The organism is Parasaccharibacter sp. TMW 2.1888, from assembly GCF_023167265.1.
Lineage (GTDB): Bacteria > Pseudomonadota > Alphaproteobacteria > Acetobacterales > Acetobacteraceae > Bombella > Bombella apis.
In genome coordinates this window covers 527,410-638,792 of record NZ_CP030979.1, presented here as the reverse complement: position 1 = coordinate 638,792, position 111,383 = coordinate 527,410, and the positions used below count along the sequence as shown (strand labels likewise).

109 protein-coding genes and 3 tRNA genes (2 of these 112 only partly in view) are annotated in these 111,383 nt (G+C 60.0%); 69 read left to right on the top strand and 43 right to left on the bottom strand.

Features of this window, described 5'->3' with window-relative positions; all coding sequences use genetic code 11:
- The 5 genes from DTQ13_RS02985 to DTQ13_RS02965 all read right to left on the bottom strand — a co-directional run.
- A protein-coding gene (locus tag DTQ13_RS02985) for a tetratricopeptide repeat protein (protein WP_043558452.1) crosses the window boundary here: on the bottom strand, positions 1-751 show its 5' portion. It extends 5 nt beyond the left edge of the window; 751 of the gene's 756 nt are visible here — the first part of the coding sequence; it begins with the start codon at positions 749-751; its stop codon lies beyond the left edge, outside the window.
- Between the two features lie 124 nt (positions 752-875).
- Positions 876-962 (bottom strand) — tRNA-Leu (locus DTQ13_RS02980).
- A gap of 16 nt (positions 963-978) precedes the next feature.
- Positions 979-1,650, bottom strand: a complete 672-nt coding sequence (locus DTQ13_RS02975) for a M48 family metallopeptidase (RefSeq protein ID WP_166651578.1) — start codon at positions 1,648-1,650, stop codon at positions 979-981.
- 7 nt (positions 1,651-1,657) lie between these two features.
- Positions 1,658-2,152: a YcgN family cysteine cluster protein gene (locus DTQ13_RS02970; protein WP_043558037.1), complete on the bottom strand. Its 495-nt coding sequence runs from the start codon at positions 2,150-2,152 to the stop codon at positions 1,658-1,660.
- A complete protein-coding gene (locus tag DTQ13_RS02965) occupies positions 2,149-3,267 on the bottom strand; it encodes an extracellular solute-binding protein (protein ID WP_248461058.1) in 1,119 nt (372 codons plus the stop codon). The genes DTQ13_RS02970 and DTQ13_RS02965 overlap by 4 nt, the downstream gene beginning before the upstream one ends.
- A 354-nt stretch (positions 3,268-3,621) precedes the next feature.
- Here DTQ13_RS02965 and DTQ13_RS02960 point away from each other — a divergent pair, with 354 nt between their 5' ends.
- From DTQ13_RS02960 to DTQ13_RS02945, 4 genes are all read left to right on the top strand, one after another.
- Positions 3,622-4,065, top strand: coding sequence for a hypothetical protein (locus DTQ13_RS02960; protein WP_154981131.1), 444 nt, complete (start codon positions 3,622-3,624; stop codon positions 4,063-4,065).
- 348 nt (positions 4,066-4,413) lie between these two features.
- Entirely contained in the window at positions 4,414-4,608 is a 195-nt protein-coding gene (locus tag DTQ13_RS02955; protein WP_043558458.1) for a DUF1656 domain-containing protein, read from the top strand.
- Positions 4,609-4,622: 14 nt separating this feature from the next.
- Positions 4,623-5,534 carry an HlyD family secretion protein gene (locus DTQ13_RS02950; protein WP_248461057.1) on the top strand — a complete coding sequence of 304 codons (912 nt, stop codon included), beginning with the start codon at positions 4,623-4,625 and terminating at the stop codon, positions 5,532-5,534.
- A 1-nt stretch (position 5,535) separates the two neighbouring features.
- Positions 5,536-7,044, top strand: a complete 1,509-nt coding sequence (locus DTQ13_RS02945; RefSeq protein ID WP_248461055.1) for an efflux transporter outer membrane subunit — start codon at positions 5,536-5,538, stop codon at positions 7,042-7,044.
- Here the strand turns inward: DTQ13_RS02945 and DTQ13_RS02940 are convergent.
- Positions 7,041-8,003, bottom strand: coding sequence for a glycosyl transferase (locus DTQ13_RS02940; protein WP_248461054.1), 963 nt, complete (start codon positions 8,001-8,003; stop codon positions 7,041-7,043). The two genes, DTQ13_RS02945 and DTQ13_RS02940, sit on opposite strands and share 4 nt — an antisense overlap.
- A gap of 119 nt (positions 8,004-8,122) precedes the next feature.
- Between DTQ13_RS02940 and DTQ13_RS02935 the strand changes: the two genes are divergently transcribed.
- The 6 genes from DTQ13_RS02935 to DTQ13_RS02910 all read left to right on the top strand — a co-directional run bounded on the left by DTQ13_RS02935 (position 8,123) and on the right by DTQ13_RS02910 (position 14,437).
- Positions 8,123-8,281, top strand: coding sequence for a hypothetical protein (locus tag DTQ13_RS02935; RefSeq protein WP_166651579.1), 159 nt, complete (start codon positions 8,123-8,125; stop codon positions 8,279-8,281).
- Positions 8,281-9,210 carry a DnaJ C-terminal domain-containing protein gene (locus tag DTQ13_RS02930; RefSeq protein ID WP_043558046.1) on the top strand — a complete coding sequence of 310 codons (930 nt, stop codon included), beginning with the start codon at positions 8,281-8,283 and terminating at the stop codon, positions 9,208-9,210. The genes DTQ13_RS02935 and DTQ13_RS02930 overlap by 1 nt, the downstream gene beginning before the upstream one ends.
- Positions 9,211-9,363: 153 nt before the next feature.
- The gene (locus tag DTQ13_RS02925; protein ID WP_156878828.1) at positions 9,364-9,510 is read left to right on the top strand and encodes a hypothetical protein; all 147 of its coding nucleotides are present in this window, start codon (positions 9,364-9,366) and stop codon (positions 9,508-9,510) included.
- A 58-nt stretch (positions 9,511-9,568) separates the two neighbouring features.
- Positions 9,569-11,134 (top strand): peptide MFS transporter, encoded by a 1,566-nt coding sequence (locus DTQ13_RS02920; RefSeq protein WP_248461053.1) that lies wholly within the window; start codon positions 9,569-9,571, stop codon positions 11,132-11,134.
- Positions 11,135-11,386: 252 nt separating this feature from the next.
- Positions 11,387-12,919: a carbohydrate porin gene (locus DTQ13_RS02915; protein ID WP_156878827.1), complete on the top strand. Its 1,533-nt coding sequence runs from the start codon at positions 11,387-11,389 to the stop codon at positions 12,917-12,919.
- 168 nt (positions 12,920-13,087) lie between these two features.
- Complete coding sequence (locus tag DTQ13_RS02910) at positions 13,088-14,437, top strand: outer membrane beta-barrel protein (RefSeq protein ID WP_086431320.1); 1,350 nt, start codon at positions 13,088-13,090, stop codon at positions 14,435-14,437.
- A gap of 9 nt (positions 14,438-14,446) precedes the next feature.
- Here DTQ13_RS02910 and queF read toward each other — a convergent pair whose 3' ends face one another.
- The gene (gene queF / locus DTQ13_RS02905) at positions 14,447-14,935 is read right to left on the bottom strand and encodes a preQ(1) synthase (RefSeq protein ID WP_043558053.1); all 489 of its coding nucleotides are present in this window, start codon (positions 14,933-14,935) and stop codon (positions 14,447-14,449) included.
- A 153-nt stretch (positions 14,936-15,088) separates the two neighbouring features.
- On the opposite strand from queF, the gene typA reads away from it, so the two are divergent.
- Together typA and DTQ13_RS02895 are read left to right on the top strand one after the other, a co-directional pair.
- Complete coding sequence (gene typA, locus DTQ13_RS02900) at positions 15,089-16,909, top strand: translational GTPase TypA (RefSeq protein ID WP_043558056.1); 1,821 nt, start codon at positions 15,089-15,091, stop codon at positions 16,907-16,909.
- 135 nt (positions 16,910-17,044) lie between these two features.
- Complete coding sequence (locus tag DTQ13_RS02895) at positions 17,045-17,338, top strand: putative quinol monooxygenase (RefSeq protein ID WP_043558466.1); 294 nt, start codon at positions 17,045-17,047, stop codon at positions 17,336-17,338.
- Positions 17,339-17,425: 87 nt separating this feature from the next.
- On the opposite strand, the gene DTQ13_RS02890 is transcribed toward DTQ13_RS02895, so the two are convergent.
- Positions 17,426-18,454, bottom strand: a complete 1,029-nt coding sequence (locus DTQ13_RS02890) for an NAD(P)/FAD-dependent oxidoreductase (RefSeq protein ID WP_043558469.1) — start codon at positions 18,452-18,454, stop codon at positions 17,426-17,428.
- A gap of 190 nt (positions 18,455-18,644) precedes the next feature.
- On the opposite strand from DTQ13_RS02890, the gene tsaE reads away from it, so the two are divergent.
- The 6 genes from tsaE to DTQ13_RS02860 all read left to right on the top strand — a co-directional run bounded on the left by tsaE (position 18,645) and on the right by DTQ13_RS02860 (position 28,620).
- On the top strand, positions 18,645-19,115 hold the full coding sequence (tsaE, locus tag DTQ13_RS02885; RefSeq protein ID WP_086442170.1) for a tRNA (adenosine(37)-N6)-threonylcarbamoyltransferase complex ATPase subunit type 1 TsaE: 471 nt from the start codon (positions 18,645-18,647) through the stop codon (positions 19,113-19,115).
- Complete coding sequence (gene addB, locus DTQ13_RS02880) at positions 19,115-22,192, top strand: double-strand break repair protein AddB (RefSeq protein ID WP_248461051.1); 3,078 nt, start codon at positions 19,115-19,117, stop codon at positions 22,190-22,192. The genes tsaE and addB overlap by 1 nt, the downstream gene beginning before the upstream one ends.
- Positions 22,189-25,902 (top strand): double-strand break repair helicase AddA, encoded by a 3,714-nt coding sequence (addA, locus tag DTQ13_RS02875; RefSeq protein ID WP_248461050.1) that lies wholly within the window; start codon positions 22,189-22,191, stop codon positions 25,900-25,902. The genes addB and addA overlap by 4 nt, the downstream gene beginning before the upstream one ends.
- 243 nt (positions 25,903-26,145) lie before the next feature.
- Complete coding sequence (trxA, locus tag DTQ13_RS02870; protein WP_043558061.1) at positions 26,146-26,475, top strand: thioredoxin TrxA; 330 nt, start codon at positions 26,146-26,148, stop codon at positions 26,473-26,475.
- Positions 26,476-26,596: 121 nt separating this feature from the next.
- Complete coding sequence (gene rnd, locus DTQ13_RS02865; RefSeq protein ID WP_248461049.1) at positions 26,597-27,787, top strand: ribonuclease D; 1,191 nt, start codon at positions 26,597-26,599, stop codon at positions 27,785-27,787.
- Between the two features lie 152 nt (positions 27,788-27,939).
- The gene (locus DTQ13_RS02860; RefSeq protein WP_408902121.1) at positions 27,940-28,620 is read left to right on the top strand and encodes a GcrA family cell cycle regulator; all 681 of its coding nucleotides are present in this window, start codon (positions 27,940-27,942) and stop codon (positions 28,618-28,620) included.
- 94 nt (positions 28,621-28,714) lie between these two features.
- Here DTQ13_RS02860 and DTQ13_RS02855 read toward each other — a convergent pair whose 3' ends face one another.
- On the bottom strand, positions 28,715-29,215 hold the full coding sequence (locus DTQ13_RS02855) for a polymer-forming cytoskeletal protein (RefSeq protein ID WP_232317282.1): 501 nt from the start codon (positions 29,213-29,215) through the stop codon (positions 28,715-28,717).
- A 251-nt stretch (positions 29,216-29,466) separates the two neighbouring features.
- On the opposite strand from DTQ13_RS02855, the gene DTQ13_RS02850 reads away from it, so the two are divergent.
- Entirely contained in the window at positions 29,467-30,453 is a 987-nt protein-coding gene (locus tag DTQ13_RS02850; RefSeq protein ID WP_086442165.1) for an adenosine kinase, read from the top strand.
- Between the two features lie 81 nt (positions 30,454-30,534).
- On the opposite strand, the gene hpnK is transcribed toward DTQ13_RS02850, so the two are convergent.
- The 4 genes from hpnK to DTQ13_RS02830 all read right to left on the bottom strand — a co-directional run bounded on the left by hpnK (position 30,535) and on the right by DTQ13_RS02830 (position 35,042).
- Complete coding sequence (gene hpnK, locus DTQ13_RS02845; protein ID WP_043558072.1) at positions 30,535-31,371, bottom strand: hopanoid biosynthesis-associated protein HpnK; 837 nt, start codon at positions 31,369-31,371, stop codon at positions 30,535-30,537.
- Positions 31,372-31,529: 158 nt separating this feature from the next.
- Positions 31,530-32,954, bottom strand: coding sequence for a hopanoid biosynthesis associated radical SAM protein HpnJ (hpnJ, locus tag DTQ13_RS02840; protein WP_043558074.1), 1,425 nt, complete (start codon positions 32,952-32,954; stop codon positions 31,530-31,532).
- Positions 32,955-33,037: 83 nt separating this feature from the next.
- Positions 33,038-34,213 (bottom strand): bacteriohopanetetrol glucosamine biosynthesis glycosyltransferase HpnI, encoded by a 1,176-nt coding sequence (hpnI, locus tag DTQ13_RS02835; protein WP_103765264.1) that lies wholly within the window; start codon positions 34,211-34,213, stop codon positions 33,038-33,040.
- 172 nt (positions 34,214-34,385) lie between these two features.
- Positions 34,386-35,042: an ABC transporter substrate-binding protein gene (locus DTQ13_RS02830; protein ID WP_166651580.1), complete on the bottom strand. Its 657-nt coding sequence runs from the start codon at positions 35,040-35,042 to the stop codon at positions 34,386-34,388.
- A 357-nt stretch (positions 35,043-35,399) separates the two neighbouring features.
- On the opposite strand from DTQ13_RS02830, the gene hpnH reads away from it, so the two are divergent.
- The 6 genes from hpnH (at position 35,400) to DTQ13_RS02800 (ending at position 40,405) form a co-directional block, all read left to right on the top strand.
- The gene (hpnH, locus tag DTQ13_RS02825; RefSeq protein ID WP_043558082.1) at positions 35,400-36,599 is read left to right on the top strand and encodes an adenosyl-hopene transferase HpnH; all 1,200 of its coding nucleotides are present in this window, start codon (positions 35,400-35,402) and stop codon (positions 36,597-36,599) included.
- 74 nt (positions 36,600-36,673) lie between these two features.
- Complete coding sequence (locus DTQ13_RS02820) at positions 36,674-37,966, top strand: hemolysin family protein (protein ID WP_086442162.1); 1,293 nt, start codon at positions 36,674-36,676, stop codon at positions 37,964-37,966.
- Positions 37,967-38,251: 285 nt separating this feature from the next.
- Entirely contained in the window at positions 38,252-38,665 is a 414-nt protein-coding gene (dksA, locus tag DTQ13_RS02815) for an RNA polymerase-binding protein DksA (RefSeq protein ID WP_043558086.1), read from the top strand.
- 56 nt (positions 38,666-38,721) lie between these two features.
- Positions 38,722-38,796: transfer RNA gene (locus DTQ13_RS02810), tRNA-Thr, on the top strand.
- A gap of 93 nt (positions 38,797-38,889) precedes the next feature.
- Positions 38,890-39,252, top strand: coding sequence for an arsenate reductase (locus DTQ13_RS02805; protein WP_043558089.1), 363 nt, complete (start codon positions 38,890-38,892; stop codon positions 39,250-39,252).
- A 172-nt stretch (positions 39,253-39,424) separates the two neighbouring features.
- Complete coding sequence (locus DTQ13_RS02800; RefSeq protein WP_248461048.1) at positions 39,425-40,405, top strand: hypothetical protein; 981 nt, start codon at positions 39,425-39,427, stop codon at positions 40,403-40,405.
- 21 nt (positions 40,406-40,426) lie between these two features.
- On the opposite strand, the gene DTQ13_RS02795 is transcribed toward DTQ13_RS02800, so the two are convergent.
- Positions 40,427-41,977, bottom strand: a complete 1,551-nt coding sequence (locus DTQ13_RS02795) for a glycosyltransferase family 2 protein (RefSeq protein ID WP_086431311.1) — start codon at positions 41,975-41,977, stop codon at positions 40,427-40,429.
- Complete coding sequence (locus tag DTQ13_RS02790; protein WP_081562809.1) at positions 41,967-42,440, bottom strand: hypothetical protein; 474 nt, start codon at positions 42,438-42,440, stop codon at positions 41,967-41,969. Before DTQ13_RS02790 ends, DTQ13_RS02795 begins: the two co-directional genes overlap by 11 nt.
- A 143-nt stretch (positions 42,441-42,583) precedes the next feature.
- On the opposite strand from DTQ13_RS02790, the gene gap reads away from it, so the two are divergent.
- Together gap and DTQ13_RS02780 are read left to right on the top strand one after the other, a co-directional pair.
- Complete coding sequence (gene gap / locus DTQ13_RS02785; RefSeq protein ID WP_043558101.1) at positions 42,584-43,606, top strand: type I glyceraldehyde-3-phosphate dehydrogenase; 1,023 nt, start codon at positions 42,584-42,586, stop codon at positions 43,604-43,606.
- Between the two features lie 2 nt (positions 43,607-43,608).
- On the top strand, positions 43,609-44,802 hold the full coding sequence (locus tag DTQ13_RS02780) for a phosphoglycerate kinase (protein ID WP_043558103.1): 1,194 nt from the start codon (positions 43,609-43,611) through the stop codon (positions 44,800-44,802).
- A gap of 152 nt (positions 44,803-44,954) precedes the next feature.
- Here DTQ13_RS02780 and rpoH read toward each other — a convergent pair whose 3' ends face one another.
- On the bottom strand, positions 44,955-45,878 hold the full coding sequence (gene rpoH / locus DTQ13_RS02775; protein WP_043558106.1) for an RNA polymerase sigma factor RpoH: 924 nt from the start codon (positions 45,876-45,878) through the stop codon (positions 44,955-44,957).
- 227 nt (positions 45,879-46,105) lie between these two features.
- Entirely contained in the window at positions 46,106-47,107 is a 1,002-nt protein-coding gene (locus tag DTQ13_RS02770) for an RluA family pseudouridine synthase (protein WP_081562808.1), read from the bottom strand.
- Between DTQ13_RS02770 and DTQ13_RS02765 the strand changes: the two genes are divergently transcribed.
- Positions 47,106-47,498 (top strand): DUF6476 family protein, encoded by a 393-nt coding sequence (locus DTQ13_RS02765; RefSeq protein ID WP_248461047.1) that lies wholly within the window; start codon positions 47,106-47,108, stop codon positions 47,496-47,498. The genes DTQ13_RS02770 and DTQ13_RS02765 overlap by 2 nt on opposite strands.
- A gap of 23 nt (positions 47,499-47,521) precedes the next feature.
- On the opposite strand, the gene DTQ13_RS02760 is transcribed toward DTQ13_RS02765, so the two are convergent.
- The gene (locus DTQ13_RS02760; RefSeq protein WP_081562807.1) at positions 47,522-47,848 is read right to left on the bottom strand and encodes a helix-turn-helix transcriptional regulator; all 327 of its coding nucleotides are present in this window, start codon (positions 47,846-47,848) and stop codon (positions 47,522-47,524) included.
- 154 nt (positions 47,849-48,002) lie between these two features.
- Here DTQ13_RS02760 and DTQ13_RS02755 point away from each other — a divergent pair, with 154 nt between their 5' ends.
- The gene (locus DTQ13_RS02755) at positions 48,003-49,088 is read left to right on the top strand and encodes an alkene reductase (RefSeq protein ID WP_248461046.1); all 1,086 of its coding nucleotides are present in this window, start codon (positions 48,003-48,005) and stop codon (positions 49,086-49,088) included.
- 72 nt (positions 49,089-49,160) lie between these two features.
- Here DTQ13_RS02755 and rlmB read toward each other — a convergent pair whose 3' ends face one another.
- Entirely contained in the window at positions 49,161-49,964 is an 804-nt protein-coding gene (gene rlmB / locus DTQ13_RS02750; RefSeq protein WP_248461045.1) for a 23S rRNA (guanosine(2251)-2'-O)-methyltransferase RlmB, read from the bottom strand.
- A gap of 75 nt (positions 49,965-50,039) precedes the next feature.
- Between rlmB and DTQ13_RS02745 the strand changes: the two genes are divergently transcribed.
- Positions 50,040-50,125 (top strand) — tRNA-Tyr (locus tag DTQ13_RS02745).
- Positions 50,126-50,195: 70 nt separating this feature from the next.
- Here DTQ13_RS02745 and DTQ13_RS02740 read toward each other — a convergent pair.
- Positions 50,196-50,675, bottom strand: coding sequence for a hypothetical protein (locus DTQ13_RS02740; RefSeq protein WP_086442156.1), 480 nt, complete (start codon positions 50,673-50,675; stop codon positions 50,196-50,198).
- Positions 50,676-50,828: 153 nt separating this feature from the next.
- On the opposite strand from DTQ13_RS02740, the gene DTQ13_RS02735 reads away from it, so the two are divergent.
- Positions 50,829-53,366, top strand: a complete 2,538-nt coding sequence (locus DTQ13_RS02735; protein WP_248461044.1) for an excinuclease ABC subunit UvrA — start codon at positions 50,829-50,831, stop codon at positions 53,364-53,366.
- A gap of 13 nt (positions 53,367-53,379) precedes the next feature.
- On the opposite strand, the gene DTQ13_RS02730 is transcribed toward DTQ13_RS02735, so the two are convergent.
- The 3 genes from DTQ13_RS02730 to DTQ13_RS02720 all read right to left on the bottom strand — a co-directional run bounded on the left by DTQ13_RS02730 (position 53,380) and on the right by DTQ13_RS02720 (position 56,140).
- Complete coding sequence (locus tag DTQ13_RS02730) at positions 53,380-54,447, bottom strand: NAD(P)-dependent alcohol dehydrogenase (RefSeq protein ID WP_248461043.1); 1,068 nt, start codon at positions 54,445-54,447, stop codon at positions 53,380-53,382.
- Positions 54,448-54,549: 102 nt separating this feature from the next.
- A complete protein-coding gene (locus DTQ13_RS02725; RefSeq protein WP_248461042.1) occupies positions 54,550-55,506 on the bottom strand; it encodes an AraC family transcriptional regulator in 957 nt (318 codons plus the stop codon).
- Between the two features lie 46 nt (positions 55,507-55,552).
- A complete protein-coding gene (locus DTQ13_RS02720; RefSeq protein ID WP_043558122.1) occupies positions 55,553-56,140 on the bottom strand; it encodes an NAD(P)H-dependent oxidoreductase in 588 nt (195 codons plus the stop codon).
- A gap of 257 nt (positions 56,141-56,397) precedes the next feature.
- Between DTQ13_RS02720 and DTQ13_RS02715 the strand changes: the two genes are divergently transcribed.
- The 5 genes from DTQ13_RS02715 (at position 56,398) to DTQ13_RS02695 (ending at position 60,668) form a co-directional block, all read left to right on the top strand.
- Complete coding sequence (locus tag DTQ13_RS02715) at positions 56,398-57,249, top strand: response regulator transcription factor (RefSeq protein WP_166651581.1); 852 nt, start codon at positions 56,398-56,400, stop codon at positions 57,247-57,249.
- A 17-nt stretch (positions 57,250-57,266) separates the two neighbouring features.
- The gene (locus DTQ13_RS02710) at positions 57,267-57,791 is read left to right on the top strand and encodes a flagellar basal body-associated FliL family protein (protein WP_052348897.1); all 525 of its coding nucleotides are present in this window, start codon (positions 57,267-57,269) and stop codon (positions 57,789-57,791) included.
- A 16-nt stretch (positions 57,792-57,807) separates the two neighbouring features.
- Entirely contained in the window at positions 57,808-59,028 is a 1,221-nt protein-coding gene (gene fliM / locus DTQ13_RS02705) for a flagellar motor switch protein FliM (protein WP_248461041.1), read from the top strand.
- Positions 59,012-59,575, top strand: a complete 564-nt coding sequence (locus tag DTQ13_RS02700; RefSeq protein ID WP_043558125.1) for a hypothetical protein — start codon at positions 59,012-59,014, stop codon at positions 59,573-59,575. Before fliM ends, DTQ13_RS02700 begins: the two co-directional genes overlap by 17 nt.
- Positions 59,576-59,705: 130 nt before the next feature.
- Positions 59,706-60,668: a flagellin gene (locus tag DTQ13_RS02695; RefSeq protein ID WP_192848408.1), complete on the top strand. Its 963-nt coding sequence runs from the start codon at positions 59,706-59,708 to the stop codon at positions 60,666-60,668.
- An 86-nt stretch (positions 60,669-60,754) separates the two neighbouring features.
- Here the strand turns inward: DTQ13_RS02695 and DTQ13_RS02690 are convergent, their stop codons facing one another.
- From DTQ13_RS02690 to flgF, 8 genes are all read right to left on the bottom strand, one after another.
- A complete protein-coding gene (locus DTQ13_RS02690; RefSeq protein WP_081562798.1) occupies positions 60,755-61,708 on the bottom strand; it encodes a glycosyltransferase in 954 nt (317 codons plus the stop codon).
- A 51-nt stretch (positions 61,709-61,759) separates the two neighbouring features.
- A complete protein-coding gene (locus tag DTQ13_RS02685; RefSeq protein ID WP_043558131.1) occupies positions 61,760-62,638 on the bottom strand; it encodes a glycosyltransferase in 879 nt (292 codons plus the stop codon).
- Between the two features lie 210 nt (positions 62,639-62,848).
- Positions 62,849-63,280 (bottom strand): heme-binding protein, encoded by a 432-nt coding sequence (locus DTQ13_RS02680; protein ID WP_043558496.1) that lies wholly within the window; start codon positions 63,278-63,280, stop codon positions 62,849-62,851.
- A gap of 39 nt (positions 63,281-63,319) precedes the next feature.
- Positions 63,320-64,324 (bottom strand): alpha-ketoacid dehydrogenase subunit beta, encoded by a 1,005-nt coding sequence (locus DTQ13_RS02675; protein ID WP_043558134.1) that lies wholly within the window; start codon positions 64,322-64,324, stop codon positions 63,320-63,322.
- Between the two features lie 26 nt (positions 64,325-64,350).
- On the bottom strand, positions 64,351-65,325 hold the full coding sequence (locus DTQ13_RS02670; RefSeq protein WP_043558499.1) for a thiamine pyrophosphate-dependent dehydrogenase E1 component subunit alpha: 975 nt from the start codon (positions 65,323-65,325) through the stop codon (positions 64,351-64,353).
- 225 nt (positions 65,326-65,550) lie between these two features.
- Positions 65,551-66,636, bottom strand: a complete 1,086-nt coding sequence (locus tag DTQ13_RS02665) for a hypothetical protein (RefSeq protein ID WP_043558137.1) — start codon at positions 66,634-66,636, stop codon at positions 65,551-65,553.
- Positions 66,637-66,736: 100 nt separating this feature from the next.
- Complete coding sequence (gene flgK / locus DTQ13_RS02660; protein ID WP_248461040.1) at positions 66,737-68,284, bottom strand: flagellar hook-associated protein FlgK; 1,548 nt, start codon at positions 68,282-68,284, stop codon at positions 66,737-66,739.
- Positions 68,285-68,446: 162 nt separating this feature from the next.
- Positions 68,447-69,202 (bottom strand): flagellar basal-body rod protein FlgF, encoded by a 756-nt coding sequence (flgF, locus tag DTQ13_RS02655; RefSeq protein ID WP_043558141.1) that lies wholly within the window; start codon positions 69,200-69,202, stop codon positions 68,447-68,449.
- Positions 69,203-69,458: 256 nt separating this feature from the next.
- Between flgF and flgG the strand changes: the two genes are divergently transcribed.
- The 12 genes from flgG (at position 69,459) to fliP (ending at position 79,067) form a co-directional block, all read left to right on the top strand.
- A complete protein-coding gene (flgG, locus tag DTQ13_RS02650) occupies positions 69,459-70,247 on the top strand; it encodes a flagellar basal-body rod protein FlgG (protein WP_043558144.1) in 789 nt (262 codons plus the stop codon).
- A gap of 11 nt (positions 70,248-70,258) precedes the next feature.
- Entirely contained in the window at positions 70,259-71,326 is a 1,068-nt protein-coding gene (flgA, locus tag DTQ13_RS02645) for a flagellar basal body P-ring formation chaperone FlgA (RefSeq protein ID WP_052348899.1), read from the top strand.
- Between the two features lie 26 nt (positions 71,327-71,352).
- Positions 71,353-72,069: a flagellar basal body L-ring protein FlgH gene (gene flgH / locus DTQ13_RS02640; protein WP_227431522.1), complete on the top strand. Its 717-nt coding sequence runs from the start codon at positions 71,353-71,355 to the stop codon at positions 72,067-72,069.
- Between the two features lie 126 nt (positions 72,070-72,195).
- Complete coding sequence (locus DTQ13_RS02635) at positions 72,196-72,726, top strand: polymer-forming cytoskeletal protein (protein WP_043558150.1); 531 nt, start codon at positions 72,196-72,198, stop codon at positions 72,724-72,726.
- Positions 72,726-73,343, top strand: a complete 618-nt coding sequence (locus tag DTQ13_RS02630; protein WP_081562792.1) for a MotE family protein — start codon at positions 72,726-72,728, stop codon at positions 73,341-73,343. Before DTQ13_RS02635 ends, DTQ13_RS02630 begins: the two co-directional genes overlap by 1 nt.
- A 10-nt stretch (positions 73,344-73,353) precedes the next feature.
- The gene (locus DTQ13_RS02625) at positions 73,354-73,737 is read left to right on the top strand and encodes a hypothetical protein (RefSeq protein WP_227449686.1); all 384 of its coding nucleotides are present in this window, start codon (positions 73,354-73,356) and stop codon (positions 73,735-73,737) included.
- Between the two features lie 177 nt (positions 73,738-73,914).
- Complete coding sequence (gene fliF, locus DTQ13_RS02620) at positions 73,915-75,549, top strand: flagellar basal-body MS-ring/collar protein FliF (RefSeq protein WP_248461039.1); 1,635 nt, start codon at positions 73,915-73,917, stop codon at positions 75,547-75,549.
- Positions 75,550-75,561: 12 nt separating this feature from the next.
- A complete protein-coding gene (locus DTQ13_RS02615; protein WP_193599725.1) occupies positions 75,562-76,650 on the top strand; it encodes a flagellar motor switch protein FliG in 1,089 nt (362 codons plus the stop codon).
- Positions 76,651-76,655: 5 nt separating this feature from the next.
- On the top strand, positions 76,656-77,417 hold the full coding sequence (locus DTQ13_RS02610) for a hypothetical protein (RefSeq protein WP_248461038.1): 762 nt from the start codon (positions 76,656-76,658) through the stop codon (positions 77,415-77,417).
- 2 nt (positions 77,418-77,419) lie between these two features.
- Positions 77,420-77,806, top strand: a complete 387-nt coding sequence (fliN, locus tag DTQ13_RS02605) for a flagellar motor switch protein FliN (RefSeq protein WP_248461037.1) — start codon at positions 77,420-77,422, stop codon at positions 77,804-77,806.
- The gene (locus DTQ13_RS02600) at positions 77,803-78,201 is read left to right on the top strand and encodes a hypothetical protein (RefSeq protein ID WP_248461036.1); all 399 of its coding nucleotides are present in this window, start codon (positions 77,803-77,805) and stop codon (positions 78,199-78,201) included. Before fliN ends, DTQ13_RS02600 begins: the two co-directional genes overlap by 4 nt.
- Positions 78,202-78,284: 83 nt before the next feature.
- Positions 78,285-79,067 (top strand): flagellar type III secretion system pore protein FliP, encoded by a 783-nt coding sequence (gene fliP, locus DTQ13_RS02595; RefSeq protein ID WP_052348930.1) that lies wholly within the window; start codon positions 78,285-78,287, stop codon positions 79,065-79,067.
- 12 nt (positions 79,068-79,079) lie between these two features.
- Here the strand turns inward: fliP and DTQ13_RS02590 are convergent, their stop codons facing one another.
- A complete protein-coding gene (locus DTQ13_RS02590; RefSeq protein ID WP_043558159.1) occupies positions 79,080-79,892 on the bottom strand; it encodes a hypothetical protein in 813 nt (270 codons plus the stop codon).
- 44 nt (positions 79,893-79,936) lie between these two features.
- Entirely contained in the window at positions 79,937-82,138 is a 2,202-nt protein-coding gene (flhA, locus tag DTQ13_RS02585; protein WP_081847639.1) for a flagellar biosynthesis protein FlhA, read from the bottom strand.
- 205 nt (positions 82,139-82,343) lie between these two features.
- Here flhA and DTQ13_RS02580 point away from each other — a divergent pair, with 205 nt between their 5' ends.
- Both DTQ13_RS02580 and DTQ13_RS02575 read left to right on the top strand, forming a co-directional pair.
- On the top strand, positions 82,344-83,975 hold the full coding sequence (locus DTQ13_RS02580; RefSeq protein WP_248461035.1) for a tetratricopeptide repeat protein: 1,632 nt from the start codon (positions 82,344-82,346) through the stop codon (positions 83,973-83,975).
- A 3-nt stretch (positions 83,976-83,978) separates the two neighbouring features.
- Positions 83,979-84,896, top strand: coding sequence for a glycosyltransferase family 2 protein (locus tag DTQ13_RS02575; RefSeq protein WP_248461034.1), 918 nt, complete (start codon positions 83,979-83,981; stop codon positions 84,894-84,896).
- Between the two features lie 21 nt (positions 84,897-84,917).
- On the opposite strand, the gene DTQ13_RS02570 is transcribed toward DTQ13_RS02575, so the two are convergent.
- Positions 84,918-85,970 (bottom strand): transglycosylase SLT domain-containing protein, encoded by a 1,053-nt coding sequence (locus tag DTQ13_RS02570; protein WP_248461033.1) that lies wholly within the window; start codon positions 85,968-85,970, stop codon positions 84,918-84,920.
- A 186-nt stretch (positions 85,971-86,156) separates the two neighbouring features.
- Here DTQ13_RS02570 and DTQ13_RS02565 point away from each other — a divergent pair, with 186 nt between their 5' ends.
- Genes DTQ13_RS02565 through DTQ13_RS02555 form a run of 3 tightly spaced genes read left to right on the top strand, consistent with a single transcriptional unit; the run spans position 86,157 to position 88,179 of the window.
- Positions 86,157-87,260: a flagellar basal body P-ring protein FlgI gene (locus DTQ13_RS02565; protein WP_052348903.1), complete on the top strand. Its 1,104-nt coding sequence runs from the start codon at positions 86,157-86,159 to the stop codon at positions 87,258-87,260.
- A 56-nt stretch (positions 87,261-87,316) separates the two neighbouring features.
- A complete protein-coding gene (locus DTQ13_RS02560; RefSeq protein WP_081562786.1) occupies positions 87,317-87,703 on the top strand; it encodes a rod-binding protein in 387 nt (128 codons plus the stop codon).
- Positions 87,700-88,179, top strand: a complete 480-nt coding sequence (locus tag DTQ13_RS02555; protein ID WP_248461032.1) for a hypothetical protein — start codon at positions 87,700-87,702, stop codon at positions 88,177-88,179. The genes DTQ13_RS02560 and DTQ13_RS02555 overlap by 4 nt, the downstream gene beginning before the upstream one ends.
- A gap of 30 nt (positions 88,180-88,209) precedes the next feature.
- Here the strand turns inward: DTQ13_RS02555 and DTQ13_RS02550 are convergent, their stop codons facing one another.
- Together DTQ13_RS02550 and DTQ13_RS02545 are read right to left on the bottom strand one after the other, a co-directional pair.
- Complete coding sequence (locus DTQ13_RS02550; RefSeq protein WP_086431294.1) at positions 88,210-88,698, bottom strand: hypothetical protein; 489 nt, start codon at positions 88,696-88,698, stop codon at positions 88,210-88,212.
- 5 nt (positions 88,699-88,703) lie between these two features.
- The gene (locus tag DTQ13_RS02545; protein ID WP_043558168.1) at positions 88,704-89,429 is read right to left on the bottom strand and encodes a glycosyltransferase family 25 protein; all 726 of its coding nucleotides are present in this window, start codon (positions 89,427-89,429) and stop codon (positions 88,704-88,706) included.
- A gap of 217 nt (positions 89,430-89,646) precedes the next feature.
- Here DTQ13_RS02545 and DTQ13_RS02540 point away from each other — a divergent pair, with 217 nt between their 5' ends.
- From DTQ13_RS02540 to DTQ13_RS02500, 9 genes are all read left to right on the top strand, one after another.
- Positions 89,647-90,459, top strand: coding sequence for a DUF1217 domain-containing protein (locus tag DTQ13_RS02540; protein WP_227449684.1), 813 nt, complete (start codon positions 89,647-89,649; stop codon positions 90,457-90,459).
- Between the two features lie 101 nt (positions 90,460-90,560).
- Complete coding sequence (gene fliI, locus DTQ13_RS02535) at positions 90,561-91,946, top strand: flagellar protein export ATPase FliI (protein ID WP_052348932.1); 1,386 nt, start codon at positions 90,561-90,563, stop codon at positions 91,944-91,946.
- Between the two features lie 19 nt (positions 91,947-91,965).
- Positions 91,966-92,424 carry a hypothetical protein gene (locus DTQ13_RS02530; protein WP_043558171.1) on the top strand — a complete coding sequence of 153 codons (459 nt, stop codon included), beginning with the start codon at positions 91,966-91,968 and terminating at the stop codon, positions 92,422-92,424.
- Between the two features lie 180 nt (positions 92,425-92,604).
- Complete coding sequence (locus tag DTQ13_RS02525) at positions 92,605-93,387, top strand: hypothetical protein (RefSeq protein WP_227449683.1); 783 nt, start codon at positions 92,605-92,607, stop codon at positions 93,385-93,387.
- A 63-nt stretch (positions 93,388-93,450) separates the two neighbouring features.
- Positions 93,451-94,653 carry a flagellar motor protein MotB gene (locus DTQ13_RS02520; RefSeq protein WP_166651584.1) on the top strand — a complete coding sequence of 401 codons (1,203 nt, stop codon included), beginning with the start codon at positions 93,451-93,453 and terminating at the stop codon, positions 94,651-94,653.
- 60 nt (positions 94,654-94,713) lie between these two features.
- The gene (motA, locus tag DTQ13_RS02515; RefSeq protein ID WP_043558177.1) at positions 94,714-95,574 is read left to right on the top strand and encodes a flagellar motor stator protein MotA; all 861 of its coding nucleotides are present in this window, start codon (positions 94,714-94,716) and stop codon (positions 95,572-95,574) included.
- A 36-nt stretch (positions 95,575-95,610) separates the two neighbouring features.
- Positions 95,611-97,548: a hypothetical protein gene (locus DTQ13_RS02510; protein WP_248461031.1), complete on the top strand. Its 1,938-nt coding sequence runs from the start codon at positions 95,611-95,613 to the stop codon at positions 97,546-97,548.
- A 27-nt stretch (positions 97,549-97,575) separates the two neighbouring features.
- Positions 97,576-98,301, top strand: a complete 726-nt coding sequence (locus DTQ13_RS02505) for a flagellar hook assembly protein FlgD (protein ID WP_086431291.1) — start codon at positions 97,576-97,578, stop codon at positions 98,299-98,301.
- 102 nt (positions 98,302-98,403) lie between these two features.
- The gene (locus DTQ13_RS02500) at positions 98,404-98,757 is read left to right on the top strand and encodes a flagellar biosynthesis regulator FlaF (protein WP_052348933.1); all 354 of its coding nucleotides are present in this window, start codon (positions 98,404-98,406) and stop codon (positions 98,755-98,757) included.
- Positions 98,758-98,773: 16 nt separating this feature from the next.
- Here DTQ13_RS02500 and glf read toward each other — a convergent pair whose 3' ends face one another.
- Positions 98,774-99,928 carry a UDP-galactopyranose mutase gene (glf, locus tag DTQ13_RS02495; RefSeq protein WP_043558188.1) on the bottom strand — a complete coding sequence of 385 codons (1,155 nt, stop codon included), beginning with the start codon at positions 99,926-99,928 and terminating at the stop codon, positions 98,774-98,776.
- A gap of 12 nt (positions 99,929-99,940) precedes the next feature.
- Positions 99,941-100,363, bottom strand: a complete 423-nt coding sequence (locus DTQ13_RS02490; RefSeq protein WP_043558192.1) for a hypothetical protein — start codon at positions 100,361-100,363, stop codon at positions 99,941-99,943.
- A gap of 332 nt (positions 100,364-100,695) precedes the next feature.
- Between DTQ13_RS02490 and DTQ13_RS02485 the strand changes: the two genes are divergently transcribed.
- Both DTQ13_RS02485 and DTQ13_RS02480 read left to right on the top strand, forming a co-directional pair.
- Complete coding sequence (locus DTQ13_RS02485) at positions 100,696-100,956, top strand: hypothetical protein (RefSeq protein WP_143539915.1); 261 nt, start codon at positions 100,696-100,698, stop codon at positions 100,954-100,956.
- 335 nt (positions 100,957-101,291) lie between these two features.
- Entirely contained in the window at positions 101,292-102,002 is a 711-nt protein-coding gene (locus DTQ13_RS02480) for a MucR family transcriptional regulator (protein WP_103765243.1), read from the top strand.
- 82 nt (positions 102,003-102,084) lie between these two features.
- On the opposite strand, the gene DTQ13_RS02475 is transcribed toward DTQ13_RS02480, so the two are convergent.
- The 5 genes from DTQ13_RS02475 to fliE form a co-directional block, all read right to left on the bottom strand.
- Positions 102,085-103,842, bottom strand: coding sequence for a flagellar hook-basal body complex protein (locus tag DTQ13_RS02475; protein WP_043558197.1), 1,758 nt, complete (start codon positions 103,840-103,842; stop codon positions 102,085-102,087).
- A gap of 113 nt (positions 103,843-103,955) precedes the next feature.
- Entirely contained in the window at positions 103,956-105,062 is a 1,107-nt protein-coding gene (locus DTQ13_RS02470; protein WP_081562778.1) for a flagellar biosynthesis protein FlhB, read from the bottom strand.
- A gap of 6 nt (positions 105,063-105,068) precedes the next feature.
- Positions 105,069-105,914, bottom strand: a complete 846-nt coding sequence (locus tag DTQ13_RS02465) for a flagellar biosynthetic protein FliR (protein WP_248461030.1) — start codon at positions 105,912-105,914, stop codon at positions 105,069-105,071.
- On the bottom strand, positions 105,915-106,190 hold the full coding sequence (locus tag DTQ13_RS02460) for an EscS/YscS/HrcS family type III secretion system export apparatus protein (RefSeq protein ID WP_043558202.1): 276 nt from the start codon (positions 106,188-106,190) through the stop codon (positions 105,915-105,917).
- A gap of 29 nt (positions 106,191-106,219) precedes the next feature.
- A complete protein-coding gene (gene fliE / locus DTQ13_RS02455) occupies positions 106,220-106,576 on the bottom strand; it encodes a flagellar hook-basal body complex protein FliE (protein ID WP_043558205.1) in 357 nt (118 codons plus the stop codon).
- A gap of 214 nt (positions 106,577-106,790) precedes the next feature.
- On the opposite strand from fliE, the gene DTQ13_RS02450 reads away from it, so the two are divergent.
- From DTQ13_RS02450 to DTQ13_RS02430, 5 genes are all read left to right on the top strand, one after another.
- A complete protein-coding gene (locus DTQ13_RS02450) occupies positions 106,791-107,033 on the top strand; it encodes a hypothetical protein (RefSeq protein ID WP_081562777.1) in 243 nt (80 codons plus the stop codon).
- Positions 107,034-107,159: 126 nt separating this feature from the next.
- Positions 107,160-109,913: a hypothetical protein gene (locus DTQ13_RS02445; RefSeq protein WP_248461029.1), complete on the top strand. Its 2,754-nt coding sequence runs from the start codon at positions 107,160-107,162 to the stop codon at positions 109,911-109,913.
- Positions 109,914-109,938: 25 nt separating this feature from the next.
- Complete coding sequence (locus DTQ13_RS02440; RefSeq protein WP_043558209.1) at positions 109,939-110,334, top strand: flagellar basal body protein; 396 nt, start codon at positions 109,939-109,941, stop codon at positions 110,332-110,334.
- Positions 110,335-110,367: 33 nt separating this feature from the next.
- Complete coding sequence (gene flgC / locus DTQ13_RS02435; protein ID WP_043558212.1) at positions 110,368-110,778, top strand: flagellar basal body rod protein FlgC; 411 nt, start codon at positions 110,368-110,370, stop codon at positions 110,776-110,778.
- Positions 110,779-110,810: 32 nt separating this feature from the next.
- A protein-coding gene (locus tag DTQ13_RS02430) for a MotE family protein (protein WP_081562775.1) crosses the window boundary here: on the top strand, positions 110,811-111,383 show its 5' portion. The gene runs 225 nt beyond the window's last position; only the first 573 of its 798 coding nucleotides appear in the window; it begins with the start codon at positions 110,811-110,813; its stop codon lies beyond the right edge, outside the window.

Below are 111,383 nucleotides of genomic sequence, written 5' to 3'. Positions count from 1 at the left end.
CATCGCCCGGCAGGACTGTTTTCAGCCGCTGCCTGAGTGTTTCCATGAGGTCCGGGTCCTGTGGGGCTCCGGGCCTTTCCAGTTCCCGCTGCATGGCCTGAAGAATATCTGGCGTGGCGTCCTTTACGGCCATGCGCCAGTAGCGCAGAGCATCTTCCGGCTGCCCCATACCCATCAAGGCGGTAGCATAATTATGTTGCCCCCGGTAATCGCCTCCGTCAGCAGAGCGCTGATACCATTCCAGAGCGGCAAGGGGATTGGCGGGGGTCTCCCATCCCTCCTCAATGAAACGGGCCAGCAGGTTCATGGACTTCGCATGGCCTCGCAGAGCTGCCCGACGGAAGAGAAGGAAGGCGGTTCGCCGGTCTGCCTGCACTCCTAGGCCCCGCATGTGGCAGATGCCGAGATTGTAGATGCCCCACAGGTCATCCAGCTGCGCAGCCCGGCTGTAATGGCGGACAGCTTCTGTCAGATCCAGCGGGCACCCCCAGCCGAACTGTGAACAGCGGCCCAGCATGTTGTGGGCCGGGCCATAACTGGCAGAAGCCGCAATGGTGAACCACTCCCGTGCTTTGTCCACATCCCGGGGGACATACTCGCTGTCCAGCAGGGCTTTCCCCCAGAGAACCTGCTCCAGTACATGGCCGTTCCGTGCCTTCTGGTAGATTTCTGCAAGATTGTCCGGCAGGTCGGGCTCTTGCGGATGGGCGGAAGAACGGCTGAAAAAGCGACGGAATCGGGCGAACACCATGGCGTTCCTTACTTTGCTGGACGGGTGCCAGGCCTTGGGATCAAACTGATAATCTTTTGCAGGAAGATGAAGATAGAGCCGGGCTGCATGGAAAGGCAATGGTACCGCACAGAAAAGGCACCTCTGGTGCGCGCTGCGGGACTTGAACCCGCACGTTCTGACCGAACTCGAGATTTTAAGTCTCGTGCGTCTACCATTCCGCCAAGCGCGCAGAGGAAGCGGGCGTTTTATATCATGGCCAGCAGATGAGCACCATTCTGTGAAAGCCATTTTTCAGCTTTTTTGCGCCCCGGCTGTCCGCCCGGGGCGTATTGGTCCACAAGCGCCCAGAAGGCCGGCCCATGGTTGAAATGGCGCAGATGGGCGAGCTCATGCACCATCACGTAGGTGTAGATGTCCGGCGGAGCCATGATGAGCCGCCAGCTGAGCATGATGCGCCCTTGCCTTGTGCAGCTGCCCCAGCGGCTTTTGACATCCCGCAGGCTGAATTTTGCTGGTGAGGCCTCCATACGGAGGCTCTGTTGCCGGAAGAGGGGCGGGAACAGGCTTTCGGCACGGCGCTTCAGAAAGGAGAGCAGATGGCGGGCATGTTCTTCGGGAGGGTGGCCCACATGCAGCCCTTTGTCTGTCAGGCGTGTACGGCCATCCAGTATTATGGTGGGGAGGATGGGAATGGCCTGCCCCTCCAGCCATATCTGGCCCTGATCGACTGCCGGAGGAGGGAGGTCTGCCATGGCCTGTGCCAGCCATTGTGACTGGCTCTGGAGGAAGCGCAGCCCCTGTTGGCGGGTGGCTCCAGCAGGGAGGGTGATGACAATGGCCCGTCGGCGGAGGTCCAGACGGAGAATGATCCGCCGGGCCCGGGAGGACATACGCCAGAGAACGGGTGGAAGAAGCACGGGAGTGTCAGCTGTTACCATTCTGACGGAGCGCAACGCAGGGTGGGGCGCCCTCCGGCCAGGTACCGGGCCAGTCGGCGATGTGGTTTTCCAGCAGGCCGGCCCGGCGTTCGCTGATGCAGCGGCCACTGGCCGAGGCGCCGGCCTTCAGCACGGTGTCGTCCGTTCCACTGCGAAGGGGATGCCATTCCGGCAGGTCGAACCCGTCCCGCAGGAGGCGATAGGCGCAGCTCGGGGGCAGCCAGTCGATGTCGTCCAGCAGGGCCGGGGTCAGGGAGATGCAGTCCGGAATTTTTTTCTGGCGTCGCTCATAGTCGGTGCAGCGGCATGTCTGGGTATCAAGGAGACGGCAGGAAACGTCCGTCCAGATGATCTCATCGGTGTCTTCGTCCCGCAGCTTGTTCAGGCAACAGCGGCCACAGCCGTCACAGAGAGATTCCCATTGGCTGGCTGTCATGTCCTGAAGGGAAGTGGTCCGCCAGAAGGGAAGGTGATCTGTCATCGTGTGGTCTGTTCTGTCGTCAGGGGCCTGGAAAGAGGAGTGTGGGTGAGCCATGCGTTAAAGCGCTCACTCAGCAGCAGTTCATGTGTTGCCCAGAAACCGTCGCTGATTTCAAGTGATTCGGCAGGAATGGGGGAAGGAGGATAGGGCAGGTGTGGTGGGTTCTTCAGCAGGAGGGTGCGGATTTCGTTGGCCTGCTCAGTGGGCAGTGTCGCCGGAATTGCCCACATGGCGGGACTGTACAGAACGTTGCCCATCTCTGCCTGATAAGGTCGCACCAGTGTGTTTCTTGCCTTGGGAGAGAGAATGATGGCGCCGGGGGTGATTCCCATCAGCACGGCCTGTTTCTGGAGGATATGGTAGGCCTCGGAGGGAGAGCGCCACCAGATTATATAGGGCCGCAGCTGGTTGAGCTTGTGGAAGGCCCGGTCGATCCCTGCCGGGGTGGAGAGCTGGGCGTAGACCTGGTTGGGGGGGACGCCATCAGCCAGCAGGGCAATCTCCAGCGTCATGCGGGGGCCCCGGAAGAAGGCTCGCTGTCCGGGATAGCGGGCAACATCCCACAATGTTGGCCAATGTGGTGGGGTGGTGATGCGGGATGTATCCCAGAAGAGAACATTGCGGAAAAAACCGGCCGACCGACCACAACGGCCCAGGGCATGGAGGGGCTGCAACCAGGCTCGTGCACAGGCGATGGCCGATTCCGTGCTGTCCAGCATGATGGCCTGTACGGTCTGTGGATAGGCAAGGGCCTGCTGTTCTATTTCGTCCAGTCCACGTCCTTCACGGCTCAGGAAAGCAAGATTCATGGAGGTGGAATCACGCAGTATCGGGCCGATGAGATCATGCTCTGGAATGGCCCAGTAATAGGTCCTGTCCTGTGGGGCAGGGTCGGTCTGTGTGCTGGCCGCATCCGCCATGGCGGAGACAGGGGCTGCGCCAGCCATGGCTGTGAGGGCCAGACAGAGTGCAGGCAAACGCCCGATGGATGGATGAATTTTGTCCAGGAACTGCCTGACAGGACAAACCGCCCGCATGATGGAACGGAACAGACGGTGCCCCGTGTGGGGCAGTGAGGGGTGTTTCTGGCAGCTCCGGGGGCGGACTGTTTTCATGACGTAGCGGCACCGTACGGACTTGAGGTGGCGGTGGGATTCAATGGACAGGATAAATGCATGGAAGTGGTTGAGATGAAAGGATATTACATGATGATTCTTGAAACTTCGTTACAGAGGGGAGAAGAAAAAAGAATCAGAACATCTTTATGCCTTTTTTTCTTGATAAAATGAGGAAATATTTTCCATTCAACCTTTAATGAGGGATGGGTAGCGCCGCTTCATGGGGTGCTTTGGCTTTTTCCCGTGCAGTGCTATAGGTGAGGGAATGGTCGGCGGAGGGGTGTGTTCTGTCCTCCCTCTGGCAAGGGCCTTGGTGTTTTTCATGAATCTGGAAGGGGCAGCAGTCGTATCATGAATGGTCTACTGGAACTTGGTCAGGCAGTGCTCGCTGCCCAGGGAAAAATTTTCAGGGAATGTGCAAAACGGCACGGTATCCGGCTGTGCTTCCTTGTCGTGGCTCTCGTGTTTCTCGGCTTTGCAGCCATTACCCTGCACGGAGTGTTCTGGGCCTTTTTCAGGCAGATCTGCCATCTGGGTCTTCTGCTGTCTGCTACCTGTGTACTGGGGATAGACCTGCTGTTCTTCATCATTTTCCTGCTTCTGGCGGTGCGTGCCGGTCATTCCGGCCTGGCAGAGGCCCGCGCCCGCATGGAGCGGGACAGGAAGATGCATGAGCTGAAGCAGAGCTTTGCGTTGACGTCCCTGCTTGGTCTCGCCAGTGGTCCGGTGGGCCGTTATGCGGGTGGGCAGGCATGGCGTATGGCCAAAGGTGTCTTCACACGCCGGAAAAAGTGATTTTGTCGGTTCCATAGGCATATGAGACAAAAGAAGCGGCCTTCAGGGGCCGCTTCTGCTATGGGCTTTCTGTTTCCAGGTGGGTTCCGTCTGGTCAGACGCCTGTAATTGACGTTAAGAAGTGGTAAGAGCTGCTTCTGCCTCTGTGGTTGAAACGGGAAGATGGCCTGGCGGTGGTGCCGTGTCGTCCTCTGGATGGATACCCGGCATGGTACCTTCGGGAGGAAGCAGAGTCCGGCCCGTCTGGACGGACACCGGGCCTTTTGCAGGTGCGATAGGGAACAACGTGAGCAAAGCATCAGACATATCACCCGCACGGTCCCGTTCTTTCGGGGATTGCGGCGCATGATGCTTTCGGAAGTCAGCCTCTGCGGAGTGTTCGTTTCTCCAATAGCTGTTTATGCTGTCTGCGCAGTGCTGGTGACTCTGGCCCTGCGCTATGTGTTGTGGCGTCTCGGAGCATTGGGCTGGTTCTGGCATGTCGCCCTGTTCGAGATTGCCCTGTATGTCTGTGTTCTCTGTCTTCTGGTTATTTTCGTCTGAGGTGGAGCGGGGGTATGAACTGGTTTCGGCGTCTTGCACGTCCATTGCTGACACTGATCATCATCGCTCTGGCTATTGGTCTGGGGTATGTCGTGTGGGACCTTTATGTCCTCGATCCCTGGACACGTGATGGTCGTGTCCGTGTTTACGTCGTTACGGCCACGCCTGAAGTGTCGGGAACGGTCGTGTCTGTTCCGGTTGTGGACAACCAGTTCGTTCATAAGGGGGATCCGCTTTTCACGGTGGATCCACTGCGTTTCAGGCTCAGGATCGATGAGGCACGGGCCCGTCTGGCGGGTGTGACGGAAGATTACAAGCTGAGCGTCATGAATGCGAAGAGGCGGCGCGGGCTTGGTGGCGTCGTGTCCCGTGAGGAACAGGATGTGTTCGACTCCGAGATGGAAGTACGCCGGGCACGGCTGGAAGAAGCCCGGTCTGCCCTCGATACGGCCTTGCTCAATCTTCAGCGTTCCACGGTCTATTCTGCCGTGGATGGCTACGTGACCAATCTCAATCTGCGTGTCGGTGATTATGTGACGGCTGGACAGTCCCGCATGGCTGTGATCGATGCGAACAGCTATTGGGTCTATGGTTATTTTGAAGAAACCAAGATGCATGGTGTGCATGTTGGTGATGAGGCCCGTATCAAGCTCATGGGATATCGTCATGTCCTGCGGGGGCATGTCGTCAGTATTGGCCGAGGCATCAATGATGCAAACGGCATGTCGGACAGGCTCGGCCTGCCAGATGTGAATCCGATCTTCACATGGGTAAGGCTGGCTCAGCGTATTCCCGTGCGTATTGAAATTGATGAGATGCCGCCAGAGGTCATTCTGTCTGCAGGCATGACAGCCACCGTGGCGGTGGGGAAGGCAAAAGCCGGAGGCAGGGGGCTGTTGACGACATGGCTGCAGGATCACCTGTGAGATGAAGATGCGGTTTGTTCCCCTTGTTGTCAGCAGCTGTCTTTTCCTGACGTCCTGCATGGTCGGGCCGGAATACAGGCCGGACAGGATGAAAGTGCCGGGCCATTTTGCCAGTGAGCCCCACCCCGCCACCAAGGAGGAAATTGCCGAGACGGAAGCCAACCTCCGGGACTGGTGGGCGCAGTTTCACGATCCTGTTCTGGACAGACTGGTGGAGCAGACCATCAGAGGGAATTACGACCTTCAGGTGGCCACCCAGCATGTTCTGGCTGAGCAGTCTGTCCGGCGGCAGGCACAGGCCAACTGGTATCCCCAGCTGGATGCCAATGCGGGTGGGGGAGACAACCGCTACTCCATCAATGTTGACAACTGGCCCCTGCGCCCGGGCAACCCGAACAATCACCCCCATGCGTCTGTGCTGACCTATGGTGCCCGGGCAAGCTGGGAGATTGATGTTTTTGGCCATATCTCCCGGCAGGTGCAGGAGCGTAAGAGGCTGGTGGAAGTCAGCATCGAGGAGCGGCGGGGGCTGCTGCTCTCTCTGCTGAGCCAGCTGGTGACAGACTATGTTGAGCTGCGGACCATCCAGACCCGCATGAGCGTGACAGAGGATTCCATCCGCACGGCTCGGGACAGTACCCAGCTGGTGGAGAGGCTCTTCAATAATGGCGTCGGCAATACGCTGGCCATTGCCCAGTCCCGGACGGAAGAACATGCCGAGCTGGCTCGTCTGCCCCCCTTGCGGGCGCGGCAGGAGCAGCTCATCCATGCTATCAACGTGCTGATGGGTGAGATGCCCGGTAAGGAACAGTCTGATCTTGAAGAGCGGCGGCCCATCCCGACCCTGCCCCCGTTCCCGGCCATGCTGCCTTCCGCCGTGCTGACCAACCGGCCCGACATCCGTTCGGCCGAGCGGCGCTATGCGGCGAGCGTCTCCCGCATCGGAATCACGATTTCCAATCTGTATCCCAATTTCAGCATCCCGCTGACCTTCAATCCCAATGCCTCTGCCGCCTATCAGGCGTTCCAGATTGGAGGGATGAGCTGGAATGTCATGATGATGGCCTCCCTGCCCATCCTGCATGGGGGTAAATACAGCGCCCAGATCGCCCAGGCCAGAAGTGAGGCGGAGGCCAGTCGCCTGCAATATCGTCAGACCGTTCTGAATGCTTTTCGGGAAGTGGAAGACAGCCTCGATGACTGGCATCAGGACAGCGAGCTGGTGCGGGAAGAACGGGAGGCCGCCACGCAGGCCGGTCTGGCCCTGTCCCGTGCCCGCAAGCTCTATGCCGCCGGGCTGACGGGCTATCTGGACGTTCTCAACTCCCAGCAGACCTACCTGTCCCGTCGTGTGGCCGCCGTGTCGGCTACCGGAAAGCGCATGGATGATGCCATCTCGCTCTACATTGCCTTCGGTGCCGGCTGGCAGGGACGGGAGCTTTCCAGCACCACCCTGAAGGTGGAACAGCATGAGAGCAAGGACATGATCCTGCGGGCCTTCAGCCGTTAGGTCATATCTGGCTGGCGGGTGTCCCGGTAAGCCTGCATCGTGCCGAACCGCAGATTGAGGGCCTGTGTTCCTCCTGCCCGGTCGGGCACGTCCATCGTCACGGCCGGGTCCAGCCGCATGGCGTCATGTCCGGCGAGATGGACGATGCCAACAGGACGGTGCGGGAAGGTGACCTCGCAGAGCAGACCTGTCCGTGGATCAATCTGCCACGGTCCCAGATAATTGCATCCGGCAGGCATCAGGGCGGTGGCGTAGCCATCGTGATAGCTTGTCAGGGCCATGGCGAGCTGGCCGGAGCTGAATATCTTGCCGTGCCGCAGGGCTTCTTCCTGCCAGTGGCGGAGCCGGGGCCAGTGCGGAGCCGTGCGGGAGAGGGCGAAAACACCGGCATTGAGGGTGGGGCGCACGCCGATATGACGGCATATCGCCCGGGGCAGCCGGGCCAGACGGGAATTCTTGTACAGGATGGTGCGGAGCTGCACGAGGCCGAAGGGCAGCCAGCGCAGCCGGAACAGCGGCTTGTGCAGGAAGAGTTCCGGCGTGATGGCCAGAGCGTGCGGCGTCTGCTCGGCGGCCTGGAAGAGAAGCTCCACGGCCTGACAGTCCTGCACCCAGGCATCTGCATCGATCCATACCAGCGTGTCATGCTCCGGGAAGAGCTGGTCCAGCCACATCTTGGAGAGTTCGATGGCCAGATTGGGACGCCTGCGCATGGCCCATCGTGAGACATGAGGAAAGGCTCTCGGGGTACGGACAGTGATGCCATTCTGCTCCAGCCATGTGACCTGTTTCCGCTTCAGCCCGCCATCAATGCAGGCGACCGGCAGCCCGGCCAGCTCCGGGAAGCGGCGGATGGAAGCGACCAGCTCCTGAAGCAGGGGAAAATAACGGCTGTCGCTGCCTGTAATGATGAGGCGGCGGGAAAGGTTGGCAGGGGAGGGGCTGTCAGCATGCAGCATGAAGAACTGTCTTTCGGCAAGGTCTGGGAAAGTGTCGGGAAATGCACGGGCAAAAATTCATTCTCTATTGACCTTACCTTACAGGCACACCACTTCTTTGGGGAAGAAAGGTTTTTTCCATGACAGGCACACCAGTACAGTCAGCCGCCGATTTCCTGCGCCCCCGGGTGCAGACCCTCATCAGGGAGGCGGAAGCTGCTGGCTATTCCAGAAGCAGGGTTCTGGCCGTGCTGATCGACCTGCTGGATGATACGGATCTGGAGGATACAGGACAGTAATGGCGACTGACCCATATAAGGTTCTTGGCGTAAGCAGTACAGCGTCGGAGAAGGAAATCCGCAGCGCCTACCGTCGGCTGGTCAAACAGTATCACCCTGACCGCAACCCCGGTGATACCAAGGCGGAGGAGCGCTTCAAGGAGATTGGCAAGGCGTACGAGATTGTCGGTGACGAGGAGAAGCGTGCCCAGTTCGATCGTGGCGAGATCGATGCGGATGGCCAGATGAGGGGTCCCTTTGGCGGGGGTGGTTTTGGTGGCGGTGCCGGGGCCGGTGGCCCAGGTGGTGGCTTTGGCGGATTTGGCGGTTTCTCGGGCGGTGGTTTCAATCCAGAGGATCTGGGGGACATTTTCGGTGCCTTTGGTGGCGGGGGCGGTGGTTTCCGGTCTGCCCGTCCCCGGCGGGGCGAGGACCTGCATGGCGAGCTGCGTATCAGCATGGAGGAATGTGCTCTTGGTACCCGGCGTGATGTCAGCCTTGGTGGAGGGCGTGAGGTGTCCGTCACCATTCCTGCGGGCATCGAGGATGGCAAGACGCTTCGTCTGAGGGGGAAAGGTCAGCCGGGGCAGCCCGGCATGGATGGTCGGCCCGGCCCTGCCGGGGATGTGCTGCTGAAGATTCATGTGGCGGAAGACCCTTATTACAGGCGTGAGGGGCGGAATTTGCGTGTCACGCAGGATGTTGACCTCCATACGGCCATTCTGGGTGGCAAGGTGCATGTCCGTACCCCGGGTGGAACGGTGGCGCTGAAGGTCAAGCCACATTCTGACAGTGGCACGGTCCTGCGTTTGACTGGTCGTGGTATTGCGGCGGATAAACGGCATGAGGCGGGAAATCTGCTGGTGACCCTGCGTGTTGTGCTGGGGACCATTTCGCCGGAGCTGGAAGCCCTCGTGCGGCGTGAAGCCGAGGAGAAAACGGAGAGCTGAGGGCCAGTCCCTGCTGGAGTGTGGTGTGTGGCGGGGTGGTGAAAAAGGAAGGCAGGCCCTCTGTCCCGCTTTGGGATGTGAAGGGCCTGCCTCTGGTGTGTTGGTGATGGCCCTGCAAGGGGTTGGGAGTGGCGGGGAAAGGACGGGTTAGCCATGGTCTGGGGGATGTCTTTCTGGCTGCGTGTCAGACAGTCCAGCGTTCTGGGAGCATTGGTGGCCATCGTGTTTGTTGTGGCCCTGTGTGTGCTGGGCCTGGTGGGGATTGCCCATGTGGATGGGTTCCACCTCGCAGGGGGCTGATTTTTGCGCTAGTGAGGAGGGAGCCAGTGTCCTTCCCGTAACGGAGTAGCGTGCCCTCATGACCGATCAGCAACATTCTGCGGCGTCCTTTTTTGTCGCACGGCGGCAGGCTTTTGCTGTCGTCATGGCCATCGAGCTGTGGGAGCGTTTCGGTTATTACGGCATGCAGGCTGTCCTGACCGTTTTCATGGTCACCCAGCTGCACATGCGGGATCATGACGTTAACCTCATGCAGGGGGGACTGGGATTTTTCATCTACAGTCTTCCTGTTTTGGGGGGGCTTCTGGGGGATCAGTGCCTCGGGACAAGACCCACCATGCTGGTGGGGGCCTTCGGGCTGACAGCCGGATATGGTCTTCTGGCCATGTCTCTTGGCAGTCAGGCTGTTTTCCTTCCGGCCCTGACACTGATTGCCCTCTCCAACGGGTTGTTCAAACCCAATGCGGGGACGCTCGTTCGGCGCATTTACGCCGGGGATGGCACGGCACTGGATGCCGCTTTCACACTCTACTATATGGCCATCAATGTTGGGTCGACCGTCTCCATGCTGCTGATGCCGTGGCTCCAGCAGCGCTATGGGGCGGCTGTGGCCTTTCTGGCCTGTGCCGGGGGGCTGCTGGTCGGGCTTGGCTATTATGCAGTGCGGGCCGGGCGTATGCGGAGGTTTCTTGCCGCACGGGCGGTTGAGGCAGTCCGGCGGCATGGGCCATCCTCCATGCCTGTTCCTCTGGTGGAGCGTCTTTCCACTCCCGTGCTGAAAGGGGCGCTGGGCGCTGGAATCCTGCTGGCCCTGCTGGTGGTCTGGGGATTTTGCACATGGGTGCTGTACAGCCCGGCGCTGGTCCAGCTCTGCATCATTTTGGCAGGGGTGGGGCTTCTTCTGCTCTGGGTCTGGCTTTATGTGCGGGCGAAGGACGGTGAACGGCCCGGTCTGCTGCTGACCTACATCCTCTGTGCTCAGACAATGGCCTACCAGATCTTCTACCAGCAGATGCAGACCTCCCTGACACTGTTTGCCATGCGGGATGTCTCTGGCGTGTACCAGCTGGGGTCATGGCGGCTGTTCACCGTGTCGGCAGGCCAGTTCCAGGCGCTCAATCCGATCGCTGTCATGCTGTTCAGCCCGCTGCTGGCATGGCTGTACCGTCGTCATGCGGGTAAGGGGCAGGATGCTTCACCCGCCATCAAGATACTGCTCGGTTATGGCTTGGTCGCTCTGGCTTTTTGCATCTGGTGGTTGGCCGCTGGCCATAGCACGGGGCTTGTTTCGCCGTGGGTCATGGTGGCCGGGTATGGCACCATGTCCCTCGGGGAGCTGCTGACCATCGGTCTTGGGTTGGCCATTGTGGCCCGTTATGCCCCGGCCCGTGTCAGCGCAGTGCTGATGGGGGCCCTGTTCCTGCTCTGGGGGGTCGGCATGTATCTGGGGAGCCTGGTGGCTGATCTCGCCAGTGTTCCGGCCGATGGTGGGGGCAGCCTGGCGGGTTATGCTGCCCTGTTCCGGGAACTGTTTCTGGGGTGTGTGGGGCTGTGTGTTGTGCTGGCCCTGCTTCTGCCGCTGACCCGCCGCCTCGGGCAACAGCATCGTAGCTGGACGGTAAATAAACCGGCAACGGTCACATGAACTTGAAGAGGTGGATGACGACTGATCTGGTATAGACAGATTTCACCACTGGAAGTCAGCGATAAAATTTATATAAAGGGACGGTGTCATCCTTTGCCGCAGTGCCGCTTGTGGCCTGTCTGGCATTGTCGTGCTGAAGGCTGCCATGGCGCATCTGGCCTTCAGGTTCCTGTCCTGATCAACGGCTATGAAGGCTAATCTATGCGTGGAATGTGGCAAAAGGCTGGTACAGCAGCAGTAGGTGTCGCTTGGATGCTGGGAGGCCATGCCGTTTTTGCGCAGGATGCTGCCGGGCCGGCTGCCGTGAAGGAGAAAGCGGCAGCAGGTGGGGAGATCACGACGGCCCAGAGGGATGAGCTGTTGAAGGAGCGGAATTACGGTGCGCCTGCAAGGGATGAGCAGCGTGCTTTCGGGTCCGTGCCTCTCCCGATCCCGGGTGACGTCTTCTCCCGCGGGGCCAGTGAGCAGGCTTCACCAGAGAAGCAGAAGGGGCTTTTCCCCAACAGCTGGCACGATTTTGCCAATCAGGATGGGTTTTTTGGTGACCCCTGGGGCGCACGGAGCTGGCTGGCCGATCATGGCGTGACGATCGGCGGGCGTTACTTTCAGGACACCGCAGGCAATCCGTTCGGGGGGAAATCCCGTGCGGTCCGCTATGCGGATGAAGAGGCCCTGTCTCTGGATTTCAACCTGAAGAAGCTGCTGGGCGTTGCCTTCAATGCGGGCACACTGCACTTCCTGACACTGGCCCGTCAGGGGGCCGGGCTGGGAAACACGTTGCCGGCTGTTGACAGCCCGATGGAAATTTACGGGGCCGGTGAGACCATGCGCCTTGGCCGCCTCAGCTGGGAAATGCACTGGAACAAGTACGTACATACCGAGGTTGGTGAGATCAACACGGAGAATGACTTCGAGCAGTCTTCCACCTACTGGGGGGCCAACCTGTACTGCCAGTTCCAGAACAACGGCATCTGCGGGATGCCACAGTCCATTGCCATGAATTCGGGTTACGGCTTCTATCCGACGGCCCATCCCGGTGCGTGGATCAAGCTCTATCCGGCGGGGAATGACCATTATCTGGTGCAGTTCGGGGCTTACAGTGTGGACCCGACGATCACCGGCGTGCGGAATGGCTGGAAGATGAACCTGCACGGGGCGACAGGTACCTATCTGCCGTTCCAGCTGGGCTGGCATCGGGGCGGGACGGATGATTATAGCGGCCCGTTACAGACGAACGTGAAGATCGGCGGCTATTGGGACACGTCCGAGGTCAAGAACGTCTATGGCCAGATGGGAACATATTACATTCCGGCTTCTGCGGCGCAGGATGCGCCCGTCTCCAAGGTGAGGGGCCGGTTTGGTGGGTGGTTCCAGTTTGACCGCATGTTGCAGCGGGATGGAGCGGACCCGCACCGGGGAACGGCGTTTTTTGCCTCCTTCACATGGGGCGATCCCCGCACGGCCATTGCGCCCTATTTTGTGACGGCGGGTATTACCCGGAAGGGAACGTTCGCCAGCCGCCCCAATGATACAATCAGTTTTGGCATGAAGGCCCTCTGGGCCAATCCGAAGGTCACACACTGGATCGAACATCTCCAGCACACGGGCCGGGGTGCCGGGCTGTATGCTCCGCATTCGGAAGAAGCCATCGAACTCAATTATGGATACTGGCCCACACGCTGGCTGCTGCTGCGGCCCGGCTTGCAGTATCTCTGGAGTCCCGGTGCTCTGAAACGGTACAAGGATGCCATGCTGATTGATCTGGAATCAGCCATTTCTTTCTGAGGTCATCCCGCCTGCTGCAGGTCACAAAAGGTCGTCTTTGGGACGGCCTTTTTTCATTTTCGGCAGCGGAATATCACTTTTCATCCCATTCTGTCTGTTCTGGATATTGTCCCGCTTTTCAGAAGGTGGATATACTTACGATACCGGAACAATAGGTGGGGTGGCTCAATGCGGTATTGGCAGTATCTTCTGGTGGTCGGGGTGTGCGGTGGAGCTGTGTCATGGCTGGAAGGCGCACAGGCCGCTCCCAGCGAGCAGGGGGGGCCCGTTCAGGCCACGCTGGCCGGCACGTCCTCTTCTCCCGCTCCGGCAGCTCCATCACCCGCCCCGGTGGCGGCTCCCAGTGCTGTCCAGCCTGCCGCACCGGCCGGGAAGAGCTGGTTTTCCGACATTGATGTCGGTCTCCAGATTGAGGGCGGGGCCATGGCCAATACGGGCCATCCTGGAAATGGCATGAATTTCGGTCAGCTTCTCCAGTCCCACAGTGATACGGGGATGCTCAATCAGGTCGCCCTGACCATCACCAAACCCGTTGACCCGATTGGTGACGGTTACGGGCTGGGGGCGAACATCCAGATGCTTTATGGTTCTGATGCCAGAGCTTACGTCATCACGGGGATTTCAGACCGCTGGCTGGATCATCATCGCTACCAGCTTACCCCCATTCAGGCCAACATCGCCCTGCATATGCCGTGGCTGACGAAAGACGGGCTGGACATGCAGCTGGGCATCCTGTCCTCCCCCATGGGGGTGGAGGTGCTGAATCCGGCAGGGCGGGCCTTCTACACCATGTCCTATACGGCGCAGTATTCCAATCCGTTCGAGCATGTCGGCTTCTATGGGCAGTGGCACCTGAATTCGCATTACGCTGTTCTGTTCGGGATGGATGCCGGGAACCAGAAATCATTTGGCCGGGGCAACAACAATGGCGAACCGGCCGGTTATGTGGGCTTCAATGCCAGCCAGCTGGCAGGAGGTGCCCTGTCCCTGACCTATCTGCTGCGGGTCGGGCCGGAAGACCCCCGCCGTGCGCTGGGCAGCCACCGGGCGCATGAGGCGCAGCGTTTCTGGAACGACCTCAACGCCACATGGCAGATCAACCCCAAATGGAGCCTGACAGCCGAGGCCACGCAGGTTCATGATGAGGGGCTGGATGCCAATACATGGAGCGGCGTCATCTGGGGAGCTTATGCGGCAACATCCACCCTGACCTTCAATGCCCGGGCGGAAGTCTATCGGGACAGCACGGGCCAGTTTGTCGTGCAGTACCCGGAGGACACGGGCTATGGCCGGTCACTGCTCGGCCTGCCCGCCCGGACCTACAGCGCCCCGGCAACGACGTATGGCGACCTGTCCTTCAATGCCGTGTGGCGGCCGAATATCGGCCATCATGTCAAGCTGCTTCAGATCCGTCCGGAAATCCGGTTTGACCGTTCGTTGAACAACACCCGGCCTTTTGCGGATTTCCGGCATCAGAACCGTATTCTGATTGGCGGAGACGTGACGCTCGGTTTCTGAGGGGGAATTTCAGCCACGCCCCCGGTATCCGGGCACATCCTGTGCGGGAATCCAGACATCGTCCGGGGCGGGGCCTGTCTGCCAGAAGACGTCGATCGGCATCCCGCCACGAGGGTACCAGTAGGCCCCGATGCGCAGCCATTCCGGGTCCAGCAGTTCGACAAGGCGTGTGGCGATGGTTACCGAGCAGTCTTCATGGAAGGCTCCGTGATTGCGGAAACTGGTGAGGTAGAGCTTGAGGGACTTGCTCTCCACGATCCAGTCCCGTGGGATGTAGTCGATGACGATATGGGCAAAGTCCGGCTGTCCCGTCACCGGGCAAAGGGAGGTGAATTCCGGAGCGGTGAAACGGACAACATAACGCCGCCCTTTATGGGGAGCCGGGACACGCTCCAGCTCGGCGGTTTCAGGCGACTCCGGCTGTACGGTCTGTCGGCCAAGCTGGCTGAGGCTTTCCGTGCCGGGGGCGGTGGGGCCTTTGGGGGGATGGGTGGTCATGAAACGGCTCCTTTTCTGCTGGAATGAGAAAGATGAAGGCATGAAATACGATGCTGCATGGCTTGATACACGGTTCGGATTTGCAAAAAAATCAGTTTCGGTGCAGTAAGGGCACCATTCTGTCCCAATCTGTCACTTCCTGAAAGATCGTCCATGGACATCCGTAACATTGCCATTATTGCCCATGTCGATCATGGGAAAACAACACTCGTGGATCAGCTGCTCCAGCAGTCCGGCACCTTCCGTGAGAATCAGGCCGTCACCGAGCGTGCGATGGACAGCAATGATCTCGAGCGTGAGCGCGGGATCACCATCCTGGCCAAATGTACTTCCGTCGTGTGGAAGAACACCCGCATCAACATCATCGACACTCCGGGCCATGCCGACTTCGGTGGTGAGGTGGAGCGCATCCTGAGCATGGTCGATGGGGCTGTGATCCTGGTGGATGCCGCCGAAGGTGCCCTGCCGCAGACCAAGTTCGTGCTGGGCAAGGCCCTGGCCCGTGGTCTGCGCCCGATGGTTGTCGTCAACAAGGTGGACCGTGGCGACGCCCGCCCGGACGAGGTGCATGACGAGGTGTTCGACCTCTTCGCCGCCCTCGGTGCCAATGACGAGCAGCTGGACTTCCCGATGCTGTATGCGTCCGGCCGCCAGGGCTGGGCGGATACGGAGCTGGAAGGCCCCCGTGAGAACCTGCACCCGCTGTTCGACCTCGTCCTGAAGCACGTGCCCAGCCCGGGCCTGGACAAGGACAAGCCGTTCGCCATGGTCTCCACCATTCTGGAGAGCGACAACTTCCTTGGCCGTATCCTGACAGGCCGCATCGAGCAGGGCCGTGCGAAGGTGAACATGCCCATCCGTGCCCTGCGGGCTGATGGCAGCGTGGTCGAGACAGGCCGCATCACCAAGCTTCTGTCCTTCCGTGGTCTGGACCGTGTGCCCGTCGAGGAAGCCGAAGCGGGCGACATCGTGGCCATTGCCGGTCTCTCCGAGGCCACCATTCCCGACACGCTGGCCGAGCCGTCCATCGAGGAGCCGCTGCCCTCCACACCGATCGACCCGCCGACCCTTTCCATGACCTTCCGCATCAATGATGGTCCGCTGGGTGGCCGTGAGGGCAAGAAGGTGACGTCCCGCCAGATCCGTGACCGTCTCTTCAAGGAGACGGAAGGCAACGTGGCCATCAAGGTGACGGACAGCCCGGAAAGCGAGGCTTTCGAGGTTGCCGGCCGTGGTGAGCTTCAGCTGGGCGTGCTGATCGAGAACATGCGTCGTGAGGGGTTCGAGCTGACCATCGGCCGTCCCCGTGTGCTGTTCCGTGAGAATCCGGAAACGGGTGAGCAGGAAGAGCCGTTCGAGGAAGTCGTCATCGATGTGGACGAGCCTTATTCCGGCGTGGTCGTGGAGAAGATGTCCCTGCGCAAGGGCGTGATGCAGGACATGCGTCAGTCCGGCGGTGACAAGGTCCGCCTGACCTTCATGATCCCCTCCCGTGGTCTGATCGGCTATCACGGCGAGTTCCTGACCGATACCCGCGGGTCCGGTCTGATGAACCGTCTTTTCCACTCCTACCAGCCGCATGCTGGTGCGATTGAAGGCCGCCGCAACGGCTCCCTGATCTCTGCCGAGGATGGTGCGACGACTCCGTATGCGCTTTTCTCCCTTCAGGATCGTGGGACGCTCTTCGTGGATGCGGGTGAGAAGATCTACACCGGCATGATCCTCGGTGAGCATTCCCGTGAGAATGATCTGGAAGTGAACGCCGTGCGTGAGAAGAAGCTCACGAACATGCGTGCCTCCGGCAAGGATGATGCCGTTGTGCTGGTTCCGCCCCGCAAGATGAGCCTCGAGCAGGCCATTGCCTACATCGAGGATGACGAGCTGGTGGAGGTCACGCCGTCTGCCATCCGTCTGCGCAAGCGTTATCTGGACCCGCACGAGCGCAAGCGTGCCGCCCGTGGTGCGAAGGGCTGAGGCCCGGACTTCCGTTTTGGGTCATGAAAAAGGCCGGGGCGTCTGCTCCGGCCTTTTTCCATGTCAGGCTGTATCAGATGTCTGCCCCTCTGTGGCATGATGGCGGGGCTTCACAAGGGAAGAAGGGAAAATGTCATGACCAAGAGTCTCTATGCGACCATGAAAGCCCTGCCCGGCCACCGGGAGAAGGTGGCCAGCCTGCTGACGGCTCTGGCCGAGAACGTGCGGGCCGAGCCGGGTTGCGTGCGGTTCGTGGTGTACACGCTGGAAGATGAGCCGGACCTGTTCCATGTCGAGGAAAGCTACCGGGATGAGGCGGCCTTCAAGGCCCATATGGGGACCGAGCATGGCCGTGTGTTCAACAAGGCCATCGAAACCCTTGTTGAAGGTGGTGCCTCCAGGGTCGTGTTCCTGAAGGGCGTTGCCTGAACGGGGACCATCCGGCAGACGAAAAAAAGCAGGTGTCCCGTCATAGGGCACCTGCTTTTTCCATGGGCGGTGGGTGGGGGAGCCGTATCAGGGCGTGCCCGGCTGGCCCCGGCTTGTGGAATGTTCAAAGCGCAGGGCCTTGTCAGGATGGGCGACATGGTGGGCCGCATGGGCGGCCACGGCTCCCTCCGAGAAGCCCTGAAGGATCAGCTTCATCTTGCCGGGATACTGGGCCACGTCGCCAATGGCGAAGATGCCTTCCAGACTGGTCTGCATGGTGGCGGGATTCACGGGGATGGTGCTGCGCTGTGTCTCCAGCCCCCATGCGGCCACCGGGCCAAGGTCGGTTGAGAGACCGTAGAAAGGCAGCAGCACGTCCGCTTCCAGAGAGCGGACCGTGTCATCCATGGCGATGAGGTCCACATGGGTCAGCTGGCCGTTTTCGCCCTTCAGGCCGTGCAGCTGGTAGGGAACGGCTTTTTCGATGGCCCCGGCGGTGATCTTGGCCTCGATCTGCGCCAGTGTCTCCGGTGCCCCACGGAAGCGGTCCCGCCGGTGGACGAGATAGACCTTTTCGGCAATGTCGGAGAGGGAGAGGGCCCAGTCCAGCGCAGAATCTCCGCCCCCGGCCACAACGATGCGCTTGCCGGTGAAGTCGGCCCGTTTTTTCACATAATACTGCACGGCCCCGCTGCGCTCATAAGCGTCCAGCCCGTCCAGCGGAGGGCGGTTTGGCCCGAAGGCACCAGCACCGGCAGCGATGATGATGGCCTTGGCATGGATGGTATCGCCACGCTCATTCTTCAGGGTGAAGGCCCCCGGCCCACCTTCCAGATGGCTGACCCGGCTGCCGAGAAGGCGGGGCACGTTGAAGGGAGCGATCTGCTCTTCAAGGGCGGCAATCAGGTCACCTCCGGTGATGGAGGGATGGGCCGGAATGTCGTAGATCGGTTTTTCCGGGTACAGGGCCGCACATTGCCCGCCCACACTGTCCAGAACATCCGTCAGGATGCAGTCCAAGCGTAACATCCGGCATTCAAAGGCGGCAAAAAGTGCCGTGGGGCCTGCGCCAATGATGGCGACATCTGTCGTGTGGGAAGAAGCTGCATGTGTCATGCTGGTATTCATAAGCATTTTTTTGCCGCTCGAGTAGAGGTTTGTTGGGCCATGTTAGCCCGGAACAGGCTCCATTGGCTGGTTCTGCTGAGAGAAACGGCCGGGGGTTGTGGGGCTCCCTCTTGTGTCCGGGGGAGGCTTCAGCAATGCTGGCGCCTGTTACGGGTAGCGATACGGGGCGTTGTGTCTGATGGACGTGCATCTTTCTTCTCAGCAGCAGACAGTGCTTCTGGCACGGCATCTTGCGGACATGGTGCGACAGGGGGACTGTGTGGCCCTTCAGGGTGAGATGGGAGCCGGCAAAAGTACGTTTGCCCGGGCACTGATCCGCCATATGGCTGGTGATGAGGCTCTGGAGGTCCCCAGCCCGACCTTTGCGCTTGTCCAGCCTTACGAGACGAAAGCCGGAACGGTGTTCCATTATGACCTCTGGCGACTTTCCGGGCCGGATGAACTTTATGAACTCTCATGGGATGATGCCTGTGAAAGCATCATGCTGGTGGAGTGGCCCGATCGTGCTGAGGATATGCTGCCAGCCGGGGCCCTGCATCTGACATTTGCGCAGGGGACCGGCGAGGAGGCCCGCATCGTGACCCTGCATGGCTGGCCGGAGGAACGGTTGAAGGCCTTGTCCTCTTTTTCTGAAGGGAGGAGAGGCTGATGGGACAGGCACATCCGCTCAATATTGCAACCATTCCGGCATCCTGTCCGTTTCTGGATACGGTCGTGCAGAACTGGCTGGAGCGTGTGGGGGTGGAGGCTGGCCCGGACGGGCGCAGCGGTGGTGACAATGGCACGATTCTGGTGCCTGGCCGCCGTGTGGCCCGTGCCTTGATGGAAGCCTTCCTGCGGGTTCTGGATGGCCGTCCGGCCCTGCTGCCTGCCATCGTGGCTCTGGGAGATGTGGAGCAGCAGAGCCTGTTTCCCATGACGGTTGATGAGACTGTTCCGCCTTCTGTGGGGCCGGTTTTCCGGCTGGCCATTCTGGCCCGGCTGATTCTGGCGGCACCTTTTTTCACGACCGTATCAGGCCGGGACGGCGGTACGATCGACCGGGTCTGGCCGCTGGCGCAGGCTCTGGCAGAGCTGATGGATGATGCCGAGCGGAATGGTGTGGACTTATATGAAGCCCTGCCGAAAGCCGTGGCTGATGATTTTGCCGGACACTGGCAGAAGACGCTGGAGTTCCTTCGGATCGTCACGGAAGCATGGCCTGCCATTCTACGGGAGGAAGAGCGTAGCAACATCATGGCCCGTCAGGTCGCCCTGATTGAGGCGCAGGCCCGCCTCTGGGCGGATATGCCGCCGGATTATCCGCTCTGGGCCGTAGGCTTTGTGGATGGGTCTGCCGGGGTGGCCACGGCGCTGGAGGCTGTGGCGGCCCTGCCACGAGGCATGGTGGTCTTTCAGGGGCTGGATTGCGGCATGGAGGATGAGTGGTGGAACCAGCTTCCTCCCACCCATCCACAGGCCCTGTTTCGTGAATTCCTGTCCCGGGCCGGGATAAATCGGGCGGATATTGCCATATGGGGATATCCGCTGCGGCCGGAGCGGGAAAATCTTTTCCAGCATGTCATGTTGCCAGAGGCAGGCATTGCCTGCTGGGGGCAGCCGGTGGGTGATGTCCGTCCTTCTGGCATCAGTCTGCTGCCAGCAGCGGATTCGCAGCAGGAAGCGCAGGCCATTGCCCTGATCCTGCGGGACGTGGCCAGCCAGCCGGGGCGCTCCGGTGCTCTTGTGACGCCGGATCGTGGTTTGGCCGACCGTGTCCGGGCGGAGCTTCTGCGTTTTGGCATCCATGCGGATGATAGTGCAGGAGAGCCGCTGGTCCGTACCCCTGCGGCCGTATTCCTGCGGCTGATCGCCCAGGCCGTGACGGCCCGGTTCAGCCCGGTGGCATTGCTGTCCGTTCTCAAGCATCCGCTGGCAGCTCTGGGGGGGAGCCCCGGCCGTGCCCGGGCCAGTGCCCGCCTTCTGGAAAGGCGGCTGCTACGGGGGCCGGCTCCCCAGCCGGGGATGGATGGACTGCGCCATGCTCTTGAGGCTTTGCAGGAGGCGCAGCAGACGGATAATGGCTATCAGGCTGATGCACCAGACAGCCCGGAACGCCTCGCAATATTTCTGGACAGGATGGAAGAAGCGTTCAGGCCCCTGCTGGGGCTGGAGTCAACCGCCCGTGTGCCAGAGCTTCTGGCTGCTCTTCTGGAGACAGCCGAACAGCTCGCAGCGGTGGAGGGTGAGGGGTACGAGGCTGACCAGCCCCGCCCTGGGTCCCGCCTTTGGCTGGGGGAAGATGGCGGGGCCCTGTCCCGGCATTTCGTGGAGCTGATGAGCCATACGGGGGACTTGCCACCCCAGCCCCTGAGAGCACTGGAGGGGTTTCTGACGTCCAGCATGGCGGGCAAGACTTTGACAGGGCTGCGGGGCTACCAGGGGGGTGTGGAACTCGCCCATCCCCGAATCTCCATCTATGGCGTGCTGGAAGCCCGCCTGCTGGCTTTTGATACCGTCATTCTGGGAGGGCTGAATGAAGGCAGCTGGCCTCCCGCAGCGGAATCCGGCCCGTGGATGAGCCGCCCGATGCGCCAGCGTGTCGGCCTGCCGTCACCGGAGCGGCGGATTGGTGCACAGGCGCATGACTTTGTATCTGCTGCCCTGTCGTCGGAGCAGGTCATCCTGTCCAATGCCCAGCGGCGGGAAGGGTCACCCGCCGTCCCGGCCCGGTGGCTGATGCGCCTTTCAGCGTTTCTGGAAGGGAGGCAGATCACGCTTCCCGTTCACCCGGCATTGGCGTGGCAGACCATGCTGGACATGCCTGCCGGGGAGGCAAAGCCCGTAGCTCCCCCCAAGCCACGGCCTCCCCTGTCTCTGCGCCCCCGGCGGCTGAGCATTACCCAGCTGGATACGCTCAAGCTGGACCCCTACACCATCTATGCCCGTCATGTGCTGGGGCTGAAGGTTCTGGCCCCGCTGGAAGAAGGGGCGGAACACGCCGATTACGGGAAGATCGTCCATACGGCTCTGGAGCGCATGATCAGGGAGCATCCCGGTACATGGCCGGCCCATGCGGCACAGATTCTGCACCGTCATTTTGATGATGCCCTTGATGAGGCCCTGGTGAATCCGGCTCTTGCCAGCTGGTGGCGGCCTCGCCTGCATCGTATTGCCGACTGGGTACTGGCGCAGGAGCACTGGCGTCATGTGGGGCGGCTGAACTGTACGTCTCATACAGAGGTCTCTCTGGCATATACGCTACGGGGCCTGCCGGGTGGTGACTTCCATATTACAGGACGGGCCGACCGGATTGATCTGTGGAATACGCCGGGGCAGGAGGACACCACGGGGCGCATCCTTGATTACAAGACAGGAACACCCCCTGAAAGCAACGAGGTGATCGCAGGCTGGTCATCCCAGCTGGTGCTGGAGGCTGCCTTTCTGAAAGAGGGTGCTTTCGAAGGCCTGCCTGCCGTGGAAACGGACGCGTTGGCCTATTGGAAACTGAGCGGCGGAGAGGAACCCGGCAAGGAAGTGGTCATTCCCTCCGTGAAGGCAAAAGTGACGCTGGGTGATCTGGTTGGCCCGGCTCTTGAGCAGCTGCGGACTCTTCTGACGGATTATGACGATCCATCCCGGCCTTACCGGTCTCAGCCATGGGCAGGGAAAGAGCACCGTTACAGCGATTACACCCAGCTTGCCCGTGTGGCGGAATGGCGTCTGGCAGGAGACGATGAAGAATGATCCAGCTTGCATCACAGGGACAGGATAACCATCAGCGGGCCCTGAAAGAGGCCAATACGGCACAGAAAAAGGCCTCGAATCCCATGGCTTCCGTCTTTGTGTCGGCCTCGGCAGGGTCGGGGAAGACAAAGCTGCTGATTGACCGGCTGTTACGTCTCATGCTGCCACTGGAACAGATTGGTGAGGATGGGCAGCCTGTCCTTCTGGACGGGTCGGAGCCTTCCCGCATCCTGTGCCTGACTTATACGAAAGCCGCTGCCGCTGAGATGGCGCATCGTCTGCAAAGCCATCTCGGTCGCTGGGTGTCTCTTTCAGATGAAAGACTGGGAGAGGCACTGACTGCACTGGATGTGCCCAACACGGCTGCTACACGGGAGTGTGCCCGTGGGCTGTTCCTGAAAGTGCTGGATGCGCCGGGCGGTTTGCAGATTGAAACCATTCATGCCTTCTGCCAGTCCCTTCTGCGGCGCTTCCCACTGGAGGCAGAGCTGGACCCGCATTTCGTCCTGATGGAAGAGGCGGACGGACAGATGGCCCTTCGCCGTGCGCTGGAGGACAGTCTGGCGCAGAATCAGGACCCTGTGCAGGTTCTGGCAGGCCTGACCGGTTTTGACAGGCTGATGGGCCTGCTTGGGCAGTTCAATGCTCAGTCAGGTCTGCTTCAGCCCCTGTTGCGGCTTTGGGAGATGTGGCCGGAGCGGGTGCAAGAGGCCTATCAGGGGCTTCTTGATGTAGGGAGCGAGTTTTCAGAGGTTCTGAAGGTCGAAGCCTGCCAGCTGGAAGATGAAGCGGCATGGCGGGCGGACATTCAGGCAGCTTTGCCGCAGCTGGCGCCTTCCAAAAGGGAAAAGTTCGAAACGTTCCTGAGATGGCTGGAGTGTGACAATCCTGCCGAGCGGGATGATGCCTTCCTGCTGTCGCTCCTGTTCACGAAGGAAGGCGGGGTCATGGACATGAGCCGCCATCTGGGGGCCAAGGCCCGCAAGGCGGCCCCTGATTTGGTACAGCGTCTTCTGGATGAAGCCAGACGCCAGCAGGAGATGCAGGAGCGTATCCGTATCCAGCGGCTTCTGGAGATCAACACGGCTTTTCTGTCCCTTGCCCTGCCGGTCATGGGGCGTTTTGCCGATGAGAAAAGAAACCGTGGCACGGTCGATTATAATGATCTGATCGCCCGGACGAGGGCTGTCCTGCGGGAGCCGGGGGCAGCATGGGTGCTGTACAAGCTGGATGGCGGTATCGACCATCTTCTGCTGGATGAGGTGCAGGACAATTCCGGCCTGCAATGGGAAATTGCCGGGGCCCTGACGACAGATTTTTTCTCTGGTTCCGGCGTGCGGGAGGACATGCCCCGTCCCCGGACCATCTTTGCGGTGGGGGATTTCAAGCAGTCCATCTACAGTTTCCAGGGCGCAGAGCCGGAACAGTTCCACAAATGGCGGCAGGAATTCGCTCGCCGTGTGAAGAATGCCGGTCTTCTCTGGGAGGAACCTCAGCTCAATGTGTCGTTCCGGTCCCTCTCGCCGGTTCTGAAATTTGTTGATGCCGTTTTTGCGGGAGAGGCTGCACGGGACGGCCTGCGGGAGCCGGGGGAAGATGGCAGGCTCATCCACCGTTCGGCCCGGTCCGGCGGTGGGGGGCGTGTGGAGCTGTGGCCTCTGGTACCTGTGGATGGGACAGCCGGAGAAGTGCCTGATCCATGGCGTGCGCCGGAGAAGAACGAGGATCAGCGTAGCACCCAGCAGCGTCTGGCCGATGCGCTGGCCACGCATATACGGGCGCAGATCGGCCGTCCGCTCCAGTCGGATACGGCCCCGCTGAAGGCCGGAGAGGTGATGATTCTGGTGCCCAAGCGCTCCGCCTTCCTGCGGGCGCTGATTCGGGCCCTGAAGGCACGGGATGTGCCGGTGGCCAGCTTCATCAGCAGCGGGCTGGTGGAGCAGCCAGCCGTGCAGGACCTGATGACCCTCTGTGATGCGCTGCTTCTGCCGCAGGATGATCTCAGTCTGGCCAGCGTGCTGACATCCCCCCTTGGTGGGTTGAGTGATGAGTCTCTCATGGCCCTGGCCACGGCGGATGGGCAGCGGCGTGAGCTGGGGCGGGGCGGGATGCCGCTCTGGAGTCTTCTGGCCCGGCGGCATGAGGAGCGGCCGGAATGGCGGGCGGCATGGGAGCGGTTGCAGGCCCTCTACAAACGTGTGGATTATGATTCACCCTACGAGATTCTCATGCAGGCGCTGGGTGTGCAGGGGGGACGGACCCGCCTTCTGGCCCGTCTTGGTGCTGAAGCTGCCGAACCGGTGGATGAACTGTTGACGGTCGCCCTGACATATGAAACCCAGCATCCGCCATCCCTCCAGGGTTTCCTGCACTGGCTGCGTGCCAGTACGGTGGAGAGCAAGCGTGAGGTGGAGGCCGAGATTGATGCCGTGCGCATCATGACGGTCCATCGGTCCAAGGGGTTGCAGGCCCGTCTGGTCATTCTGCCTGATATGACAGGGACGGCTGGCCGGCCTGACCCTCTGCTCTGGACAGAGCTGGATGCCGATATGCCGGAGGGTGGCCTTGCGGATGATGCGTTACATGGGCCGCTCTGGATACCACAGGTCAAGATGGGGACGGAGCGGACATGGGAGCTTCTGGCACACCAGCAGGCCCGCCAGAAGGAGGAGAAGAACCGTCTGCTCTACGTGGCTCTGACACGTGCCAGTGATGCGTTGCTCATCTGTGGCTGGAAGCCAAAGAAGAACAGCAGTCAGAGCTGTTGGTATGATCATTGTCTGGCTGGCATGAACCGTCTGAAAGAGCAACTGGGAGAGGAGGCTGTCGGTTCGTCCGGGGATGGGCATGATGATCTGGAGAGTCTCTTCCGGATGGGATTGACGGTGAAGGATGAACCTTTCGCAGGAGACTGGGAGGGGGAAAGTCTTGTGCTGGAGATGCCCGTCATGGCTTCGGCAGTAGCGGGGATACGTCCCGATGCGGCGCCGGTCCGGCCTGCTCTGCCTGCCTGGATGGGACAGGCACCGGACTGGCAGGTGACCCCTGCCCCCCATGAGGATGCCCTGGCCCGTCCGCTGGCCCCAAGCCGACCGGAAGCGGCGGCCTATGGGCCATTGCCTGCGGCCCGGTCCCCTTTGGAGATCATGCGGGAGGGGCTGGTCATTCCACAGCCGGCCCGTCGCCGTCAGGATGCCATGGAGCGGGGGACGCTGGTCCACAGGCTGCTCCAGTTCCTGCCGGACCTGCCCGCATCAGAGCGGCGGCTGAAGGCCGAAGCATGGCTGCGGCATACCATGCCGGGGTTGGCGGAGGAGGACGTGACCAGTCTGGCAGGGCATGTGGTTTCTGTCGTGGAGATGGATGTTCTTGCGCCGCTTTTCGGGCCGGGGAGCCGGGCCGAGCAGGGTGTGTCCGGTACGCTGGGCCGCCCGGGGGACGGGTCGGGTCGGGTCGTGCTGGGGCAGGTGGACCGCTTCCGCTTTGATGGACAGACGGTCTGGCTCTGCGATTACAAGACGGGCCGCCCCCCATCCCGGCCGGAGCGTGTACCATCGGCCTATCTGGGGCAGATGGCCAGCTACCGGCGTGTCATGCAGGGGCTGTATCCCCATTGTCCCGTGCGGTGTTTCATTGTCTGGGTGGATGGGCCTGCCGTGACGGAGCTGCCGGAGTCTCTGCTGGCTGCACAGGAAAACCTCCCCCGATGACCGGGGCATGGCATGATGTCTGTTACCCTCTGTTTATCATAGAGAAAACATATTACGCTGCACGGCAATACCTGTTTCTCAAGTAGATGGTCCATCTGCGAAGGTAACAGGACCGGAGAAGTCATGATTTCATGAGGGCGTATGAGGCCCCGGTCATGGTGGGGTGTGCTGCTGGTCACTGCGTCTGATCTATGGCAGAGACACTACAGGTGAGATCGTGTTTGTGTGGGGAAGGATCATATCATGAGCGAGCATACAGTAGCTGTGACGGATCAGAGCTTTGAGGCGGATGTCCTGAAGGCTGAGGGATTTGTTCTGGTGGATTTCTGGGCAGAATGGTGCGGTCCCTGCCGTATGATTGCCCCGGCGCTGGATGAGATCGGCAGGGATTACAAGGGGCGTGTCACGGTGGCAAAGGTGGATATCGACTCCAACCCGGAGACCCCGACGACCTTTGGTGTGCGCAGCATTCCGACGATGATCCTCTTCAAGGCGGGCAAGCCGGTTGCCCAGCAGATGGGCGCCCTGCCGAAGAGCCAGCTCAAGGCATGGCTGGAGGCCCATATCGATTGATGCCGTTTTGCCATGGCGGATGGCATGAGGCCCGGATGGCAGGGGTTACCCTGCTGCCGGGCCGTTTTCATAAAGGGGGAGCGCATGAGGGAGATGGTCAGTTTCCGGCAGACGGTGTAGAATGGCCGCCATGTCAAAAAAGCCTGATTTTCCTGCCCCTGTCATGATCACTACCTCGGCTGGGGTAGCATTCCTCTGTGAGAAGCTGCGTCACGAACCGTTCGTGACGGTGGATACGGAGTTTGTACGGGAAAGAACCTACTGGCCCCGCCTGTGCCTTGTCCAGCTTGGTGGTTGTGAGGATGTTGCCCTGATTGATGCCTGTGTGCCGGGCATTGACCTGTCTCCCTTGGCGGCTCTTCTGGCAGAGCCTGCGTGCGTGAAGGTTTTTCATGCTGCCCGGCAGGACCTTGAGATTTTCCTCCATTTATTCGACCAGCTGCCCGTCAATGTGTTTGATACGCAGGTAGCAGCCATGGTGGCCGGGTTTGGTGAGCAGGTCGGGTATGACAATCTCGTGTCTGCCATGACAGGCCAGGGCATCGACAAGTCACACCGTTTCAGCGATTGGGCAGCCCGGCCTCTTTCAAAGGCGCAGATCGCCTACGCCAGTGCGGATGTGACCCATCTGCGGGTCATTTATGAAAAGCTGTTGGGCCAGCTGGAGGAACAGGGCCGCCTGCCCTGGGTGAAGGATGAGCTTGCGGCTTTGGGGGAAGTCAGCCTCTTCCGGCCGGATCCCAGAGGGCTCTGGATGAAGCTGAAACCCCGCACAGGCAACAGGAAGGTACTGGCTGTCCTGCGGGAGGTGGCTGCATGGCGGGAAGAAGCGGCCCAGCAGGCGGATATGCCCCGCCAGCGAATCATTCGTGATGAAAGCCTGCTGGAGATTGCCGTGGCCCGTCCGCATGATAGCGGGACGTTGGCACGGATCCGTGGTGTCACGGCTGATTTTGCCAGAAGTGATCTGGGGCGTGATCTGCTGGCTGCCGTACAGCGGGGGGAGCAGTGCCCGGAGAGCGAGCGGCCGGAACTGCCGCACAAACGCAAGGCGGAGCGGCCCCGTGCGCCTTCCGGTGTGCTGGCTCTGCTCAAGGTTCTTCTTACGGCCCGGAGTGAGGAAGGGCGCGTGGCAGCCCGGCTGATTGCCTCCTCGGATGAGCTGGAGCGTCTGGCGCAGGGGGAGACGGACCTGCCGGTTCTCAAAGGATGGCGGGCCGAACTGTTCGGGCATGAGGCGCAGGCCCTGCTCCGGGGGGAGAAGGTTCTGTTTGTCAGTAAAGGCCAGTTGCAGGTCGTGGACAGGGGATGAAGCCCTGTTGCCCGGAAACTGCGCTGGTGGATGAGCCACACGGCAGGTGAGGAGATGGGGCCGGTTTTGGGTTGGCCCGGTTTCTGCTAAGCATGGTGGGAGACCGCCATGGCTGTGTGCTGTGGGAACGAGTGGAGAAAACGTGGATGGCTATGGAATGGACAGATGAGCTGATCGCGCGGCTCAAGGAGCTTTGGGAGCAGGGTCTCTCAACGGCTGAGATTGGCCGTCAGCTTTCTATTACGAAGAATGCGGTCGTTGGCAAGGCTCATCGCCTTGGGTTGCCGCCTCGTCCGTCTCCCATCCGCAACAAGGCCGCAGCGGAGGGCTCTGCCAAACCGGCACGTACCCGGACCCGCAAGGCCGAGGCCACATCTGAGGCTGTGGAGAAGAAGGCCGCCTCCGCAGCGCCTGCCAAGCCTGTGGAGAAGAAAAAGGCTGCGGCTCCCAAGGTGGTGAAAGTGTCTCCTGCTGCTGCGGAGGAGCCGGCAAAACCAGCCAGTGTCAAGGCGGACAGACCGGCCGGGACCGAAAAGCCCGCCAAGGCATCAGCTCCGAAAGCAGCTGCAGCGGCTCCTGCTGAAAATCCCAAAGCAGCCGAGCCAGCGGCACGTCCGGCAGCGCCGGTCGCCCAGCGTAAGGTGGCTCCGCCGCGGCGTGTGCGTGATACGATCGATCGCACCTTGCGGCAGGGGCCGACATGCCAGTGGCCTCTCGGAGATCCCGGCACGCCAGATTTCCATTTCTGCGGTGCCACACCACTGCCCGGCAAGCCTTATTGTGCGGAACATGCCGCCATTGCTTATGTGAAGATTCGGGATCGTCGTCACTGAGAGCGTGACTGCGGCTTGCGGGCTGTCATGAAAAAGGCTGCCATCCCGTGCAGGAATGGCAGCCTTTTCCGTTTCCAGATGATGAGGGGGCAGGTCAGCCCTTGGGCTTGCCTGCTGGGGCCTCGGCCGTTTCATGGGGGTGGTTGTGGGGATGGTCTTTCGTGCCAGGCAGTGGTGCGGTGATCATGCCCAGCTTGCCGGTGATCTGCCCGCCTTCTTCCACCTGCAGGCGACGGCATTCCGCATCACCAAGCAGGCGTCCGCTGGCCCGAATGGTGAGCGTGTTGCGAACGGTCAGTTCGCCCTCCAGCGTACCGGAGACTTCTGCACTTCCTGCCTCGACCTTGCCACGGAAGCAGCCGTCTGGGGCGACGGCGAGCTCCTTGACGGTGAGGTGGTCTACCTCAAGCGTGCCTTCAATGATGAGGCGTTCGATGTTTTCGACAGTACCACGGATGGTGATGCCATTATGGACAACCAGCGTACGGGCATTATCGGTGTAGCCGCCTTTGTCCTGACCACTGAAGCGGCTGGAGGAAGCCCGTTGGCGGGGCGCAGAACCGGGCATGGGGGAGGGAGGCGTGGGAAGAGACATGATTTCCTTTGGTCGGGTGGTTGGAGTGGGCTGCATCACGGCAGAGCGGTTGAAACATGATACCGGAACACCGTTCCAGCAGGTGTACGACCCGGATAGAGCCAGAAGATGTTTCTGGCCAGGTGGCGGGACCAGTAAAGGGGGCTTTTTCATAACCTGTCAATGCCGGGTGGCAAAGAGGCATTGATATGCCCGCCACGGGCGTTATGGTATCAGGCTGATCGCCTGAAAACGAAAGAAAGTCGCCATTTATGTCTTCCACTGCTCCCAGATATGACCTTCTCTGCATTGGCAATGCCATTGTGGATGTGCTGGCCACCGTCAGCAGCGAGATGCTGGCCGAGTTTGGTGCCACTCCGGGCAGCATGACCCTGATTGATGCCCCCACGATGGCACGGATCGAACAGCGTATTCGTGTCGAGCAGGTGGCCGGTGGTGGCTCGGCTGCCAACAGTGCCGTTGTGGCTGCCCGTATGGGAACGAAAACGGCCTATCTGGGCAAGGTAGCTGCTGACAGGGCTGGTGAAGAGTTCACGGCTGACATGAAGGCGCAGGGCATTGCCTTTCCGTCTGTTCCGCTCGCCGGGGAAGAGGGAATCCCGACGGCCCGTTGCATTGTGCTGATTACGCCGGATGGTCAGCGTACCATGTTCACCTATCTGGGCGCCTGTGTGGAGTTCACCCCGCAGGATGTGATGGCCGATGTCGTGGCTGGCTCGGCCATCACCTATCTGGAGGGGTATCTGTTCGATCGTCCGCAGGCGCAGGAGGCGTTCTATCAGGCTGCCCGTCTGGCCCATGAGGCGGGGCGCAAAGTGGCCCTGACACTCTCAGATGCGTTCTGCATCCAGCGTCATCAGGCGGCGTTCCGTTCTTTTGTGTCGGAATCGGTTGATATCCTGTTTGCCAATGAAGGGGAAATCCTGGCCCTTTACGAGACGGAAGATTTTGATGAGGCCCTGAAGGCTCTCTCTGGGGATGTGGCGCTGGGTGTCGTGACACGGGGTGAGAAAGGGGCTGTCGTGCAGGCTGGTGCTACACGGCATGATGTTCCGACAAAGCCTGTGAAGGTTGTTGATACGACGGGGGCCGGGGATGCTTTCGCTGCTGGCTTTCTGGCTGGATATGGCCGGAAGCGGTCTCTGGTGGAGTGCGCCACGCTGGGGAATGAGGCCGCAGGCCATGTCATTGCCCGTCTTGGAGGCCGCCCTGATGAAGGCTTCGCCCTGAAAGCCTGAGGCTCATGCAGCCGGGATAGAGAAAGGGCCAGCCCTGCGGTTCGAGGGCTGGCCTTTTTTGCAGGTTGTGGATGGGGAGGGTCAGAGAGCACCCCATGTGGTGGTCTGTATGTTGTGGGCAGCGAGCAGCTCTCTTGTCGCAGGGCTCGTGAGTGTGGCGAGTTCCTGTTCGGGCTGATAGCCGGGCATGAGGCTTGCCATCTGGCTGTTCTGGCCTTTTGCCGGATGAAAATAGATTTCACTGATACCAGATGGCAGTTGTGGGATCAGTCTGTGGATGCGTTCTGGTGTCATATGGCCGGACCAGCGCAGGCCAAAGCAGGAATCATTGGTTTTCATGCCAGCGCGGCGAATCTGGTGGCGCAGGACACGGGTCCACTGCTCCAGGGCCTGGTCGCCAAGGCTGGGCGTTTCCCCCAGTGGGCCGGCAGGTTCCATGGGAGTGCGGATGGCTCGCAGTCCGTAGGTTCTGCCCGTCTGGATCATCATCTGCCCGATGGTTGGGTGCAGGTGCATGTGTTTGTGGGCATTGGCATGATCCAGTTGCAGGCCTGTACGGGCGAACTGCTCAAACTGGGCATGGATTTCCTTTTTCAGGGCAGCACGTGTGGTGGGCGAGAAAAAATACTGGAGGCCCAGCTGTAGCTGATTGCTGCCAAACCAGCCCTTCTGGTCCGTAATGATGGGGAGGTGCAGCAGGGAATCCCCTTCAATGACGACCAGATGAAGCCCCAACCGCAGGTTGGGCAGTCTTTTTGCCCGCCGCAGGGCATCCTCAAAGGCAGGGGCGGCCACCATGAGGCTGGCTGTGCTGAGGAGACCATTGCGGTGGGCTTCCTCGATTGCTTCATTGACTTCCACGCTCATGCCGAAATCATCAGCAGAGAAAATGACGCGGCGGGGGGAGGAAACTGTCATGGTCTGGCTCGTGGGAGGAAGGTGAGAGGGTGGCCCTGTGTGGCAGTGGGCCCGCATGATGCCTCAATCAGGCTCTTATGTGAATGTCAGGGCATGTCATGAAAAAGGCGGCCTCTGGTGAGGCCGCCTTTTCCCTGTTCAGTCGCTTCAGGCCAGTGTCAGGAGGAGTGACGCTGACGGAGGAACTGGAAGAATTCCACACCCTCACGCAGGCGGCGTTTGAGCATCTGTGGGTCCGTAATCATTTCCTTGACGATGGCGAAAATCTTGGAGGGGCGGAAGTAGAACTCCTTGTAGAAGGTTTCCACGCTCTTGAAGATTTCCGTATGGGAGAGATGCGGGTAATGTAGCGGGGCGATCTGCACGCCGTTCTCATCAATCAGCTCAGCTTCGTCTTCATTCAGCCAGCCATTTTCAGAGGCCTGCTTGTGCAGGAAGGTCCCCGGATAGGGAGCTGCCAGAGACACCTGCATGGTGTGCGGGTCAATCTCCTTGGCATATTCGATGGTCTCACGGATGGTTTCTTTTGTCTCACCCGGCAGGCCAACGATGAATGTTCCGTGAATCTTGATGCCCAGCTTGTGGCAGTTTTTCGTGAATTCACGGGCCGTTTCGATGCGCATGCCCTTCTTGATGTTGTGCAGGATCTGCTGGTTGCCGCTTTCATACCCGACAAGAAGCAGGCGCAGCCCATTGTCCCGCAGCACCTTCAGCGTGTCGTAAGGCACATTGGCCTTGGCATTGCAGGACCACGTCACGCCCAGCTTGCCAAGCTCCCGGGCGATGGCCTCGGCACGGGGCAGGTCATCGGTGAAGGTGTCATCATCAAAGAAGAATTCCTTCACCTGCGGGAAATATTTCATGGCAAGCCTGATCTCGGCTGCCACATGCTCCGGGCTGCGTGTGCGGTAGCGATGCCCGCCCACTGTCTGCGGCCAGAGGCAGAAGGTGCAGCGGGACTTGCACCCACGGCCCGTGTAAATGGAGATGTACGGGTGTTTCAGGTAACCGATGAAGTAATCTTCAATTCTCAGGTCACGCTTGTACACTTCCGTCACGAAAGGCAGGCTGTCCATGTCTTCAATCATGGCGCGGTCCTTGTTGGTGATGATCTCACCATTCTCGTTGCGCCATGTGATGCCATCCACCTCGGCAAGGGGCTTGCCTTCGGCAATTTCCTTGATGGTGAAGTCGAATTCATTGCGGGCCACGAAGTCGATCGGGCTGCCCTGTGCAAGGCTTTCGTCAGGCTGGACAGCCACCTTGGCTCCGACCATGCCGATCTTCAGCTTCGGGTTGGTTTCCTTCAGCATCTTGGCCACACGGACGTCAGACGGGAAGGACGGCGTGGAGGTGTGCATGATCACCAGATCACGATTCTTCACATCCTCAAGGATGGGGCCCATGCCCATCTTGGCCGGGGGAGCGTCGATCAGGCGTGAGCCAGGCACCATTGCTGCAGGCTGGGCCAGCCACGTGGGGTACCAGAAGGAGCGGATTTCCCGCTTTGCCTGGTAGCGTGAGCCAGCACCGCCATCAAAGCCATCAAAAGATGGGGGCTGCAGAAACAGTGTTCTCAACATGAACGGACACTCCTGATAATGTCGGGCCTGTCAACGCCGGTTTCGTTGACGGGAAAAGGGGCACACAAGGTTAATTGAGCTTGTTATAGGGACTTCGGAAGTTTTTTGCCACGGGAGATGTGCAGCGACTGTCCCCGCCAGGTCACCTGCGTGCCACGGGCGCTGCCAACCATGACAGCGGCCGACAGCCAGTCCCGGAAGATGAGATGGGGGAAAAGGCCGGGCATGGCGCAGTTTGTCAGCCGTCCGATGTGGCATGTCATGGCACTGCGGCAGAGCAGCCCCCCGCCCAGCAGTGCCCAGGAAAAAAACCGGGCTGGTGCAAAAAGGACACAGAGACTGCCCCAGAAGAGCGGCAGCTGGAGGGCGGAAAGACCATAACCGACAGGCTCCACACTGCGGACAGTCCGTCCCCAGCGCAGTTCATGCTGGAAGAGGGCCCCCAGGCCCGTTTCGGCAACGGTTGTCTGGCAGATGGTGGGTGCCAGGGCAATTCTGCCGCCATTGTGGCGGATGAGCTGCCCCAGCACGGCGTCATCAGCCACATGCTGGACAAGAGCTTCCAGTCCGCCGATGTCTTCCAGATGCTTGCGCCGCAGGGCCATGGTGGCCCCCAGGCAGTCCTGCCGCCCCATGAGGCGGGACATCATGACACCGGGAAGGAAGTTTGTATTTATGCCACATGCCCCCAGCTTGCGGACGAGCGTATTGCTGGCGGGCAGGCCTGCATAGAGGGTTGTGGCAAGCTGCACGCCGTCTTGCTGGAGTGCCCGTACGATGCTGGCCGTGTAGTCTGCGCTGACATGGATGTCGGAATCAGAAATGATCAGGACATCATGTTTACAGGCAGGAAACATGTTGATGAGATTGCCCACCTTGCGGTTGGGGCCGTGCTCTGTCTGGTCGATGACGACAGATATGTCCCGTTCGGGGTAGCGCTTCTGGAGGCGCCGGACGACGGCCAGTGCCGGGTCGTGTTCATCCTGAAGGCCGAAGACGATCTGATGGGGCGCCGGATAATCCTGCCTGAAGAAACTTTCCAGAGCCTCTTCCAGCAGCGGCTCGTCCCCGTGAAGGGGTTTCATGATGGTTACGGCTGGCAGGGTGCCATCATGGTGCAGGGGGCTCAATGTTTCATCGGGGATATGGGCTGTCCGGCGGAAACGGTGCAGCAGCCCGGTGCCGATGGCCCCCTGGAGATGCCCAGCCAGTGAAAAGATGCCGCTTACGGCAGAGGCGATCGCAAGCAGTGAGGGCATCAGCAGGAGTGTCCGCAGGAATGATGGAACTGGTGTGGAAGAGCTCCGCAGAGGGGTATCATGGTCGTCTGCCTGGCTGGCAGAACAGCTCTGCCAGCCATGTCATGACGTTTTTGATGGCCTGATACGTTGTCAGAGAGAGCTGGAAAGAAAAAAGCCATGCAATCCGGTTTTAGTCTTGTAGAAAATCATCCGCTTTCTTTGTCAGCGTACGAGCCAGGCCATTGGCGCCACTCTGGCTGAAAATGGTCTTGAAGTCGGAACGCTGGGCGGCAACCTGGCTGATATGGCCATCCAGCAGGATGTCCACGATGCGCCAGCCATTCGGGCCTTTGACCATCACATAGTCAATGGGTGTGGCTGATTCGGCGGAGTCATTCCTGTTGCCGATGGTCGTGTGGACGATGGTGCGTCCATCTTCTTCCGTAGTCTGGCTGACAGTGAAAACGGCATTCGTCCCAGGCTTGAACGTGGAGGCATAGCGGGCCACGGTGAACCGTTTGAAAGCATTGATGAGGGCACTGCGTTCATCAGCGGAGAGCTGGTCATAATGCAGGCCGACCGAACGCTTGAGGATGGCATCCATGTCGAAGGCCTGGTCAACCAGTGGGGCGATCATGGCGCTGCGCTTGCCGATGCCAGCCCCGGAATGTTCGGACTGCTCAAGTGCTTTGTAGAGGCCACTGATCGGGGCCTGTGGTGTGGCTGCCCCTGCCGGGGCGGCGGCGGGGGTGCGCCCGGCCGCATGGGCGGAGATAGGGGCGATGGCGGCGGGGACGCCTGCCAGCAAGGCCATCATGCTGATGGAAAACATAAGACAACGTTTCATGTGCATGTTCTTTCCTCCTATGTTCCTGTCCATGCAAGAGGCCATGAGACTCTTGGCACGGGGTCCCTGTAGGATGCCGCGTCACTGTGGTGAATCTGCTACAGTCGGGGCGGCAGTATAGCGCATTATCATTGAATGAACGAGTCTGTCGGCGTTATAGCGGGTGCATGTGGTGCCGGGAGCCTGTGACAACCAGGGGAGGGAGCTTCTCTTGTGCTTGCAATTCCCGGCTGCTTCTGCGAAGGAACCGGCAGGTTTCGTGGTGGGTCCCGGTCATGGAGGGATGTTCCATGGCTGGGCACGGGTGTCCTGATACCGTGATGCAGCCCCGATGGAGAGAATGATCAGAGGATTATAATGGCCGTACCATTGATGCAGGCTGTCCGAGTTGGACGGTACGTTCTCAAGCAGCACCTGACAGGACGCAAGCGCTATCCGCTGGTGCTGATGCTTGAGCCGCTGTTCCGCTGCAATCTGGCTTGCGCAGGTTGTGGCAAGATTGATTACCCCGCAAAGATCCTCAATCAGCGCATGAGCTATCAGGAGTGCATGGATGCTGATACCGAGGCGGGCGCCCCTGTGATCGCCGTGGCCGGTGGCGAGCCGCTGCTGCACAAGGAGATGCCGCAGATCATTGAAGGTCTGGTGGCCCGCAAGAAGTATGTCTATCTCTGCACCAACGCCCTTCTGCTGGAGAAGAAGATCGACGACTACAAGCCGTCTCCTTTCTTCTCATGGGATGTCCATCTGGACGGTGACCAGCAGATGCACGATTCGTCCGTCTGTCAGGAAGGCGTGTACGAGCGTGCGGTCAAGGCCATCAAGCTTGCCAAGTCCAAGGGCTTCCGTGTTTCCATCAACTGCACCCTTTTTGATGGTGTGAAGCCCGAGCGTGTGGCTGCCTTTTTTGATGAGGTCATGAAGCTGGGCGTGGATGGCGTGATGACGGCTCCGGGTTACGCCTATGAGCGTGCGCCGGATCAGGAACACTTCCTGAACCGCCAGAAGACCAAGACGCTGTTCCGTGACATCTTCCGCCTTGGCAAGGGCCACAAATGGCGGTTCACGCAGTCCCCGCTGTTCCTGAACTTCCTGGCCGGGAACGAGACCTATCACTGCACGCCGTGGGGCAAGCCGCTGCGTACCGTGTTTGGCTGGCAGCGCCCCTGCTACCTGCTGGGTGAAGGCTATGCCAAGACCTTCAAGGAGCTGATGGACGACACGGCCTGGGACCAGTACGGCACAGGTGCTTATGAAAAATGCGCCGACTGCATGGTCCATTCCGGGTACGAGTCCACGGCCGTGATGGACGCGGTCCGCCGCCCGCTGCACTTCATCAAGGTGGCTCTTCAGGGGCCGGAGACGGAAAAGCCGATGGCTCCGGAAATCTCTCTGGCCAACCAGCGTCCGGCCTCTTATGGCTACGATGATGAAGTGGCCCGCCAGCTTGAGCGTATCGAAGGCGAAGAAGCCAAAAGCGGCAAGAAGCCGGCTCGTGGGCCGCGTGTCCGCATCAATGGCCGTATGGAAGGCCCGGCGGCTCCGGCTGCCAAGTAAGGCACCCCTGTCTTCCTGCCCTGACTGTCCCGTCTGTCCTTGTGGCATGGGGCAGATCAGGGCAGGATGGCCTCATGATGATTCCTGTCCTGACAATTGTTCTTCTGATTTTCCTTAATGGCGTTTTCGCCACGGGGGAGCTTGCGCTTATTTCGGCCAAGCGGGCCCGGCTCTCCAATCTGGCACAGAAAAAGGTTGCCGGTGCGGAGCGGGCGTTGAAGCTGGCTGAAAACCCTCAGAATTTCCTGCCGACAGTGCAGATCGGCATGACCCTTGTCTCCATTCTGGAAGGTGCCTTCGGGGGCAGCCAGCTGGAGGAGGGAGTTCAGCATTTTTTTGAACATCTGGCCATTCCACAGCCTTTTGCGGGGGAGCTGGCCATCATCAGTGTCGTGGCGGCGATCACTTTTGCCATGCTCGTCTTTGGTGAGCTTGTGCCGAAGCAGATAGCCCTGCGGCGCCCGGAAACCATTGCCATCCATCTTTCATCCACCCTGGTGGTGCTGGCCTGGTGTACGAGGCCGGTCGTCTGGCTGCTGAGCAAAACGACGGACATGGTCCTGCGGCTGATCGGCCTTGGCTCCATGCCCCGTGTGACGGTGACGGAGGAAGAGCTGAAGGCTGTCCTCCAGGAGGGGATGCAGGCCGGAATACTGGAAACGGAGGAGCGGGCCATCATCGAGCGTCTGCTCCGTCTGGCGGATCGCCCCGTCCGGGCCATCATGACTCCTCGCAACGAGCTGTTCTGGGTCGATCGCAATGCTGATGAGGAAACACTGGCCAGGAAACTGCGCCAGTCATCTTACGGGCGCATTGTGGTCTGTGATGGTGATGTGGACCATCCTGTCGGCGTCATGCTGGCCAAGGATGTGATGGACAGGCTTCTGCTGGGTCTGCCCCTGTCCGTGGACGCTGTATTGCGGACCCCGCCTGCCATTCCGGACAGTCTGACCGCACAGGGGATGATCGAGCGCCTCAAGGGGATTTCCCTCGGGATCGTGTTTGTCTTTGATGAGTATGGCTCTTTCGAAGGGATTGTGACCCCCTCTGATGTGTTCGAGGCCATTATTGGTGATGAGGCGCTGGACGTGGCCGCACAGAAAAATCCTGAATCCGGTGGCAAGGAGGAATATATCCTTGATGGCACCATGCCGATTGATGATGTCTGTGTCCGTCTGGATATCGCCGTACCACCGGATGATGGCCGTTATCATACTCTGGGAGGGGCTCTCATGGCCCTGTTGCGTCGGGTGCCTGCCAAGGGGGACAAGGTGGTTTTCTCTGGCTGGCTTTTTGAGGTGCTGGAAATGGAGCGGCGGCGTGTTCTGCGGGTCCGGGCCAGCCGTTGGGCCTTGGCGAAGAACTGAAAAATCCCCCTTATATGCTGGGGAAAATCAGTTAATATGGATTAAATTACAAGTATAATTTCTGTAAATTCACAATGAATATCTCTTGTGAATTATATTTCATAAAATAGGGGAAGGAGGAATCTGCCAATATTCTGGGGATGACAGGGAGTATCCATTTAAAAAAAAGCGGTTCTCTGTCTTGGCGTTATCTGGTGGGGTCGATATAACCCGGGCATCCGACTTCTCTGCCCGTCTCGCTTTGGAGCGGTGAGGTGAGGGAAGCTCTGCGAGAGGGAGTTCTGCATGATCACGCTTTCACCTGACTATCGCCCTTCCGATGATGAAGAGTTCATGAATGAACGGCAGCTTGCCTATTTCCGGCAGAAGCTGCTGCATTGGCGGATGGACCTTCTCAAGGAGGCGGGGGAAACTCTGGCCAGCCTTTCCGAGGGTGGGATACGTGAGGCTGATCTGACAGACCGTGCCACCGTGGAGACGGACCGGGCTTTCGAGCTGCGGACCCGGGACCGTGCCCGCAAACTCATCATCAAGATCGACATGGCTCTGGCCCGGATTGAGGATGGTTCTTACGGTTACTGTGAGGAAACGGGTGAGCCGATAGGGCTCCAGCGTCTGGAGGCCCGTCCGATTGCCACCCTGTCGCTGGAGGCGCAGGAACGGCACGAGCGGCACGAAAAGATTTATCGGGACGACTGATTAGGGGTTGCATGGCGGGGGCGAACAGGTTAGTTAACCCGCCATGGGACAGCAGTGCTGCTGTAGCTCAGTGGTAGAGCACTCCCTTGGTAAGGGAGAGGTCGCGAGTTCAATCCTCGCCAGCAGCACCATTCTTCAGTTTTTGATGAAGCCTCTTATCTGTCTCCTGTTTTTTCCTGATAATATGATGTCTTCTGTTTCCTTGCTGGAGAGGCACGGTCATTATGGTTGATACGGTTGTCCTGTACGGGATCAAGACCTGTTCTACGGTGAAGAAGGCCATGAAGTGGCTCGAGGACCGGGGGATTCCCGTCCGCTATCATGATGTTCGCAAGGACGGGCTAACAGCTGCCCTGCTGGAAGGTTGGGTTGAAGCTGTAGGGTGGGAGAAGCTGCTCAATCGTTCCAGCCTGACATTTCGCCGTCTTGATGAGGCACAGAAGCAGGACCTGACACAAGCCCGTGCCGTGGCGCTGATGCTGGAGCATCCAACCCTGGTGCGTCGCCCCGTGCTTGAGAGCGGAAAGACCGTTACGGTGGGGTTCCGGCCCGAGCTTTATGAAGGGCTGTTCGCTCCGACAGCCTGACCATGGTTTTTCAGGCATGCAGGGAAGGCTCTTCGCCGTTCCGTTCATGAGATGATAGAGAAGGCTCCAGTTTCGGGGCCTTTATTTTTGAGAAGGAGGTGCAGTTATGGAGGTGTTTTCACGGCGGTCCTCTGTGGCTCCTTCGGTGAGGCCGGAAAAGGGTTTTCCTGTCATGGCGCCCGAGCAGGTACAGCTCCTGTTCCGACGCCGCCTTTCGGAGATATGCGCCCGTTTTGAAGACTGGCAGATGCCCGTTACTGTCAGAGGGGTGATTGGGGAGGTGCGGCCGGACCATTGGCGCCGTCGGGAAAGCACGCCCCTGCTGGATGAAAAGACGGGCACGGCCATTCTGCTGGACATCTCCCCTTCCCTGCTGGAGGGAGACGGGCTTCATGCGGGAGAACGTGTGCGTGTCTGCGGCCTGTTGAGGGCGCATCTGCATCAGGGACAGGTCATGTCCCGTTTTGAGGTTCTGGCCGTCGGGCGGGATGCAGAAGAGAAGGCCGACAGGCAGCGGGAAGAGCTGTTGCAGTTTCTGCGAGGGACGCCGCCCCAGCGGCGCAGCTTTCCAACCCGTGAAGGGGCGCGGATGCTGCTGCTGGGTATTGGTGTCGGGGTGGACCGGCTGAAGAGCATGGAGCAGGCCCTTGGTGGTTTCTGGACAGAACGGAACGTGACATTCCGTGCCGTGCAGGGTGATGGGGCAGCAGGCCAGTCTCTGCATGGGGTGGAAGAGGATATCGTTTTTCTGGTCATTGCCGGTGCACAGGCGGTGGAGACGGAGTCCGCCATGTTCATGAAGGCGCTGCTGCACTGTCCGGCCTATCGTGTTCTGGTCTATGACGCCGCAGCAGATGATGGGCTGCCTTCTGCCATTCTGCCGCATATGGTCGACTGTTTTTTCCGGACGACTGTGGAGGCGGCGACCTTCATAAGGCAGCAGAGCAGCGTGGTGCGGCAGCATCAGGATGAAGAGCGGGCACATCAGGAAGAGCTGGCAGCCTTGCGGGCCAGTCTTGCTGCCCTGGCAGAGCGTCCCGGGGAGACCAGTTCCCTATCACCACTTTTTCTGTTTCTGGCAGGGCTGTGTCTCGGCGGGGGGCTGGTTGCAGCCAGCCTGTGGGGCCTGCACCATCTTTTTCAGGGGGGCTGAGCCCCCCTTTCCTGTGGGGCCTCAGGGCAGGAATTCAGGCCGGGGCCGTAATGGAAGAAATTCCCCCAGCATGGGAGCCAGATTGTGCAAATGTTGGGCAGAATCCGGAGATAGCAGAAGCAGTGCCCGTGCCAGGTCATGTGGTGGAAGGCCGGGGTGCCCGGCAAGCCATGTGAGCAGCCCGTGCACGCTCAGGCCCTCCGGCTCATCAACGGGGGGTAGCGGTGTGAAGAGGCAGGCAGGCGCTGTGCTGGTCGGTATCAGCTCCAGCGGCATGTTGGCATGGCCTGTTTCGTGTGGCAGGTGGATGGCCTGCCTCTGTGTGTTGAAGGTGATGCGCAGGCTGGCCATGCCAAACGGGCAGGGTGCATCTCCAAGTGTGAAGGATGACCTGTCCTGCTCATGGAGAGTGAGAAGATGCGGAGTGCTTTTCAGCCAGAATCCGATGAGTGGTTCGTGGTGGTCCGACTGGTCCCCCGTCAGGAGTCTGCCCTCAGGGAAGCGGAGAAGGACGGTCTGTCCGGCTTCATAGCGGGCTGAAAATTGGTTGTTCAGCAGCAGGCCACTCTGGGTGGAGGGGCGTATCCGCTCGTACTGGAAGGTTCCGTGCTGCACAAGGTCCCGGATGCCCAGTGCTGTGGCATCTTCCTGATAATGCAGACGTGCTTCTTCAAGCTGCGGCTCCACGAGCTTCTGCAAACGGGAGAGCCCCGCCTTCAGTGCGCTTTCCCGCATCCGGTTGGAGAGCACGCGCATGGCCCGGAGGTCACGTTCCTGTGGAGGGGTGACCTGCTCGTTGCGGTTGTAGTGGGCCCGCATGGGTGGAGGCAGTTCGTCCTCACCATGGGCCAGTGCGCAGATGTAATGCTGGATGCAGCCACCGGCCCAGGGTTTTTCTGGAAGGGTTTCCCTGTCGGGCTGGTAGGGCTCTCCATCTGCCCGGATGATCTGCTCTGGCAGCAGGCCCAGCATATGCGCATCGGTCAGTCTGGCTGGGGTGGGCAGCTGGTCCAGCCGGGCCATGAGCCGGACGAACCGGTGATCGGCAAAAGAGGGCATGGCGTGCCAGAGATGGTTGGCCACCACATGCCCCGGAGGAGGCTGAACATGCCCGGCGCTGCCATAAATCCGCCAATGTATGGCCATGGCAGCGATTTCATCCGTGGATGGGGGGAACAGGCGTGCCAGTTCGCGGGTAGGAGACAGATATTCATCCGCATCCAGAATGATGATCCAGTCCTCTACGGGAATGGTGTCGCCCTCCGCTTCCTCCTGGACGTCCCGAGGCATGTTCTGGGTGATCTGCCGGAGGTGGGTGATGGCCTGCCGGGTCAGCTCAAGGCGCCGTCCTTCCGGGCTCAGCTCTTCCCGGAGCTCCACCGGGTGCCATGAGAGGGGCCAGTCCTGCTGGAGACTCTGGACAATCTGCCGCACATTATCAAAAGCGCCAGCATCAATGATGGCGATATGCTCAATCCCGAGGGCCAGGTGCCATGCCAGCCACCCCGGCAGGGTATGGTCTGCCTGCTTGAGAAGGACGGCACATGTGAGACGGGGGTGCCTATCGGACATAAATACGGACCATGTTGTTCTGGACGGTCGGGCTGGAGCCGACTTTCATCTCCAGCTGGATGGGGCGGGCACCGGCTGCCAGAACATGGCTGGCGACCGGGTTGACGAGCGTCTCTGTCAGCTGCTGGAGGGACTGCCTCTCGGCCTCAGGCGTCTGCTGCATGGGAGCCATGCCCTGGATGATGAACAGGATGTTGCTCTTGCGGCCCAGTGCAAGTTTGGTGGCTTTCTCCACCGCTGGCCCGTAATCCCGTTCTGGTGTGCCGCCAGCAATCTGGAGAAAGGCCGGTTTTTCCGGGGCGGGAGCAGGCAGGGCCGGGGTGGCCGTTCTGGGAGGCCTGCCAGCCTGCGCATCGAACGTGCGTTGATCGATGGGATTGCAGCCGCAGAGGGACGCCGTCAGCAGAAGCAGGGCAGTGGAGCGGAATCGCAGAAGAGAGCGGGGGACAGAGAGAGCCATCATAAAACAACAGGTTACAGGAAGCCGGGCATGACGCAAGAGGGAAGCAGGGCTGCTTCAAAAACTTCATTTTCCCTCTGTTGCTCTCTGGCAGTGGTGCTATGGATAAGGAGTCCTTTAGCTACCAATTACGGAGGAAGCGACCAATGGCCGTTAAAATTGCAATCAACGGGTTCGGACGTATCGGGCGTCTGGTTCTTCGTGGCATCATCGAAAGCGGGCGCACTGACGTCGAGCCGGTTCTGATCAACGATCTCGGCTCCGTGGAGGCCAACGCTCACCTTCTGAAGTACGATACCGTTCATGGTCGTCTGCCGGCTGAGGTCGAGGTCGTCAATGGTGATCTGCTCATCAAGACCCACCAGGGCCGCACCATCGGTCCGATCAAGGTGACAGCCCAGCGCAACCCGGAAGAGATTCCGCTCCAGGGTGTTGATGTGGCCATGGAATGCACAGGCCTCTTCACGGCCCGTGACAAGGCTTCTGCCCTGCTGAAGGCCGGTGCCAAGCATGTGCTGGTTTCTGCTCCGGGCAAGGATGCCGACGCCACGATCGTGTACGGCGTGAACAACGACGCCCTGAAGCCGGGCATGCAGATTGTCTCCAACGCTTCCTGCACGACGAACTGTCTCTCCCCGGTTGCTTCCGTGCTGGATGAAAAGTTCGGCATCGAGCGTGGTTACATGGTGACCGTCCACTCCTACACAGGTGACCAGCGCACCATCGACACGCTGCACAAGGATCCCCGTCGTGCCCGTGCCGCTGCGGTCAACATCATTCCGACATCCACGGGTGCTGCCCGTGCCGTTGGTCTGGTTCTGCCGCACCTCAAGGGCAAGCTGGACGGCACGGCCATCCGCGTGCCGACGCCGAACGTCTCCCTCGTCTCCCTGGACTTCGTGCCGAAGCGCAAGCCGTCCTCCGTCGAGGAAGTCAACGAGGCCATCCGTGAGGCTTCCGAAGGCCGCCTGAAGGGCATCCTCGGCTACAACACGGAGCCGCTGGTGAGCCACGACTTCAACCACGTTCCGTTCTCCTCCACCTTTGATGCCACGCAGACAGCGCTGGTTGATGGTGGTGAGCTGGTCCGTATCTGTGCCTGGTACGACAATGAGTGGGGCTTCTCCAACCGTATGTCCGACACGGCATCTCTGTTCGGGAAACTCTGATCATGGCTTTTCGCACGCTTGATAAGGCGGAGGTACGTGGCAAACGCGTACTTCTCCGCGCTGACCTGAATGTCCCCATGCATGAGGGTGCCATTACCGATACGACCCGTATCGAGCGTGTGCTGCCGACCATCCGTGAGCTGACTGAGAAGGGGGCCAAGGTCATCCTTCTCAGCCACTTCGACCGGCCCAAGGGCAAGGTCGTTCCCGAGATGTCGCTGGCACCGGTTGGCAAACGTCTGGGTGAGCTGCTTGGCCGCCCGGTCGCCTTCGCTGCGGACTGCGTGGGCCCCAAGGCCAAAGAGGCTGTGGATGCGCTGAAGGATGGCGGGGTTCTCCTGCTGGAGAATACACGTTTCCACGCTGAGGAAGAGAAGAACGATCCCGAATTCTCCAAGGCACTGGCTGCCAACGGGGACATCTATGTGGATGATGCTTTCTCTGCTGCCCATCGTGCTCATGCTTCCACAGAGGGCGTGGCCCATCTGCTGCCGGCCTATGCTGGTCGCCTGATGGAAGCTGAGCTGAAGGCTCTTTCCGCTGCGCTGGAAAGTCCGAAGCGCCCTGTCGGCGCCGTGATTGGCGGGTCCAAGATTTCCACGAAGCTGGACCTGATCGGCAACGTGCTGGACAAGGTGGATGTTCTGTTCATTGGTGGGGCCATGGCCAACACCTTCCTCGCTGCTGAAGGCGTGAAGGTTGGCAAGTCCCTCCAGGAATCCGACATGCATGAGACGGCTCGCAAGATTGCCGCCCGCGCCAAGGAAAAAGGCTGCAAGCTGGTCCTGCCGGTGGATGCCGTCGTGGCCCGTGAGTTCAAGGCAGGTGCAGCCTCCGAGGTTGTGCCGGTGGACAAGGTGCCGGAAGACACCATGATCCTTGATGCTGGCCCGAAGACAGCCGAGCTGATCTCCAAACATCTTGCTGACCTGAAGACTCTTGTCTGGAACGGTCCGCTGGGTGCTTTCGAGATCGAGCCTTTCGACAAGGCAACCGTGGAAGTGGCCCGTGCCGCTGCCAAGCTGACCGAAGAAGGCAAGCTGCTGACAGTGGCTGGCGGTGGTGACACCGTTTCTGCCCTGCGTCACGCTGGCGTGGCTGACCGTATGAGCTATGTCTCCACGGCTGGCGGTGCCTTCCTCGAATGGCTGGAGGGTAAGACCCTTCCGGGTGTTGAGGTGCTGCGCGCCAAGTAAGATCGGTTTCGCTGGTTTTACGGAAGAGGCGGTGTCCTTCGGGACGCCGCCTTTTTTGTGTCTACTGTTTCTTCCTGTTGCATGAAAAAACGCAGCCAGGGTATGGCCCCGCTGCGTTCTGTTCAGTGCAGTTCTGAAGGAGGAGGTGGGGATCAGGCTTTGACTTTTTCGGCCACCTCTTCTTCGGAGAAGCCCTGTTCCCTGCGGCGTTCCTTGACGGCGGAGGCCATGGCTTTCTGCAATTTTTCCATGGCACGGGCTTCAATCTGACGGATGCGCTCACGGGAGACACCGTAATGATGGGAGAGTTCTTCCAGCGTGGAGGGGTCTTCCTTCAGGCGGCGTTCTGTCAGAATGTGGCGCTCACGGTCATTGAGCGTCTGCATGGCTTCGGCAAGCAGAGCCTTGCGCCCGCTCATGTCCTCGCTTTCGGCCAGTGTATCTTCCTGATTCTCGTTCTGGTCCACAAGCCAGTCCTGCCATTCCTGCTCGCCATCTGCACGGAGCGGGGCGTTCAGGCTGTGGTCAGGTGCCGTAAGGCGGCGGTTCATGGAGATGACATCCTGCTCCGGCACGCCCAGTGTTTTGGCAATATGATCAATCTGCTCTGGCTGCAGGTCGCCTTCCTCATAAGCCTGCATCTGCCCTTTCAGGCGGCGGAGGTTGAAGAAGAGCTTCTTCTGGGCAGCGGTCGTGCCCATTTTCACCAGAGACCAACTGTGCAGGATGTACTCCTGAATGGCTGCCCTGATCCACCACATGGCATAGGTCGCCAGCCGGAAGCCTCGCTCCGGGTCAAAACGGCGGACAGCCTGCATCATGCCGATATTGCCCTCGCTGATCAGTTCGCTGACAGGCAGACCATAGCCCCGGTAACTCATGGCAATCTTGGCAACAAGGCGCAGGTGGGATGTTACCAGTTCATGAGCCGCCGTGCTGTCGTGTTTGTCACGCCAGCGGCGGGCAAGAGCGAGTTCCTGCTCGGAGGTGAGAAGGGGGAACCGCCGGATTTCCTGAAGATAACGGGACAGGTTGGTCTCCGGGCCGATGGCGGGAAGAGTTGAGGGAGACTTCATGCGACTTCGACTCCTTGCACCCGACTGGGGAAGAGGCGGGCAGATCATACCAGCCTATCCCTTACAGGAACGATGAGACCAGCGCCTGCATCTTAACGCCGGTCAGGCCGTATCTCCATCGCAAATAAGGCAATAGAGACATGTCCATTCTTTATAGGACTTTTTTCGTCCTATTATTCTTTAATTGATTCCTGCCGAGAGTCAAACTTAATAAAAAGTCAGGTGGTTCACCCTTCCGAGAGAGCTTCAATCAGGGTCTGGAGATCATCAGGGAGAGGGGCGGAAAAAAGCAGTTCTTCCTTTGTTCGTGGGTGGGTAAAACCCAGAGTGGCGGCATGAAGGGCCTGACGGGGGAAGTCGAGAGCCTGATGGCGCACGTTCACGGGCAGTTTGCGGGCCGCTGCCGGGACACGACGCAGATAGACCGGGTCGCCCAGCAGGGGGTGGCCATTATGGGACAGGTGGACACGGATCTGATGCGTCCGTCCCGTGGCCAGTCGGCACTCCACGAGCGATACCCCCGCATGAAAAGTTTCTTTCGTCGTGAAGCGTGTCAGGGCGTGTTTGCCGCCATTAGGGACGACGGCCATGCGCTTGCGGTCCCGCTTATCCCGTCCGATCGCCCCTTCAAACTCGCCTGAAGGCGGAAGGAGACCCCACGCCAGGGCGAGATAGGCCCGTTCCATCGTACGGGTCGCAAAGGCTTCGGACAGGGCTTCATGGGCGAGGGGGGTTTTTGCAACGACCATCACGCCGGATGTGTCCTTGTCCAGCCGATGGACGATGCCGGGGCGTTTTTCCCCGCCAATCCCTTCAAAGTCCGGCCCGCAATGGCCAAGAAGGGCATTGACGAGTGTGCCTGTTTCATTGCCGGGGGCGGGGTGGACGACCAGCCCGGCTGGTTTGTCCAGTACGATGAGGTCCCTGTCCTCAAAGAGGATGTCCAGCGGGATGCTTTCGGCCTGCGGGCGGGCCGGTTCTGGCGGGGGCAGGCGCAGCTCCAGCGTCATTCCCTCTCGCAGGGCGAAGGCGGGGTCTCGCCGGGGCGTGCCGTTGCAGGTAAGGTGGCCCGTCTCAATCAGGGCTTTGACACGGGAGCGGGAGAGGGTACCGATGGCGTCTGCCAGCATACGGTCGGCCCGCTGCCCTGTCTGCTCGGGCGTGATGGTGAATGAGAAGAGAGCGGGCGCATCCGCAGGGAGAGAATCGGAGATGAGTGAGTCGGACATGGCCCCCAATCTAGTCGAGCCGGGACAAAACAGCGAGTCGAACCCGCCACGCACGCCCAGGGCTCTGGTGGCGGCTGTCATCATCATGGGGGTGATGATCATTCTGGGGACGGTCCTGCTGGTGGGAATCATCATTCATCGGATGATGAACCACTCTTCGGCTTCACCCGCTCCGGCGGCTTCCGAGCTTTCACGGGCAGCGGCAGGGCCTGCCCTGCTGAAACTGCCCAGGCAGCCGGATGAGCAGGTCATGGCCGTCACGGCCCGCCCTGATGGCCTTCTGGCCGTCACGCTCAAGACAGGGCAGGGCGATGCCCGCATCCTGCTCTGGCAGCCGGAGCAGGCCCGCCTTGTGGCGGAATTGGACCTGACGGGGCCTGCCGCTCATTGATGGGGACGGCCCTCGTTGGAGGGTCAGTCTTTTTCTGGAAACTCTGTCGGACATTCCCGCAGGATGGAGGCCATCAGGCCGGGGAAGCGGTCCTCCAGCACGTCAAGACGAAGCGTGTTGCGGTGCTGGACCCCTTCCACACGGGTATGCAGGATGCCGGCCTCCCGCAGGACCTGAAAATGGTGCGACATGCTTGATTTTGGCCTGCCACGCAGAAGGGTCGTGCAGTTGGCTTCCTTCAGGCCGTGCAGGTGGCAGATGATGCCCAGACGGACAGGGTCCGCCACGGCCCGCAGAAGGGGCAGGAGGGTGATGTCTTCCGGGGCGGGGTGATGATACAGCGCAGCCATGAGATCGTGTATCGGGAGTCGGGGGGCTGTTTGTCAAGGTTTCATTGTTCTATGTTGATAGAACAAAAGGGAAGTGTTAGCGTTTGAGAAGAACGGGCGGTGACACCATGTGTCCCCGTCATCTGTCTGGTCATGTTTTTCAGGAGAAAACACCATGCCAACACTTTTCGATCCCATTTCCTTCGGAGCCATCAAGGCGGCCAACCGTGTCGTCATGGCACCGCTCACACGGGCAAGGGCAGGCAAGGATGCCGTCCCGACCCCCATCATGGCGGAATATTATGGCCAGCGGGCCAGTGCCGGTTTGATCATCTCCGAGGCGGTGGGCATTTCCCGTCAGGGGCTTGGCTGGGCCTATGCCACGGGCATCTGGAATGAGGAGCAGGTGAAGGGCTGGAAGACTGTCACCGATGCCGTGCATGAGAAGGGTGGCAGGATTGTCTGCCAGCTCTGGCACATGGGGCGGATGGCCCATTCCTCCACGACCGGGGAGCAGCCGGTGGCACCGTCTCCTTCCACGGCACCCGGACACATCCATACTTATGAGGGCAAGGCCCCTTATGAGGAAGCCCGTGCGCTGCGTCTGGACGAGATTCCGGGCATCATCGAGGATTACGCCAGGGCTGCCCGCAATGCGATGAAGGCCGGGTTCGATGGCGTGCAGATTCATTCTGCCAATGGCTATCTGCTGGACGAGTTCCTGAGGGATGGCACCAATCACCGGACGGACGCCTATGGCGGGTCTGTTGAGAACCGTCTGCGTCTGCTGCGTGAGGTGACGGAAGCCGTCATCAAGGAAGTTGGGGCCGAGCATGTCGGCGTTCGCCTCTCCCCGAACGGGGAAGTGCAGGGCACGATTGACAGCAACCCGGAGGCCGTCTTCATCCCGGCGGCAAAGATGCTGAATGATCTGGGCGTGGCCTGGCTGGAACTCCGTGAGGCCAACCCGTCCAGCACCTTCACGTTCGGCGGGGCCACGGAGCAGCCGAAACTGTCACCGGAAATCCGCAAGGTCTTTACCCGTCCACTGGTGCTGAATCAGGAATATACACGGGATGAGGCCCTGAAGGCCGTGGCGGATGGCAGGGCTGACGCCATCAGCTTTGGTCGTGCCTACATTGCCAACCCGGACCTCGTGCGCCGCCTGAAGGACGATCTGCCACTTCAGGATGATGACATGGCGACATGGTATGGCCCGATTGGAGCCAAGGGCTATACGGACTATCCGTTCGCCAAGTGATGGCCGATAGTATCGCTTGAGAGCGGGGTGGTGACCGGGTTATCCGGTCCCACCCCGTTTTTGTGTCTGGGATCAGTCCAGCGGGCGGGTCAGCTCGTACAGGGCAACGGCGGAGGCGTTGGAGACGTTCAGGCTCTCCATCGGGCCGGACATGTGGATGGAGGCGATCTCATCGCAGGTTTCCCGTGTCAGGCGGCGCAGACCGGCCCCTTCGGCCCCCAGAACCAGAGCCACACGACGGTCGCCGAGCTGGTTGCGGTCCAGCCTTGTGCCGCCTGCATCCAGCCCCACGACCCAGAACCCGGCTTTTTGAAGGCCCTGTAGGGCACGGGAAATGTTGGTCTCCCGGATGATGGGCACGACATCCAGCCCGCCGGAGGCCGCTTTGGCCATGGTGCCGGTTTCATCAGGTGTATGGCGGTCCTGCACCAGAAGGGCAGCGGCCCCGAAGGCGGCGGCCGAGCGCAGGATGGCCCCGATGTTGCGGGGGTCCGTGACCTGGTCCAGCACCAGAATGGGGCCGGGGCGGTCGATGACATCCACGATGGCGGGATTTTCCAGTGGTTCGACATTCAGGCAGACGCCCTGATGCACGGCGTCTTTCCCGCAGAGGGCATCCAGCTCTTCCCGGCTGACGATGCGGGGCTGATGGGCCGTCTCGGGCAGGGAGTCGGCGGCTTCCTTTGTCGCCAGAAGGTTGTAGATGACCCGTGCAGGGTTGAGCAGGGCGGCCTCCACGGCGTGCTGGCCGTAGATCCAGTAGCCCTTGCCCGTGGCGGGGGCACCGTGCCGGGTCGTGCTGCGGCGGGAGCGGTTGCGGGAGAGATTCTGCGCCTCGGGCAGGGCCACACGGCGGGAGGATGATTTTCTAGCCATAAGTCTTTGTATAATCTTTCTGGCTCGCATTGACATAGCAGTAAATGCATATTATCACACGCACATCCTGAGTTCGGAGGGGTGCCCGAGTGGCTAAAGGGGGCGGACTGTAAATCCGCTGGCGTACGCCTACGTTGGTTCGAATCCAACCCCCTCCACCACAGGTAATCAGAAAAAGCGCAGTGCCGCCCCAGAAACAGGGCGGCTTTTCTTTTTCGAGGCCCCAAAAAATTATTCCCTTCTGGGAGTTTGCAACTCTCGGTTTATTTGGTGCTCAGAGCTATGGATCGACCCCTTTCTGCCGGGGGCTTTGCGTGGTGTGCGGGGTTGTGCTGGGGTATCTTTTGTTACTTCATAGCGGCAGTCATCGTCCGCCAGAAAAAGATCATCCCGGTTCTGCCAGAGCCATTCATCGCAATAGAGTATGGTCCAGTCTGGGAGTTCACCTTTCAGGTCTTTGGCAATGGTTAGACCGGTAGCTGCAAAACCTTTCAGGTCAAAAGGGGTGCGGTCTTTTTTGGGCAGGTAATATTCAAAATCATCGGTAAGGCGTATCCATTTGTCTAGTCTGGTGCGGAGCTGGTCCGTTATGGGCAGGTCTTCCAGAAGAATGGGCTGGCCATTGCTTGTCCAGACAGCTTCTGTCAGATCTCCTCCAAGAACAAGGCATTTATCATCGGGTAATTCAGCTTTATCTGTTATCTGGTTCATGATCTGTTATGCTGCTGCCTGTTTCAAAAAGTCCGGTAGAGGGGTGTGTTGGCCCCAACTATTTTGCTGCGTATGGTCATGTTAGTATTTTTTTCATGATAGCGACCAGCTCCGATTGTTATGTCTGGAGCTGGTCAGAAGGAGCGCACGGCCATGGTGTCATCGGATAATCAGCCTTCTCACGACTGGAAATCAGCGGACATGATCCGTGTGGAAGGTGCACAGGAGCATAACCTGAAGGATGTCTCGCTGGAGGTTCCACGGGGCTGTCTGGTGGTGTTTACCGGTGTGTCCGGGTCGGGCAAGTCGTCCCTGGCGTTCGGGACGCTCTATGCCGAGGCGCAGCGGCGGTATCTGGAGACGGTCGCTCCCTATGCACGGCGGCTGTTCCATCAGCTGCCTCCACCGAAAATCCGCAGCATCGCAGGGCTGCCGCCTGTCATCGCCCTTCAGCAGCAGGCGGGCACGAGCAGCCGGTCATCCGTGGGCAGCGTGACGACCCTCTCCAATCTGCTGCGTATGCTCTATTCCCGGGCAGGGACGTATCCAGCCGGTGCGCCCATGCTGGAGAGTGACGATTTCTCCGCCAATACGCCGCAGGGGGCCTGTCCACGCTGTCAGGGTACGGGATGGCTCTATGACGTCGTGGAAGAAAAGATGGTGCCCGACCCGACGCTGACCCTGCGGGAAAAGGCCGTGGCCGCATGGCCCGGTGCGTGGCAGGGGCAGAACCTGCGGGACATCCTCATGATGCGTGGGGTCGATCTGGACACGCCGTGGCAGGACCTGCCCAGGGAAACACGGGACTGGATTCTGTACACGGATGAAACCCCGACAGAACCGATCTACCGGGGTCTGAACTATGCCGAGAGTCAGGCGGCCATGAAGCGGGGGGAGCCGGCGACCTATCAGGGCACCTTTGCCAGCGCACGCCGCCATGTGATGCAGAGTTTTCATGGTTCCAAGAGTGCGAAGATGCGTGCCCGTGCGGCGACCTTCATGCAGGCGACACGCTGCCCGGTCTGTCACGGTGCCCGTCTGAAGCCTGAAGCATTGGCCGTGACGTTTGCGGGGCAGGATATTGCGGCCCTGTTCCACCTGCCGCTGGAACGGCTTCATGCCGTGCTGAAAGACCAGCTGGCAGGAGAGCGGCGGGATGATGCGCAGGGGCGTGTGATTGAGGAAATCGGCACGGCCCTGCTCCGGCGGCTGGAGATACTGCTGGAGCTGGGGCTGGGCTATCTTCAGACGGACCGGACCGTGGACAGTCTTTCCCCCGGCGAATATCAGCGTCTGCGGCTGGGGACACAGGTCCATTCCGCCCTGTTCGGCGTGGCCTACGTGCTGGATGAACCCGCCGCCGGACTGCATCCGGCGGATATCGAGGCCCTGCTGAACGTGCTGGCCCGTTTGCCTCGGGCCGGAAACTCCCTGCTGGTCGTGGAGCATGATCCTGTCGTCATGCGGCGGGCGGACTGGCTGGTGGATATCGGCCCCGGTGCGGGCAGCCATGGCGGGCAGGTTCTTTACAGTGGCCCGCCGGATGGCCTGCGGCAGGTGGAGGCCTCCCGCACAAGGCCTTATCTCTTTGCCCCGCCGCCTCTGGAGCGTGGTCCCGGCCGACAGGTGGAGCGGTGGCTCCAGCTTGAGGGCATCACATGGCGGAACATGAAGGACCTGTCCCTGAAGCTGCCACTGGGTGTTCTGGTGAGCGTGACGGGTGTTTCCGGTTCTGGCAAGTCCAGTCTGGTCAGTCAGGCTCTGGTGAGCCTTCTGGGGCGTGCGCTGGGCCAGAAGGTCGAGGAAGCGGACGAACCGCAGGATGGTGACGACACCACGCCACTGGCGGACGAGGCCGTGGAGGCCCAGCCGGAAGGGCGTATCGTGGCAGGGCTGGAGCATGTCCGGCGTCTGGCCATCATCACGCAGAAGCCCATCGGGCGGACGTCACGCTCCAATCTGGCGACCTATACGGGCATTTTTGACCAGATACGCAGGCTCTTCGCCGTAACGGAAGCCGCCCGCAGGGCGAAGCTGGATGAAAGCTGCTTCAGCTTCAATGTGGCCAAGGGGCGGTGCCCGCATTGCGAGGGGTTGGGGACGGTCTCGGTCGGTCTGCTCTTCATGCCCGGTGTGGAGGCTCCCTGTCCGGTCTGTCACGGGGCACGCTACAGGGATGAGGTGCTGGCCATCACGCTGCGGGAGAAGAACATCGCCGACGTTCTGGCCATGACCGTGGAGGAGGCCTGTACCTTCTTTGCTGGAGAAGGGGCACTGGCCCGTGGGCTGGAAACGCTGGAGCAGTCCGGCCTTGGCTATCTCCGTCTTGGCCAGCCTGCACCGGAACTGTCCGGCGGTGAGGCGCAGCGGCTCAAGCTGGCAACGGAACTGCAGAAGCGGCGGCCCGCCCTCATGCTGTATGTTCTGGATGAACCCACGACCGGCCTGCATCCTTCTGATACGGACAGGCTGCTGGGCCAGCTCCAGACATTGGTGGAGCAGGGGCATAGCGTGGTTGTGACCGAACATAACATGCGTGTGGCGGCGGCGAGTGACTGGGTGATCGACATTGGCCCCGGCAGCGGGGAAAAGGGCGGCAGGATCATTGCCTCCGGCCCGCCGGAGGAGGTGGCCAGGAACCCTGAAAGCCGGACAGGGCCATATCTGCGGGAGGTGTTGGCCGGGGAGTGACGGGGCTGGTCGGTCAGTCGGTCTTCAGTGTGGTCATGTCGATCACGAAGCGGTAGTGCGTGTCGCCCTGTTCCAGCTGGCGGAAGGCCTCGTTGATGTCCTGCATGGCGATGGTCTTCGTGTCGGGCAGGATGTTTTTGCGGGCACAGAAGTCCAGAAGCTCCTGCGTTTCACGGATGCCCCCGGCGAGCGAGCTGGTGATGTTGCGGCGGCCATAGACCAGCGGCAGGGTTGAGAGTGCCGGTATGGGGCCGACCTGCCCGACAAGGGAGATCGTGCCGTCCACATCCAGCAGGGACAGGTAGGGGTTGATGTCATGCTCCACCGGTATGGTGTCGATGATGAGGTCAAAACGGCTGGCCGCTTCCTGCATGGCCTTTTCATCGCCAGAGGCGAGGAAGCTGTCTGCCCCCAGGGCGAGGGCTTCCTGTTTTTTCTTCCCGCTGCGTGAAAGGACGGTGACTTCCGCCCCGAGTGCGGAAGCCAGCTTCACGGCCATCTGGCCCAGCCCGCCAAGGCCGATGACGGCAACCCGTGATCCGGGCCCGGCATGCCATGTCCGCAGGGGGGACCATGTGGTGATGCCAGCACAGAGCAGCGGTGCCGCCCTGGAGGCATCCAGCCCTGCTGGCACTTTCAGGACGAATTCCTGCCGGGCGACGAGGTGCCTGGAATAGCCGCCCATGTTGGGAGTTCCGTCCACGGCATCAATGCCACCATAGACCCCATTCATGCCGATGGGATATTTCCTGCCCTCCCGGCAATACTGTTCCTCACCTTTGCGGCACTGGTCACATGTCATGCAGCTGTCCACCATGCAGCCGACGGCAACGATGTCCCCGGCCTTGTGGCGGGTCACCTCCGGGCCGACCTCCAGCACGCGGCCGATGATCTCGTGGCCGGGAATGGCCGGATAGGGCGTATGGCCCCAGTCATTGCGCACCCAGTGCAGGTCGGAGTGACAGACCCCGCAATAGAGGACCTCCATCACCACGTCATTGGGGCGGGGATTGCGGCGGTCAAAATGGAGGGGGGCGAGAGGGGCCTCGGCAGAGGTGCAGGCAAAGCCAATGGTGCGCATGGGATCATCCTTCCCTGAAGAGCGGCGATTGAACGGGCCAGCTGCGAGCCTATGGAACGTTAACCTTATGTTAAATCTTTCAGGAGGGATGGCAGGTCTGCTTCAGAACCACACATCTTCATGCTGGGCCGTATAGGCATCCACGCCCATGCGGCGGATGTGCTGGAGGTCGGCCTGGGGCGGGCGGCCGAAGGTTTTCCTGTACTCACGGCTGAACTGGGAGGGACTGTCATATCCTACCTGAAAGCCTGCGCTGGCAGCGCTCATCTCTTCATGCACCATGAGGCGGCGTGCTTCCTGCAGGCGCAGCTTCGTGCGGTACTGGACGGGCGTCATGCCTGTCAGCTCTCCGAAGCGTTTGTAGAAGCTGGACTGGCCCATCCCGGCGATCTTCACCAGCGTGCCGATCTCGAACCGTTCCTGAAAATGGTGGCGCAGATGGATGATGGCCTTGTTGATGCGGGAGAGGTCACTCTGGAGGTGGGCCGTTTCCTGAAGGACATGGCCTTGTTGGCCATGAAGAAAGAGATAGAGGAGCTCCTTCTTGTAGAGCTGCGCCAGAAATTTCTGGTCGCTATTCCGGGCGAGCAGCCCGACCAGGCGCAGCAGGGCATCCAGCAGGTCGTCGGTGATCCGGCTCATTCCCATGGCGGATATGGGGGAGCTGTTCTCCTTTCGGAGGGCCAGTTTCCGGGCCTGACGGCTGAGGGCGGACTGGCTCTCCCGGAGGAGCTGCTCCATCTCCGTGGAGGAGAAGCTGATGCACAGGGCCAGATAGGGTCTTTCCGCCGAGGCCCTGGTGATCTGGCCGGAAACGGGCAGGTCCAGTGTGGAGATCAGATACTCGCCTTCTCCATAGGGCAGGGGCTGGTCATGGAGGTGAAGGATTTTCTGCCCCTGCACGACGATGTAGATGCGGGGTTCGTAAACGACCAGAACGGGATCGGTCACGGTCCCGGTGCGATAGAGGGTCAGGAAGTCGAAAGCCGTATGGGTGACTTTTTCCGGGCAGTGGCGGCTGACAGCCGCCTGGAGGGCGGCGAGTCGGTCCTGTGGCATGGTGCAGTCTTTCTCTGTGCCGGTTGTTCCTGACCCGTGGAGCCGGTCAGGCCATGATGATGACCTGCTCGATATGCCGCCGGTAGGCAGCCTCCATGGCTGGGACATCCGGGTTCTTCATGACATCCGTTGCCAGAAAGGTGGGCAGGCGGTCCATGCCGAGAAAGGCATGGGCCCGATAGAACGGGAAAAGCACGGCATCAATGCCACCGCCGCCGAAGAACTGGTCCCTGTCTTCGAAGGCTTCAAGTGGGGCATTCCACGTGGTGGATACCATGAAGCGTTTGCCCTGTAGCAGGCCACCAGAGCCATAACGCTTTGAGGGATCGTGCCGGCTGCGGCCATCATTGCTGTAAAAAAGGCCATGTGCCTGTGTGAAAACCTCATCCATATATTTTTTCAGAGGCCACGGCGTGCCCATCCACCATCCCGGAAACTGGTAGATGACGATGTCCGCTTTCTGGATCGCCCGGATCTCGCTTTCGACATCATAGCCTTCATCAATGACGGTCTGGCTGACGGACAAACCGTGTTCCTGAAGGCAGGTTGCGGCAAGATTCTGGAGGGTCTGGTTCAGTTTTCCGGCAGAGTGGGCAAAAGGTTTCGCCCCGTTGATGAGGTGGATGTGGGTCATTGGGGGACTTTCATGAGGGTTGTGAAGATGTCCAGTTCATTAATCGGAACCGCTGGTGTCAAGGGGGGAAAATGGCCTTTAGTGCTTTGTAAAAGGCCATTGAATTGCCATAATCTCATGGGCTTTGTGGCAGCATTTTAACGAATTTAAAGGAATATTTTGATTGCATTTAAAAGATGGAAGGATATTTTAATGTCGCGTTAGCATTATGTCTTGATAATAAGGAGTACGAAACGATGAAGAAAAGGAAAACTTCCATGAGGTTGATCTGCGTTGGTGATAGTCCAAAGAATATGGACGGACGGCCTTGCTCCACTCTTTCTGAAGCGGTTTCTGAAGGAGGAATCTTTCTGCGCATTTCTGGCAGGGAAGGCGTGCTGAGTGCCCTGCGCAATGATCAGTCCGATGTGGCCGTCATCCAGCAGACCAACCCGGATCCGCTTCTGATCAGAACGATTCGCAACAACCGCTTCAGCCTGCCGATTCTGGTCATTGCCCGGAATCTGACAGCCCACAACGTGGCCGAGGCCCTTGCCGCTGGTGCTGATGACTGCGTGCCCATCACGGTAGGGCCGGTAGAACTGCTGGCCCGGCTGAAGGCGATTGTCCGGCGTGTCATGGATCATGGCGTGACCAGCCAGATCATCACGGTCGGCCGTCTGACGGTGAAGGAAGACACCCGTGAGGTGCTGGTGGATGATGACCTCCTGCCGCTGACACAGGGTGAATATGACATCATGTCCCTCATGGTGCGTCGTCGGGGTAGCCTGCTGAACAAGGCCGCCATCCTGTCCACCCTGTATGCCGGGCGGGAGAAGCCCATCAGCAAGACCATCGATGTCATGGTCTGCCGCATCCGTCAGAAGCTGCGGGCAAGAGGTATCCAGAAGCCCTTCATCACGAGCTGGGGCATGGGGTATCGGCTGAATGAGGAAGCCTTCCTGCCGCTGGGTGCCCGTGCCGAGGATGAGTGCAACCCTGTCCAGCAGGCCATCCGTGAGGCCAGCATGCCCGTATCGGCGGGTCTGGGTGTGACAGCCATGGCAGGCGAGGCGGAAAGCCGTCGCACTGTGGAGAAAGCCGCCAGACAGCCGGTTCATCAGGACTGATAACGGAGCGCAGCGTCATGAGTGATGAGACCAGTCCAGACGCCGGAGGTGATGGTGCAGCCGCTTCGGCTGATGGCAGGAAGGGCATGTCCAGGAAGAAAATGGCCATCATGGCTGCCGTGCCTCTGCTGCTGATAGGTGGGGGCGTGGGTGCCTGGCAGGCCCATCTTCCACCATTCGGCGGTGGCGGGAAGCCTGCCCCCAAGGTTGCCGCAGCGGAAGGCGGGGAGGCGGGCTCACATCGCCTCCTTCTGTCGGTTCCCTCTGCCACGGCCAATCTGGATAACGGGGCCGGGCGGACGGTCTATGTAAAGATGACAGCCAGTGTCGAGGTGGAGGGAGCTGAAACACTGGCAGCTCTTCAGGGGCGTATTCCCGAGGTGCAGGACATTTTCCAGACCTATCTGCACGAAAGCCGCCCGCAGGACCTGCATGGCAGTGGCTTCTATCGCCTGCGTGAGGCCCTGCTGAGGCGCCTGCGTGTGGCGTTTGCCCCGCTGAATGTCACGAACATTTACATTACGGAACTTCTAACCCAGTAAGGTGGATTTGGACCCAATGGCGGATGAAGAGGAGCAGGCACAGGCTGACCAGCCTGACCTGACAGAAGGGCAGGGAGCGGAACAGCCCGGCCCGGATACAGAAGACAATGCTGCACGGACTGAAGCCCCGGAAGAGGAAGGAACATCCTCCTCCGGGGTCGCTGCGCATGGGGGGGATGATGGCCATGCGCTGGACCAGTCTGCCATTGATGCCATGCTCGGCAATGCATTTTCCGGTTCTGCCATGCGGGAAGAGAGCGGGATGGAGCGCATCATCAAGGCCGGTTTTGTGGCCTATGAGCGTATGCCCATGCTGGAGAACGTGTTTGACCGGCTGGTGCGTTTCCTTTCTTCAACCCTGCGTGGTTTTACCAACGACAATGTCGACATCACCATGGAGAACATGCGGTCCCTGCGTTTTGGGGACTATATGGGAGAAGTGCCGTCTTCCTCCCTGTTTTCCGTCTTCCGGGCAGAGCAGTGGCGCAATTATGGTCTGGTTGTTGTGGATTCGTCGCTGTCCTATTCCATCGTGGACATTCTGATGGGCGGAGAGCGCGGTGGTGGACCCAAGATCATAGAGAATCGGCCCCACACTGCTCTGGAGAGAGCCCTCATAGAGAAGTTGATTGTCATTACGCTGGCGGATCTCTCCGAGGCTTTTGCGCCAGTGGGCAAGGTGGATCTCTCTTTCGAGCGGCTGGAGATCAGCTCCAGCCTGGCGGTGATTGCCCGGCCCTCCAATGCGGCCATTGCGGCCCGCTTCCATATTGATATGGGCGACAGGAGCGGGGACATGGATATCGTCATTCCCTATGCCACGCTGGAACCGGTAAGAGAGAAACTCTCTCAGCAGTTCATGGGGGACAATTTCGGCAATGACTCCATATGGGAGAATCATCTCATTTCCGAAATCATGGAAACGAGCGTGACCGTTTCCACCGTGTTTGAGACGGCGTCTTTCCCGCTTTCCCAGATTCTGGAGCTGAAGGAAGGTAGTGTCCTCCATCTGCCCAGCAAGGGCGAAGCGCCGCATCGTGTGCGGATGGAATGTGACGGAACGCCAATTTTTGAGGGCACGCTGGGGCGGCTGCATCGGATGCAGGCTGTTCGGATAGACCAGCGCCTCATCCCGCTGGAGGAAGATCTGACGCCGGAACTGCTGGCGTCTCTTGGTTCTGCTTCGGTGGATCAGCAGTCAGCAGAGCAGAGGGGACATCATGCTTCTGAAAAATAGCCAGCTCATCATCGAGATTCTTCTGATGGTCGTCCTGATAGCCGGGATTGTCAGCTCCCGTCTCATTGTCCGGCGGCTTGGGGTCATCCGGGATTCCTATACGGCACTGAATGAGATGGTGGCCACGCTTGATGCTTCGACAGAACAGATGAACCATATGTTCGAGCGGGTCCGGCATGAGGTCACCCAGGGGGACAGGCGCCTGTCTGTCCTGCTGGAGCGTGCCCGCAATGCTGAAGAGGACCTGATGGACCAGCAGAAGATGACGCAGGAGACTGCCGATTCGCTTTCTGGTGTTCTGGAGCGGTCGGAAAAGCAGGAAGCCGGGTTGAACCAGGCCGTGGAGTCGGCACAGGCCATGCTGCAACAGCTGGAAGAACAGCTGGAAATGCAGAAAAAGGCGCTGGAACAGAGCAGGGCCGCCGCCGGGCCTGCCCCGGCTGAAGGCGATTCTGCCCCGCATTTCTCCGATGAGATTGTCATGCCGGTTCCGGGCCGCCTGCGTAGCCCAAGGCCTTATATGAGGCAGAATGAGGCCGATGGTTAAGGCAGGCATTTTCCCATGCCTGTCATTTTGAAATGTCCTCTGTAAGAAACATGTAAGGGTTCTGTGTTTCTATCCATCTGTCAACGATGAGTTCGTTGGTTTCTATACAGATGTGCAAGGAGAGAAGACCATGAGTCTTTCCATCAATACCAACCAGTCTTCCATGGTTGCTCTGGAAACACTGAACACCACACAGGGCGATCTGGCCAAGACGGAAAATGCCGTCTCCACCGGCAAGAAGGTCGCCAATGCTTCCGACAATCCGGCTGCTTTTGGCATTTCCTCCCAGATCGGTGGTGACATTGCCGGCCAGAGCGCTGTCAATGATGGCCTGAGCTACGCTTCCCAGATTGTCAGCTCCACAAACTCTGCTGCCAACAGCATCATCAACATCCTTCAGAACGTCCAGAACGCTGTGACCACTGTCGGTAACAACCTGGGCAACTCTTCTTCCCTCGGCCAGCTCGACAAGGAGCTGACAGGTTACATGAAGAGCATTGACACCATCGCCCGTAACGCCACGACCAAGGGGATCAACCTGCTGGCCGGTGGTACGACAGGTGGTACAGCCGATGGTCTGGGCATCACGGCCAGCAGCCTGACCTTCGTTACGGGTCTCCAGGGTGATACACAGACACTGACCGGCTATGGCTCCCTCGTTTCCGCCACGACAGGTGCCAAGGGTGCGACCCTGACCGACGTTCTGGGCCTGACAACGAATGGTGTGGCCGGTTCTGACCCGACCTCCAACGTCTTCCTGAACGCCAGCGCCACGGGTGCTTCCCTGGCTGACAGCTCCAGCGATCCGAAGAAGGCTGTTGCCGACATGATCGGGCGTGTTCAGAAGGCCATCGTTGCCATGACGAACGTCACGTCTGATCTCGGTTCCAACCAGCAGACCATCGACTCCATGAGCTCCTATGGTCAGAAGTCTTCCGACTCCCTGACAGCTGCTTCCGGCGCTCTGACGGATGCTGACATGTCTGCCGAGTCTGCCAAGCTGACATCCCTGCAGACCAAGCAGTCCCTGGGCATCAAGTCCCTCTCCATCGCCAACGGTCAGTCCCAGAACATTCTGTCCCTGTTCCAGTAAGGGGAAGTATCCGGCCCTGTTGTTGGGCCGGAGCCTTCGGGCGACCATGTGCCAGACGCCACCGTATTTTTACGGTGGCGTTTTTTTTATGCCAGAAGGGCTTTCTCCTCGGGGTCCAGATGGCGTTCCGTCATCTCCCATGAGGCCCCGCACAGAAGGCGGGGTGCCACATGAGAAATATCCTTCATGACGGCAGCCAGAGCGTTTTTGTAATTCTGCACATGGTATCTGAATTCCGGGCAGTCTCCTTCCTTCAGGAAGAGGGCGTGCTCGGCCTTGGGTAGCCACGGCTTGGAGAGGAAAAGGAAATGCTGGACCTGGATGTCCAGTCTGCTCTCTTCGACATCTTTCCGTATCTCCGGCTGGAAGGGGACAACATCCTTGGCGATGTGCGTCATGGCGTAATTCCAGCGGACTGAAAAAAACTGCACGGAATCATGGAAAACGACATTGAGGATGCTTTCGGCATGGCCCTTCCACCTGCGGGAGATGAGCTGGAGGCAGCGTCTGCCATCCTCTGGTCTTATGGCTTTCATGTTGAAGAGCATGAGACCGGCATTGAAATACCGGCTTGTGTCCTTCAGGCCAGTCCTGAGTGTCTGATCATGCAGGGGGCGGGGTACGTTGGGAGGCAGGATGGTGTTGCGGAAGAAGCAGCGGACAGCCCCTATTTTCTTGTCTGCGGGCATGGCGTGGATGAGAGACAGCAGATCGCCCGTCACGATCATGTCGGCATCAAGGAAAAAGACAAAATCATGCCCTGCCATCAGTCCCGGTATGAGCAGTGCATGGTACATTTCTTCTTTTTTCAGGTTATGGCCTGCAAAATGCTCCTGCACGTTGATGAAGGTGATCCGTCCCCCCGAATCGTTCACCAGAGTGGTCATGATCCTGATGGCAGCTGGTGAGAGCTCCTTGTGGAAGATGACGAATTCTATGCGGTTCCTGTCGGATATCGAGTTGAGAACGGACCGTATCGTGGCGATGGCGGGGACGACATACGCCTGATTCAGCGACATGACGATGGGAATGGTCTGCATGATGTGGGACAACTTGCGTGCGTCAGGGGATGGGTCGGACAGTGGCAGGGATCATGTAATGTTCTGCAAGGCGGTCCATATGGGGTCGAAGAGGAGAGGTGGCATCCTGTCCTGTATCTGACGCATGAGGGAGGCTGCGATCTTTCTGTAATCCCGGGCGTGGATGTTGGTCTGCTCCAGGGCTGCTGTCATGTCATCAGGGTCGAGATGGCTGGCGAACTGGCCGAGGTTCATGTTGTTGCGGGCGGAGGTAATGGCTGTCCGTATGGAAGGGATGAAGGCCTCATCCGGCTGCTGGAAGAGCGGCATCTGGAGATTCCATGACTGCGGGAACAGGTGCAGTGCGTGGCGGAAGAGGTAGTTAAGGATGGTTTCGTCCCGTCCCGGCCATTCTTCGTCCAGCAGCTGGATGCAGGCCTGCCCCTCCTCCGGGGAGATGGCCTGCCGGTTGAAGAGAAGCAGGTTGCGGCTGAAATGGCGCTCTGACCTGACAGGCCCGGAGTCGGGCTGGTCCATGAGGGCATGATACATGCAGCGGACAGCCCCGATCTTTGCTCCGGTAGGGAAATCGGACAGAAGGGACAGAATGTCCCCCCGGATGAGTGAACCTGCCCCGATGCTGAGTACGAAATTTCGTGATGTGAAATATTGGGGAATGAGCAGGGGATAAAGACGGTGGGTGCAGATGGTGTCTTTGTAGGTGAAGCCGGAAAGGATGCCGGGCATGTTGATGAGGGAGAAAGCGACGCCATACGAGTTGAGCAGCCCTTTTACCAGCTGTTTCACATGGTCATCGAGTCCCGTATGGAAGAGGGCAAAAGACAGGCGGGACTTGTCCTGCGCATTGCTGATGGTGGACTGTATGGTGACCAGAGCAGGAATGAGGTTGTTTTCATCCAGGCCCGTCGCAACAGTGAGGTGGGCCTTCATGAAAGGGCCGTCCGATCCGCTGAAAGTGATTGTACGTCCATGAACATTCTGACTTTCTTAAAGAAAGTTTGTAAGTTATTTATTAACCAATATGCATGAGGGAGAAAAGAGGCCGTTGTGATGGTTTGGGCTGTCCTGGCCGTGCAACAGGCAGACAGGCCATCCCTCCGGTTGGAGAGATGGCCTGTCTGGCAGGGACGGAAGTGGTTTTCAGGCGACCTCGAATCCCAGACTGTTCAGGGCCTTTTCAGCCAGGTCCCGGTCCTGCTCGTAGGTACCGCCGGAGACGCCAATGCCGCCGATCAGCTGCCCCCCGGCAAAAATGGGGCATCCACCGCCTACGGCCACAAGGTGGGGTCTGCTGGCGAGGGGGGCCATGTGGGGGTTCTGCACGAGCTGGTTCCAGACATGGGTCGGCTGACCGAAGGAGCAGGCCGTCCATGCTTTGTCGATGGCGATCTCGACCGTCAGGAAGGCTGTTCCATCATGGCGGGCAAAGGCCTGGAGATGCCCGCCTGCATCCATGATGGCGACAGAAACGGGAATCTTCTGTGCAGCTCCTTCTTTGAGGACAGCCTGCACGAGGCTGTTGGCGGCCTCACAGGTGATGGTGGCCTGTGAGACATGGTGTCTGGTAGTCATTTCTGAGGACTCCTTGCTTTTGACTGTTCCCATGCCTGTTCATGCCATGATCCGGGTCACGGCGGCCATGATCTGCTCCGCACCGGGGATGTAGGCTTTCTCCAGCACGGGCGAGAAGGGCACGGGCGTGTGTGGGGCACTGACCATCTGCGGGGCGGCTTTCAGGCTGGTGAAGCACTGCCCGGTGACCTGCGCCACGATGTCGGTGGCCATGTTGCAGCGGGGATGGGCCTCATCAGCCGCTACAAGCCGACCTGTTTTCTGTACGGACTTCAGGACCGTGGCAATGTCCAGCGGGGAGAGAGTCCGCAGGTCGATGACATCGGCTTCGATTCCCGTTTCCGCCAGCCGGGTGGCGGCCTCCAGTGCCCGGGGGACCATGGGCCCGTAGGTGACGATGGAGACGTCATGTCCTTCCCTGGCGAGATGGGCCTGCCCGAAGGGAATGGCGTAAGGAGCCTCGGCAACGGGGCCGGTCGTCTCATAGAGATATTTCGGCTCGCAGAAGATCACGGGGCCCCGGTCCCGGATGGCCTCGATCATCAGCCCCTTGGCATCATGCGGCGTGCTGGGGCAGACGACCTTCAGGCCCGGAATGTGGGTGAACATGGCCGTCAGCATCTGGGAGTGCTGTGCTGCACCATTGATGCCTGCCCCGACCATCGTGCGGACGACAAGCGGGATTTCGGCCGTGCCGCCGAACATGTAGCGCATCTTGGCAGCCTGGTTCAGCAGCTGGTCGAAGCAGACGCCCATGAAGTCGATGAACGGGACTTCCGCCACGACGGGGAAGCCGGAGAGGGCGGCCCCGACGGCAGCCCCGACATAGGCCATCTCGGTGGGGGGCGCATCAATCACCCGGTCACCATAGCGGGTATAGAGCCCCCTGGTGACACCAAGCACGCCACCCCATGTATCCGTTTCTCCCCCAGCATCGACACCACCGGCGGTGTCCTGCCCGAAGATGAGCAGTTTCGGGTCTCTGGCCATTTCCTGATCCAGAGCTTCGTTGATGGCTGATTTCAGCGAGACATGTCTGGTCATGACAGATTTTCCTTCAGATGATGGGTTCAGTAGGAGACGTACACGCCGTCATGGAGTTCATTCAGGGCAGGGTGCGGGGCCTTGAGGGCTTCCTGAACGGAAGCATCGACCAGCTGCTCCACGTCCCGGTCCACTGCTTCCAGTTCTGCCGGGCTGAGGCCTGATGTCTGGGCGAAGCGGCGCAGGCAGTCCCGTTCCTCCCAGGCGTTCTTCACGTCTCCGGCAGGGCGGTAACGCTGGGTGTCTCCCTCAAAATGGCCGTAAAAACGGACGGTTCGGCATTCCAGAAGAACAGGTCCGCCTCCGGCCCGCATTCTGGCGATAAGCTCCCCGGCAGCACGGTAGACGGCGAAGAAATCCAGCCCGTCCACCGTGACGGCAGGCATGCCGAAGCCTCTGGCCCGGTCCTCATAGCTGCTGACGGAGGTTGTCCTGTGCTGTGGTGTGGACTGGGCATAACCGTTGTTCTCCACGACGAACATCAGGGGCAGCTTCCAGACGCTGGCCAGATTCATGCTCTCCAGCACGGCGCCTTCATTCACGCCGCCATCACCACCGAAGACGACGGCAACATGGCCCTTGCCCTCCAGCCTGTCGGCGAGGGCGGCACCACAGGCCAGCGGAGCTCCGGCCCCAAGGATGCCATTGGCCCCCAGCATGCCCTTGCTCAGGTCGGCAATGTGCATGGAGCCGCCCTTGCCCTTGCAGATGCCGCCCTGCCGCCCGTGAATTTCCTTCATCATGGCCATGACATCGACACCTTTGGCGATGCAGTGGCCGTGGCCACGATGGGTGCTGGCGATCTGGTCCTGATCGGTCAGATGGCTGCAAATGCCGACGGCCACCGATTCCTGTCCCGCATAGAGATGGGTGAAGCCCGGGACGATGCCAGCCTTGAAGTCCTCATGCAGACGGTTCTCGAACGTACGGATCGTCTTCATGCGCCGGTAGGCGGACAGAAGGATGTCATGGGATATGTCTGTTTTTCCAGTATGTTGCATGACTGTCTCCATAGTGACCTTGATGCGGTTCAACGCCTCGTCTGGTCTGGCGTTACAGTCTTTTTCTAGGGTTTCATCATGGCGCAGCGGTAGAAGGATCCTGCGCAAAGCTTGCCTTATTTTCCATAAATGGAGGGGCGTTCCGTACAGGCTGGGATAAAGAACGGGCCGCCTCCCGGTGGAAGACGGCCCGTTATCAGGCTGGTATCGTGCTGGAAGGTACGGTCAGAGATAGTCCGCCAGAGACATGTTCTTCATGTCGGCGATGAGCGAGAAGGAGGCCTTCAGCTGGAGGCTGAGGTCCGAGGAGCGTGTGGCCACCTCGGCCAGATTGACGTTCAGGCCGTTGGAGAGCTGTTCTTTCACCATCAGCTGAAGGCTGGAATAGATGCCCTGCTGGCGTGTCAGGGTGTTCTGCGTCACGCCGACGCTGGTGTTCATGTCGATGAGCTGGTTGGCTGTTGTTCCCAGTGAGGTATGCAGCTGGCGGACGAGATTGGTGAAGCCGGGTGTGGTCGTGTCCATTCCCTTCATGGACGTCATGATCATCATGTCCCGCATGAGGTCCCGGATGGGGGAGCCGGTGGACGTGCTGCTGGCCTGCCCGCCCTGTGTGGCGACCGGGCCGGTCTGGACGGTGGAGCCGTCCGGCCCGATGATGGCGGAAGCCTGAAGAGCCCCTGCCTGTTCGGCAGGTTGTGACAGAGCCTGAGAGAAGACGCTCATGCTGGCACTGTTGTCCGCACTGGCGGCGGTGGCCTGGCTGAAGACTGTCCCGCTGTTGCCGTCCTTCAGGCCGGAAACGATCTGGGAGATGGTATGGGCCAGCGTGCTGTCATTCAGTGTTGAGGGGGAGGTGACGGGCGCTGTGGATGTGTTCTGTCCAGCAAAGATGAAGCTGCTGCCATCGGATGTGTTGAGGATCGTTCCCAAGCTGCCCAGCCCTGTCCGGGCGCTGTCAGCTGCGGTTGTGGTGGATGCTTTTTCTCCGCCCTCAGAGGAGAGCATGCTCAGCAGTTGGGAGTTGAGGGACTGTGCCAGATCAGTGACCTGCTTGAGGGCTGTGGAGCTGAGAGAGAGGCGGTTCTGTACCGAAGACAGGTTGCTCTGATAGCCCGTCAGCTCGGCCAGTTTCGGGCTGAGGGACAGGATGGTCTGCCGGTCACTGCCCAACCCGGAAATGCTGGACGATGTCGTCCCCTGTGAGGTCTGCCACGCAATGTCTGTCTGCTCGGATTCAATCTGTCTGATGCCTGTGTTGAGGATCAGGTTTGCACCGGCGGCGCCATATTGGCTGACATTCATGCTCATGGGTGGCACTCCTGTGATGGTCTGTAGGGTGAGGGGGGCAGGTCAGGGTAGGGCCTGCCCGGTTTCATTGCCGGGCAGGCTGCCATGTGGGGGCAGTCCGTCAGTGGACGGCATCCAGCAGCGTGCTGAACATGGACTGCACCATGGAGACGACCTTGGCATTGGCTGCGTAAGAGTTTTTCAGGGACACGATGGCGGACATCTGGCTGTTAACATCCACACCAGAGACATCGGCAACCTTTGTCGTGAGGGATGTCTTGATGGATGTTGCCGTGGAGAGGTCACTGCTGTTCTGGCTGATCACCCCGGCCTGGCTGCTGGTGAGGGAGGTTGCCAGCTGTGTAAGCCCTTGCGTGCCGTCATAGCCCGTGGCCTGTGTGCCATCTGGCCCGAGAGAGGTGGAGGGTGCCGCCAGGGAGCCGGATGTGCTGGCGCTGGCGCTGCCCATGGCTTTGTTCAGCACGGCATTGGCGAGGGCGCTGGTCTGTCCACCATCGCTGTTGGCTGTCAGCAGGGACGGAGTCTGCTGATAGTCCGTGGAGACGGCAATCTTGGAGGAGAGCCCGACCAGCCCTGCTGGTGCTGTTTTGGTTGGATCGCTGGAGAGGGGCTGCGTCCCGCCATTGGTGAAGAGGGGCACTCCGGCCGCCTTGAAGCGGTTTATCAGCGTGTATGAGAAGGAATCGAGCTGCGCCTGCATCTGTGGATAGGTCTGGTCCCGCAGGGTCAGGTTGGCACCCAGCGTGCCAGCGGTCAGGTGGGAGGTGATGTCTTTTCCGGCCAACATGATACCGGCAACACCCTGATCGCTGCCATCGGTGGCGTGATACATGCTTGGTGTCAGTGTGGCAGGGGACTTCGTGGAGAGGGGCCATGTTGCCGTGGGCGCCTGGAACTGTCCGTTGGGCAATCCGGCCTGATCCGGGCGGGTTGGCAGGCGTGTGCCGTCCTGCGTGCTGACCAGCATGTCGCCATTCGGTTTTTCGGTAAAGGTAACACCCAGCTTGCTGGAAAGGCTCTGCATGGCTTCCAGGCGCTTGTTGGCGAGGTCTGCCGTGTCAGCGTGGGAGCTGCGTGCCAGCATGATCTGCTGTGAGATCTGGCCAATGGTTGTCAGGTCCGTATTGATGCCGGAGACCGTGCTGGTGATGGCATCCTGTGCGCCCTGGCGCTGGGCCTGATAGACCGAAGAGAGGGTATGGATGTTGCTGACAAGGGTCTGCGCAGCCGAGACCACGCCCTGCTGCGAAGCACTGTTCTGCGGTGTGTTGGAGAGGCTGATGAAGGCCGTACTGACATTCTGGAGGTTGTTGGTCAGCGTGCCGATGGTATTGGCTCCATCAGAGCCTGTCGTCGTTCCCTGTACGGCAGAGACGGCCGCAAGGGAGTTGCTGGTGGCCGTCAGGCCGGAGACACGGGCATTCTGCTGGTAGAGCGCATCCTGAAGAGGCTGGGAAATGTTCAGCTGGTTGGCCGCTGAAGTCGCACCGACTCCAGTGCCGGAGACGACCGTCGAGGATGTGTTGGCAGTCTCTGACACATAGCCCGGGGTGGATGCGTTCGTGACATTGTTGGAGGCTGTTGAGAGTTCGTTCTCAATCGTCTTGAGGCCGGACGTGGCGATATTGAGGGACAGGCCAAGATCCATGGTTTCAGTCTTTCTCCGGAATGAGGGACTGGCCGAGGCCAGACAGGTCTGGATGACGGTCCGGCGACCTCACCCTAAGGCCATCCTAAGGTCATGAGTTTACAGGAAGTTAAATGGAAAGCCTGTATTTGATGATTTGGCCTTGATCTGGATCAAAAACAGCTAGGCTGTGACTTCCGTCGCAATCTTGTCGATGGCGTTCAGACGGCGGGTGAATTCGGTCTGGAGCAGCTGGAAGTTGAGATCATATTCCCGCTGGGTTTTTATCATCGCCGTGGTTTCCTCCACGGGGTTCACATTGCTGGATTCCAGCATTCCCTGCCGGATTTCCTGGGCAGGAACGGCCCGGAGGTCATTCTCGTTGGCTGGCCTGAAAAGATGGTTCCCCTCAGCATGGAGTGTATTGGGGTTATCGACTGTCGAGAGGCCGAGGCGGGTGATGTCACCTTTTTCTGTCGAGATGATGCCATCAGAGCCGATGCCAAGGGGCAGCACCTGATCATCAGGGGTCAGGGTAATGGGCTGGCGCTGGTCGTCCAGCAGGGCATTGCCCAGGGAATCGACAAGAGTGCCATCTTCACTGCGGTGGAACTGGCCGTTGCGGGTCAGCCGGATTCCCTGCTGGCTGCGGACCATGAAATAGCCCGGCCCGTTTATGGCGAGGTCCAGCGGATTTCCCGTCTGGCGCAGCTCACCCTGTAGCGTGTCCAGATAGGTGGATCTGTCCTGGTTGTAGGAGAGCGTCTTCTCGCCATTGGCCAGCTGATCGCCCTTCTGGCGGGACAGATAGTCGGAGAAAAGAACCCGCTGTTCCTTGAAGCCATCCGTGCTGCTGTTGGCCAGATTGTTGGCCGTAACCTCAAGCCCCCGTGTCAGCGCATCAATGCGTGAAAGGGCGAGATAACCGGTCACATCCATGGGAGACTGTCCTCAAGGCTATATCATGGTAGGTTTTGTTACAATGTCATTTGTTAATGGTTATTGGAAGAGAATGTAGGGCTTGAACATTAACAAACGGCTCAATTCATATCATATTCTGATAATTAACCTTGATAATGTTTTTCGTGTCGGTTTATGGGAGGGCACAGTCAAAATGTTTCGGTGCCTGCCATCATCAGGGTGGCCTTGCGTTTCTGGGAGCGTGGGTTGTGGCAAGTCGTGAGGATGTTCATTTATGCTGAGATCATTGGATGTTGCATCAACGGGCATGCAGGCCCAGTCCACCAATGTGGAGACCATCTCCCACAACATCGCCAACATGACGACAACCGGGTACAAGCGCCGCCGGGCTGAATTCCAGGACCTCATCTATCAGGACCTGCGTCGTGTCGGGACGATGAGTTCCGACACGGGGTACCGTGTGCCTGCCGGGGCTCAGGTGGGGCTTGGTGTGCGTACGGCGGCCATTTACCGCATCAACGAGCAGGGAACCCTGTCCCAGACCGGCAATGCGCTGGACCTCGCCGTGGAAGGCCGCGGTTATTTTCGCATCCTGCTGCCCAACGGGGAATATGCCTATACCCGCGACGGGACATTCTCCCTCTCGCAGGATGGTACGATCGTGACGGCAGACGGGTATCCGCTGACACCGAACATCTCCATCCCGAACAATGCCGAAAACATTACCATCGATCAGACCGGGCAGGTGCAGTACACGCTCTCCGGTCAGCCCAACTCCCAGGTGGCCGGGCAGATCCAGCTGACGACCTTCCAGAACGAGAATGGTCTGGCAGCCATGGGGCAGAACCTGTTTACGGAGACCACGTCCTCGGGTGACCCGATCATCGGCAACCCGGAGACAACAGGTTTCGGGACCATCCGTCAGGGGTTTGTCGAGGAATCAGCCGTCAATGCGGTGACGGAAATCACGGATCTCATCACGGCGCAGCGTGCCTATGAGATGAACAGCAAAAGCATCACCGCCTCTGATGAGATGCTCCAGACCCTGACCAACCTGCGCTGAAGGCGGGCGGCATGGCACTTCTTGGCATTGGATACCGGGGTACCGGGCGTAGCTTCCTGCCAGCCTGCTTCTGGCTGGCGGTCGGGTTTGTGCTGGCTGGAGAGCCCGCTGCCAGTACGGCCATGGCGGCGACTCTGCGACCTTCCGGTGTGGTGCATGGTGCATCGGTCTATCTGTCCGATGTTTTTGATGGGCTGGATGCCGGACAGGACCGGCTGCTTGGCCCGGCTCCTGCGCCGGGCAAGACCATCACCATCGGGGGCAGTCAGCTCATTGCACTGGCGGACCAGTACGGTGTGGACTGGGATGACCAGTCATCATCCACCAGTCTGTCGCTGACCCGGGCCGGGCATGTGCTGGGCCGGGACGAATATGCCGCTCTTGTCCGCAAGGCCATTTCGCAGGATGGTGAGACGGGTAGTGTCGTGGTGGATGTCACCAGCTTTACTCCTCTCGTTGCCGGTGAGAATGAACAGGATCCGGCAACCCTCCTGAATCTGAACTGGGATCATAAGACCGGTCTTTTCTCGGCAACTGTACAGCCTGCTCATGCAGCAGGAGACGCCGGGGCGGACAGGTTCCCGCTGCGGGGCAGCATCCGTCCCGTGCAGCCGGTGATGGTGTATGACCATGCCCTGCCGTCCGGTCACATCATCCAGCCGGACGACATGCATATCGACCCCGCTTTTTCAGGTACGGTGCCACCGCTTGCCCGTTCTCTGCCAGAGCCGGAGCGGATGATCGGCATGGCACTTGTCCGCACTGTCGGGGCCGGACAGCCCGTGCAGGGTACGGACCTGCGGCGGGCCGTGCTCGTGCATCGGGGGGACCCTGTCCTGCTCAGCTACAACAGCACCGGCATCCGGCTGACAGCCACAGGCCGGGCGCTGGAGGATGGTGGAAGCGGGCAGTTCGTCCATGCCTTGAATCTGGGAAGCCGGATGGTCCTCATCGGCAAGGTCACGGCTTCGGGCGAGGTGCGGGTTGATGCCTCTTCCACAGCCATTCCGCCGGATTCGGAGGAAGTGAAACGTCTGGGGATCAACAGCCTGATGCTTGGTGACGGGAGCCATCCATGATCCATCTTCTTCACAGGAGTGTCTGCATGGCGGGGCTCGTTGTGGTCCTGACCGGGCTGGCAGGCTGCATGGGCGCTGGTACGCTCAGTGAGCTGGGACATCCACCCCGCATGACACGGACGGCCGACCCCACCCTGGCCCCGGATTACCGCCCCGTGACGATGCCAACCCCGCCCCTTCAGGCTCCGCCGACTGAAGTGGGCAGCCTCTGGCGGCCGGGTAGTCGGGCGTTCTTCAAGGACCAGCGGGCTGCGCAGGCGGGTGACCTTCTGACAGTGAAAATCCAGGTGGCAGATACGGCCAACGTGACCAATAACACGACAGCCTCCGGCAGTGGTGCCGAGGCTTTCGGGATTCCAAGTTTTTTCGGCTTCAAGGGCCGCTTCATCTCCCATCTGACCAGTGCTGATGCCCTTCAGACCAACAGTTCCAGCTCCAATAACGGGGCCGGGACCATCAGGCGTATCGATACGGTCACGCTGACGCTGGCAGGTGTCATCACGCAGGTTCTGCCCAATGGCAATTTTGTCGTCGTCGCACGGCAGGAGGTCAGGGTGAATGGCGAGCTGAGGCAGATCATGGTCAGTGGTGTTGTGCGGCCGCAGGATATTTCGGAAGACAACATCGTCACACATGACCGCATTGCGGAGGCCCGGATTTCCTATGGCGGACGGGGGCAGCTCTCGCAGTATCAGCAGCCCCGTTATGGGCAGAAAGTGCTGGACAGTGTTCTTCCATTCTGAGTTGTCATGGAAGCATGGTTTGAACATTGAATGTTTTCAGGTTATGAAGATTTTATCTTGAAAATAGCCTTGTGGTGCCTGTGCTACGATGGCCATTGTGGCGGTGTAAAAGTGAGGGGGTAGTGAATGTCTGATTCAAAACAGCCGGAAGGCTTCATTCCTGGCGGCCTGGTCATCGACCATCTCTGCGGTACGCTGGAGGGTGCGCTGACCATCGCCGGTGAGGTGGAAAATGTCGAGCTTCAGGCCGGGCATCTCTGTGTCACGGAGACAGGCGTGATGAAAGATGGTCAGGTGGAGGCGGACTCCATCGTCATTGATGGCAGCGTGTCCGGGGTGACCTTCACGACGCCACGGCTTTCTGCCGGTGCCGGGGCCCGTATTTCGGACTGTGTGATCGAGATGGGCAGCCCGACTGGCTGCGCCATTCACGAAGATGCTTGTTTTGAAGGGGATGTACGCATTTCCGTGTCCCGCAAGGGCGGGGCTGGGGGCTCTGCTTCCGGCAGTGGTTCCAGCAGAACGAACAGCACCAGTTCTGCCACGCCACAGGCCAATATCCCGGCTGGAGATGATGAGCCAGACCTGCATTGGCCGGCCCAGACGCCGGACATCAGCGAGGCTGATCAGGATGCCGACATTCCGCTGGGGGGCTGATGCTCAGGAGATGCTTCCATCAGCATGACGGCTGGTTCGCCGTCTTTCTGTCGCTTGCCCTGTTTTGCGGGGTGCAGGTTGGCTGTCCTGCGGCTGTGGCGGAGGACGTGGCCATGCCTGATGAGGGTATGGCCCAGCAGATGCAGGAGCAGCAGCGCATTCTGGGGTCTGCCCGCAAGGCGCTGGAAATGCGCTTCCATCTGCTGAACCAGTCCATGGCTGTACTGTCGGACCATGTGGACAATCACAAGCTTGTCCCGCAGGAGGCAGCAGCACGGCTGGTGGGCATTTATGAGGCCATGCGCCCCCGTGAGGCCGCAGCGGTTTTCAACGTGATGGACCCGCACGTGCTGATCGCCATCGCAGCTTCCATGAATATCCGCAAGCTCTCTGGCATCATGGCTCACATGTCGCCGGACCGGGTCAATCTGGTGTCGCAATATCTGGGGGGAGTGCGGCATTTCCATCATGCTGTTCTGTCCGTTCCCGTGGCACTGGGGGGCTCTGGTGTGGTTCTTCCGACCGGGCAGGATGATGTGCCGACTGATACTTCAGTGGAACATCTGCACTACGAGACCATGTCCCAGCACGGGCCCCTGTTGCCCTCGCGGCAGTAATGGGGCTGGCATGAAAGAGAAACGAATGATGAGGCGGTCTTTTCCCGTTCAGGTCCCGTGGCGGCACATGCTGGTTCTGTTGCCTGTTCTTGCGGGACTGTCAGCCTGTGCCCCGGATTATATTGCCAGCAAGCTGACAGGGCGGGACTGCCAGGCCGGTTATCTGGAGGAGGGGGAAGACTGGTGCAATCCACCGGAACGTGTTCTGCCTCCACAGCCTTACTGCACCCAGAGCTGGAATGGCGTGGATTGCTGGGCCCGTCCTGAGTTGACCCCGAACATGGCCCATGAAGTCTATGAAGGTCCCCGTGGCCTGACGACCCAGCAGAATGCCAACCGCCTCATGATGCCGGAAGCTAAAGTTCCTCCCTCCAGCCAGTATTATGCACCATGATGAAATTGTTATGAAATAGGGCCATTATTAACCTTGTTATTGGCTTTACACATGCTCTTCTCAAGGTTAATTGATGGCCGGTCGGTTGTCCTCTTCCGAGCAGGGCAGAGTATGGTGAATGACCGGAACCAGCATGTCTGACGTCCGGGGTGAAAGCAGCAGGTAGATACCCTTCATATGCAGTTTGATAAGCTCCGTTTGCCAAATATCATGGAAGGGCTGAAGAGTCTGGGCCGCATGCGGCTTGTGGCTCTCGGGGTTGTCGGCGTGCTGCTGCTGCTCTCTCTCGGCGTGATCGCCTTTCACAACCGGTCAGAACCCATGGCGCTGCTCTATGGGGACCTGGAGCTGAATGAAGCGGCGGAGATGGTGGATGATCTGGCCAAGGCTCACATCCCCACGACAACAGGGCCGGATGGTCGCAGCCTTTATGTTCCGGGGAATGATGTGGCCCAGGCCCGTCTTCTGCTGGCCAAGGCTGGTCTGCCCGGGGGAGGGGCCGTTGGCTATGAACTGTTCGACAAGAGCGGCACGCTGACCAGTACCCAGTTTGAACAGGGCATTGATGAGACCAGAGCGCTGGAAGGTGAGCTGGAGCGTTCCATCCGTCTGATCCATGGTGTGCGGAATGTGCGGGTCCACCTTGTCCTGCCACATAGGGACCTGTTTTCTACGGAGACGAATCCTTCGCAGGCCAGTGTCATTCTGGATGTTGGCCGCTCTGGTGCCGTGTCCGAGGATGCCATTGCGGCCATCCAGAATCTGGTATCAGCTGCCGTACCGGGGCTGCGCACGCATGGGATTTCCATTGTCGACACACGGGGCGATGTTCTGGCCCGTCCGGGGGACCCAGACAGTCTGGCAGGGCAGGAATCCTCGCTGGAGAAGCAGCGTCATTCCGAAGAGCAGCGCCTTGCCCAGGCGGTGGAAGATATCCTGACCCCCACGCTGGGCCTGGGTCATGTGCGGGCCCGTGCTGCCGTGACAATGAATACGGACATCATCCATGAAACGGATGAATCCTACGATCCCAACCAGCAGGTCCTGCGTTCCCAGAGCACAAGCACGGACAAGAGCGCCAACAGCGAGGCGAACCAGAACACCAGCGTTGGCAACAATCTGCCCAATGCCAATGCAGGGCAGAACAATCGTACTGGCTCCAGCGAAGAGCGGACGGACGAAACAAACAATTATGAGATCGGCAAACGGACCCGTGTCATCAACCAGACCCGGCCCCGTGTCTCTCGCATCAGTCTCGCTGTCATGGTCGATGGGACCGTCACGACAGACCAGGCTGGCAAACCTTCGTGGAAACCGCTGGATGAAGCTGAGGTCAAACGTCTGACCCAGCTCGTGCAGACGGCCATCGGGTATGACAAGACCCGCGGGGATGAGGTCAATGTGGTGTCCATGCCGTTCCGTGTGGATGGTGGGGCAGATATGCCTCATCAGGATACGCCTTTCTTCACCCGGGAGATGATCATTTATCTGGCGGAATGGATTGTTCCCATTCTTCTTCTTCTGGGGGCGGCGGCCATGCTGCTTGGGCCCATCCTGCGGCGTGCCCGCAAAGGGGCCGGGACAGAAGGGGCTGTTGCCGGGGCCGAAGCTGCAGCTGATGGCAGCTCTGCTGAAGGTGGTGAGGCAGGCCGGAGTGATCGCATCAGTGTGGATGGTGTGGAAGGGGAAATGCGCCGTGAGGCTCTGGCCCGTGTGACGCAGCGTGTTGAAGAAAATCCTGATGATGCCATCGCTGTCGTCCGCAACTGGCTGGCAGAACCGGAGCCCCCCAAGCAGACAGCAGAAGGCTGAGGAGACGCAATCATGGCAGAACAGGACATCTCCGCTGAGACAGCAGGCAATGAAGCGTCATCATCCGGCATGGTTCCGTCCGGCCTGACGGCCGGGATGAGTGGCAGCCGGAAGGCCGCCATCCTGATGCTCGCCATAGGGCAGGAACATTCCGCCCGCATTTTCCGGTCACTCCAGGAGGATGAGGTGCGTGACATTTCACGGGCAATGTCTTCCCTGGGGTTGGTCAAGGCTTCCGTGGTGGAGGCTGTCTGCAATGAATTTTCGCAGAAATTCGCCAGTGCAGAGGGTTTCGTCGGCAGTTACGAAACAACGGAAGATTATCTGAAGAAGGCCCTCCCTGCCGAAATGGTCGAGAAGATCATGGAGGATATCAGGGGCCCCTCCGGGCGCAGCGTCTGGGCAAAAATGGGCAACATGCCGGAGACCGCTCTGGCAAACTATCTGCGCAACGAGCAGCCACAGACAGTGGCCGTCATTCTCAGTTACATCTCACCGGCGCATGTCGCCCGTGTCCTGTCCCTCTTCCCGGAAGATTTTGCTACGGATGTCATCATGCGCATCCTGCATATGAGCCCGGTGAGCAAGGATGTGCTTGAGAGCCTGGAGACAACCCTGCGCAAGGAGTTCATCACCGCCTTTGGCCGCTCCACGAAGCGGGACAGCTATGCTTTCGTGGCGGAGGTCTACAACAATTTCGACCGCAAGACCGAAGCCATGCTGACAGAGCATCTTGGCCGCCGGAGCGAGGAAGACATGGAGAAGGTGAACAAGCTGAAATTCACCTTCGATGACATCAAGCGTCTGACACCGGATGACATGATGCGTGTCATGGCAGCCATCAATCGTGATGGTGAGGCCAAGAGCAGGCTGCCCCTGGCTCTCAAGGGCAGCAACGAGAGCATCCGGCAGCTCTTCTTCGGTTGTGTTTCCAAACGTGCGGCGGGTTTGCTGGAGGATGAAATCCGGGGGCTGGGTGCCGTGCGTCTGCGGGACGCCGAAGCAGCCCAGATGGAGCTGATCACGCTCATCAAGACCATGGCCAATGATGGCGAGATCGATATTTCACCTTCTTCTTCTGACGATGAGATCATTGAGTGACGCCAATGGGACAGGATGTGCAGCATAGGGCAGCGCAGGCGTCTTCCCGGTCTGGAAGTCAGGCCTTCAGTGAAAGCCTGGAAGATTTTGCCGCTCATGACCCGTCTCTGGCCGCTGGAGCGGAGCCGGTGGCTGACGAGGATGTGGCGGATGAAAGCCCCGCTCCAGAGCCAGTTGTCACGCTGCATCCTGATGAGCTGGAAAGACTGAAGCAGGAGGCCTGGCAGCAGGGCCATGAGCAGGGGGAAATGTCAGCCGGGCAGCAGCTTTCCAGCCAGATGGTCGCTTCTGTGAAGCAGGTGCTTGCTTTCATGGAGGAGGAGGAAAACCGGCGCCATGACATCGTGAGCCGGATGGCCGATCTCTTCGTGCAGGGTGTGTGCCAGACGGTGGAAGAGCTGGTGGCGGGCGATCTGTCCCGGACAACACTGGGGCGGGACCTGGCAGAGGATGCGGCGGCCTTGGTCCGGCACTGTAGTGGTCCGGTCAGTCTGACCTGCGCTGCGGCGGATGAGGCCTCTCTGCGCCACGCCCTGTCCGGGATGGCGGCCGTCTCCCTGCATGTGGAGGCGGCGCAGCAGGCCGGGCATCTCACGATTGCCGCAGACAGGACACGGATTGTTCTGGACCAGGGAAAATGGGCGGAAACGGTCCGCCAGCGGGTGGCCGATGCCATGGTGGCCCTGACCCGTCCACCGGCCCCGGAGGCTGATCCCGCTACCGACCAGCCCCAGGGTGAACAGACAGCACAGCATGAAGGAGAGTGACGATGGCAGAGGATATGAACACGCCGGAGACAGCACCAGAAACACAGCAGACCAGTACGCCGGAGGTCGATCTGGCCGATTTCTCCTCGGAGGTGCCGGGGGAGGGCGCCACCCAGCATGATGGTCGGCAGGACAGGGAACGGGAGCGGGAAGCGATTCTGGATGTCCCGGTCAAGATCACCGCTGTGGTGGGAGATGTGAAGATGCCCGTGCGGGACCTGGTCCGTCTTGGCCGTGGTGCCGTTGTGCCGCTGAACCGCAAGCTTGGGTCTTCCATCGATATTTACGCCAATGACAGGCTGATCGCCCGTGGCGAGATCACCATCATTGAGGATGACAACATTGCCGTGACGATGACGGAGATCATGTCCTCCTCTGCCAGTACATGATGGCACCTTCTGTGGGAGAGAGGCACGGCTCGGATGCCATGATGCAGGCTGTCACGGGCCTGCACATGAATCCGCTTCTGGCTCTTCTGCTGGTCGTGGGGCTGATCTTTGTCACGCCCTGGTGCCTGCGGCGGCTGAAACACCGGATGCCAGCCCTGTTGCGGGATGAGGGCCTGAAAGATCGTGCCCTGAAGGTGCAGGACGCCATACCGCTCGGTGGCAAGCGGACCCTTTTTTCTGTGGCTGTCAGGGATGCAGAGGGGCGGCAGGCAACAGCCATCATTCTGACAGGTGGGCCGTCCGACCTGTGCGTGGGCTGGCTGGGGGCCGGTGCTGCCTCCATGCTGGCGAAACAGTGCGGACAGGTGGCGGAAGAGAGGCAGGAAATGACATGAGGGCAGATCGTATCATGAAAGGCCGTTCGGGTACCGGAATGGTGGCAGACATGTCAGCCTGCTGGAAACGCCTGCGGCGCGCCATGGTTCTGGGAGCGGTGGGGCTGTGCTGTCTGGCTGCTGGCATAACGCTGCTGTGTGTACTTTCCCATCCGGCCACAGCCCAGTCCATCACGCTGGATATGGGCAAGGGGGGTGGAATTGGTGAGGCCGGAACAACAAGCCGTCTGATCCAGCTGACGGCCCTTGTGGCGTTTCTGTCCCTGGCACCAAGCCTGCTGGTGATGATGACGGCCTTCACCCGTATCATCATCACGCTCTCATTGTTGCGGAGCGCCATTGGGGCGCAGGGGACACCGCCCAACATGGTTCTGGTGGCCCTTGCGCTGATCCTGACCCTGTTTGTCATGCAGCCGACGCTGGAGCGCTCATGGCAGCAGGGTATTGAACCCCTGATGGACGGTCGGGTGGAGGAGATGGCAGGTCTCCAGGCGGCGGCTGAGCCGTTCCGTGATTTCATGGTCCATAATGCCCGTCCGAATGACGTGGCCATCTTTTACCATCTGGCAGGGCTGAAGCCCCAGCCTGCACCAGCCAATGGAGCAGCTGCTCCGGCTCCACCATGGCGGGTCATTGTTCCGGCCTTCATGGTCGGTGAGCTGAGCCGTGGGTTCGAGATGGGCTTCCTGCTCTACCTGCCGTTTCTGGTGATCGATCTTGTCACCTCCAGCGTCCTGATGAGCCTGGGGATGATGATGCTGCCACCCCCGACCATTTCCCTGCCTTTCAAGCTGATTTTCTTTGTACTGGTGGATGGGTTCCAGATGGTGTCGGGCGGGCTGGTCCGTAGCTTTGGCGGGGGGTAGCCCCGCCACCTTTCACCCCGGCAGGACCAGAAGCCTGCGGGCCAGAATGGTCGGTGTCAGCTGGGTGAAGCCTTCATTGATGCTGCCGGAATAGCTGCCATAGGTCAGTGGCAGGCCGCAGGCGGCGGCGGTGATGATGCTGCCGATCCGTCCGGACTGTTCCATGCGGCTGGCGATCATTGATTTTGCACCACATTGCAGGAAGGCGGCGGCAATATCCGTGCTTTCCTCCGGGTCCATCCCTGCGGGGATGACGAGAGACAGGCTGGCCTCCGTACGGGCCACGACATCCTTCATTTCGCTCATGGCCTTGGGGGAATAGACGCAGAGCCCCGGCAGATCTACCAGAATGATGCGGTTGTAGCTGTCGATGAAGCGGGGGTTGATGCCGCCATAGGCTTTCATCAGATCAATGTCGCAGCCTCGCAGGATGGAGGCCAGCTTGATGTAGCTGCCCGGCGTGCTGTCGCAGGCCAGGACGAGCGGCCGTCTGATCCTCCCGCCGGACTGCCGGGCCTGTCGGGCATAGCGGGCGGCCAGTTTGGCCAGTGTCAGGGACTTGCCAGAGCCAGAGGCCCCGCCCAGTGCCATGGGCACGCCCAGCCGTAGCGGGAAAGGGGAAAAGTTGATCACACGTTCCAGCCCTGCCGCCAGGCTGCTGCCTGCCATGGCATTGATCAGTTCCTGCGGGATGGAATGCCACGCCAGAATCTCCGGTATGCTCAGGGCATTGGCGGGCAGGGCGACATCTCCGCCAGCCATGCCGGAAGCACCTGTGGCGGTGTGATGCTGGGGAGATGTCTGGGTGGAGGAAAAGCTGGTCATGGGTCAGGTCCGGTGTTGGAGGGGTTTCAGTCTGTCGGGGCCAGTCAGTTCACTGTGGCGACGGTACGGATGCGGGTCCGGGGGTAGATTTCCGCCTGTGCCATGACGGCAACCGAAGGGCGGATTCGGTCCACGATCATACGCACGGAATCCCGTGTGGCGGAGGTCGTGACAATGACGGGCATTTCCCCCAGCGTGGCTGTCTGGTCGAAGGCACGGCGCAGGGCCGTGACGAAGCGGTCCAGCATGGCTGGGGGCATGGCCAGCGTGCGGTCATCCCCCTGTCCGACCGTGTTGTTGAGGATGTTGCTCTCCCAGTCTGCAGAGAGGGTGATCATGGAAATGCAGCCAGAGGGCCCGACATAGCTGTTGCATATCTGTCGGGCGAGGCGGATGCGGACATGGGCTGTCAGGGCCTTGATGCCCTTGGCGGCCAGGGCGTGGCCTTCCTGTATGCTTTCAAGAATGGTGGGCAGGTCACGGATGGAGATGCGCTCCTGCAACAGGGACTGGAGAACACGCTGGACCGTGCTGAGGGACACCTGTGAGGGGATGAGGTCGTTGACGAGCTTCTGCTCTTCCTGCGGCAGATCATCCAGCAGGGACTGCGTGGCGGCATAGGTCAGCAGATCGCCCAGATTCTGGCTGATGGATTCCGTCAGGTGGGTGATGATGACAGTGACCGGGTCCACCACTGTGTATCCCTGGTCTGTGGCCTGTTTCTTCAGGTCGGGATCAATCCATATGGCAGGCAGGTTGAAGGAGGGTTCGGTTGTCTTCTCACCCGGCAGGGGGGCCTGCCCATTCTTGTGGGACGGGCATATGGCCAGCAGGTGGTTGGGCCTGACCTCACCCGAGGCAATGTCGATTTCCTTGAGCTTGATGACGTAACGGTCCGTCGGCAGCTGGATGTTGTCCTGAATCCGCACGGATGGCGTAATGAAGCCCATGTCCGCTGCCATCTTGCGGCGCAGGGCCTTGATCTGTTTGGTGATCTGGGCATTGTCCCCGCTGGCCAGCGGGAGCAGGCCATAACCGATTTCCAGCCGCAGGAGGTCGATTTTCAGAAGGTCGGAAATGGGTTGCGTGGTGGGAGCGGCGGGCTGGGTGAGGGCTTCCTCACCTTCATCCTGCCGGGGAGTCCTGTAGCGGATCCACGCCCCGATCCCGGCCACGGCGGCAATCATGAGGAAGGGGAAAGCCGGCAGGCCGGGCATGACGGCAAACAGGGCTGACAGGGTGGCCGCAATGGCCAGCGGCTTGGCATTGCCCGCCAGCTGGCGGAAAAGTGTTACGTCCGCCGAGCCATCCGTACCGCCCTTCGTGACGACGATACCGGCGGCCAGCGAGACCAGCAGGGCGGGAATCTGGGAGACGAGACCATCACCGATGGTCAGGGTGGTGAAGGTCTGTGCCGCCTCACTGATGGGCATGCCATGGCGCAGCACGCCGATGGTCAGACCGCCCAGAATGTTGATGGCGGTGATGAGGATTCCGGCAATGGCATCATTGCGGACAAATTTGGCAGCACCATCCATGGCTCCGTAGAAGGAGCTTTCCTCTTCCAGTTCCTTGCGTTTGGAGCGGGCACCACGCTCATTGATGGCCCCTGAGGCGAGGTCGGCATCAATGGCCATCTGTTTGCCGGGCATGGCATCGAGGAAGAAGCGGGCCGAGACCTCCGCAATGCGGCCCGACCCCTTGGTGATGACCATGAAGTTCACCACCAGCAGGATGCAGAAGACGATCCCGCCGATCACCACATCATTGCCCATGAGAAAGCCGCCAAAGGAGGCGACAACATGCCCGGCTGCATAGGCACCTTCATTGCCATGGCTGAGGATGAGCCGTGTTGTCGCCACTTCCAGCGAGAGACGGAACATGGTCGTCAGCAGCAGCAATGTGGGGAAAGACGTGAAGTCCAGAGGCCGTTCCAGAAACAGCGCCACCATGAGGATCAGCACGGATGAGGTGATGGAGAGTGACAGCCCGACATCCAGGATCAGCGTGGGGAGCGGTACGATGAGGATGGAGATGAGCAGGATCACGCCCAGCGCCAGCAGGATGTCGGTGCCGGGCAGGCGGGCGGCAAGACGGGAGGCCGCTCCGTTGGGTGTGAAGAGGTCTGCCGGGTTCCGTATCAGCGTGCCCAGCCTTCCGCCCAGTCCGCCAGCTCCCCCTGCACCGGGAGCCGCCTTGGGGGCGGGAGAACCTGACCGTTGCGGGGAAGAAGAAGGAGCGGGCATTGTCATCCTGACTGATGATGTGCTGCCTTCCCCGGCTTGGGTGACGGGCAGGGAAGGTGGCAACAAGGTTTATTAAGGCCTGTTATCTATGGGTTTGCAATTTAGCCATTAAAGTCTTGCCCATCAAGGTTTATGGGGACATGTTATTTTGCCATGAACATGACCTGTCAGGTCATTGATGGTTCAAGGCATGAAGAAAGGCAGCATGATGGCAGGAGCAGAGCAGCATGGCAGGGTGGAAGATGGCAGTCATGAGGCTGGTCAGAGTGCACTGACCCCGCAGGAAGTGACAGCCTGCTGCCAGCAGCTTGTTGCCCGTGGTGAGGGAGACCAGGCTGTCAGTCTGGCCATACAGATTGCCCAGGGGACGCAGGATGTGGCGCTCATTCTTGCGGCGGGCCTTTTTCTTGTCCGTTTCACCCCCCGGCATGAGGTGGTGATTGCCGTCTTCCGCAAGGCTCTGCTTTTGATGCCGGAGGCGGAACCCGCCATGGCCTCCATGCGGGGCGAGGTGAAGATTTTTCTGGCAGGGGCGCTCATGGTGGCGGGCGAACGGGAAGAGGCCATGGCCCTCTTCATGGATGTTGCCCGGACTCTGCCAGAACATCGGGTGCTTGTCGGGGAGCATCTCTCAATGGCCCTGCTGGAGGCGGGGCTGGCGGATCAGGCTGAGCAGGTGCTGTTGGCCTGGCTTGCGGATGGACCGCCCTCCGTCTCGCTGTACAACAACATGGGTTGCGCTCTGGGACGGCTGAACCGCTCCCGGGATGCCCTGGCCTATTATCGCCGGGGAATGGAGCTGTCCTCCCGGCATGAGGCTGTTTCCTTCGGCTATGCCATCGCCCTGTTGAAAGCCGGTGAGTATGAGGAGGGCTTTGCCCGCTATGTAAGGCGTGTGCCCCGTATTCCGAGCCTGAACTGCTGGTTCTATCAGGACCTGCCCAGACTGACGAACGATGTTCCGCTGGAAGGGCGCCACCTTCTTTTCTATCAGGAGCAGGGGCTTGGCGATACGATCCAGTTCATCCGCTTCCTGCCGGAGATCGTCCGCCGGGCAGGGCGGGTCACGCTGGCCGTTCTGCCATCGTTGGCCCGGCTGCTGAGGGAAAGCTACCCCATGGTGCAGGTCTGCCTTATCACGGAGCTTCTGGACCATCCGGAGCGTATGGCAGAGTATGATTTTTCCTGCCCGATACCGGACCTTCCCTATCTCTGTCATCTCAGGCACGTGGCTGATATTCCGGCTTTCAGTCCCTATCTGGAAGTTCCGGTGCGGCGGCGGGAGCATTTTGCCCGACTTGTGGAGCAGGCCGTGGCACAGGGTGGCCGGGCAGGGGGGCACAGCCCCGCCGGGCGGCGCCTGCGTGTAGGGCTCGTCTGGGCAGGGGATTCTCGGTCCAGCGCACAGGATGTGGCTGCAGACAGGCGGCGTTCCAGCAGTTTTGCGGAGATGATGGAGGCCCTCGGGCCGGTGGAGGCTGATCTGTTCAGCCTTCAGTATGGCGACCGGCGGGGAGAGCTGGAGCCAGTGGAGGGGCAGGGAGCGGTCGTGCATGATCTGATGGGACACGTGAAGGACATGGCGGATACGGCTGCCCTGATGGAAAGTCTGGACCTTGTCATTTCCGTTGATACGGCCCCGCTGCATCTGGCGGGGGCACTGGGCCGGGAAGTCTGGCTGGTCAGTCGATGGGATGCCTGCTGGCGGTGGGGTGATGAAGGTGACCGCACCCCGTGGTACCCGACCATGCATATTTTCCGGGCGCAGGAGCTGTCTCTTGCCCCTGTTCTGAAGGACGTGGCCGTCTCCCTGAGACGGCGGATTGCGGAGGGCTGAGCCATGTCATCTTATAAGGTAGCCATCCTGCTGCGCACGAAAAACCGTCCCGTTTTTCTGCGTCGGGCTCTGGAAACACTGAGGGCGCAGAGCTTTCAGGACTTCCGTATCCATATCATCAATGACGGGGGAGACATGGCCGCCCTGCGGGCCTGCGTTGCAGAGTGTGGCCCATCATGGGGGGAGCGCCTTTCCTGCGTGGACCTGCCCCGGTCTGTCGGACGCAGCAAGGCACTGGCCCTTGCCTTGGCCGTGTCCGGCGAGCCTTATATTCTCATCCATGATGATGATGACACGCTGGAGCCTTCTTTCCTGGCCGAGACGGTCGCCTTTCTGGAGCGGGACGGGACGGGTTTCTATGCTGGTGTCACGACCAGCAATTATGACGTGTATGAACGTATCGAGGATGGACGGATCATCACGGACAGGAAGACGGACCAGTTTGGCCGCAAGAGTGGCTCGCTGGTGGATTACGGCCTGTATCTCTCCCACATGTATGTCATCATGCCGATCACCTTCCTGTTCCGCCGGGCGGCCCTGGCGGTGGCGGGTGGAGTGGAAACGCGGCTGGATTACGTCGAGGACCACGATCTCTTCCTGCGTGTCATGATGGCGGGTGAGGTCGGGATTCTGGAAGAGTGCCTTTGTTCATACCATCACCGTCTTGCGACTGGTGACGCCAATGATGCCAGCCAGCATGAGGTGACCCATGATTACGAGCTGGCCTACAAGAACGGCATCATCCGGAAGGCCATGCAGGGGGGAGACCGCCTGAGACAGATGCAGGCCGGTTTCATCCAGGGGAATCATCTGGGGCGTTCCCAGCTTGGGCAGCTGTCCCGGCAGGTGGCACAGCTTCAGGAGGGCTTTGCCAGCCTGTCACAGGTGATGGTGGAGCTGCTTGGTCATATCAGACGCTGAGGGCCACTTCTGTCGGAATGGTCAGTAGGCCGTGGCGTAAGGGACATTGCTGGCAGCGTGGACGGGCATGGCCCGGTAGGCGGCAAGACTCCGGCCATTCTGTGAGCTTTTCATTCGCTGGTGCGGTGGTGGGGGCATGGCAGGGCGGAAATAACCCCGGAAGGGACGGAAAGGACGATGCCCCTGTGAGGGAGCCTGTCCCGGTGTGGCCGCAGCAGCAGGCTGCGCCACAGGGGGCAGGGGGCGTGTTGTTTCCTGATGGCGGAGAGCGGCCAGAAAACTGGCGGGCCCTGTAGTGGCGTGGGTTATGCCGGTCCCTGATGGGGGGGCTGATGCCGGCCTGATGACGAAGGGCCGGTACGGCCTGGTCGTCTGCACCGGGTGGTTCTGACCAGCGCCAGAATGATCGCCAGTTATGACAGCCGCCACAGCGGGATGTGGCGATGTGGAAAGAGGGGGGTGTGGCAGAGGCGTGTCCAGCGGTGTGGCCCATTGCTGGAGAACCTGTTGCAGGTAGGTCGTGCCCAGGGTGCCTGTCTGTGAATGATAAGCAGCAGCGGCCCGTGGCCAGCTGCCGGTCTGGTCCTTCATTTTCTGGAGAAACAGGCCAGCATAGCGGGCATTGCTGTAGGGGTCGAAGGCTGTATCCAGAGAGGGGAAGGCTGTTGGATGGTGGAGGAGATTGACCTGAAGGCAGCCGACATCAATGGACTGTATGCCCTGCTGCTGGAAGGCTTTTACAGCCTCTACCGCTTCCTGGCGTGAGGCATAATAGTGACCTGTCCCGGCAACATTGATGCTCCATGGCCATGGGGTGAGGGTGCCATTGCCATCCGGGCGGCCTGTTTCCACCCGGCTGATGGCCGAAAGGAAACCATCCGGCAGTCGCAGGGCCCGTTCTACCTGCTCCGTGGCAGTGCGGCAGAGGCGGGACTGGGTGGGGTCCATGGGGGGGAGTGAAATCTGGGCCATGGCAGGCGGGGTCAGGAACATGCCCAGAAGAAGCCCCGGGACCCGCCAGAGGGCGAGGTGGAGCCAGCGCCCGGGTTTGTCATGCTGAAAGATGGAGGTCATGGGTCTCTCAAGGCTTTCTTTTGACGGACTTTCAGGGTAACCAAGGAATACCATTAAATAATTTTCCTTGTATAATCCATATATAAGGTTAAGTTGGGGCGTGGGAGACTATGCTTGATGTTTTTGAAGAGCTGTTGCGCCTGGCTGTCCCGAAGTCTGGATGGGATTCGGCCTGCCTGTCGCTGTATGATGCTGGCGATCTTCGGATGCGTGCTGTCTGGCATGTTTTCGGGTGGCTCAGCCCATGCCTCTGCGGTCCGTATCAAGGATATTGTGGATTATGAAGGAATCCGGGACAACCAGCTCGTCGGTTATGGGCTTGTTGTCGGTCTGAACGGCACCGGGGACCGGCTGACCAATACGCTTTTTACCCGTGAAACCCTGGTCGGCATGCTCAACCGTCTTGGTGTCAATATCCGGGACAAGGCCATCCAGCTGCAGACACACAACACGGCCGCTGTCATGGTGACAGCCAGTCTGCCGCCGTTCTCGCATGGTGGCAGCCGGATTGACGTAACGGTTTCTGCCGTGGGTGATGCCCAGAGCCTGACAGGCGGTACGCTGATCGTGACGCCTCTTCAGGCTGCAGATGGTGAGGTTTATGCCGTGGCGCAGGGGTCGCTGGTGACGAACGCCTTCACGGCCAGAGGGCCGGGGGCCGTCGCCACCCGTAATGTGCCAACCAGTGGGCACATCGCCAATGGTGCCGTGGTGGAGCGGGAAGTGCCCGTTCTGCTGGGGGCTGGTGGGGTGATCCATCTGTCTCTCAAGAATTCGAATTACACGACGGCGGTTCGCATTGCCGATGTCATCAACCGGCACATGGGCCGGGGGACAGCCCGGGTGGATGATCCCAGGACGGTGGCCGTCAACCTGGCCGGGCGCAACGTCTCCGAGGCCCTGTATGAGATCGGGGATCTGACCGTCACGCCGGACACGATGGCCAAGGTCATCGTGGATGAAGCCGCTGGGACCATCGTCATCGGGGATAATGTCCGTATCACCACGGTGGCCATTGCCCAGGGGAACCTGACCGTGCAGGTGACCAACAGCCCTGAAGTTGTCCAGCCCAACGCCTTTGGTGCAGGGCAGACTGCTGTCGTGCCCAGGACGCAGATCAATGCCACGACCGATCGTGAACACAGGATGGGCATTCTCTCTGATGGCCCCTCCCTGGCCAATCTTGTAACGGGCCTGAATGCCCTTGGGGTTGGCCCCAGAGACATGATCAGTATTCTCCAGGCCATCAAGGCGGACGGTGCCTTGCAGGCTGAGCTGGAAGTGCGCTGATCGCAGGGATGAATCCAGTCTGACTGTCTGTCTTTTACAGGAGAAAATACCGGTTCATGAGTATTTCGTCAGTCTCACATGCGGCGTCTGCGCATGTGGCGGCCCCGTCTGCCGGAAAGCAGGCAGACCGGAGCCATCCCATGTCTCCGCAGGATGAAAACAGGGTCCGTAAAACGGCCCGGGATTTTGAGGCCATGGCGCTGGGAGAAATGCTTCAGCCCATGTTCGATACGGTGGACAATTCCGCAGCGCCCTTTGGGGGAGGCAATGCCGAGAAGCAGTTCCGCTCCATGCAGGTGCTGGAACTGGGCAAGGAGGTTGCCCGTAGCGGGGGGATAGGGATTGCCCATCAGGTTTATGGCCGGATGAAGGCCATGCAGGAGCAGGCCGCCCAGGCCAGCAGCATACATCCCAGCAACAGGACAGGAGGATACAGACCGTGACATTGCAGAGGCTTGGCAAAGCCGCACGTCGGCTTGCCGGGCATTTTTCCAGACGGGACGAGGATGAACTGGACGGCTCTTTCCTGCCCCATCTGATGGGCAGTTTTGCCCGGGCCGCGGACATCATGGCGCAGGAAAACCGCTTTCTTCAGGATAATGACGTGTCAGCTGCTGCAGCACTTCTGCCTGAAAAGACAGCGACCATGGAAGAGCTGACAGCCCTTGTGGCCAGGGCACGGAAGCATGATGTACGGGTGGAGAATCTTTCTTCTGCCTTCCGGCAGGTGCAGAGGCGTTTTACTGAAATTGCTGCCCAGAATGGGGAGCTGTTGCAGCGGGCTCTTGTCACGCAGGAGGCCGTGATGAAGCTGCTCATTGAAAGTGCGGTGGAGGCCAACCGTCATGGCTATGGCCGGACGGGCGAGGTGGGATCTGATACGTCCTGCGGGTCACTTTCACTGAATGACCGGGCCTGAGCAACGGGCCAAAGGCCCGTTGCGTCTCTTTTACCAGTATCCGCCGATCATGTGGCGTGGCTGGTTGTTGTCCGGGTCTGCGGCTGGGCTCCAGACGGTCCAGTCCCATGAGGTTGTATCCCGGTAATTTTCAGCCGTCATGGCGGGCAGGGGCGGGTCCTGCGGTGGATGATGGGCGTGTTTGCGCTGCATGATGGCCTGCATGTGGGCCTGAAGGGTGCCATAGGCGGTTTCATCCCCCATATACACACAGCCACAGGCCAGTGGGTCAGCATAGAGGTAGATGCGCTGCCCGCTCGGGGCCATGCGGTAGGTCAGGCTACCGGGTGGCAGGCTGTTCATGAGGGCAAAACGGGCGGTCGTGTTGGCCGGGTGGGCGACAAATCCGGCATGGCTGAGCAGGCTGCCTTTCTCCAGATAGGGGGCGGCCGGTCGTACGCAGCCAGCCAGAGCCAGGCCGAGCAGGGCCGTGCAGGCATGTCTCGCCATGGCAGAGGGTGAGGGGATGGTCAGGGCCATGGTTGTCACTCCCGGTTCAGGCTTTTGGCTGTCTGATTGTCCGTCAGAACCAGGGGCGGCACACAGCAATAGGCCTTCATGTCGGCATAATGGCGGTTCATGAGATGGTCGACACTGGTGCTCATCAGGGTCCTGTTGCCCAGTGAAGGGTAATTGATGGGCAGTGTGGTCATGGGCAGGCAGCGTTTCATGAGGGAGACGGCCCCACGGGGAGACAGGGCGTAACCACAGATGCCAAAGGCCTGCTTCAGGCGGAAAGGAAGTGTCTCGACCGTCTGGTGCCGGAATTCCTCAATGCCGCAGCGAACATCATCCTGGTTGAAATAGGCGAAACAGTCTGTCTGCCCCGGCAGAACCTCATAATGGAGAGGGGCATCCGAATTCTGTCCCCACAGGATGATCTCCCAGTCTTCCGGCAGCTGCTGGATGATCTGCTGGCTCTTCTGTTCAAAATTCTGGCAGAGAAAAGCGTCATCTTCAAAGATGTTGGCAGGCTCTCCGCTCTGGGCGACTGTTCCCCACAGGGCAACATGGGTCAGCCCCGAGCCAATGGCTCCGGCCGTGAAGTGGCAGTCCTGTGCCAGAAGGCCGGCCTGTATGGCATCCTGTTTGTCCAGCGTTTTGCCATCAATGCCGGGCGCATGAGTGATGTCAGGGCCATGCCGGTTGACCCGCCGGAACCTCTCAAGCCGGTCTGGTGTTCGGGCGAGGCTGATGACGTAATGTTTCATGAATATCCTTCTTGTCATGACAGGCCTGTTTCATGTCGTGTTGCGAAGATATGGCATGTTTCCAGGTCATGCCATATCTGTTATGGTTAAAACATGATCATTTTATCCTTGCATTAATCATTCGTGTTTTAATGTGAGGCCAGATGCTGGCAGATGTCGTGCCAGCCTTATGGTTTTATGGAGGAGGCGGCTTATGGGGCTTGGTGGCATTTCACCCGTGGCACAGTTTCTTATGGCCCAGAAAAATGAGGTCCAGACAGCAGCTGACAGCGTGAAGGGCGACAATACGGCCAAACGCATGGTGTCGGACTTCCAGGACAAGGCACCATCCATCACCACGGCCAAGCAGCTCATGAGCAACTACTCTGCCAATCAGGTGGTGCTGAAGGCCTACAATCTCAGTTCCCTCAGCGGGCAGCAGGCTGTGGAAAAGGCCCTGCTGACGCAGGACCCCACCTCCTCCTCTTCTCTGGCCCAGACCTCCCGGAATGCCAGCTGGCTGGCCTTTGCTGATGCCTTCGCCAGCATGGGGGCGGGGCATGGCACGGCCAGTGCAACGCCTTTTACTTCAGACATGATGGCATCGACGGTGAGTGCCTACGAGCAGCGCCAGTACGAGACAAGCGATGCCCAGCAGAAGAATGGCGTGGGGGATGCGCTCTATTTCACCCGGAGGATGCAGTCCGGCAAGATCAAGACGGTGGATGACCTCATGGCGGACCCGACCCTGCTGCGTGTGGCAGAGGTTGTCAGCGGGTATGATCCGGACCAGTTCGGGGCTCTGGATTTCGACCAGCAGAAGCGCATCATCAGCAACAAGGTTGACATGAAGACCTTCTCGCAGCCGGAGAATGTCCAGCGCTATGCCGAACGGTACCTGACGCAGTTGCAGATTCACCCCAGCTATAACAGTGATGACAAGCCGGCCAGCATGATCGATCTTTTTGGTGGGGATGATGGTGGAGACGGCATCCTCGCCCTGTTTGGGGGTAGCGGTGATGGCGGGACTTCGTCCTCCGGTCTCTTCTGATGCCCGGAGCCCTCACCCTGCCGGATATTGAAACCCAGTGCCGGGCCGTGCGGGAACGCCATGTGATGCTCTCCGTCCAGCTTGCCCGGCAGAAGGATCTCATGGAGACCCTGACAGGGACCATCCGCCCCGCTGCGGAGGATGCCCCCATAGGGGAGCTGACCGGGCATGTGGTGGATGTCTCTGGCTTGTGCGTGACGGTGGATGGTCTGGCATCCTTTACGGCCGTAGGGGACCAGATACGCATCAGGACGCTGGATGGCCGGGACATTCTGGCGGAAATCATTGCCTTCCGCCATGGTCAGGCACTGGCGATGACCTACGAATCCATAGAAGGAATCGGGGCCGGCTGTCCGGTCTTTCATGAACTTCACGGCCAGGGGCGGCAGGGTCTGTCTGGCGGGCTGGCGGTCAATGAATCATGGATTGGCCGTGTTGTGGACCCGATGGGGCAGCCGCTGGACGGTAGAGGGCCTCTTCTGCCATCGGCAGCCCGGCAGCAGCGTCATGCCCGCCCGCCGGAAGCCGCCGGACGGGCCCGGCTGGGGGCAAGGATTGATCTGGGAATCAAGGCCCTGAACCTCTTCACGACCTGTCGGCAGGGGCAGCGCCTGGGGCTTTTTGCGGGCTCCGGTGTGGGCAAATCCACGCTCATGGGGATGCTGGCCCGGGAGACGGCCTGCGATGTCACGGTCATTTCTCTCGTGGGGGAACGGGGCCGGGAAGTCCGGGAATTCATGGAGGATGACCTGGGGCCGGAGGGGTTGGCCAAGTCCGTGCTTGTTGTCGCTACTTCGGACAGTTCCGCCCTCATGCGGCGGGAGGCTGCCTATAGCGCCATGGCCGTGGCGGAGCATTTCCGCAATCAGGGCAAGTCCGTCCTGCTGTTGATGGACAGTGTGACCCGCTTCTGTCAGGCCCTGCGGGAGATAGGTCTTTCAGCCGGAGAGGTGCCTGCTACCCGTGGTTATCCGCCCAGCGTGTTTGCAACTCTGCCTCGCCTGCTGGAGCGTGCTGGCCCCGGTGCATTGGATGAACAGGGCCAGGCAGGCCAGATGACGGCTTTCTTCTCCGTTCTCGTGGAAGGGGATGACCAGAACGAACCGGTGACGGACACGGTACGGGGGATTCTTGATGGTCATGTGGTGCTGGAACGCTCCATTGCTGAATCGGGCCGGTATCCGGCCATCAACGTTCTGCGGTCATTGTCCCGTTCCGTACCGGGTTGCAACAGCGAGAGTGAAAATGAGCTGACAGTCCGGGCACGGCGTCTTCTGTCCCAGTGGGATGAGGTGCGGGACCTTGTCCGGCTGGGCGCCTACAAGGCTGGGAATGATCCGGAAGCCGATCTGGCCGTACAGCTTGGCCCGCAGCTGGAAGAATTCCTCATCCAGAAAAAGACGGAGCGTGTCTCCCTTGAGGACTCTTTTGCCGGTCTGCGGGAGCTTCTCTCACAGGGTGAGCGTGTAGAAGCGCACCCCGCCTGACGTGTGAGGAGGGAACGTCATGAAACCGGCACGGCTCAAGGCCTTGACATCTCTGCTTACTCTCCAGAAGCGTAACACGACTTTGGCCCGTACAGAGCTGGCCCACTGTCTGGCCGAGGAAAAACGCCTTGAGAACAGCATAAGCGAGCTGAAGGCCCAGATGCAGGAGAACCGGATTCTTGTCAGTCAGGCCCGGGAGGAAGAAGCGCAGGACCTGACCCTGTGGAACGGATACCGGTATTGGCTGCCCATCGCACAGGAAGAGATGGACCGTCTGGAACAGGCGCTGGACAATGCTAGGGCGGTAAGTACTGCAGCCCGTGGCCGGGTGATGGACTGCGTGCGTGCTCAGGAGGCGACGGATGGCCTGCTGCGGCAGGACAGGCTGGAGCAGGCAGACAGGCTGCGACAGCAGGAACAGGTGGCTCTTGATGAACGGGCGCAGCATCAGAAGATGTTGGAAGAGCTGGAACTGTAAACAGAACATTTCCTTCCCATGACGAAAAGGCTTCCATCTGGTTCCATCAGGATTACATGGGCGTGGTTTTGGCAATCATTTAATATTATTCCTTATAAAAGCCTTGAGACTCAACAATTCGCTGCGGTATTGCCATGATTAAACTTATTTTTTCATGTCCTTTTCGCATGGGCATACTTCATGGAGGGAATCGCAACGATGCAGATGGGGACCACGCCTTCAGGCAAGATCATGCTGGCGACGCCCTGCTTTGGCGGGATGGTGACGACAGGCTACATGCTGTCCGTCATCGGTTATGCCTCCAGCGGTCAGAGCATCCCCATGACGGTCATGCATGTCGGTGATGATGCCCTCGTGACACGGGCACGTAATACACTGCTTTCCAATTTCTATTTCCGGTCAGACTGTTCGCACATCCTTTTTGTCGATGCTGACATCAGCTTCCCCGCCAATGCCCCGACACGTCTGTTTGAAACAGGGAAAGATGTGGTGGCCGGGATGTACCCACTGCGTGAGCGGTTCTGGGACGAAGAAACAAAACACAACATTCTTGCCGGGGAACGCCAGCAGACAGCCTCTTTGCGTTATGTGGGCGAGACGGCGGCCATGCATGAGACCTATGAACGTGGCCCGTTGTTGCAGACCGCCTATGCCGGGACGGGATTCATGATGATCAGCCGTCATGCGGTCAGCCGCATGATCAAGGCCTATCCCGAGCTGGAATACAGGCGCATTGATGCCCCCGAGGGTGAGGATGGCCGACGGTTTGCCCTGTTCGAGGGCAGCGTGGATACCGAGAGCGGTACCTATCTCAGTGAAGATTACACGTTCTGCAAACGCTGGCGGGAGATTGGTGGAGAGGTCTGGCTGGATACGTCCATTGAGTTGACCCACACCGGCACGGCGTCTTTCTCCGGCATGCCGTCCGTACGTGTGGGCATCGCCCATAACAGGGGCCGTTGATGATGGCCAGGACCGTTGGTGGCCTGCCGGTGATGGGTGGCCCGGGGGCGTGGTGGTGCTGCCATGGCTGACCGGAAGAATGCCCGACCCATCATCATCAAGCGGGAAGAGGTTGTGGAGGCAGGGCATCATGGCGGTGCTTGGAAGGTCGCTTATGCCGACTTCATGACAGCCATGATGGCATTCTTCCTGCTCATGTGGCTGCTGAACATCACCACGGATGAGCAGAAGCGTGGCATTGCCCTGTTCTTCAATCCGATGGCGGACAGGACGGGCAAGGCGACATCAGACCAGGCGCTGCTGGAAACCTCGCCCCTTTCGGCACCTTCCTCCCTGCGTACGGTGCACAATTCCGATCATGAGCCGCCGCCGAAGCCGGATTCCTCGGAGACTCATCCAGAGGATCAGGGCTCAAGAGGCGGCCGGGCAAGTGAGGGTATCCTGACCGCCAGTGGCGTCAGCATCCTTCCGCCCGGTATGGCGGACCGTCCGGATGAGGATGAAGCCAGTGTCGGCCGTCCCGAGATCATTCCTCTCGGAGGGCCGAAGAGTGGGGCGGCAGAGAATGTTGGCCAGGTTGGCCAGGGCAATGCCGCTGCTGATGGCAGTGCCGGGGGACCAGCCTCTGCTGCTCAGTCCACCGGGGCTTCTGCCGACCATGAGAGCAGCCATGAAGCTGGTACGGAAGGCATGGCGGCAGGTCTGCATCAGGCCGCCCAGGAGGATGCCCATCTCCGTCAGACCGTGGAAGGGCTGAAGGCCAGCCTGGCCCATCAGGCCGGACTGAATGAGCTGAAGGATAATCTCGGCTTCAGGATGGGGGCGGATGAAATCCGCATCGAGGTGCAGGATACGGCCCACAGGCCGATGTTCGACAATGGCGAGACCATGCCCAACAGGGAAGGCATGGCCCTGCTCGGGCAGATCGGTTCCTGGCTTGGCAGCCTGCCGGAAGATATCTCCATCATCGGGGAGACGGATGGTGTTCCGTACCATCTGCGGCAGGTCAATCCACATGGCCTGTCCAACTGGACACTCTCCGAGATGCGGGCCGACCGTGTGAGGGAGCTTCTGGTCCGGGCGGGTTATCCAGACCGGCGGATCAGGAGCGTGGAAGGGCGTGCGGACCGCAGTCTGGCCAACCCCGCCCACCCGGAGGCACCGGAGAACCGGCGGATTGTTCTGCTCATCCATCGTCTGCATCCGCTGCCGGCATCCTTTCAGGCCGGTACACAGCAGGCCCCGCCGCAGGGGGCAGCACGATGAACAGGCAGGAAGAGATGATGGATCATGATGTCAGAGCCGTTTTGAGAGGGGAACAATAGGATGCTGTATATCGGTGGGCTGATTTTTGCGTTGCTCTGCGTGTTTGGTTCCTTTGCGGCTTCGGGCGGGGCACTGGCTCCGCTTCTGGCATCCATGCCGTTTGAGCTGCTGACCATCCTGGGGGCTGCCGTGGGCGTGTTTGTCATGAGCAACAGCATGGCAGCGCTGAAGTCGGTTTTCGGCTACCTGATGCTGGTCGTGAAAGGCCCCCGGCACAGTCAGCAGAGCTACATGGACCTTCTGGCCCTCATGTACCGCCTGCTGCGGCAGGCCAACATGAAAGGCATCGCCTCTCTGGAAAACGATTTTGAAGAGCCGCAGGAAAGCAGCATTTTTGCCACGTCTCCACGCATCAAGCAGGATGAGAAGACCCGTGACATGATCTGCGACTACCTGCGGCTCATCAGCATGAATCTGGATGAAAGCCACCAGCTGGACGAGATCATGGGCAGGGAGCTGAAGAAGAACCTGCATGAGGATCTTCACGTTGCCGAATCACTTTCCGGCATTTCCGATGCCCTGCCTGCTCTTGGCATTGTGGCGGCCGTGCTGGGTGTGGTGAAGACCATGGCTGCCATCAGCAAGCCGCCTGCCGTGCTGGGGGAAATGATTGCCGGTGCCCTTGTGGGAACCTTTCTCGGGGTGCTGCTGGCCTATGGTGTGGTCGGGCCGCTGGCCTCGCGGATGCAGGCCATCGTGAAGATGGACAATCGTTATTATGAAACGATCCGCACCGTGCTGGTGGCGTACCTGCAGGGGCAGCCGCCGCAGGTGTGCATCGAGATTGGCCGCAAGGACATCCCGGAAGAATTCATGCCCGGCTTTGCAGAAGTCGACAGCATGTTGAGTGAGCTGACCTGACAGACATGATGCTGCCTGAATGAATGTGAGAACGCCATGGTAATGCCCCGTCCTTCACTCTCCAGCCTTCCCCTGCCTTCTGCTGGTGGCAGCCGGTCTTCGGCGGCCATGTCCGCTGGGAGGGGCGCCGTGCGCTCTTCATCGGGCGGGAAAGGCTTTGCCGGAGTTCTGGCAGGGCAGACACCGTCCGATCATGACGGGGCGGATGTGCCGCCTTCTGATCAGGACCAGCCCAAGGCGGCCGCCCCTCATACAGGCGGGACGGATGGGACAGATCGTGGAGACAGGTCGCAGGGCAGGTCATCTGCTCCGGCCGCCGGGGCTCACGATGATCAGACGGCTTCTTCTCCCGCCGACAGGGGGGACGGAGCGGACGGGTCGCAGAAGGCCGATACATCCGCAAAGGCAGCGCCTCATGCTGACCGGCAGATGACAGGGGATCAGTCGTCCCATGATGGGGTAGCGCCAGAGGGGCTGGCCACGCAGAGTCTGTCTCTGGTAGCGTTCATGGCGTCCCCTCAGGTGTCTATGGTCACGATGGAAGCGGGACAGCCCCAGTCTGGCCCGGCGGGTGGTGGGACGGCCACGGCCATGCCGTCTTCCAGCCTTGGGCAGATGACCGGCGGGCGGAGTGATGCCGGAGTGGCAGCGCTTGCGGGGCTGGGTACGGTTCCGGCTGGTGGTGAGGCTTCCATGGCGTCAGCTCATGCTACGGCCAGTGCCACAGCCATTTCCTCTTTCTCATCCATGGAGCATCTTTCCCTGGCTTCTGCTGCGGCGGGTACTGCTGGAAGTTCTGCCATGGTTTCGACATCGGATCTGATGCGCCTCGTCAGCAGGTCCGGTGATACGGCGTCTTCTCATGGGCAGGATACCGGGGTGCGTGATGACGTGTCGTCCCGTCATGCTGCCGCCGGACGGATGATGGATGCAGCCCTGCTGGCCCGGCAGTCCACACAGGTTCCCACAATGGTGAATGCCGCCACACAGGGCCCGAAAGACAGGGCACTGTCGGCTGTGCAGGCGATGAATTTCCAGTCCGGCATGGCGGGTGTCCTGTCCGGTCCGTCTTCCATGGCAGGAAACACGGTGACTGCCTCCCGGCAGGGGGATTTGCGCAGCGGGCCTGAGGGCCAGACAACAGACAGTCTGTTCAGCCTTATGGTGAAGGCTTCGTCTGGAGAATCGGAGGCGTTTTCTGCTGGTCATGGCGACCAGGGCGCTTCCGGTGAGGGGCAGGACATGCCCGGGCATGAGAGTGCCGGGGTGACGGGAGGCTCTGGTGGGGATGGCGGGCAGGAGGTGCAGGGCAGCCTGTCGTCCTTCGCTGGCCTTGTGACATCCTCCGAGGGGCACATCATCCAGCCGGAAACCCGTGGCGTGACAGCGGGCGTGACATCGCATGAAGCACGGCAGGCCGCTGCAGAAACAGGTCTTTCTGCCCTTCAGACAGGTGGTTCCGCAGCTGGTGTGCTGGCAGGGCGGGCGACTGCCGGGCAGGCTGGGACGCTGACCATGACCGTCATGACAGCGGATTCAACGCCGGTTCATGTGCAGCTGGACCGCTCCGCAGCAGGTCTGTCGGCCCTTTCCTTGCAGGGGCAGGATGATGGCACGACCGAGGCCCTTCAGAAAACACATCATGTTCTGGCCAGAGAGCTGGATGAGGCAGGCCTTCATGCCAGCCTGATGAAGATTGATGTCCTGCCTGCCGATGCCGGCCATATGGCCGGAGGCCAGGAGCAGAACATGCCGCAGCATCAGTGGCAGGGGGGGCATCAGTCTTCAGGGCAGCAGGCCGGTGCCTTTTTCTCTGGAGGGGAAGGCGGCAGCTCCCAGGAACAGCGCTCCCGCTCGGGAGATGATGTGCCTGCTCCAGCCCGGCAGGAACCGTCTCTTCAGGCAGAGGAGAGCGCCGTCACCCCCGCCACGGTCAGGCCCGCACGGATGGGCCATCTCAATATTTCAGTCTGACATGCATCATCTCGGAAGGAGAACCACATGGTGAATTCACTGTCTTCCAACAATCTTCTGGCCTTGCAGCAGGCGACAGACAGCGCCGCCCGCAGTGGGGCAGCGTCCCTCTCCGGCGCCGGGCAGAGCGGGTCATCCGCAGGGACCACGGAAGGTGCCTTTGCCTCGATGGCAAAGAATGAAAACAACTTCCTGACCCTTCTGACAGCCCAGCTGAAGCATCAGGACCCCAGCAGCCCGATGAATACGGAGAACATGGCAGCCCAGTTGGCGCAGTTCTCCAGTGTGGAGCAGCAGGTCCAGACAAACAGCAACCTCAACACCCTCATTTCTCTGAATGAGACAGCCCAGTTGACGCAGGACAAGGGGCTGGTCGGGCGGCAGGTCAGTGCTTCCGGGTCCACGCTGCCCCTGCAGTCCGGTTCGGCTGGTCTGTCCTTCCAGGCAGGAGCGGGCCAGATGGTTGGCATTTCCGTGGCCAACAGTGCCGGGCAGGTGGTCTATCACGACGTGGTGCGGGCGGATGGCGGCCAGACATCCTGGAACTGGGATGGCAAGGACGACAATGGCACGACCCTCAGTGATGGGGCCTATAGCGTGGCGGTGAAGAGTGTGGACAGCCGGGGCAATACGGCTGACGTGCCCTTTACCGTGCGTGGCACGGTCACGGGGATGAAGAAGACCAGCACGGGCATGAATGTCATGATGGGTGGGGCTGAGGTTCCGCTCTCCAGCGTGCAGGCCACAAGCTGAACCACGCCTGATGATGCATGAACAGGGCAGGCAGCCACGACGTATTGGCTGCCTGCCGGATGGAACGGGAGGTTGTGAGGGAGCATGTATCAGAACAACGCCATGAATGCTTATCGTATGGCGGCCAGTTCGTCTCTGTCGGACAGGGAAGCGGATGCGGAATGTTTCCGCAGGCTGATTGCCATGCTGGAAAGCGTGGCCCATGAGACGGATGTCATCACGCGGAATCAGGTCATCGCGAAGAATCAGCGTCTCTGGTCGCTCATCCAGCGTGCCAATGCGGTGGAAGCTGGCATGGTTGAGACGGAAGACAGGCTTCTTTTTGCCCGGATGGCCGATCAGGCCCAGAAGTATGGCATACGGGCCATGCTGGACCCCACGCTCAGCCTTGCTCCCCTCATAGAGACAGCCCGCAACGTGCTGGACGGGCTGGAAATGGCCATTCAGGAGGGCTGAAACACCTTCCCGCCCTTCAGAGCGGATTGGTGAAAAAGACTGGCAGTGGCCTGCCCTCGGCGAGATGGTCGTCCATGATCTGGCAGGCCGCAAGAGCCTCACCAATGGTGACATCCATGTCCAGATAACGGTAGGTCCCCAGCCGCCCGAGGAAAGAGACGTTTCGGGCAGTCATGGCCGTGCGGACATAGCGGTCCAGCATGGCTGTCTCGCCTGCCAGCCTTATGGGGTAATAGGGGGCATCTTCCGGCCCGGCCAGGCGGCTATATTCACGGAAGCAGACTGTCCTGCTGAAGCGTGCGGCCTCCCAGGGGGCGAAGTGCTTGTGCTCGCTGATGCGGGTATAGGGGATGGATTCGTCGCAGTAATTGATGACCGCCGTCCCCTGATAGTCACCTTTCGCATCGATTCGTTCAAAATTCAGCGTGCGATAGCCAAGACGGCCATGGCAGAAGCTGAAATAGCGGTCCAGCGGGCCAGTATAGAGTGTATGGTCCATGCTGTTGCAGGACTGGAATGTTTCGAAAGACGTGTTCAGCCGTACGGTGATGCGGGGATGGGTGAGAATCGTTTCGATCAGGGTGGTATAGCCTTCCACCGGAATGCCCTGATAGGGATGACTGAAATAGTTGTCATCGTAATTGAAGCGTACCGGCAGTCTCTTCAGGATGGCGGCGGGAAGGTTCGCCGGGGGCAGGCCCCACTGTTTGGTCGTGTAACCTTTGAAGAAGGCCTCATAGAGGGCAGGGCCGATCATGTGCAGGGCCTGCTCCTCGAAATTGCGGGGGGAAGCCATGTCCTGCACGGCCTGCTGCCGGATGAATTCCCGGGCTTCTGCGGGCTGCATGGTCTTGCCGAAAAACTGGTTGATGGTCAGCAGGGTGATGGGAAGGGTGTAAACCCGCCCCTGGCTGATGGCCTTGACCCGATTGATGTAGGGGGCAAACCGTCCGAAGCGCTGCACATACTGCCAGACCGTTTCCTGTGCGGTATGGAAGATATGGGGCCCATAATGGTGAAGCATGATGCCCGTCTGCGGGTCCCGGGCTGTATGGCAGTTGCCACCATTGTGTGGGCGTTCATCAATGACAGTGATGCGGTGGCCTCGCTCAGCCAGATGACGGGCCGTGACCGCCCCGCTGAATCCGGCACCGACGATACAGAAATGCATGGCAGGCTGGTCTCAGGGGCCAGTACAGTTCTGGTCTATGCAGCTCCGGCTTGGTGGGGCTGGCGGATAGGGCAGGCCGGGATAGGGGGCCTGGGTCTGGATGTAGGTGTTCCATGGCATGAAGCCGGGTTCGTCCCAGCCATTCTGGCGGGAGTAACGGGGTGTCTGGTACGTTCCCCAGAGCGGCGCTGCCCACGGTGCCGGTATGCCCTGCTGGCGGTACTGGTCCTGCTGCCATGTGCCGGAAAAGGATGGCGGCGGCGGTGGGGGCGGTGGCAGATGGGTGAATTCCCCGGTGGGCGGCGGTGGAGGAGGGGGCGGGCTGAGCAGGTATTCACTGCCGCCGTAGAATCCCTGGGCTCTGGCAGGCAGGATGCCCCCGCCGGCCAGGGCAAGAAGAATGATGGCAATGGATGGACAGTGCAAACGGGTCATCTCACGGTTCCTGCATCATGTGGCCACTTTGCTGGCAGCCAGTCTATGACCTTCTCATGTCATGATAGCTTAGAAAGTATTAAATGCTGGGAAATCATGGTGTTATTTTTGTTCTGGCCTTTTGTGATGGTTATGTGATGCTTACTGTGAGTGCTGTTTAATATATATTTAACGATAGTAATGTATATGGGCGCTCCGGTTATCTTTGCACGCAAAGACTTCTGGCTGGTTTTGCTGATTTCTGTGATATGATCGACCTATGTACCGTGTTCTTGGCAACGTGATATGAGGACAAGGTCTGCCATGACAAAACTTTGGAGAAGGATTACCTGATGCCTCGTATAGCTGGTTCTTCCTGTCCTGCGGAAACCGAGGGACGTATGAAGGATTTTCTTGCCGATATACGTGCGCTTGCTGAAGGGAGCATGGTGGATTCAGCTGACCGGCAGGGCAGAAGGCTGAGACGCTGCGGCCCTCCGGCCATGTGTGTTGCAGGGTATGAGCAGGACAGGGGCCTTTATGAGCGGGCTCTGGATGCTGGGCTGGGGCTGGCAGGCATGGTGGCCTTCAGTGTGGATGGCATGGGGGGATGACCTTGTATTTGCCTTTGTGAGTGGCATCATCCCTGTTTGGGGGTGAATGGTCATGGGAGGCTACTTTTTTCAATCTGTTACGGGGAGACCTGCCGGGGGATTGTTCCGGCAGGTCTTATTTTTTTAAAGGCCATTTTCGGAAAATGTTCATATGGCCATTTTTTTGGCTTTTTCCGGCAGTATGGTCATGACTGTCCGATTGATGGGCATTGTCTGTTTGAAATAGGATCGTATTGATCTTATTAATGTGATGGCCTTATGAAAGGTCTTGTAGGCAAGGCTGCAACAATCATTTAATGTGGCGTTAAGGAATAGGCCGGAGAAGGGAGTGGGATATGACATCACAACCAGCCAGTACGTTTATTGAAAAAGGGATTGGGCGCCTGCTGTCACGGTTTCAGCAGGAGTTTTCTCCTTCCCAGACATTAAGCGATATTGTTGGGCAGGCAGAGCGTCTGCGTGGGATGACAGAAACCTTGCTGGAACTGTCCCACCATTATCCGGACCGGGCGGGTGCCGTGCTGCATGTCCTTTCTGGCCTTGCAGATGTCGGTATCATCCATGACATGGCCAGTGCCGCAGATGAGATTGCCATCATTGCCCGCAAGATGGAGGCAGGGCTGGCGTCGGAGAAGCGGGAAGGCAGCCATTCTTTTGCCGGTTTTTCCGCTCTGGCTGCACAGCATGAAGGCCACGGTGTGAACGGGTTTGGCGGTCATTTCGTGCAGGGCATGTCCCCGGAAGTGAAAGAAAAGCCCGGCCAGTGGATCGCAAGCCGTGATGAACCTTACTGTGCCCCGGAAGAATCCATTTTCAGTGACGAGATCATCTGTCTGCATTGTGGTGGGGCCTTCAGCATGCTGAAGCGCCATATCGAGCGGCAGCATCGCCAGAGTCCGGATGGCTATCGTGTCTATTGGGGGCTGTCCCCGGATTATCCCATGGCCTGTGAGAGCTATTCGGCCATGAAGAAGCTGGAGGCCTCCAGGACCGGTCTTGGCCATTATGACCGCAAGAAGAAAGGCCGCTCCCGCATCAAGGCATGAGGATGCCACGCCAGGGCCATGCAGAAAGGGCGCAGGGGGATGACCCTTCTGCGCCCTTTTCCTGTGTGAAGTCTTGCAGATGTTACTGCTTCATGGCGATGGTCTGCTGGAGCAGATTGTCTGCCGTCGTGACGGTTTTTGTATTGGCACTGTAGGCTTCCTGCGCCACGATGAGGGCAGAAAGATCGCCTGTCAGGTTTGTTGTGGAGGATTCCACATACCCGACGGCGAGTGAGCCCGTTCCATTTTCGCCAACAAAACCGGTCTTGGGTGTGCCAGACCGTGCCGTGGCCAGATAGGCCTGACCATCGACGGCCTGAAGCCCGTTGACGTTGTTGAAATTCGTCAGAGCCACCTTGCCGATCAGCTGGCTGTAACCGTTGTCGAACTGCGCCATGACAGAACCATCGCTTTCAATCTCCGCACCCTTGTAGGTCCCGGAGGTGATGCTGTCGTTGCTCAGGGCACTGGTATCGGCTCCGGTGGAAGTGCCGGTTGTCAGAGAAGCGTTGGAAAGGTCCAGGCTGTAGCTGCTGCCATTGATGGTCAGATTTGCCGTGACCGGGCTGCCCTTGCTGACAGGCTGGCCATCAAAGCTCTGCATCGTGCCATCCTTGTTGAAGATGACGGAATGGGCTTTGTCCATCTGCACGGCAGAGGAGGCGGAGCCGTCATAGGGATTTACAGCCTGCACGGACCATGTGGGCGGGGAGGCGGCTGTCTGTGTCCATTTCACGGCAACAGGCGTGTTGGTGGCCGTGCCGTTCTTGTCCGTGCTGCTTACCGTCAGGGGGGAGCTCATGTAGCTCTGTCGGCTGTCGGTGGTGGTGCCGAGCGTGGTGGCCGGCATGGTGAGTTTCGTGCCGGAAAGGGTGAGGGGGTTGGCCTGGTTGGTTGCAGCCGAATTGTTGGATGTCACCATGGTCGTACCGCTGGTTCCGCCAATCGTGCCGAGAGAGAGCGTCATGGTCTGCTCTTCATTGTTGGCGTAATGGGCGGTGACGGGGATTTCCGCAGCGGATCCCGCCGTGGTGGAGCCAACGGCCTTGCCTGTCTGCATGTCGGTGATGGAGGCCAGGGAGCCGGAATGGTCGAAAGCGACCTGGTAGCTGTTCGGAGAGACGGTCCCGTTGCCATCAGCATCATAGGCAGAGACGGTCCAGATGAGCGGATTGGTGTCGCTCTCCTGCCACTGCACGGCGATCTTGTGTGGATTGGAGCTGGAGTCGTATGTCGTGGTGGGAGCGGTGGTATAGCTCTGCGGCGTGTAGTTTGTGGAATCGGCCGGCAGCTTCCCGACGGCCGCATTCAGTGTCATGGTTGTTGTGGCCGTGGGCTTGAAGCCGATGTTGCTGACATTGATGGGTGTGAGGGTATTGTTCAGCGTACCGGTGGAATCTGCCATGTAGCCATCAAGGTAATAGCCTGATGTGTTGACCAGATAGCCTTTCTTGTCCTGCTGGAAGTCGCCATTCCTCGTGTAGAATTTCTGTTCGGAGAAGTTGGTGACACCGGCATTGGCCGTCCCGGCGCCTGTCGGCTTGGAGGTGACGAACATCCCACTGCCGGAAATGTCCATGGCCAGACCATTGGTGCTGCTGGTGGCCGTGCCGGAATTGTCGACATGCTGGACAGTAATGGCCTGGACAGTGTTGGATTCCGCCTGCGAGGCGGAATTGCCGGTGATGTTGCCGGCCACGAAGTCGGCAAAGGATGTCGTGTCGGCCTTGTAGCCGACGGTCTGGCTGTTGGCGATGTTGTTGCTCAGGTTGGTAAAGGCGTCTGACTGGGCATTGATGCCGCTGACAGCCGTCGTAAGTGCATTGAACACACCGGACATGATTCTATCCTTGTCTGTGACCTGATGATTAAGGCTATTTGTAGGCAAACCCTAGAAAACGCTTTTTATAAAAGCAAATATAACCTGCTTATTTCATGAACAGGCTGTTAAAGTCAGGAAGGACCTGCTTCTGCAGGACGTGCTGCACGGGCACCAGGGGTTTTGAGCCGTACGACGTAGGCAATGATGGTGGCGACAGGTTTCCAGAATTCTTCGGGGATTTCACTGTCCAGCGGCAAGGCATGCAGGGCCCGTGCCAGTGGCGGGTTGGACATGACAGGAATCTTCGCCTCCCGGGCGATGTCACGGATGCGGAATGCCAGTTCGTCCGTTCCCTTGGCAACGATCTGCGGAGCCGTCCCGTCATGCTGGTCATAGCGTATGGCAACTGCATAATGGGTCGGGTTGACCACGATGACCGTGGCTTCCTGCACGGCTTTTTTCATGTGGCGGCGGGAGCGGCTCAGCCGGAGCTGCCGGAGGCGGGCTTTCATCTGCGGGTCACCCTCGCTCTGCTTCATCTCATCCTTGATGTCCTGAAGGCTCATCCGCAGTTTGGAAAAGCGGTGATAGCGGGACCAGACCTCATCCAGCCCGGTGATGATGCACTGTATGGCCAGCACCATGAAACCTGCGTAGATGAACCATGACTTCATGGCGTTGACGAGCTGCCAGGTTGTCCATCGTTCTGTCTGTGGGGCCAGAGACACGGTCTGAAGGGCAACCTTGTAGAGAATCAGGCTGAATACGGTGATCTTGGCAATGGTCTTGAGCAGCTCGATCAGATTATTGAGGCCGACAATCCGCTTGATGCCTTTCAGGGGAGAAAGACGGCTGATATCCGGCTTCAGGGCGGCGGGGCGGAAGAGGAACCCTGTCTGGAGCACGCCGCCCATCAGGATGGCGCAGGCCCCTGTGCCCATGAGCGGGGCGATGAGGTGCAGGCCCGCCATGATGGCGTGGAGGGTGAAACCATACAGGGCAGCCGGGTCGTTGGGGACAAGGCCGAAATTGAGAAGAAGGCCGTTCATCTCATGCATGAACTGGCGTGCCGAGGCCGGAATGCTCAGGGCGAATACGAGGAGAAACGTCCCCAGGGCCACAAGGATCAGCAGTTCCTTGGACTGGGCAACATTGCCTTCCTCACGGGCTTTCTGGAGGCGCTTTTCTGTTGGGGCTTGTGACTTTTCACCACCGCCACTGCCATTCTCTTCCGCCATGGGAGGTCAGACCGGAGGACTGGCGGGAGCGATGAGACCTGGCAGGGTGGAGAGGTGGAGCTGCATCTTTTCGGCCCATGTGCCTGTCAGAATCTGGATCAGCAGGGCCAGGAGCAGGATGCCTCCCAGAATCTGGGCCGGAATGGCCAGGGAATAGACCTGTATGGAGGGCATGAGGCGGTTCAGCACGCCCAGCATGGCTGGCCAGAGGGTGCCCAACAGCAGATAGGGGGCTGCCAGCTGCATGGCAATGAGAAAGCTGGTGCTGACAGCCCGTGTCATGTCGGTGGCCATGTCTCCGACGATCATGGCTGTGACATGCCCCGCCGGGAAAAGCGTGTAGGAACCGGACAGCGCCAGCAGGGGCAGGGCGTACAGACCGGTGGAAAAGAGAATGATGGGCGCCAGAGCGCTTGTCATGTGGCTGACGGCTGTGCTGGAGGCCCCAAGCTGGCTGTCTGTCTGGATGACACTGGCCATGCCAGTGAAGACGGCAATGATCTGCCCGGCGATGGCCAGCGACATGGTCAGCAGCCGGGCCAGCATCCCGAGGAAGAAGCCACAGAGGAGCTCCCCGGCAATCAGTCGGAGAGCCATGGCGGGCATCCGCAGGGCCTCCCCTGACACGGCTACCAGGCGCTGCTGGAGGACGGGCAGAAGCGCCAGCGTGATTACCAGGCAGAGGCCGGCCCGTACCCGTGCTGGTGCTCCGCTTTCACCCAGCCCTGGTGCCAGCATGACAACCGCACTGACACGGCAGAGAATGATGGCAAATATGCCCGTCAGTACGGCCAGCGATCCGTGAGGGGTAGCGAGGTCAGGCGAGCCGAAAAAGTCGGAGAGGGACAGCATTCACACTCCCCCGGCCTTGATGAGCTGGTCGAAGATCATTTCCGCATAGGCATGGATGGTGGCATGCATGAAGGAAGCTGTCAGGATCAGCGTGGCCATGGCGGCGATGAATTTCGGCACGAAGGACAGCGTGGCCTCACTGACCTGTGTCATGGCCTGGAACAGTGAAACACAGAGCCCGGCCAGGAGGGACGCCAGAAGAGAAGGAGCTCCCAGCTTGACAGCAACCAGCAGTGTCTGACGCAGGATCTCCTGAACATCAACAGCGTGACCCATGGGTGTCCTCCTGTTTCCTGCCGTGCCGGTCAGACGGACATCCGCATGACATCCTGATAGGCGCTGACAAAGCGGTCCCGCAGGGTGGTGACCGTCTGGAGTGTCAGTTTGGCTTCTTCGACAGAGGCGACGACATCGGACATGTTGCCTTTGCCGGAAAGTGCCTGGGCGGTCTGGCTCTCGGCGACCTTGCCTGTGTTGATGGCACCCCGGATGGCGTTGTCCAGCACGTGGCTGAAGCTGGAAACGGCATCGGTGCTTTCTGTTTCGTCGGCAGGGCCTGCGCTGGCGGGGCTGCTGGTCTGGCTGAGCTGCTGTGCCCGGCCATAGGCCTGCCCGGCATCGAAGCTCTGTGCTGCGGAACTGGCAATGCTGGATAGGGACATGGGCTGGTTATGGCCTCCTTTCCGTCATGGGTATGATGGTGGCCTGTTTGTAATAGCCATTTCGGCATAACGCCATGTTTTTTCTTTTAACAGAAGGTTTATGTAAGGTTATTTTCATATATACGTCTGCAAATGGCTTTGTTTTTCCTTCTGTATTCGGTATCAGAAGGGCCATCTGAGTGTTGCAGAATGAAATATCAGGGAGAAAAGAATCATGTCAGACGCATCAGTGGCTTCCGAAATCGCTTCAGCCATGCGGGTCAAGACAGCCCAGCAGGCCAATGAGATGCGTAAAGCTGCCATGTCGGAGAAGGCAGGCCGTGTGCAGGTTTCTTCCCAGCGCAGCAATGGGGCGGAGGCCTCCATGCAGTTCGATGCTACGGGTCAGGTCGTGCCCAGTGCCAAAGGAGTCCGTAAAAACTCTGCCACGGCCAGCTTCGTCAATCTTCTGGCCTGATGGCCGGTCATGTCATGCGGGGCGGTCTCCGCTCTGCGTGAAAATAGGGGATGCGGGAACGGATCAAGGAGCATGAAGGGGTGCAGCACCATGCTATGCGCTGTTCATAAGGCTGTCTCTAAAGCCATGGCAGGCGATGGAATCTGGCGCAGGGCCGGCTGTGGTGTTGCCGGTCTCATCATGCTGGGTGGGCCTGTGGTGGGCAGCCAGATGTGGCTGTCGGGTACGGCGCTGGCTGCGCAGGGGCCCGCCAGGACGTCTTCACCCTTCATGGATGAGGCCTCGGCTGGAGCTGGTCCGTCACACTCTCAGCCAGCATCGGAGCACAGGCAGTCCCAGGCGAATCCCCATCATGGCCATCCCCGTCCCGTTTCTCCGCATCATCAGGTGCGGGGGCGCCCTGCCGTGCCGCCGCCCCTGCAGGTGCAGGACCATGTGAAAGCAGGCGATCCGCTTTTGCAGGGGGTTCCTGCGGGGTGGGGGGCGCATGTGCTTGGTGTTGGTGCTGCCCAGGGTGGGGCGCCCCCGCAGAAAACACCTCCAGAGGCGCCTTCAGCTGATCACAGGGCGGAGCACAGGGATCAGTCCCTTCATCAATTTTTACAGGCGGAGGGGCGTGAGGCAGATGCTGCAAAACCGGGGCTGGCTGTGCCTTTCCAGCCAGCGGGAAACGAACCGGCTGTATCTGCGCCGTCCCGCAACAGGATTCTGATTCCCGTGCCCGGGCAGATGGGCATTGCGGCTTATCAGAGTGGAGACCGCTTCATCATTCTGGTGGATGCCCGTCAGCCCATGGATGTCTCTGCCCTGCGTGGGGATGGCATGTTCAGCCGCCTGGGTGTGACAACCCTGCCTGACCTGACAATGATCAGCCTGCCAGTGCCTGATACGCGCCAGCTTTACCTTTCCCAGCAGAGTGATGGATGGGTGCTAGGGGATCAGCCACCGCCGGGCATGGATTATACGGACAGGCCGGAGATCACGCCCCGGTTACGGGGGGATGGCCTCCTGTTCCCCATGCGGCGGCCGGGACGTGTCTTTTCCATCAAGGACCCGGCATCAGGCACGTCTCTGGTCGTGGGGACCACGACACTGGATGATGGCGGCCTGCTCTCCCTGCGCAAGGGCAGGGATTATGATGTCTGGCCTTCCATGGAAGGCGTGGTGATTGCCCAGCATGAGCCGCCGCAGGTGGTCATGCGGGCCATCATGCAGGGAGACCTGCTCCAGCGGGCTGATGACCGCCCTCTGGCTGATATGGACCGGGCCGTTTACGCCAGTGATGTGGACCTGAACTGGCTTGGCCTGAAACATCTTGCCGCTCCACAGGCGCAGGAGCGTTATCGTCAGGCTCTTGTGGCGGCAGCGGATTCATCTCCTGGTGAACGTTTTGGTAAACGGCTGGACGCAGCCCGGGCTGCTCTGGGTGTTGGTGCCTTCCCCGATGCACGGGCCATCATGGATGTCGCTCTGGAAGATGACCCGGAAGAAGCTTTCCGGCCGGATGTAAGATTTTTTCTGGCGGCGACTGACCTGCTTGCAGGCCGGATGAAAGGTGCGGCCCAGCTGATGCAGGAATGGCCGGAGCAGGCCATGCGGGCCACAAAACTGTGGCAGGGCCTGTATGAGGCCGCCGCCGGGGGGAATGACGCCGAGGCGGCCCGGCTGCTGGCCCGGGACATGCCACGTCTGCTGAATTATCCGGAGCCGTTGCGGGCGTCTCTGCTGCCCATGGCGGCGGAACTCATTGCCCGTCGTGGCACGCCAGCGGACCGCAAGGCGCTGGATTCCCTGCCAGAGGGCAGTGAATTCCGTTTCATTCAGGCCGTGCGTGCTCTGCGGGATGGGGATGAGAAGAAGGCCACCAGCCTGCTGGAGGCCCTCTCTGTGGATCATGACCCTGTCATTGCCGAGAAGGCGATGGAAGAGGGTGTGGCCCTGAGCCTGCGGGACGGGCACCTCCCGGCAGAAAAAGCGGCCCGGCAATATGCGTCGCTTTTGCCAGATGCCCGGCTGTCTGGTCGTGATGGGATTGTCAACATGCTGCGGGCTGGGGCCGATATACGGGCCCATCAGTGGGAAGCTGCTCTTCAGGCGCTGGATCAGGCCCGTCAGGCAGCACCGCCTCATGATGAAGCAAGGATGCAGGCCCTGCTGTCCGCAGCGCTGTCGGGCGTTGTTCAGGGGCTGCCCGGGCCTGATGGTGGTGGGTCGCAGAATGAGGCCACCCTGCTGCATGAAGCCGCCCTGCTGAAGGCGCACATGCAGGATCTCCCGGCCAGCGCAAAGAAGGGCAACCTGCTGTTGGCCTATGGGCGGCTGCTTGGCCGACTGGGGCTGGAGGAACAGGCCGGGAATGCCATGAACACGGCCATTCCCATGATGACAGACCCGCAGGACCGGGCTGCTGCCGGGGATGCCTTGGCCGAGAATGAGATCAGACGGGGGCAGCTGGACAAGGCCTCGGCCACATTGGCGGATACGGGTGGGGCGTCCCTGCCCCCACAGGAAACGGCACGCCGGACCCGTCTCATGGCCAGCATGGCGGCTGCCTCGGGCAAGCCGGAGGTCGCCCTGTATCTTCTGGGAGCGGATCAGGACCCGCAGGCAGCGGACATACGGGCCCATATCCATGAGAATCGGGAAGAATGGTCTCCTGCCGTGGCGGATCTGCGCAGCATGGTGATGCAGCTTCTGCCACCGCAGGGAGACATGACGGTGTCCCAGCAGCTTCTTGCCTTGCGGCTGGCATCGGATGCTTCCCGGGCCGGAGATGCAGGTGCGCTGGAGTGGATACGCAATCGTGTGGGGGATCGGCCTTTTGAGGGTGATGCCGGACGGATGTTCCGTCTTCTTGTATCGGCCCAGCAGGCACAGTGAGCGCATGAGGAAGGAGTGACGTGGGATGAGTGTGACACATACGGGCGGGACGGACCTTCTGAACCTGGCCGAGCGGCGGATGAGCTGGCTCCAGAATCGTGAATCCGTGCTGGCGGGCAACGTCGCCAATGCCAACACGCCTCATTACAGCCCGAAGGATGTTTCGCCGTTTCAGGGTGTTCTGGAGACTGCCCATGCCGTGGCGCTGACGCGTACACAGCCGGGGCACATGCTGGGGCCTGCGGGGGAAACACATGCCCGCAGGCAGGGCGGTCGGGCCTCGCTGGATGGCAACCGTGTGGTGCTGGAGGACGAGCTGGGGAAAATCGCCCAGACGAGTGATCAGCAGCGTTTCGCCACTACCGTATATGGCCGGTACATGGGGCTTTACGGCATGGCCCTTGGCGGTAGTGGCCAGTAAGTCGTGGTGCGGTAAAGGAGAGAGGAGGAGAGGATGGATTTTTCCGACACGATTGGTGTTTCAGCGGCCGGGATGAGAGCACAGACAGCCCGCCTGCGGGTTGCTGCCGAGAATCTTGCCAATGCGGAGACGACGGGCGCATCGCCCGGGGCTGACCCGTATCGCCGCAAGACAGTGACATTCCGGGAAGCACTGGACCGTGCGAGTGGTGTTTCCAGTGTGTCGATCCGTTCTGTCGGGGAGGATCAGTCCGACTTCCAGATGCGGTATGACCCGGCCCATCCGGCGGCCAATGAACAGGGCTATGTGAAGATGCCAAATGTCAGCTCCATCGTGGAGATCATGGACAGTCACGATGCCCAGCACTCTTACGAGGCCAATCTCAATACGATGCAGGTGACCCGGTCCATGCTGGCACGGGCCATCAATCTGATGAAGGATTGAGGAAGAACGCCATGAGAGGGAATGTCAGATCCATGAGAAAAAAGGGATTCTCCCTGAGCAGGATCACCAATCTTGCCTCCTGCCTGATGACGGTGCTGCTGGCGTTGAATCTTCATTCCCTTGCGGCACAGATCAGCAGTTCTTCTGCCCAGACCGAGACAGCTCATGGAAAGTCGGGGGAGGCCGCCCCGCAGGGCAAGGCCGCAAAGGCGGTGCCTGCACCGCCGCCTGCGGGTGTGAAAGCGCCAGAGACAGTGCGGCCCAGCAGGCAGCGCCTGTTTCTGAACCACCTCCAGGGCTGGACGCCAGCCAATGGTCTTGCGGATGATGATCCTGCCACCGGGCAGGTTGATGAGGAACAGCCTGATTCCCGTGTCCGTCTGGCTGAACGGGGGCTGAATGACGACCTTGCCTCGCATCGGCAGGCCATGCAGGGAGAGGCGGAACGTTTCCAGCACCAGCAGAAGGCTCTCGAGCAGGAGCAGAAGGAGCTGGACGAAAAATTACAGGCACTGGGCCGGAATGCTTCCGAACTTTCTGCCCAGCAGGAGCAGCGCCGGCAGGATGTCGAGCAGAGCATTGCTCGGCTGGCCCATATCTATGAG

What these genes read in the sequence shown, in the direction of transcription:
- DTQ13_RS02970 (WP_043558037.1), bottom strand. Translation starts at nt 2,152, where the DNA reads ATGACAGATCACCTTCCCTTCTGGCGGACCACTTCCCTTCAGGACATG.
- DTQ13_RS02965 (WP_248461058.1), bottom strand. Translation starts at nt 3,267, where the DNA reads ATGAAAACAGTCCGCCCCCGGAGCTGCCAGAAACACCCCTCACTGCCC.
- DTQ13_RS02960 (WP_154981131.1), top strand. Translation starts at nt 3,622, where the DNA reads ATGAATGGTCTACTGGAACTTGGTCAGGCAGTGCTCGCTGCCCAGGGA.
- DTQ13_RS02955 (WP_043558458.1), top strand. Translation starts at nt 4,414, where the DNA reads ATGCTTTCGGAAGTCAGCCTCTGCGGAGTGTTCGTTTCTCCAATAGCT.
- DTQ13_RS02950 (WP_248461057.1), top strand. Translation starts at nt 4,623, where the DNA reads ATGAACTGGTTTCGGCGTCTTGCACGTCCATTGCTGACACTGATCATC.
- DTQ13_RS02945 (WP_248461055.1), top strand. Translation starts at nt 5,536, where the DNA reads ATGAAGATGCGGTTTGTTCCCCTTGTTGTCAGCAGCTGTCTTTTCCTG.
- DTQ13_RS02940 (WP_248461054.1), bottom strand. Translation starts at nt 8,003, where the DNA reads ATGCTGCATGCTGACAGCCCCTCCCCTGCCAACCTTTCCCGCCGCCTC.
- DTQ13_RS02935 (WP_166651579.1), top strand. Translation starts at nt 8,123, where the DNA reads ATGACAGGCACACCAGTACAGTCAGCCGCCGATTTCCTGCGCCCCCGG.
- DTQ13_RS02930 (WP_043558046.1), top strand. Translation starts at nt 8,281, where the DNA reads ATGGCGACTGACCCATATAAGGTTCTTGGCGTAAGCAGTACAGCGTCG.
- DTQ13_RS02925 (WP_156878828.1), top strand. Translation starts at nt 9,364, where the DNA reads ATGGTCTGGGGGATGTCTTTCTGGCTGCGTGTCAGACAGTCCAGCGTT.
- DTQ13_RS02920 (WP_248461053.1), top strand. Translation starts at nt 9,569, where the DNA reads ATGACCGATCAGCAACATTCTGCGGCGTCCTTTTTTGTCGCACGGCGG.
- DTQ13_RS02915 (WP_156878827.1), top strand. Translation starts at nt 11,387, where the DNA reads ATGCTGGGAGGCCATGCCGTTTTTGCGCAGGATGCTGCCGGGCCGGCT.
- DTQ13_RS02910 (WP_086431320.1), top strand. Translation starts at nt 13,088, where the DNA reads ATGCGGTATTGGCAGTATCTTCTGGTGGTCGGGGTGTGCGGTGGAGCT.
- queF (WP_043558053.1), bottom strand. Translation starts at nt 14,935, where the DNA reads ATGACCACCCATCCCCCCAAAGGCCCCACCGCCCCCGGCACGGAAAGC.
- typA (WP_043558056.1), top strand. Translation starts at nt 15,089, where the DNA reads ATGGACATCCGTAACATTGCCATTATTGCCCATGTCGATCATGGGAAA.
- DTQ13_RS02895 (WP_043558466.1), top strand. Translation starts at nt 17,045, where the DNA reads ATGACCAAGAGTCTCTATGCGACCATGAAAGCCCTGCCCGGCCACCGG.
- DTQ13_RS02890 (WP_043558469.1), bottom strand. Translation starts at nt 18,454, where the DNA reads ATGACACATGCAGCTTCTTCCCACACGACAGATGTCGCCATCATTGGC.
- tsaE (WP_086442170.1), top strand. Translation starts at nt 18,645, where the DNA reads ATGGACGTGCATCTTTCTTCTCAGCAGCAGACAGTGCTTCTGGCACGG.
- addB (WP_248461051.1), top strand. Translation starts at nt 19,115, where the DNA reads ATGGGACAGGCACATCCGCTCAATATTGCAACCATTCCGGCATCCTGT.
- addA (WP_248461050.1), top strand. Translation starts at nt 22,189, where the DNA reads ATGATCCAGCTTGCATCACAGGGACAGGATAACCATCAGCGGGCCCTG.
- trxA (WP_043558061.1), top strand. Translation starts at nt 26,146, where the DNA reads ATGAGCGAGCATACAGTAGCTGTGACGGATCAGAGCTTTGAGGCGGAT.
- rnd (WP_248461049.1), top strand. Translation starts at nt 26,597, where the DNA reads ATGGCCGCCATGTCAAAAAAGCCTGATTTTCCTGCCCCTGTCATGATC.
- DTQ13_RS02860 (WP_408902121.1), top strand. Translation starts at nt 27,940, where the DNA reads ATGGAATGGACAGATGAGCTGATCGCGCGGCTCAAGGAGCTTTGGGAG.
- DTQ13_RS02855 (WP_232317282.1), bottom strand. Translation starts at nt 29,215, where the DNA reads ATGTCTCTTCCCACGCCTCCCTCCCCCATGCCCGGTTCTGCGCCCCGC.
- DTQ13_RS02850 (WP_086442165.1), top strand. Translation starts at nt 29,467, where the DNA reads ATGTCTTCCACTGCTCCCAGATATGACCTTCTCTGCATTGGCAATGCC.
- hpnK (WP_043558072.1), bottom strand. Translation starts at nt 31,371, where the DNA reads ATGACAGTTTCCTCCCCCCGCCGCGTCATTTTCTCTGCTGATGATTTC.
- hpnJ (WP_043558074.1), bottom strand. Translation starts at nt 32,954, where the DNA reads ATGTTGAGAACACTGTTTCTGCAGCCCCCATCTTTTGATGGCTTTGAT.
- hpnI (WP_103765264.1), bottom strand. Translation starts at nt 34,213, where the DNA reads ATGCCCTCACTGCTTGCGATCGCCTCTGCCGTAAGCGGCATCTTTTCA.
- DTQ13_RS02830 (WP_166651580.1), bottom strand. Translation starts at nt 35,042, where the DNA reads ATGAAACGTTGTCTTATGTTTTCCATCAGCATGATGGCCTTGCTGGCA.
- hpnH (WP_043558082.1), top strand. Translation starts at nt 35,400, where the DNA reads ATGGCCGTACCATTGATGCAGGCTGTCCGAGTTGGACGGTACGTTCTC.
- DTQ13_RS02820 (WP_086442162.1), top strand. Translation starts at nt 36,674, where the DNA reads ATGATGATTCCTGTCCTGACAATTGTTCTTCTGATTTTCCTTAATGGC.
- dksA (WP_043558086.1), top strand. Translation starts at nt 38,252, where the DNA reads ATGATCACGCTTTCACCTGACTATCGCCCTTCCGATGATGAAGAGTTC.
- DTQ13_RS02805 (WP_043558089.1), top strand. Translation starts at nt 38,890, where the DNA reads ATGGTTGATACGGTTGTCCTGTACGGGATCAAGACCTGTTCTACGGTG.
- DTQ13_RS02800 (WP_248461048.1), top strand. Translation starts at nt 39,425, where the DNA reads ATGGCGCCCGAGCAGGTACAGCTCCTGTTCCGACGCCGCCTTTCGGAG.
- DTQ13_RS02795 (WP_086431311.1), bottom strand. Translation starts at nt 41,977, where the DNA reads ATGTCCGATAGGCACCCCCGTCTCACATGTGCCGTCCTTCTCAAGCAG.
- DTQ13_RS02790 (WP_081562809.1), bottom strand. Translation starts at nt 42,440, where the DNA reads ATGATGGCTCTCTCTGTCCCCCGCTCTCTTCTGCGATTCCGCTCCACT.
- gap (WP_043558101.1), top strand. Translation starts at nt 42,584, where the DNA reads ATGGCCGTTAAAATTGCAATCAACGGGTTCGGACGTATCGGGCGTCTG.
- DTQ13_RS02780 (WP_043558103.1), top strand. Translation starts at nt 43,609, where the DNA reads ATGGCTTTTCGCACGCTTGATAAGGCGGAGGTACGTGGCAAACGCGTA.
- rpoH (WP_043558106.1), bottom strand. Translation starts at nt 45,878, where the DNA reads ATGAAGTCTCCCTCAACTCTTCCCGCCATCGGCCCGGAGACCAACCTG.
- DTQ13_RS02765 (WP_248461047.1), top strand. Translation starts at nt 47,106, where the DNA reads ATGGCCCCCAATCTAGTCGAGCCGGGACAAAACAGCGAGTCGAACCCG.
- DTQ13_RS02770 (WP_081562808.1), bottom strand. Translation starts at nt 47,107, where the DNA reads ATGTCCGACTCACTCATCTCCGATTCTCTCCCTGCGGATGCGCCCGCT.
- DTQ13_RS02760 (WP_081562807.1), bottom strand. Translation starts at nt 47,848, where the DNA reads ATGGCTGCGCTGTATCATCACCCCGCCCCGGAAGACATCACCCTCCTG.
- DTQ13_RS02755 (WP_248461046.1), top strand. Translation starts at nt 48,003, where the DNA reads ATGCCAACACTTTTCGATCCCATTTCCTTCGGAGCCATCAAGGCGGCC.
- rlmB (WP_248461045.1), bottom strand. Translation starts at nt 49,964, where the DNA reads ATGGCTAGAAAATCATCCTCCCGCCGTGTGGCCCTGCCCGAGGCGCAG.
- DTQ13_RS02740 (WP_086442156.1), bottom strand. Translation starts at nt 50,675, where the DNA reads ATGAACCAGATAACAGATAAAGCTGAATTACCCGATGATAAATGCCTT.
- DTQ13_RS02735 (WP_248461044.1), top strand. Translation starts at nt 50,829, where the DNA reads ATGGTGTCATCGGATAATCAGCCTTCTCACGACTGGAAATCAGCGGAC.
- DTQ13_RS02730 (WP_248461043.1), bottom strand. Translation starts at nt 54,447, where the DNA reads ATGCGCACCATTGGCTTTGCCTGCACCTCTGCCGAGGCCCCTCTCGCC.
- DTQ13_RS02725 (WP_248461042.1), bottom strand. Translation starts at nt 55,506, where the DNA reads ATGCCACAGGACCGACTCGCCGCCCTCCAGGCGGCTGTCAGCCGCCAC.
- DTQ13_RS02720 (WP_043558122.1), bottom strand. Translation starts at nt 56,140, where the DNA reads ATGACCCACATCCACCTCATCAACGGGGCGAAACCTTTTGCCCACTCT.
- DTQ13_RS02715 (WP_166651581.1), top strand. Translation starts at nt 56,398, where the DNA reads ATGAGGTTGATCTGCGTTGGTGATAGTCCAAAGAATATGGACGGACGG.
- DTQ13_RS02710 (WP_052348897.1), top strand. Translation starts at nt 57,267, where the DNA reads ATGAGTGATGAGACCAGTCCAGACGCCGGAGGTGATGGTGCAGCCGCT.
- fliM (WP_248461041.1), top strand. Translation starts at nt 57,808, where the DNA reads ATGGCGGATGAAGAGGAGCAGGCACAGGCTGACCAGCCTGACCTGACA.
- DTQ13_RS02700 (WP_043558125.1), top strand. Translation starts at nt 59,012, where the DNA reads ATGCTTCTGAAAAATAGCCAGCTCATCATCGAGATTCTTCTGATGGTC.
- DTQ13_RS02695 (WP_192848408.1), top strand. Translation starts at nt 59,706, where the DNA reads ATGAGTCTTTCCATCAATACCAACCAGTCTTCCATGGTTGCTCTGGAA.
- DTQ13_RS02690 (WP_081562798.1), bottom strand. Translation starts at nt 61,708, where the DNA reads ATGCAGACCATTCCCATCGTCATGTCGCTGAATCAGGCGTATGTCGTC.
- DTQ13_RS02685 (WP_043558131.1), bottom strand. Translation starts at nt 62,638, where the DNA reads ATGAAGGCCCACCTCACTGTTGCGACGGGCCTGGATGAAAACAACCTC.
- DTQ13_RS02680 (WP_043558496.1), bottom strand. Translation starts at nt 63,280, where the DNA reads ATGACTACCAGACACCATGTCTCACAGGCCACCATCACCTGTGAGGCC.
- DTQ13_RS02675 (WP_043558134.1), bottom strand. Translation starts at nt 64,324, where the DNA reads ATGACCAGACATGTCTCGCTGAAATCAGCCATCAACGAAGCTCTGGAT.
- DTQ13_RS02670 (WP_043558499.1), bottom strand. Translation starts at nt 65,325, where the DNA reads ATGCAACATACTGGAAAAACAGACATATCCCATGACATCCTTCTGTCC.
- DTQ13_RS02665 (WP_043558137.1), bottom strand. Translation starts at nt 66,636, where the DNA reads ATGAGCATGAATGTCAGCCAATATGGCGCCGCCGGTGCAAACCTGATC.
- flgK (WP_248461040.1), bottom strand. Translation starts at nt 68,284, where the DNA reads ATGGATCTTGGCCTGTCCCTCAATATCGCCACGTCCGGCCTCAAGACG.
- flgF (WP_043558141.1), bottom strand. Translation starts at nt 69,202, where the DNA reads ATGGATGTGACCGGTTATCTCGCCCTTTCACGCATTGATGCGCTGACA.
- flgG (WP_043558144.1), top strand. Translation starts at nt 69,459, where the DNA reads ATGCTGAGATCATTGGATGTTGCATCAACGGGCATGCAGGCCCAGTCC.
- flgA (WP_052348899.1), top strand. Translation starts at nt 70,259, where the DNA reads ATGGCACTTCTTGGCATTGGATACCGGGGTACCGGGCGTAGCTTCCTG.
- flgH (WP_227431522.1), top strand. Translation starts at nt 71,353, where the DNA reads ATGGCGGGGCTCGTTGTGGTCCTGACCGGGCTGGCAGGCTGCATGGGC.
- DTQ13_RS02635 (WP_043558150.1), top strand. Translation starts at nt 72,196, where the DNA reads ATGTCTGATTCAAAACAGCCGGAAGGCTTCATTCCTGGCGGCCTGGTC.
- DTQ13_RS02630 (WP_081562792.1), top strand. Translation starts at nt 72,726, where the DNA reads ATGCTCAGGAGATGCTTCCATCAGCATGACGGCTGGTTCGCCGTCTTT.
- DTQ13_RS02625 (WP_227449686.1), top strand. Translation starts at nt 73,354, where the DNA reads ATGAAAGAGAAACGAATGATGAGGCGGTCTTTTCCCGTTCAGGTCCCG.
- fliF (WP_248461039.1), top strand. Translation starts at nt 73,915, where the DNA reads ATGCAGTTTGATAAGCTCCGTTTGCCAAATATCATGGAAGGGCTGAAG.
- DTQ13_RS02615 (WP_193599725.1), top strand. Translation starts at nt 75,562, where the DNA reads ATGGCAGAACAGGACATCTCCGCTGAGACAGCAGGCAATGAAGCGTCA.
- DTQ13_RS02610 (WP_248461038.1), top strand. Translation starts at nt 76,656, where the DNA reads ATGGGACAGGATGTGCAGCATAGGGCAGCGCAGGCGTCTTCCCGGTCT.
- fliN (WP_248461037.1), top strand. Translation starts at nt 77,420, where the DNA reads ATGGCAGAGGATATGAACACGCCGGAGACAGCACCAGAAACACAGCAG.
- DTQ13_RS02600 (WP_248461036.1), top strand. Translation starts at nt 77,803, where the DNA reads ATGATGGCACCTTCTGTGGGAGAGAGGCACGGCTCGGATGCCATGATG.
- fliP (WP_052348930.1), top strand. Translation starts at nt 78,285, where the DNA reads ATGGTTCTGGGAGCGGTGGGGCTGTGCTGTCTGGCTGCTGGCATAACG.
- DTQ13_RS02590 (WP_043558159.1), bottom strand. Translation starts at nt 79,892, where the DNA reads ATGACCAGCTTTTCCTCCACCCAGACATCTCCCCAGCATCACACCGCC.
- flhA (WP_081847639.1), bottom strand. Translation starts at nt 82,138, where the DNA reads ATGCCCGCTCCTTCTTCTTCCCCGCAACGGTCAGGTTCTCCCGCCCCC.
- DTQ13_RS02580 (WP_248461035.1), top strand. Translation starts at nt 82,344, where the DNA reads ATGATGGCAGGAGCAGAGCAGCATGGCAGGGTGGAAGATGGCAGTCAT.
- DTQ13_RS02575 (WP_248461034.1), top strand. Translation starts at nt 83,979, where the DNA reads ATGTCATCTTATAAGGTAGCCATCCTGCTGCGCACGAAAAACCGTCCC.
- DTQ13_RS02570 (WP_248461033.1), bottom strand. Translation starts at nt 85,970, where the DNA reads ATGACCTCCATCTTTCAGCATGACAAACCCGGGCGCTGGCTCCACCTC.
- DTQ13_RS02565 (WP_052348903.1), top strand. Translation starts at nt 86,157, where the DNA reads ATGATGCTGGCGATCTTCGGATGCGTGCTGTCTGGCATGTTTTCGGGT.
- DTQ13_RS02560 (WP_081562786.1), top strand. Translation starts at nt 87,317, where the DNA reads ATGAGTATTTCGTCAGTCTCACATGCGGCGTCTGCGCATGTGGCGGCC.
- DTQ13_RS02550 (WP_086431294.1), bottom strand. Translation starts at nt 88,698, where the DNA reads ATGGCCCTGACCATCCCCTCACCCTCTGCCATGGCGAGACATGCCTGC.
- DTQ13_RS02545 (WP_043558168.1), bottom strand. Translation starts at nt 89,429, where the DNA reads ATGAAACATTACGTCATCAGCCTCGCCCGAACACCAGACCGGCTTGAG.
- fliI (WP_052348932.1), top strand. Translation starts at nt 90,561, where the DNA reads ATGGAGACCCTGACAGGGACCATCCGCCCCGCTGCGGAGGATGCCCCC.
- DTQ13_RS02530 (WP_043558171.1), top strand. Translation starts at nt 91,966, where the DNA reads ATGAAACCGGCACGGCTCAAGGCCTTGACATCTCTGCTTACTCTCCAG.
- DTQ13_RS02525 (WP_227449683.1), top strand. Translation starts at nt 92,605, where the DNA reads ATGGAGGGAATCGCAACGATGCAGATGGGGACCACGCCTTCAGGCAAG.
- DTQ13_RS02520 (WP_166651584.1), top strand. Translation starts at nt 93,451, where the DNA reads ATGGCTGACCGGAAGAATGCCCGACCCATCATCATCAAGCGGGAAGAG.
- motA (WP_043558177.1), top strand. Translation starts at nt 94,714, where the DNA reads ATGCTGTATATCGGTGGGCTGATTTTTGCGTTGCTCTGCGTGTTTGGT.
- DTQ13_RS02510 (WP_248461031.1), top strand. Translation starts at nt 95,611, where the DNA reads ATGGTAATGCCCCGTCCTTCACTCTCCAGCCTTCCCCTGCCTTCTGCT.
- DTQ13_RS02505 (WP_086431291.1), top strand. Translation starts at nt 97,576, where the DNA reads ATGGTGAATTCACTGTCTTCCAACAATCTTCTGGCCTTGCAGCAGGCG.
- DTQ13_RS02500 (WP_052348933.1), top strand. Translation starts at nt 98,404, where the DNA reads ATGAATGCTTATCGTATGGCGGCCAGTTCGTCTCTGTCGGACAGGGAA.
- glf (WP_043558188.1), bottom strand. Translation starts at nt 99,928, where the DNA reads ATGCATTTCTGTATCGTCGGTGCCGGATTCAGCGGGGCGGTCACGGCC.
- DTQ13_RS02490 (WP_043558192.1), bottom strand. Translation starts at nt 100,363, where the DNA reads ATGACCCGTTTGCACTGTCCATCCATTGCCATCATTCTTCTTGCCCTG.
- DTQ13_RS02485 (WP_143539915.1), top strand. Translation starts at nt 100,696, where the DNA reads ATGCCTCGTATAGCTGGTTCTTCCTGTCCTGCGGAAACCGAGGGACGT.
- DTQ13_RS02480 (WP_103765243.1), top strand. Translation starts at nt 101,292, where the DNA reads ATGACATCACAACCAGCCAGTACGTTTATTGAAAAAGGGATTGGGCGC.
- DTQ13_RS02475 (WP_043558197.1), bottom strand. Translation starts at nt 103,842, where the DNA reads ATGTCCGGTGTGTTCAATGCACTTACGACGGCTGTCAGCGGCATCAAT.
- DTQ13_RS02470 (WP_081562778.1), bottom strand. Translation starts at nt 105,062, where the DNA reads ATGGCGGAAGAGAATGGCAGTGGCGGTGGTGAAAAGTCACAAGCCCCA.
- DTQ13_RS02465 (WP_248461030.1), bottom strand. Translation starts at nt 105,914, where the DNA reads ATGCTGTCCCTCTCCGACTTTTTCGGCTCGCCTGACCTCGCTACCCCT.
- DTQ13_RS02460 (WP_043558202.1), bottom strand. Translation starts at nt 106,190, where the DNA reads ATGGGTCACGCTGTTGATGTTCAGGAGATCCTGCGTCAGACACTGCTG.
- fliE (WP_043558205.1), bottom strand. Translation starts at nt 106,576, where the DNA reads ATGTCCCTATCCAGCATTGCCAGTTCCGCAGCACAGAGCTTCGATGCC.
- DTQ13_RS02450 (WP_081562777.1), top strand. Translation starts at nt 106,791, where the DNA reads ATGTCAGACGCATCAGTGGCTTCCGAAATCGCTTCAGCCATGCGGGTC.
- DTQ13_RS02445 (WP_248461029.1), top strand. Translation starts at nt 107,160, where the DNA reads ATGGCAGGCGATGGAATCTGGCGCAGGGCCGGCTGTGGTGTTGCCGGT.
- DTQ13_RS02440 (WP_043558209.1), top strand. Translation starts at nt 109,939, where the DNA reads ATGAGTGTGACACATACGGGCGGGACGGACCTTCTGAACCTGGCCGAG.
- flgC (WP_043558212.1), top strand. Translation starts at nt 110,368, where the DNA reads ATGGATTTTTCCGACACGATTGGTGTTTCAGCGGCCGGGATGAGAGCA.